The following is a 115,343-nucleotide window of genomic DNA, read 5'->3' on the forward strand; positions in this document are numbered from 1 at the left end:
GAATGGCATGACCAATATCACCCATTCTATTCCCAACATGTGCTTTTTCAATTCCTTTGTACATAGCTTCTTTCGTTACGGATAGTAATTTTTCTGTTTTGTCATTGATTTGTCCGACTGCATATGTCCAAGCTGAATCTGCTAATCCCCCATCCAAATTAACGACCATATCAATCGTGACAATGTCCCCATCATTCAAAGGCTTCTTGCGAGGAAATCCATGACAAATTTCATCATTTAGGGATGCACATGTAGCAAACTCGTAACCGCGAAATCCTTTTTGTTCAGGAGTAGCTCCGTGTTCCTTTAAATATCTTTCAACGAATTGGTCTATTTCATATGTTGATATACCTGGTTTAATTAGTTTTGCAATCTCTTTATGACATGAAACTAATAAAGCACCTGCCTTTTCCATTAATGCTATTTCTCTAGATGTTTTTAACTGAATCATCGCATGTCTCCTTTTCTGTTTACTTCTCTAATATTCATATTGTTATGATTTAAAAAATGACACCAAAGACTTGATTTTTTCTCTTGTGGAAGTTACTTGTTAATGTTAATTATAACAACAAGTTGAGGTTATATGCGAACTGTTAAAGAGAAGAAATGATGCCACAAGCACTAGTTAGTATACTCGTTAATCTCTAAGTACGATAAACAAAATCAACCATTGTAAAAGAGGCTGTTGTATAGATCAACAGCCTCTAAACACATTACAACGATTACAATTTTTTATCTTCTACTCCACTTAACCATGCATCAATTTCACCTACAACTGATTGGACACAGCCCTCTTCGAAAGGAGATGTTAAATTCGCAACTTTTACAAGATTTGTAAATGATTGACTTCCTCCCTGTTTGCAAAGATGAACATAATCATTCCAAGCAGATTGCTGATCCTCTCTTGACCTTTTCCAAAATTGGAAAGAACAAATTTGCGCAAGCGTATAATCAATATAATAAAACGGAGTTTGATAAATGTGACTTTGACGTTGCCAAAAACCACCCTGTTCTAAATATTCATTTCCATCATAATCTCGATGTGGTAAATATTTTTTCTCTAAGTCTCTCCAAGCCAACTTCCTTTCTTTCGGTGTAGCTTCTGGATTTTCATAAATAAAATGTTGGAATTCATCAACTGCAACTCCATAAGGAAGAAATAATAACGATTCACTTAAATGAGAGAATTTATACTTTTCCGTATCTCCTTCGAAAAATAGCTCCATCCATGGCCAAGTGAAGAATTCCATACTCATTGAGTGTATTTCACAAGCTTCAAAAGTAGGCCAATTATATTCTGGGATCTCATAATTTCTAGACTCATACACCTGAAAAGCATGCCCCGCTTCATGTGTTAGTACATCAATATCGCCTGAAGTACCATTAAAATTTGAAAAGATAAATGGCGACTTATGGTTTTCTATATAGGAGCAATACCCACCACTTGCTTTACCCTTTTTAGCCACGAGATCCATTAAATTATTATCAATCATATAGTTGAAAAACTCGTTTGTTTCAGGAGATAATTCTTCATACATTTTCTTACCGTTATTTATAATCCATTCTGGACTTCCTTTTGGTGTTGCGTTACCAGTTTTATATTGAAAGCCTTCATCGTAATATTTTAAAGCATCGACCCCAATGCGCTCTTGTTGACGTTCCCGTAATTTAGTAGCTAATGGAACAATATATTCCTTCACTTGGTCTCGGAAATTTTTAACCATATCTGCATTATAGTCAGTTCTTGTCATTCGATAGTACCCTAACTCAACAAAATTTTTATATCCTAGTTTTACGGCAATTTCTGTACGTACTTTAACTAGCTTATCGAATATATCATCCAGTTGTTCAGCATGCTCTTTGTAGAAGCCAAACCGTGCTTCGTTTGCCTTTTTTCTCATTTCTCGATCAGTGGATTCAGCAAATGGACCTAGCTGAGCAAGTGTACGCTCTTCTCCTTCAAACATAATTTTTGCAGAAGCTATCAACTTTGTATATTCTGTGGATAATTTATTTTCTAATTGTAAATCTTCTACTACTTCAGGTGAAAATGTTTTTAATTCAGCATCAGCTAATGCAAATAATTGCTTACCCCACTTCTCCTCTAGCTCAACTCTAAACTTAGAATTGACAAGTTCTTTGTAATAATCCGATATTAACCCTTGAAGCAAAGGTTGAACTTCATCTAAATAATCCTGTTCCTGCTTGTAAAATTCGTCCTCTGTATCGATGCTATGACGGATATAACAAAGGTTAAACATTGAACTCACATCATTACGAATATTGTTTATGTCGTTCATCGCTAGTTCTTGCTCATCTACATTACTAGCATTTTTGAATTTGTTAATAGCCAAATGATATTGGGCTTCAATTTCTTTCATATTTGGGCGTTCGTATGTATAAGTTTCAAATTTCATATTTTCCCCACCTTATTTTTATTTTGAACCACTTCTACTATTCTACATTGTTTATGAAAGTCCTTCTAAACAATATTCGAAAAATATCAATTTAATACCCAAAAAAGAGTAAGGAAATGACGATTATGATGCAATATATATAAAAACCTTCTTTATTAAGCCGATTAATTGAGCTCATAAGAAAATAATGTTAATCTTTGTGATTTTTTCTAACTAAGTATGATAGGATAAGAACGAATAATTAAGAAAGTTGCAATTATTGTAAACGTTGTTTATTTTAAGGAGGATAAAAAAATGCACGAATTAGACTTGCACCACATTTTTGAACTTGGCATGATTTTAATCATGCTTGCGGCAGGAATAACTGCAATAGCAAAGAAGTTTAAGCAACCATATCCAATTGCGCTTGTTATTGTAGGAACTATTATTGGGTTAGTAAATATCCCTGTACTTGAACCATTGAAGGAGTTTATTACCGAAGGAGAAGTGTTCAACTTTGTTATCATTACACTGTTTCTACCTGCTTTATTAGGAGAAGCTGCACTGAAACTCCCATATACACATTTGTTGGAAAATAAAAAGCCCATTATTGCATTAGCATTTGGCGGAACCTTTTTGTCTTTCCTTATCATTGGTTTTTCATCCCATTACCTGTTAAATTTATCTATACCTGCAGCCTTCGTATTCGCCGCATTAATGAGTGCTACAGACCCTGTAAGTGTATTATCAATATTTAAAAGTGTTGGTGTTAAAAAACGCCTTGCTACTGTAATTGAGGGTGAGTCTCTTTTTAATGATGGCTTAGCTGTTGTTCTATTTAATATTTCTGCATTTTATTTACTCTCTTATATTGATCAAGGTTGGGTAGGCGCCGGCCTAGGGGCTTGGGAATTTGTAAAGGTAATCTCACTAGGACTCATTATTGGTGGTTCATTAGGATATGCATTCTCACTATTAACTAAATATTTTGATGATTATCCCCTCGAAATTATTTTTAGTATTATTTTATTTTACGGATCGTTTTTATTAGCCGAAAGCGTACATGCTTCAGGAGTTATAGCAGTAGTTGTAGCTTCACTTATCTTCGGTAATTATGGATCAAAAATTGGGATGAGCCCAACTACAAAACTAAATATCAATAATTTTTGGGACGTCGCTGCATTACTTGCCAATTCACTAGTCTTTTTAATGGTTGGATTGGAAATAACAAGAATAGATCTAACTGACAAATGGGGTATGATTGGATTAGCGTTGCTCATCGTATTAATCGGTCGAAGTATTGCGGTCTATACTAGCTTATCAATCGTTAAAAATTTCCCATTAAATTGGAAACACGTGTTGAATTGGGGAGGGTTAAAAGGGTCGCTATCCATTGCACTCGTATTAAGCTTACCACGTGACTTTACGGGACGAGAAGATATCTTAATTCTAGCATTCAGTGTTGTACTATTTTCCCTTGTATTCCAAGGTTTAACAATAAAGCCTCTTATAAAAAAACTAGGCGTTATTTCTACTAGAAAAGGTTCTGATGATTATGAAAGATATTTAGCTCAACTATACCGATATCAAGCATCAAAGGATGAGCTATATAATGTTAAATCTAAACTATATATCCCTCATCTAGTTTACAAGGAGTTATTAGCTACTTATGACGCACATATAGAAAATATACAGAACGACCTTAACCAATTATTTAAAGAACACCCTGAATTAAAGGAAAACCAAATGGCAGCTTTAAAAAAACACATTCTATATGTGGAGCATGAAGCCATTAGTAGACTTGAAAAAGAAGACATTATTTCAGCCGAGATTAAGACAGCAGTACAAGAAACGATTACAAACGAACTGGTCAAGCTAGAAGAAAAATAACACAGCTCTATAAAACTTTGCTCGATAAACATAAATATAAATCACATCACAGTAATGCAAAGCTGTTGTAAAAAATGTAGCTATAAGTATAAGGCTGTTTTCGAATAGATTATTGTTTTTCGAACTAAAAATATACACACAACTAGGCTTAGAAGTGTCTTCTCTTCTATAAAACGTTGACTGTTGAATAAAATGACATTTATATCTTCTATTTTAGGAACTATAGCAACAAGGTTTATGAAAGGAGCTAATCATAAAAACTAATTATCATTGTGTATAAAAATCACCTCGTATTACAAACTATTTAGTAGTTATTTAACTCCAATACGAGGTGATTTTTTTATGGTACAAATCTTACGACATGAAGTTGAAACAAATGAAAATAACACAACAATTACAGTTTATGTAAATGAGAACCAAACAGAATTTGCAACAGAATTTGATTCAAAACAAAATGATGATAAAAATGATTTAGAAGAAAGTGTACAGAACTATGTCAAAAAGAGATTTCCAAACCTAAAAAAAGCTACTGTTAAAGTCGTTGTTGGCTCAATGCTTGTTACATCTTTTGCAGTTAGCCCAGCCTTAGGTATAATTGGAGGAGGAAATCAAGCTGAAGCAGCTGAAGCAGAAGAAGAGACTGAAGAGGCACTTGAAAGTGATTTTTCAGATGTTTCTCTCGAAAACATGGATGAAGAAACTGTTTCAGCTATTAACGATTTAGTAGATATGGGTGTCATCACAGGATATGAAGATGGCACATTCCAACCTTGGGAAGATATTTCAAGGCAGCATGCAGCAGTAATGTTTGTTAGAATGATGGATTTGGACACAACTGATGTTGAGGACCCAGGGTTTGAAGATGTAACCCCTGATGATTTGTATTACAAAGAAATTGCAGCTGCCGTTGAAGCTGGATTATTCATAAAGGCGGAGAATTTTAATCCAACTGCTACTTTCACACGGGGTCAAGCCGCTACTGTTTTGGTTAGAGCATTTGATTTAGAAGGAGATAAAACAACACCATTTACAGATATAACAGATAGTGGTCACGATGATATGATTGGAATTTTATTCAATAACGGTATAACCAAAGGAACAACTGAATCAACATTTTCACCACATTCCGAAGTAAAACGTTCACAATTCGCTCTATTTTTGTTCAGAACTTTTCAATTAGATGAAGGTGTAGATGATGATACGATTGGTGAAGCTAATCCAGACGATGAGGGTATTGTCGACGACGAGACTGGTAACCCTGATGATGAAGGTACTATTGATGACGAGGCTGGCAATCCTGATGATGAAGGTAACGTCGATGACGAGACTGGCAATCCTGATGATGAAGGTAACGTCGATGATGAGACTGGCGATCCTGATGATGAGGGTATTGTCGACGACGAGACTGGCAATCCTGATGATGAGGGTATTGTCGACGACGAGGCTGGCAATCCTGATGATGAGGGTATTGTTGACGATGAGGCTGGCAATCCCGATGATGAGGGTATTGTTGACGACGAGGCTGGTAATCCTGATGATGAGGGTATTGTCGACGACGAGGCTGGTAATCCTGATAATGAGGAAAACGTCTAGGATGAGGATGAAAATACATGTGGGTGGAAACAAAAATGTTTCCACCCACTTTATTATTCCATTTTATAGCTTTTTCTTTAAGATTTGATATAATACTATACGTATGTTTATAACAAGGAGCAGGTATATCTTGAAGAAAAAACATGGATTATATAAACACATTTCTTTTTACATTTTATTAGTAATCATTCCATCAATATTAATTATTACGGTAGTAATTAACTATGTTGTAGATGATTTAAAAAAAGATTTGTATGATGAAACGAAAGAGATTGTCAAATTTCATGAAAATCATATAGACAGTTTTATCGGTGAGGCAAAAGTTAGTCTAGAAACGCTTGCATTAGTCTATAACATATTAGATGAGAGCGAAAGTAATTTAACTCAAATTTTACAAAATACACAACAAAAAGATCCTCGATTTGATGGATTGTATTTTGTGAATAAAAGTGGAGTTATCACAGTAGGTTCGACTGCTATGCTTGAGAATGTTCCAATCTACGATCGAGAGTATTTTCTAGAGGCACAAAAAACTAAAAAAACAACAATCTCAAAATCCCTTTTTAGTAGAGTTAGTGGTGATGAAGTCATAGTAGTTATCACACCTATTACTCAAAATAACGATGAAATAAAAGGTTATTTATTAGCGAGTTTACGCCTTAATTATATGGAAAATGTCATGAATCAGTTAACCCCGAATATGATTATTAAAGTTTCTGATTCCAATCAGCCATTTTTATTTGGAACGAAGCAAGCTAAAAATATTAACGAACCTTTCCCAATTAAGGAACAATTTAATGAAGTACCTTGGGTAATAGAAGCTCAACCTCTAGTTTTGGAAAAAAAAGAGCTCATTCAAACAAGTTTGTTAATTATAGGGCTTACGTTCTTTTTTACTAATATCCTTTTTTTATTTGGAGAATATGTTTTACTTAAAAGAAAAGCCAAAGTTGAACGCCTACAGAATGATGCACAAAAGCTTGAGTTAGTGGGAGCATTAGCAGCAAGTACTGCACATGAGATTCGCAACCCTTTAACTGGGATAAAAGGGCTCATTCAACTGTTAAGTGAAAAATATAAAAACCAAGAAGATCAATATTATTTCTCCGTTATCCAAACAGAAATTAATAGAATTAATGAAATTTCAAGTGAATTTTTAGTTCTTGGTAAACCTACCATTCAAAAAAACGAAAAGTATTGCCTAGTAGATATTTTAGATGAACTTGACCCTATTCTGCGCTCAGAAGCAAATTTATATAATGTAGAGTTAGATGTTATTACGCCAACACATAAAGTTTATGTTCGCCTTTCAAAAGATCATATTAAACAAGTCATATTAAATCTAACAAAAAATGCTCTTGAATCGATAAAGAATGATGGACAAATTAAGATACAATTATGTACAAGAGATAAATTTTGTAGACTTGAGATCACAGATAATGGAAAAGGTATGACGGAAGAGGTATTATCGAAAGTATTCACACCATTTTTTACAATGAAGGATAAAGGCACTGGTCTTGGCCTTGTCGTATGTAAAAGGATCGTTAATATGTATAACGGACATATAAAGATTCATAGTATTGAAAACAAAGGAACAACCGTTGAGATTTTATTCCCATTATGTACATCTAAGAAATAGCTATCCTTGCTCTAACCTAGCAGAATCTCAAAAGAAAGAAAGTAGGTGAAATTGTTGTGTCTAATACACACCTAGAATTCAATATGCTTATAGGTGCAAATAAACCAGAAAATATAATAAATAAAAATGCATCATGTCCATTCTGTGATCGTGATAGCTTGGAAAATATTATAGATGAAGACGGAGCAATCATTCTACTAAAGAATAAATATCCAGTTCTAAAAGACGCATATCAAACTGTAATAATTGAAACTGATGATTGTCACTCAGAACTTTCGACTTATTCAAAAGATCATTTGTATCGACTCTTATCCTTTAGCTTAAAGCATTGGATAAAATTAATGAACACAAATGAATACCAGTCAGTTATATTTTTTAAAAACCATGGCCCATATTCGGGTGGATCGTTAAGACACCCACATATGCAAATTGTAGGCCTTAATTATGTTGATTACTCACAAAATGTTTCAATAAGGGATTTCGAAGGCATTCATATTGCTTCAAAAGATGATGTTTTGTTCAACATTTCATCCTTTCCCCGAATGGGCTTTGTTGAATTAAATATCAAGCTACCATCTTTTGAGAAACATTTACTGATGGCTGATTATATCCAAATTGCAACCCATTATGTATTAAATCATTTTCACAAAAACTGTAATAGTTATAATCTTTTTTTCTATTATGTAGAAAATGAGATTTACGCTAAAGTCATTCCACGGTTTACTACATCACCGTTGTTTGTTGGATATTCAATTCCACAAGTCTCAAATCAAACTTCAAGAATTGCAAAGAATATACAAGAAAAGTACTTTAAATGACTTGCTTAAGTTACAAAATAATAATAAATGTGAACTTTTTCTGAAAATTTAAAAAATATGATATGAAAATTGTATTTTTTGTCATATAATATAGTCACAGCCTTTTAATCATGTAGATTTTTTTTAGATAGAAAGGAGTGGCGAAATGAATACACATCCTAATTATCGAGAGTTTTATCAAAAATCATGTATTTGTATGGGCGAGAGTGATCGTAGTAAATTTGTGGAACAAATTAAAGAACATGTAGATCATACGAATATGGCTACTCATTGGCTAATAGCTTTAGAAGGTGAACCTATAGACAACAATTCAGAAATATATATATGGAAAGTTATAGTGTTCCCTGCATACGTTGATGGAATGTTTCATTACCGAAATCCTCAGGTTCTTATCAAATCTATTCATTCCATGCATAAGGCTTTTGAGTTAGCTAAAGAGCTAGAAACACATATAAAATCTGATTGCCTTTTAATTAACTACTCAAACAAACAAGTCGGTTAATTTATATGCTTTACTCTTTTTATTCAATTATGTGAAAACTAACACATAACTGATTTACATACCTTATTCACTTCTTAACAAGTGGATGTTTACGAATTGATTGTTGTTTATCGAATTAGGATAAACAACTCATATAAAACAATTTACCCCGTTCGTAAAGAACGGGGTTTTTTTGCGGAGGATCGGAAAAGATAGTATTAATTCCCTATCGTTTGTAATTGTAGTAAACTTACTAAATATACCTTACCACCAATGTCCTATTCAATCTCTCAAATCAGAAATAATTTCCAAACAATCTCCAACCGTCAGCTCTACATCAGAATGTATTTCTTCTTTTGCTCGACGATCACCATCACAAAGCAACATTATATCTATATTTACGTCATTCATATGATTACTCCTTCCTTCTATCCAAACATTACAAATTCAAATTATACAGTAATATATTAGTTAACATTTTTTCAATACTATTCCACTCTTTATCCTAGTTGCATAAAGTTTCCCTGGCATAACAATTTCTTTGAACAGATTTTGTATACCTTTCATGCCCTCCTATATTAATTATCGTAATTCTCATCTTGTTTTTCAGAGTATTTCATCCTATCTTAATTTAGTATTTTATTATTCTTTTTCATTCACTATTACCTTTGACTTATAATTAACTGAATTCTTCACAGTTAACTTTCGATTAGTTTAAATGTCCTAGTATATCATCCCACGTTAATAATTTATTGCGATAAGTTTTAAGGTGGGCGACAAATACAATATAGATTTTCGGCAATTATACTCCCCCTGACTTAAACTAACAGTTTCCCAGGGACATTTAACAACCGGGCTTTTAAATCCTCTCGACTGAAATTACTTAAACTGACCTATACGAACAAAGATGTCTAGTTACTAAATGGTACTTGCAAATTGTAAACAATACTCCTAATGGAACGGTTTTATTTATCGATACTAAGACCTATTCCGTTATTGCTACCGTTTCAGTAGAGTGATTACCTACCGATGTCGCAAATAATGCCGAGGAAAAACTCTCCCATGTTACGAACCAAGGATGAAGCGAAAGTAGCAACTGATAATCCTACTGAAGTAAGGGTTGAGATTGCGACTGAAACAGCTAGAAAAGAGATAACTGAGGAAGCAGTCGAAGAGCAAGCCAAAAAAGATAACGTAAATTTATTGATTCGGTATGTATGAAGTTGGCGAGGATATTGAGGAGTGACTTTATAAAAGTGATAGGTTGGTTCGGTATTATATTGGGCGCATTTATCAAGATCAGTGGTGAGTTTGACGAAATTATTGGAAAGTTAACCCGGTGGAATCAAGTCTGGTAGAAACCCTTAAATCAGACGTTACTTTAGAAACGCAAGTGTCCGCTATTGGTATAAAAATCCATGATATATACCCGACTGAAATCGTGACGTCTTTCAGCGTCGGCAAATATATTATTGGGAAGTCTGTACTACTAGGGAGTATAAATCTTCTGAAGGTAACAGAATGGGTACTTGGCTCGATTAACCGATTTTAGTGGTAATTTTAATGTGAATATAACGAATGTCAACCCAATAGGCTCTGCAATCGTTGAGTTCAATGCTTTGAAAGTAGGTTTCCAAGCGTTCGGTAATGAACCGCTTGACATAAAGTTGAATAAAAAGAAATTGCCCCGCCCAATAAAGAACAGGGATTTCTCAGAGGACTTGAAAAGAATAGGTTTAACAGCTATCTAACGTAGTATCACCCGCGCTCCTAACTCTTATTCGGCAATGTCCAATCAAAATTGTAACCACTTGCCGCCTTGTACACACCTGTCTAGACGCCTCTATTCGAATTGCCTTCCACCATTGTCAAGTGAAGTACCTAGCGTATTGATTCCCGGTTCGTTAACTTCTTTGTCGAACAGTATTAACATAACATCAATGATCTGAATTCCCCCTACTAATCCTTTAATACCTTGTTTATAATGTCAATCCATCGATCCCAAATATAATTGATAACGACGATTATAGGAGTATGTAAAAAGCCGGCACTAAGCCGGCATAATTTGTAATTATATCGCAAGTTACGAAGTATACTTTCCATAGTCACAAACATGGTCACTATCATAATCACGAACGACCATTTTTCACTTATTATGCTAGTCTAAATACTACACCGTGCCCACCTTTAGGATATTCCCATTTGATATTTTGGTAAGGGCAACCAATACGGCAACTTCCACATTCATGACAACCTTCGTACCCTACATGCATCCGTATATCCTCCCATTTGTAAACTTCCGCTGGACAGAATACGGTACACAACTTATCTGGACACTTTTCGATACATACATCGTGGTCTAAAACTGTTAAGTGGGACTCTGTATCTGCTTTAAACCGTACTAAATACTGTTTATCTTCTATTGTATTTGACATTATTTCACCGCCTTCCACGCACGATACATATCAGACATGAGTTTAAATGTACCTTTTTCACCTCTAATTGTTCGAATAATTTCCTTTTGTTTATCCTTCTTAGGTGTTCCATCAACTGTGAAAAACTTACTTGCAGCTTTATTCATCATTGGTAAATATTCCTTGAAATATTGTGGATTATTTTCGAATGTATGAGTTGCATCTTTATATTTCTTTAAATCTTTTCCAATAAAACTGTTATAAATATTCTCACGATACACATTCAATGTAGCTTCAGAGTAGCTATCTCTTTCTTTTGCGTACAGAATCGCTTCTGCTGCAAGTCGTCCAGATGACATTGCCATATTTGATCCCTCTCGATGAATTGCATTTACGAATTGTGCTGCATCACCCGCAACGAGAACACCGTCACCAACGATTTTTGGTATAGAATGATATCCGCCCTCAGGAATAAGATGCGCCAAATATTCTACCGATTCTCCGCCATCAACATAAGGTTTGACCATCGGATGTGACTTTACATAATCGAGTAAATCATATGGCTTCATCTTTGCTTTAATCATACTCGATAGTGTAGTCCCAACCCCTAAATTTAGACTATCTTTATTTGTATACAAAAAGGCTGTACCTAAATTTCCTTTAGTTGAGTCTCCAAAGATTTCAACTGTACAGCCTTGATTATCTTCGAGATTAAATCTTTCATTAATTTTAGCCTTCGGGAGGTTAATCACCTCCATGACGGTTAACGCTACCTCATCAGGCTTAAATTCTTTATGAAATCCTAATTGTTTTCCTAATAAAGAATTAACTCCGTCGGCTAAAACAACAACATCTGCGTATACATCTCCATCCGGTCGATCAGTCCTTACACCGATAACTTTACCATTTTCTACGATACATTCTTTCACAACGGTTTCATTAATTAATAGCGCTCCAGCTTCTACTGCTTTTTGAGCAAACCATTGATCAAATTTAGCGCGTAAAACCGTAAAGTTATTATAAGGCTCTTTCCCCCATTCAAGACCCTTATATCCAAAGGAAACCATGGATTCTTTATCCATCATCCAAAAGCGTTGTTCAATAACCGGCCTTTCTAAAGGAGCCTCTTTCCAAAACTCTGGAATGATCTCTTCCATTTGCTTTCTATATAACACGCCACCCATGACGTTTTTACTGCCAGGGTATTCTCCACGTTCAATAAGAAGTACATTTAAACCATTTTTTGCACAAGTATATGCACAAGAAGTACCTGCTGGTCCTGCTCCTACGACTATAACATCAAATTTTTCAGACATAGCTAACTTCACCGTCCTTCTGAGTACGTACCTTCTTGAATTGTTCGATTAGTTTTGGAACGATTTCAAGCGCATCTCCTACAATTCCATATGTTGACACATCAAATATAGGTGCGTTTTCATCCTTATTAATGGCAATGATATATTCAGAGTTTTTCATTCCAACAACATGTTGAATTGCACCTGATATTCCTATAGCAAAATATATTTTAGGAGTTACTGTTTCTCCAGTCTGTCCAACTTGATTTTCGTGTGGTAGCCATCCAGCTTCTACTACATCACGAGTACCCCCAACTGTTCCCCCAATGACATCTGCTAATTCATGAATGAGTTGAAACCCTTTCTCATCACCCAAACCTTTCCCTCCAGCTACAATAACATGCGCTTCAGCTAGTGCTGCCTTCTTGTCAACATCTTTCACTATTTGCAATACCTTAGTACGCAATTGATCTTCCTGTAAATCAATTGTTTCTTCGATCATGTTACCTGTACGACCGTAATCTGGTAATAGCGCTTTCATTACCTTCGGACGCACAGTAGCCATTTGTGGTCGATGCTTCTTACACAAAATCGTTGCCATAATATTTCCACCAAAAGCTGGACGACTAGCTTCTAATAATCGCTTTTCGACATTTACGTCTAGCATCGTTGTGTCTGCCGTTAACCCAGTACTTAAATCTGTTGCTACAGCACTTGCAAGGTCCTTCCCATTCGGAGTTGCACCATATAAAAAAATCTCTGGTTTATATTTCTCACTAACTTTCACAACCCCTGCCATGTAAGTTTCAGTACGATAATCTTTCAAAATCGGGTCATCAATGACATAAACCTCATCTGCACCAAATGCAAATATATCTGAGCTCAGCTCCTTCACACCATCTCCGAGTAAAATTCCTGCCAAAGAAACATCTAGTTTATCTGCTAGCTTTCTACCTGCTCCTAGCAGTTCTAATGAAACTCCTTCTATTTTTCCATCATTTTGCTCTATAAAAACCCAAACACCTCTGTTTTCTTCCATATAGCTTCCCCCTATTCATTCTTTGAAAAGTAGTCGTTATTAGAGGTTATCTCATAGTTCAAGCAGCTTTCTTCAGCCTTCAACTTTTTCTTCAAATAACTCTTTCTTTTCCAAGAGTAGATTAATAATTTGATTGACTTGTTCATCGACTGTTCCTTCAATTATTTTCCCACCTTCTGGCTTAGGCGGGGTAAACATTTTGCCAACTATCGTCGGAGAACCTTTTAGCCCTAGCTGCTTTCGATCTACATTTTCAAGATCATTAACAGTCCAAACTATAGGAGAATAACGCGCAGCCATTATCATGTTAGGTAAGGGTGCATATTCAATGTCATTTATTTCTTTTTCCACTGTTAAGAGTGATGGGATAGTTGTTTGAATAAGTTCATATCCATTAGATAATTTCCTTTTAACTAACATCGTTTTTTCTGGCTGATTAATTTCCACCACTTCAATGACATTGGTAATTGGAGGTATATCTAACCTTCTTGCTATTCCTGGTCCTGTTTGCCCTGTATCACCATCTATTGCATGCTTTCCACATAACACCAAATCTATTGGTTGTTCTTTCTTAATTTTCTCTAGCGCTTTCGACAAGGCATAGCTAGTTGCTAACGTATCAGCTCCAGCAAACGCCCGATCAGAGATTAAGTATCCTTGATCTGCGCCAATTTCAATACATTTTTTAATTACGGCATCTGCTTGTGGTGGTCCCATTGATAATACAGTAATTTTCCCACCTACTAGCTTTTTTAAGCGGACTGCTTCTTGAACAGCATGAGCATCATACGGGTTCAAAATAGCGGGAGCACTCCGGCGGTCTAACGTATTGGTTTTAGGATTAATTTTAATAATCTTTGTGTCTGGTACTTGTTTAACGCAAACTACGATGTGCATTCGTTACCCTCACTCCTCTAAAAAATTTATAAATGAGTTCATTCGAAAAGCTATTGCACTTTTTGAATAAGCTCTATTACATCATTCAGTTGTACGTCTAAATCTTGCTATAATATTTGAGACATAGTGTAATGAATAACAATTAGCAATAATGCTGCTGATTAACCAACCTGACGTTTCTCAAACGAATGCTCCAAAACATTTTGTTATTATTTTCACAATAATGTCTATAAAAAAGGCTTTTTTACGTACTATAGTATTCGAGACATTATGTTATACGATGAGCATAGCCTCAAAGTCACTATTAGATGTTCTAATGTAGGAAAATATAGAACAAAGTTTACGAAAAGAGCCTTATAAAAACCAAATAAAAGACCTAATTCTAGTCAAACAGGAAAACGGCATATAGTTTCTGCTTGTTGACAGGGTTATTCAGGTGTCCATTAAGATTTATTTATCGGTATAAGAATATTGAGTGTTCTACGGCGGTTTTAACTTTATCTAGATGAGTTTCTTTGGAGAGTCTCTAACATGCTGTATATGATGTCGAATAATGTAAGCGTTATCTCAATCTTTATTTGACCAAATCTTCGCAAGATAGTCTGTGACGTTCATCACAATACATCATATATAAATATAAATTAGGAGGTGAAATTATTATTGTATTAGTTGGAGTTTGGTGAATATTTAAATTATTATAAACATTAAAATAATTAATATTATATAAACTTATTTTAAGTATTTTTCTACCGTTTGTAAAGTAGTAAATCCAATCTTATCTTCTTCAACTAGACGCAATCACCCTGTTTTAGTTCCAGATTTCACTTTACCTTTCTTCATAGGCTTGTCCCAAAAGAAAAATACTTGATAAGATAGACGCTCTTGTTTCTTCAACGTTAGTTGTTGGTACTTATAAATTAGCTTATCCAATTCTTGACTGCACTTAACAACCTCTTCACTTGAGTAATTTCTTTCTGAAGCTAACGTTAACATTTCTTTTCTTTTTTTATCAATCTTTAATTGAAGACTATTAAGATTATTCATAAATTTCTCCACCATTCTCCCCTCAAATGCGATCTTTAGACGAAGTTGTCACAAAATTGTATGAAATGATCTGCTTCACTCTAAATGTCGTTTTCTAAACATACAAAAAAAATGAGTACTTGTGAATTATTACAAAATATTCTTTTCTTGTAAATAGATTCGCAAAATTAGACAAAATCTCTTAATAAAGATTATATTTCTATGCTCAATAAATGGCATATTAACAACAAAAAAGCTAGATGAACCTATATTATTCACCTAGCTTTCTGCTTTATAGCATCTATCAATATTTAATTTTTTTGTTGTTATTTATTTTTGTAATGATTTCTTCTTGTTCCGCTTTTGAAATGATACTCATTTTTGAGCAAAGTAGTGTATAAAAACCAATCTTTTGTTTGATTTTCATGTATATAACCCCCTTTTTACCTAGACCAACATTTTTTACTTTAGTTAATTATATGACAAGGTATATACAAATGTTAAATAAAATAAGCTCATTTCGTAAACTATGTAGCTATTGTGATTAAATTAGGCAAAATTGACTTTATTATAAATAAGAAAAATTCCTCGAAAGCTTGATTTATACGTATTTACTTCTTAGTACAAAAAGCAGCAAACAACTCTTAAACATCCTTTTAATTGAATTTACAGTTGCTTATATGCTAAAGTCATCCTCAAAAGATAAAAGTTTAGGCACATGTTACATGCTAAGTTCAAAATAACAATGAATGCGGATTGGAGTCGATCATTTCTCGACTGGTAATGTAATATAGAAAGTTGTACCCTGTCCTTGCTCACTTTCAACATGTATACTGCCCTTGTGTTCTTCGATAATCTGATAACTAACCATTAGCCCTAAACCTGTTCCAGACTCTTTTGTCGTAAAAAATGGCTCACCTAATCTTGATAACATTTCTTTTGGCATGCCGTTACCTTCATCTCGAATTGTAATCATCAGTTCAGTTTGGTTTCTCATTTCCGTTTTAACAGTAATCGTTCCACCGTTACTCATCACTTCAATGCCATTTTTTATAATATTAATAAATACTTGCTTCAGTCGATTTGGTTCACAATACATAAAAGGTAAACCATCTTTAAAAACTGTGACAAATTCTATATTATGAAGCAATGCCTGTGCGGATAATAAGTCAATTGTTTCTTTGACAATTGTTGATACATCCTTATGTACAAATAATTCATGCTTAGGTTTTGCCAACATCAAAAAATCAGTTATGATCGTTTCTATACGATTGATTTCAGAAGTAATGACATCAAAATACATTTGATAATTTTCTTTAATACTACTTTCTAGTAATTGTATAAAACCTTTTAATGCGGTAACTGGATTTCTAATTTCATGAGCAATTCCTGCAGCAAGTTGACCTACAACACTAAGTGTGTCTGATTTTCTAATATGCTCCTCCATACCGATACGTTCAGAAACGTCTCTGACAATTGTGATATTAAGCCCTTCTACAACATTTTGCTTTGCAGCAAATTCAAGATACTTAAGTTGTTTCCTACTATCCCTTATCTTTAATCTACCCTTTGATTCGCCTTCTTCGTTAAAGTTTACTAAACCTCCATTTTCACATTCTAGGTCATCAATAAAATCGGATAAATTCGAGTTTGTTAATTCTTCTTGACTTAAACCGTATATGTCACATGCTGCTGGATTTACATCAACGATATTGAATTGATGATCCCAAAAAACTATGCCATCCAACGCCCAATTAAATGTATTTCTAAACCTCTGATCACTTTCTCTAAGCTGATGTTCAATCTCAATACGTTTACTAATATTTCTGAAGACAACTACGTTTAAGCCATCTATAATTCCCTTCTTAGTTGTAAATTCAAGATATTTCTTCTCACCATTAGGCATATAAAATACTAAATCATCTCTAATCTCGATATTATCACGGAATTTCTCCAATAAATCCTTCATTTTAGGATGTTTATTGTCAACAAAATCGGACAATTTTTTTGAAATAAGAATATCAAGAGGTAATTCAAAAGTACGACTTGCAGCATGGTTTGCTTTTTTTATTTGAAAACTGTCATCATACAACATAATCGCTTCATGGGCGTGCTCAAAAATCGCTCGGAACCTTTCTTCACTTTTTTCAAGCTCTATTTCCATATCTCGTTTTTGAGTGATATCACGTATGATCGCTATCCTAGATCCACTATTTACATTTGCTGCAACTGAGTATTCTACGTATATCTCTTTACCATCAAGGAGTACAACATGCAGTACACCCTTCTTTCTACGATTTATGACAAGATTCTTTAGCACAGTTTTTATGTATTGCTGATCATTCATATGTACAAATTGAAAAATATTAAAAGAACGTATTTGACTTTCTCTTATATTTAAATATGTTCTCATAGGTTCATTCATGTCAATAAATTGACCTTCTTTGTCGAAAATGAGTATACCATCTACAGTATGGTCAAACAATTCTAGTAACATTTGTTCATTTATAGAACGTTCTTGCTCTATTTTTTTACGTTTTGTGACATCTCTAAATAGCGAAACGCAATAATCTCCAATTACATTTATGTTTGTTCCATATTCTATATATTTTAATGTTCCATTATTCAATCTTATCGGAAATTCATTAGTTACTTGCTTATTTGATTCAAAAATGGTCAACCTCTTAATCAAAGTTTCTTTTGGAACAACAGTTAAAAAATCTCTCATGTTCTTAGTAAGTAATTGTTCTTCGGGAAGTTCAAACATTTCGCATGCCATCTCATTTACTTTCACAAAATTACCTTTATTATCAAATACAACGATAGCTTCATTTGCTTTCTTATAGTATGTACGAATATCAAGTAGTTGTTGTTGAAGCTGCTTATTATTCTTTTCAAGCTGTGATATGTATTTTTTTAACTTTTCAACTTCGTTATCATTAGTTGTTTCGTTCAAGTTCATTAACCCTCCCCTTTAAAACAAATACTGTCTCAATTATCGTTTTTTCATCATAAGAAAAAACGCTTCTTAGCCCCTTCCCTACTTTAAAAAGATTGTAGTAGCATAATACTGCATAGAGCTTTTCTTATGTAGGATACACCGTTTATGGGCTTAATCAAAATGTGGCAAGTAACAATCATGTTGAATAATGTAGAATTATTCAAAATTGTCGAATTTTTAATATAATATATTATATCATAGTTAAAGTTTGTATTAATGTAAATATTTTGTATCACTAACTATACCTTACACTTCTTTGCCTATTCACTATAGAACAAAACAAAAGACTAACTCTTACAGTATAGTCACTCGATATAGTCAATATCATCAATGGACTATATCGAGCAAACAATGCTCTTCTCGTGAGTTAGTCTCTTGTTTATTTACAAATATGGACTGTCATTAAATGCTTTTAAACGTTGCCATCTTCTTTCTACCTCATCTTCAAACTCGCTAAGCATCTCACTATTTTCTTCCTTTAATAGATGCTTAGTTTTACCCATAAATTTCAACCAATCTGTTAATGGAATTCGCTTTTTCTTCGTTTCTGGATTATATGTTATTGTTGTTTCTCCACGTTCAATTTCATAAAGCGGGAAAAAGCAAGAGTGAACAGCTGCTTCCATAATTTTCTGACCGAAACGATCCTCAGACTTCCAATTTAGAGGACATGTGATTAAAATCTTCCCATAAACTGTGCCAACATTTTGTGCATACCATTGTGCTTTTGCAGCCTTTTTAACCAAATCTTGCGGAAATGCTTCTGTACCAGTGAAGACATATGGAATATTAGTAGCAGCCATTATTTGAGCGGTATCCTTATGATGAAATGCTTTACCACTTTGTATTTTACCTACACCTGTAGTACTCGTCATATGACCCAAAGGTGTTGAATAGGACATTTGTGATCCTGTATTCATATACCCTTCATTATCATATTCCAGCATAATTATTTTATGGTTACGTAGAGCGGTCCCTATTGCAGAGCCCATTCCAATATCCATACCTCCATCACCTGTAACCATTACGAATGTTACATCATCTGCAACATCGATCTCTCCACGTCTTTTCATTTCGAAGAAGGCTTCTGCTGTACCTGATAGAGTTGCTGGGCCATTTTGGAATAAATTATGAATCATCGTTTGCTTATGTGAGCTATAAGGGTATGCCGTAGTTACTACATACGCACAACCGGTTTGAAATAAGACAACAATGTCGCCTTCAATGCCTTTAAAGAACAACTCTAATCCAGAAAAAATCCCACAACCTGGACATCCACCATGCCCTGATGCTATACGTTTAGGCTTACTTGTTAATGCTCTTAATGGTGGGATTTTAACTTTTAATTTATTCGTTTCTGCATCTTCAGTTACTTTAATCAGTCCTGAATTAAACGTTTCACCGTGCATTGGTTTTATCGCTTGCTTAAGTGAGTCTTCTGGATATCCTTTTATATGTCCGTAGTAATCGAATACTTTATCGGCATATCCTTTTTCTACCGCAGAAATTGCCTCATTAAAGAAAGCCTCTGCATCGTCAACAAAAAAATCCTTCCCACCAACTCCAAAAACACGACTCAGTACAATCGTATCATTATCCCTATCTTCTTGGAGGGCTGATTTCACCTCATGCGTGATATTTGGTCCATTAGCTCCGTAAGAATCAGCTCGTTCACCTACTAAAAGCGCTTTTACACCTCTCAATGCATGCTTAACCTCTTCTGTAGGAAACGGCCGAATCATATTTGGACTAATTACCCCAGCTTTAACACCTTTACTACGAAGCTTATCCACTGTATCCTTTGCTGTTTCAGCAGCAGAATTTAATAGAAATAATGCCACTTCTGCATCTTCCATTTTATATAAGTCTAGTATAGGGTATTCTCTCCCTGATAACTTTGCATACTCACAAGTAATTTGTTTATATACTTCTGATGAGTTATAAAGCGCTTCTGATTGCTGGTAGTTATTATTTATTAAGTCATCACCATTCATATGTGCACCAATTGTAACTGGGTTATGTAAATCAACTGCTCGTGGATAATCAGTAGGACATTCTCCAACAAACTCTTGCACAACATTCCTATCTTTAAAATACTCTACCTTTCTTTTTTGGTGAGAAGTAAAGAAACCATCATATGCAACAATTACAGGCAACCTCACATCAGCATGCTCGGCAATTTTCAGCGCGATCATATTCATGTCGTACACTGCCTGAGGACTTCTAGCCGTTAATATAACCCACCCTGTGTTTAAGGCATAATATAAGTCAGAATGGTCGCCTCTAATATCAAGCGGCCCACTTACAGAACGTGTTACGAGATTCATAACCATAGGGAAACGAGTTCCAGATTGTACTGGTAATTGTTCAATCATATATAATAATCCATTGGCGCTCGTTGCATTAAAAACTCTGGCTCCAGCAACAGCTGCCCCATAGCATATTCCTGCTGAACCATGCTCACCATCAGCAGGTATTAGCTGGATGTCATGTTCTCCCCTTGATCTCATTTGATCTAAATATTGAGCAACTTCTGTTGACGGCGTTATTGGGAAATACCCCATTATATGATAGTTAATTTGTGCAGCAGCCATTGCGGCCATTTCATTTCCTGATTCAAACGTGACGACTTGCTCAGCTCTATTAGCTTCATTTACTTTTTCTTCAATCATTGCCACTATAAAACACCTCCTGATACTAATGGGAATTTATGCTTTACTTGATTCTTTTCAGCGAAACCAATCTCTTCTCTCAAATCTGCTAATGCAGAAGTAGGACAAGCTTCGACACATTTAAGGCACCCCTTACAATATTGATAATCAATTCCTTTAAGAAACATTTGCTCTCGACCACGTTTGTCTTCACCTTTTTCCCATACAAAGCAAAAATCTGGACAAACTGTATCACAAGCAGCACAATTTATACATTTATCTTGGTCAAATTGAGGTAAGAAACCTTGTCGAGAACCACTTAGATCTTTAAAAATACTATTTGCATTAGCGGTAATTATTCCTCCGGTTGTTTGTGTATCATACCCTAGTTTTGCTTCTAATCTAGTATACTGTTTTTCAACTACTTCGCCTGGGACATCGTAGGTCTTAAACTGTACTTGCGCATATCCACGATTAAATGTTCGAATATTCGGTTCTACTAAATGTGGATATTTATTTTCAAATGTCTTTCGAATAATGTCACGCATAGCGTCTGCATCTAAGAAATCGCATATTCTAAACAATGCACCAAGCATAGCTGTATTGACCTTTGTTTTTTCTTCAACTGCTATTCCAAGAGCATCAACAATCGCCAATGTTCCATATTTAAGTTGTAAATCACCTTTAACAGCATCAAACTCTCGAACTGAATTAACTAATACGATTCCATCCGAAGCCAATCCACTGACCACATCGACCATTTTATATAATGCTTCATGAAAAACTCCGATGACATGCGGCTGTTCGATCGGACTATGTGCTCTAATTTCTGTATCTGGATCACAAAAACGAACGAATCCTTTTACAGGCGAACCTTTTTTTTCTGAGCCGTACGAGGAAAAGTTGGAACCGTTCAATCCAAGCCCTAGCACACCTGCTTCTGCTAGCATTTTTCCAGCTAAATTAGCCCCAAGACCTCCTATTGATTCTAATCTAATTTCATAAAAACCAAGTTCATTTTTCTTTGGTAGTATTGACATTACATCACCCCTAAACTTTGTTAATGTATTCCCCTATATCTAATTGTAGTTTTTTATATGGTTTTTGACTGTGACAAAAGTCAAACATTTATTTATTTTTTGTAATACAATTTTTATCTTTTTAAGCAATTGCTGAATTTTAAATATTTGTGAACGCTAACATAATATGTAACAGTTTATTTTCTGTAATAACACAGTTGGAATTTCTTCACTAAAATTTTTATTTTTTTTCATACAAATCTCATATAATTTGATAACTTATTTATTGTGAAAGGCTGTTTTCACATTTATTGTTTCGTTTTGTAATAAGAGCTAAACACGCTTGTAACAAAGTTCGGGGCATGTTTTGCAATATAAATTTATATAATACACACAAATATAAATGAAAAAAGCAACAAAGTTTACGAAAGAAACCTTGAGAATAGACTTTTTTCGTAAACTTTGTTGCTACCATTCCTAAACTAGGATTTAAACATGACGTTTTATAGAAAATGATATTGTGTTGTCTAGTTATATACGTGGTTATTTATTAGCTAGGAAAAACAACAAGTTATCAGAGAACTACCTGCGAAAAAAAAAGAAAATTGCTCCTTATATGCAGATTTTGTATTAAAAACTAGCATTTTGTATTCTCTTTGTTACTTACTTGTAACTTTTATGTTTTTTACTTATGTTATTATTTACGAATAGTAGAATTAATTTGGAGGAAACTAATGCTAAAAAATAAAAAACATCGAAAACTACTCATATACGTGACAATTCCTTTGTTGTTCCTCATATTAGCTGGTGGGGTATACGCATCCATTCTATTTAATAAAGCACAAACAACTGCTGAAAAAGCACATAAAGAGCTTGACAGAGGCGAGCAATCAGAAAGACGTACTGATGGGGTGAATCCTAAATCAGACAATATTTCTATCTTATTAATGGGCGTTGACGACAGTGAAACTAGAAATATTGGAGACAGATTAGGTGAAGGACCACGAACTGATGCATTGTTACTAGCTACGTTTAACGAGAACAAGAAATCAGTTAAACTTGTGCACATCCCTAGAGATTCTTATGTTCCTTTACAATTTTATGATGGAGAAAAGCATCGAATTAATAGCGCATATCATTTTGGTTTAGCAGATGGCGCTGTGCAAACAGTAGAAGAATTATTTGATATACCTGTTGATTATTATGCTACTGTTAACTTCAACTCTTTCATGGATATAGTAGATTCCCTCAACGGGATAGAAGTTGATGTACCTGTTACATTTACAGAGCAGGATAGTCAAGACCGTTCAAAAGCTATCCACCTTGAAAAAGGATTACAAACACTAAACGGAGAAGAAGCTCTCGCCTTAGCAAGAACAAGGAAAATTGATACCGATGTGGAGAGAGGGAAACGACAACAGTTGATTTTAGAAGCTATAGTGAAAAAAGCTGCATCACTTGGTTCTATAACAAAATACGGCAATGTAATTGACGCAATTGGAGATAATATTATTACAAATTTGACATTTAATGAAATGTTATCCTTCTATGATTATGCAACGGGAGATGTAACGATAGAAACGTACACAGTGCCTGGTTATTCAAACGAACAATACGACTATATCGTTGATTATGATGCATTCGAAATAATAAGACAAGATTTAAAAGCACACTTAAATATTGAAACAACAAATATAGAGACTAACACTGCAGACAACCATTCACATGATGAAGTACAAAATAATAACTAACTTAATATAAGCTCTTTTCACAAACTTGTTGTTATTGAGACTAATTTAGGACAGCAACAAATGAACTTATGAAATTGACCATATTTATAATGAGAAAAGATACCATGAACACTTGGGCTTAACGTAATTAGCAATGAGGAATGCGAAAATAGCCAAAGTAGAAAAGACCTCGAATGCTAAATTTATAAGTTATTAAATTCTTAGTAAGATGAATTTCAGTCAATGAAAAACAACAAAATAAGAGGGTCTAACTCAAATAGAGCTTAGACCCTTAAAAAATTATAACGACTTTAGTTCGTTAATTACTTCTGATGGTTCCATTCGTTTCGTATAATCAGGGTTAACAGAAGCTAATCTAATTTTCCCATTCTGATCGATTATAAATGTTGCTGGAACAGGTAATGACCAGTCACTATCGTTAAATTCTTTTAAGTTAATACCGAAACCTTTGTACACTTCAACTAAATATGTTGGTAATTCAAATAATAAATTATACTCCTTAATTACGTGAGAACCCACATCACTTAGAACTGGGTATGCAAGTTCATTTTTTTCCTTCATTGACAATGAATGATCTGGTGTTTGAGGACTAATAGCAATCAATTGCGCACCTAGAGCATTTATTTCCGGTAATGCTTGCTGATATGCCCTAAGTTCCAGATTGCAATAAGGACACCACTCACCTCTATAAAAAGTTAATATAACCGGCCCCTTTTGTAGTTGCTCATAAAGATTCAGTTCTTTTCCTGTCGGGTCAGATAAAGTAAACTCTGGAGCATGATCACCTATTTCTAATCCTCTTGCAATATCTGATTGAGCAAGGTCTGTAGTAGCCTGAACCATTTTATTTAAAACCTCTTCAGGCATTTTTTTTACTGCATTTTCGTTGTATGCCTTTAGTTGTTCTGCCAACGTTGTCAATATACTCACTCCTTTTAATAAATTCACTTTAATGATAACAAGTATCATCAATAGGTTAGGACTTTCTAAAGAACTAACAATATGATTTTCCTAACACTATTTTTTTATTCTATATCCACCTTCGATTTTTTTCTGTAAGCTTGCTTACAATTTATATTTTTTAAATTCATATCGTAATGCTCTTTTCGCAAACTTTGTTGCTATTGTTATCAAATTAGTACCAAAAAAGTAGTTTACATTGTTAGTTATCGTTGTAGAAAAGGTGTCACGAGCTTTAGCTGTGTACGTGTTTATTTTTTAAAACGAATAACAACCATCAATGCAAAAACAAGCTTTCGGATTGATTCTTTCAAGCAGCTTTCAACGATCGGATGGATGCTCAGCATACTTACAATGTGAAATATATTTGTAATGCAACTTCACTAAAGTAACAAAAGAGCCTGTTCTTATCTTCAGACTCTTCTATTATGGCTAGATATCTTTTAATGTAAATATGATGAATCTGGTAACAATATGGGCTCAAACTAATTCTTTTTCAATAATATTTTGTACATTTGTTGCAAGATCATTGATCGTCATACCATCGTACTCTTCTTTTGAAATAGGTTTAGAAATAATTACTTCAACATTCGCTCCTTTAAGAATATTCTTGTTAGCCTCCATGATTTTATATGAGCCATTGATCGTAATTGGGACAATTGGCACGCCTGATTTAGTCGCTAACTTAAAGCTACCCGGTTTAAATTCACCTATAGCATTTCCTTTGCTTCGAGTTCCTTCAGGAAAAATAACAAGTGAATGTCCTTCTTTTAAATTGTTAATCCCTAAATTGATTGCCTTAACTGATTGACGAATATTTTTACGATCCATAAACACACATCTCATCAATAACATCCAATGAGAAATAATAGGATATTTTTTAATTTCCAATTTAGAAATAAACCCCATTTTTTTGTCTAGAAAACCTAATAAAATAGGAATATCAAAATTCCCTTGATGATTACTTACGAAAAGAACAGGCTGATGGTCTGGAATGTTTTCCTTACCTTTCACATTAATCGTTGAGCTTGTAAGATTGACTAATGTTCTAGACCACCGTCTTGTTTCTCTTAAAACGATTTGGTCTCGTTCTGAGTGTAATTCTCTTTTATCTAGCTGTCTCGCTTTTAGTAAGGCGGGGACAGTAAATAGTAAATGTAGCCAAAAATAGATAAACCATACGATTGTACGAATCATGTTGACACCATCCAGTTCTCATAAATTATAGAATTATCTTGCTCACGTCTATTTATATTAATGATAGTTTAATATTTTTTCAACTATAGACTACAATTGATTCGAATACATTGACATATTGTTAATAATGTTATACATTTGGTTTAAAAGTTTAAACGAAAGAACGAGGTGTCGTCATGATGCAACATAAAGCAGAACCTCAAGATATTTTAGCAGTATTCCGTGAAGCGATCCCTGCCTTTCAAGTCCTTTCAGATAAAACACGACAAGATATCATACTTCTGTTAGATGAACATGAAGAAACAGGGCTTAATGTAAATGAAATAGCTGAAAAGCTCCCATTATCCAGACCAGCAATTTCTCACCATTTAAAAAATTTAAAACAAGCTGGTCTTGTTGATGTTAGACAACACGGCACAGGTAATTATTACTACTTAACCCTTCTTCAAGCTGTAGAGCATATGAAGCATCTTATTTCATTACTGGAAAACAACTGTGAATTGAAATAAAAAGTATAGGGGGAATTTTACATGACTGAAATTAGCGATTTAGTAAAAAAACAAAAAAAGTTTTTTTTCACAGGTGAAACGAAAGATGTTACTTTCAGATTGAACGCCCTTAGCAAGTTGAAAAAGGCAATTCTTGAAAATGAACGTGGGATAACTACCGCATTAAGGACTGATTTAAACAAATCTGAAGCTGATACTTATATGTCTGAAATCGGCTTAGTATTATCTGAGATTTCAGTTATTCAAAAAGGCTTGAGGTCATGGGTTAAACCAAAAAGAGTTAAAACTCCTATTTCTCACTTTGGCGCATCAAGCTATCGATATGCTGAGCCTTATGGTGTTACCCTTACTATTGCTCCGTGGAATTACCCATTCCAACTAGCACTCACTCCTATCCTTGGTGCAATTGCTGGTGGAAATACTGTAATTTTAAAACCTTCAGAGTTAACACCGACTGTTTCAGCAATTTTAAAAGAACTGTTGTCTTCAACCTTTGATGAAGAGTATATAGCTGTAGTTGAGGGCGGAGTAGAAGAAAGTACACAACTTTTAAATGAACCCGTTGATTATATCTTCTTCACAGGTAGCGTCCCAGTTGGCAAAATTGTGATGGAAGCTGCATCAAAAAACTTAACTCCAGTAACTTTAGAACTTGGTGGCAAAAGTCCAGTTATTGTTGATGAAACGGCTGACTTAAAACTTGCAGCAAAACGAATTGTATGGGGTAAATTCTTTAATGCTGGGCAAACTTGTGTTGCTCCAGACTACATGCTCGTTCACCATAGTGTAAAAGACGAGCTCATTAATAATATGAGGAAAATAATCAATGAGTTTTATACTGATAATGCTCTAACTAATGAAGAATATACTCATATAGTCAATGAACGCCATTTTCAGCGGTTAGTAAAATATTTAAGTGACGGTAATATTATCGTTGGTGGAAATATAGATGAAGAATTGCATGCGATTGAACCAACCATTTTAGATCATATTACATGGGACGATTCAATAATGCAAGATGAAATATTCGGCCCAATACTACCTGTCATTGAATATAGTGATGCGAGTGAAGTGATTAACATGGTAAACGACCGACCGAAACCATTAGCCCTATATTTGTTTTCTAGCAATAAACAAGCTCAAGAGCACATCATTAACAACATCTCTTACGGTGGTGGATGTATTAACGATACGCTCTATCATCTAGCTTCTCCACACCTTCCATTCGGGGGCGTTGGAACTAGTGGTGTAGGTGCATATCATGGTAAACATAGTTTTGATACGTTCTCCCATTACAAAAGTGTTCTAAAACAAACGACTAAATTTGACATACCATTACGTTACCCAAATATGAAAAATGGACTAAAGCTTGCAAAAAAAATATTAAAATAAAAATTCTTGTAAATGAGGAAGGTGCTATTATATGTCTAATAACTTTGTATTAATTACTGGAGCTTCTGGTGGAATTGGCTTTGAATTAGCCCATCTATTTGCTAAAGATAATCATAACGTTCTACTTATCGCGCGAAATGAGCAAAAGTTAAATGATTTAGCAAACGACTTAATGAAAACCTACAATATTAAAGCAAAGGTACTTTCAAAAGACTTATCAAATCCTGAATCGCCACAGCAAATTTACGATTATTGTGAAAATGAAAAGATTGATGTTGAAGTCCTTGTAAACAACGCTGGATTTGGAAGTTTTGGGTTCTTTGCTGAAACGGATATCAACAAAGAATTGGAATTAATACAAGTGAACATCACAGCACTTACTTATTTAACTAAACTGTTCTTACCTCAAATGGTCAATAGAAAATCTGGGAAAATATTAAATGTAGCATCAACAGCATCTTTTCAGCCTGGACCATATTTATCTAACTATTCGGCATCAAAAGCATATGTATTATCTCTTTCTGAGGCCATTGCAAATGAAGTAGAAGGTACTGGCGTATCAGTTAGTGTTCTTTGCCCCGGACCAACTGAAACTGGCTTTCAATCTGCTGCCGACATGGATCACTCGAAAAATTTCACTGGTGGCAAAGTGATGGATGTTAAGTCAGTAGCAATAGCAGGATATGAAGGTTTACAGAAGGGCAAGACGGTAATCATACCTGGTTTAATGAACCGTATTATGGCGACATCTGTTAGATTTGGACCTCGCAAACTTATTCCTAAAATTGTTCGACGCATGGTTGAACCAACTAAATAACATGAAGCAAGCTGTCTCAAATTTGAGACAGCTTTTCCTTTTAGATTTTTAGAAAGAACTTAATTTGACAAAAAAATATAGGAAATTGAACGATAAAACTAATAATTTGACCCATAAACATGTAATAAATTTGACCTATAAATTTGCTCAGGTTAATAAAATTCAGCTTATGTTTACCTTTTCACCCGCTGTTATAGATTGAAAACATGCATCGATGACTCTCATGTTTTTTAGGCTTTGCTCTCCGGTATACATAGGTTGCGATTTGTTCAATATACAATTAGAGAAATGTTCTATTTGCAGAACATATTGGTCTGCTTCATAGTACTCTACTCTAGACTCTTCTTGTTCATTTGATACGATTATTTTGCCTACGTTATTATATAAATTAGGTGTAAATGCCCTCGGTAAAACCAGTTTGCCTTTCGTACCTACCATTTCATAATATGCACTAAAAGACCTTTCAAAACTACAATCAAAAGAAACCATCACATCGTTTTGTAATTTTAATAGAGCATATGTTGACATATCTACATGATATTCTTCGTGTATATGAGCCTGAGCAAAAACTTCAATAGGTTCCGAATCTAATATGTACTGAATTGTATTGATGCAGTAGCTACCAACATCATACAAGCTCCCCCCTCCTAATTTAGGTACCATACGGATATTACCTTCAAGATCATTTAATGTAAATGAGAAGCTTGAACGCATTAGTTTAATGTCACCAATTTCACCAGATGCTATAATTTCTTTTACTCTTTTATGTTGTGGATGAAATTGATACATAAATGCTTCCATAAAAATGACATTATTCTTCTGACATGCTTGGATGATATCCTTCATCTCCGAAGAATTCAATGCTGCTGGTTTTTCACATAAAATATGTTTACCGTGTGTAGCAGCCTCCTTCACCCATTCTGCATGTAAACCATTAGGTAGAGGTATGTAAACAGCATCAACATTAGAATCTAATAATAAATCCTGATAGCTTTTATATACATTAGGTATGGATAATGATTCAGCAACACTTTTCACTTGCTCATTTGCGCTAGCAATAGCAACTACTTCAGCATTAGTTGCTTTGTGAATCGCTGGAATAATGGCTGTTTGAGCTATATTTGCAGTACTTAGTATTCCCCATCTAATCTTTCTATGCATTCTCTCATCTCCTAAGCTTTTATTTCTATTATAATAGAAAAATTAAAAGACTGTATGTGAATTGAATGTTTGTTTTTTTCCTCTTTAAAGTACAACATATAACACCTTTAAATATTGGTTAGTGTTGCAACAATTGATACGATATGTGCATTAGAAAAAGAAAAATATATATATAACATAAACTGCTTGTTTTTAGAATACAATTTTCGGCTAAAATTATGATAGAATAAATCGACGTGTTATTGCTATAGCGAAAGTAAAAGGAGATAAAAAATCTAATGAATGTAGTTTTAAGTACATTAAATGCAAAATATATTCACACAAGCCTATCAATTAGATATTTAAAGGCATATGCTGAACCAGAGTATGATGTACAGCTTGCAGAATATACTATTAAAGACCCTGTAATGAATATCGTGACTGATATATACAGAAAAAAACCAGATGTAGTTGGTTTCAGTTGTTATATATGGAATATAGAAGAAACAATTAAAGTGATAAAAATGCTAAGAAAAATAAACCCAAAGCTTACGATCGTGTTAGGTGGTCCCGAAGTGACATATGATGTAAGTGAATGGTTAGATAAAATTCCTGAAGTTGATTTTATCGTCATCGGCGAAGGTGAAGAAACGTTTAAGCAATTGCTTGACGAACTTAATTATGACAATAATTTCGATAAAATTGATGGGATTGCTTACCGACAAGAAAAACAAAAAGTTATAAAGCGTCCACAAAAAAAGCTTGACCTAAAGTTATTGCCCTCACCTTTTCGTTTCGATGAAGACAGGCTAAGTCTATCCAAGCGTGTAACCTATATTGAAACAAGCCGTGGCTGCCCTTTTAGTTGCCAATTTTGTCTCTCATCAATAGAAGTTGGGGTACGTTATTTTGATCGGGAAAAGGTAAAGGATGATATTCGTTATTTAATGGATAACGGTGCTAGAACAATAAAGTTTGTCGATCGAACCTTTAATATAAGTAGAAGTTATGCGATGGAGATGTTCAGGTTTTTAATTGATGAGCATAAGCCAGGTACCGTGTTCCAATTTGAGATTACTGCTGACATTATGCGTCCTGAAGTCATTGAGTTTTTGAATCAAGAAGCACCACCTGGATTGTTCAGATTCGAAATAGGTGTTCAGTCAACAAATGATGCAACAAACGAGCTTGTCATGCGCAAGCAAAATTTCGAAAAACTGACACGTACTGTGACGATGGTTAAGGAGGGTGGTAAGATTGACCAGCACCTTGATCTAATTGCCGGCCTACCAGAAGAAAACTATGGATCATTCCGTAAGACTTTTAATGATGTTTTTGCTATGCGACCTGAAGAACTACAACTTGGCTTTTTGAAAATGCTACGAGGAACAGGTCTTCGACTAACAGCAAAGGACCACGGATATAAATATATGGACACTTCACCCTATGAAATTCTGGAGAATGATATTTTACCTTTCGACGACATTATGCGTATTAAACAAGTTGAAGACGTGTTAGAAAAATATTGGAATGACCATAGAATGGATCAAACGATTGAATTCCTTGTATCTAATAGCTATCCAACTCCATTTGACTTCTTTCAATTATTCGGTACGTATTGGGATGAACAAGGTTGGATAAGAATTGGACATCAATTGGAAGATTTATTTAAAAGGTTATATCAATTTTTGCACGAAACAAATGTAAAAGATTTGGACATCATTTCAGGATTAATGAAATATGATTACTTACGTAAGCAAAAGCATAAACCGCGTAAACCGTGGTGGAATGATTCATTAGAAAAACCAACTAGAGCAGCATATTATCGTGATATTGTTAACAACCCTCACGTTTTCGGACGTCAATTTACACATTTACAACTTAGTGAAAAAGATATACACAAGCACACCGTCATTGAAGAGCTTAATTTTAATCTTTCACACTATTTGTTATCAGAAAAAATTGTTCATGAGCAAACATTGTTATTAGTATATTTTGATCCATCGACAAACAAGACAAGTTACTTTACATCAACAATAGATAATATAACTAACACCAAATAAATTAACATAAGGTGGAGATGTCCCTCCACCTTTGAATAACAAGTTGTTACTCTTTGTCACAGTTCTTGTTTTTCGACTCAAGTGCCCCTTCATAGGGCTTCATTGCATTATAATCCCCTAGCTCCCCACCAAACTCTTCACGTAATAAATCTTTAGACATCTTATGGTTTTGATCACCTGCGTGCTGTTTTTTCTGCATTCTTTTTCCCATGGAACTTTACTCCTCCTCTTGTCTTTGTTGATACCCTTTTTTAGAGTTTCTATTGGCCCCTTTTATTGGTTCCTCATAGTCAGCTTCAGCTGAAAACTCAGTATCAGGTAGACTTTCCTTTGGTGTAAAATTATTATTTCTTGCTGCATTATATTTTACTTTTCGTTTCATAACTATTCCTCCACATATACGCAAAGATTGAACTGCTTTTATTACTTCATGTTGATGGTATTTTTATATGCAATTAAAACGATTTCTTCGCCTTTTTCAGCTCTAAGCTCTTTTTCTACTTGCTGAACCTTCGTTAAATCTTCACTGTCAAGTTGAGCAATCGCAAAAGAATCATCCTTCATATTTTCACCTACCTGTACTCTTTAAATGATATGCTTCACCTTTTATCTTGTTCGAACGACCAAAAGGTATGCATGATAATTGAATTGTTCGCTCATAATAGCTCTAAAGGAGTATACTCTTTCAAGAAAACTAGACCATATTTTGAAGCTTCATTTCAATTAATTGGAATAAAATGCATATGAAGCACAAAAGCACAAAAAAAAACATTAATTCAAAGTTTAGTGATTTAGTGAGGTGTTAACATAAATGACTAAGAAAAATGAAAAGGAATCATCATCAATATTTGATGAAACTATGCCTCATCAAATAAATGCTCCAAACTTCAAAGGAACTGGCGAAAAATTGCAAGAACCATTTGTTAATAAGAATGGTGTAGTTATTGGGGATAGCCTGTATAATTCTCCAAACTCACCATTAAATCAATGGTCTGACGATATCGACCCTGCCATAATGGCAGGCGATGACTGGGTACATCCTACTAATGATATAGGATGGAATACACCAGAAAATAGAGAATTAATTGAAGAAAAAAAGAAGCCAAATGGTGCACCTTTCATGCACCCAACAGAAGATGTCAGTTATGGTACAGATTAATTAGCTGATATAAGTCGCTAAGGGGGAAATTTTATATCATTGAACTATTGGGAGTATTTCACAAATGATATTTATGATTTTCGCCCCTTTAGCTACTGTTAGCTTATTCCTTAAATTATTGTTATATACTATTCAAAATGTTTGATTACAGGAATTTTATAAGGATAAATAGAAAATATCTCAAGATACCTTTATACAGAAATGTATTTATTTTCTTCTCCTAGTATAATTATTTTCAACTCGTATTATTTAACACTGTCACCTATATAACTTTTTCTTATTCTATAAGTAAATTCTTCACACCACCTTCTTAATGAAAAATCCATCTGTTATTTTCTACCTAATTAAATATACATCCTTCCTATTATTAAACAGCATTACTCTTAATAACTATAAAAGTTTCTGAAAATATTGAAATATAATAAAAATTATATTATATTAAGATTATCAACTTTATTACTATTCAATATTTTCGGTTAATTAATACGATTGAACTAGTTAATATTGTTGAAAAAAGATACATAAGGGGGAAAAAAATGAAAAAAAGATTTGGTATCTTCACAGTGTTTCTTTTATTAGTAGTTGGAATTATTGCTGGGTGCTCGGACGATGCATCAAGTGAAGAATCAAAATCAATACTTGATACAGTAAAAGACAGAGGAAAATTAGTTGCCGGGGTTAACGGAGAGTTACCTGGATTTGGGTTTGTAGGTACTGATGGTCAATATTCAGGCTTTGATGTTGACTTTGCTAAAGCAATTGCTGTAGCAGTTTTAGGGGATGCAAACGCGATTGAATTTCGGCCATTAACATCAGAGGAACGTTTCACAGCTGTCCAAACAGGTGAAGTTGATGTATTAGTTCGTAATACAACTTGGACGACAAACCGTGATTCAGAGGTTGGATTGAACTTTGCTCCAGTAACATTTTACGACGGTCAAGGTATTATCGTTCGTAAAGATAGTGGAATTAAAAGTTTAGAAGATTTACAGGGTGCTCGTATTTCCGTGGAACAAGGAACGACTACTGAGCTAAACTTAGCAGATGTGTTAGATGCAAATGGAATTGAATACGAGTCAATCGTTTTCGATACGCAAGATGCAGCTGTTCAAGCATACGAGGAAGGAACTGCTGACGCATACACTACTGATAAATCCGGATTAATCGCACGACAAGCAAACATGGCAAATCCTGACGAACACATCATTATAGATGAGACTTTATCAAAAGAACCGTTAGCTCCTGCTGTAATCGGTGGAGATGATACGTGGTTTGATATTGTAAAGTGGGTCACATTTGCAACAATGCGTGCTGAAGAATTAGGTGTTACTTCTGAAAATGTTGATGAAATGCTTAATAGTAATAACCCAGAAATACAACGTCTATTAGGTGCAGGTGAAAATAATTTAGGAGAGCAGTTAGAGCTTGACAATGATTTTGCTTACAAAGTAATTAAAGAAGTAGGAAATTACGGTGAGATTTTCGAACGTAATTTAGGTTCAGTTTTCGGATTAGAGCGCGGAATAAATGATATGTATACAAACGGTGGATTAATGTACTCCCCTCCGTTTCGCTAATTGCTGGTTTTGCAATACATTGATAATGAACGAAAAGGTCTGCTTACTATTGATTATATAATGCAGACCTTTTCCATTGTGAGGTGGATATATGAAAAAGGAAATGTCAGTTTCAACTCCATTTTGGCGTGACAAAAGAATAATTCCAATATTATTACAGCTTATTTTTGTTTTCATTGTTGCCTTATTTGGAGCATATTTTATTATTAATGCAATCAATGGGCTTGAAAAGATTGGTATTGCCTTTGGCTTCTCCTTTCTTGGGCAACGGGCAGGATTTGGGATAACCGATTCTTTAATTGAATATTCATCATCTGATACTTATGGACGAGCTTTGCTTGTTGGTATTTTAAACACATTGAAAGTTGCGTTATTCGGTATCATCTTTGCAACGATCATTGGGATTATTGCAGGTATTTCAAGGCTATCTTCTAACTGGCTCGTAAGTAAGCTTTCAAGCATTTATATTGAAATCTTTCGAAATACACCTTTATTAGTACAATTATTTATTTGGTATTATGCTGTATTACTTCAATTACCATTAATCGATGATGTTAAAACAAGTAGTTCATTTATATTTACTAATCGTGGTGTTGCTATTCCATGGTTTCAGCAAAACTCTGGCTCACTCGTTTGGACAATCCTTCTGTTAATAGGTATTATACTTTCAGTTATCATGTGGCGCGTTCAACTAAAGCGACAAATTGATTTAGGAAAACGAACTTACCCTTTCATTTGGGGAACAGGTGCAATTATACTAGCGATTGTAGTATCGTTAATTGTTACACAACAGGCTCCATTCGATATTTCAAACCCTTCAATTGAAGGTAGAGGATTTACTGGTGGTAGTCTACTAAGACCTGAGTTTCTTGCACTACTTTTGGCATTAAGTGTTTATACTTCTACTTATATTGCAGAAATTGTTCGAGCTGGTATTTTAGGTGTCAAGCAAGGACAAAAAGAAGCTGCTAATGCACTTGGTTTAAAACCGTCTACGACGATGCGTCTAGTTGTCTTTCCACAAGCAATTAGAATAATTATCCCCCCTGTTACAAGTCAATACCTGAACTTAATAAAGAACTCAAGTTTAGGTGTCGCAATTGCATACCAAGAAATTGTTAGCGTAGGGAAAACTACACTTGGACAAAATTCACGGTCAATTGAGGTTGTCCTTATTTGGATAGCTGTATATTTACTTATCAATTTAATTACAGCATTAATTATGAATATATTTAACAAAAAAGCACAAATTGTTGAAAGGTAGGTGGTAGCGATGGGAAATATCGGTGTTGAAAAACACGAACCGAAACAAATTGACATTAATTCAGATACACAACCTAACCGTTTTTTGCAATGGCTTAAGGCAAACCTTTTTAGTAGCTGGTTAAACACAGCGTTAACAATTTTATCTATCGTTATTGCCTATTTTATTATTAAAGGTTCAGTATATTGGATATTTGTCACTGCAGAGTGGCGGGTTGTGGCCGATAACTTTAAGCTGTTTGTTGTCGGACAATATCCGATCGACCAACTTTGGAGAGTCTGGCTATTATTAACATATGTATCTATTATGTTAGGTTTTTCATGGGGAATATGGAAAAGTATTGTAAAACCTATCGCATTGACGATTGGTATCGTTATGCTAGTTGTTGGGTGTTTACCATTTGTTGAAGGTATGACAAGAATATGGTTAGGTATAAATATCGTTATCCTTATTGCGACTTATTTTGTAGGAGCAAAATTTAATAAACTAAAAACATTAACCTTAACTGGTTGGTTCTTATTGTTCCCAGTCTCTATCTTCTTATTATCTGGTTTTGGTATTTTACCTGAGGTTAGTACGAGTGTCTGGGGTGGATTTTTATTAACACTATTAATTGCATTAGTTGCAATTGTTATATCCTTCCCTATTGGAGTATTACTTGCTTTAGGAAGACGTAGTACACTTCCAATTGTAAAATGGTTTAGCATTTTATTTATTGAAATCGTACGTGGAATTCCATTAATTACATTACTATTTATTTCTCAATTGATGGTTCCATTGTTTTTAGGTGATGGTATAGAAATAGATAATGTGCTACGTGCTATGATAGGATTTATTATGTTCTCAGCAGCTTACTTAGCAGAAAATGTTCGTGGTGGACTTCAAGCAATCCCACGTGGACAATTTGAAGCAGCTCAGGCATTGGGATTAAATAAGACCTTGATGACTAGTTTTATCATTTTACCACAAGCATTAAAAATCGTTATTCCACCGATTGTCGGTTTGTATATAGGTATTTTTAAGGATACAGTGCTAGTAACGATTGTTGGGTTATCCGATTTATTAGGTATATCAAAAAAAATAATAGCAAATCCACAATATTTAGGGACACATATGACAGCTTACGTCTTTGTTGCATTGGTCTTTCTCATTTTCTGTTATTTAATGTCTTACGTAAGTAGAAAGCTAGAGGCATCCCTCTCAGTTGGGAAACGATAGGAGGTATATTTAATGGGTAGTATTTTTGCTGTTGAAAAATTAACAACACCCCTTGAAGAACGAGAAGATATTATAACTGTTAATAATTTAGATAAATGGTTTGGAAAGCTTCATGTGCTAAAAAACGTAGATATGAATGTGAAAGAAGGAGAAGTTGTCGTTATACTCGGACCTTCCGGATCAGGTAAATCAACCTTTATTCGAACAATCAATGCTTTGGAAGAATTTCAAAATGGTGAGATTGTTGTCGACGGAATTAGTTTAACAAATGATGTAAAAAACATCGAAGAAATTCGTAAAGAAACTGGGATGGTATTTCAACAATTTAACCTATTCCCTCATATGACAATTTTGAAAAATATAACATTAGCCCCTATTTGGGTTCGTAGATGGAAAAAGGAAAAAGCAGAAAAAATTGCTCATGAACTCCTTGAACGTGTTGGAATTCCTGAGCAGGCTGACAAATATCCAGGACAGCTTTCCGGTGGACAGCAGCAGCGTGTGGCGATTGCTCGAGCACTAGCTATGCAACCAAAAATAATGCTATTTGATGAGCCAACATCAGCCCTTGATCCTGAAATGGTTCGTGAAGTGCTTGATGTTATGAAAACATTAGCAGAATCTGGTATGACAATGCTCGTCGTTACCCATGAAATGAATTTCGCAAGAGAAGTTGCAGATCGTATCGTCTTATTTGACCATGGTGAAATTGTTGAGACTGGTACTCCTGAAGAACTATTTGACAATCCTCAACATGAGCGTACAAAAGCATTCTTATCTCAAATTTTATAGCATAATCATTAAAATAAAAAAGTACCTCGTCTATCTACGAATCGCATTGGGGTCATATATATCTCTTGAAGTTACGGTTTTACCTTCAAGAGATATATCGAAGTGACCACGAGGGGGTGCTAGGTGCTTAAACTAACAAATCCATATAACACAACAAAGCCTGACCAATATAAAGGTCAGGCTTTGCAATGTCTTCATGTGTGTAATTATCCAATAATAACCCGCTCTTTCGGAAAATGATAATTCGGCTCTTTTGACCGTTTTCCTATTAAAAAGAGGAATGTTAACAACCCAATTCTTCCTATAAACATTAACAAAATGATGATTATTTTACCTATCACACTTAACCCTGGTGTTATCCCCATTGATAGACCAGTTGTTCCGAATGCAGAGCTCACTTCAAAAATAATCTCTGTTAATGTGAAAGGCTCGGTTAAAGTTAATATAACAATTGCTAGTGAAAACATCATAAATGCCATCATCGTAACTACCAATGATTTAACCACATCTTCCTCATGAAGCTCTCTTTTAAATACTTTAACTGTTTTACGACCTTTAGCAAAATGGAATAAGAATAACAAATTTAACGCAAAGGTTGTCGTTCTAATACCTCCACCTACTGAGCTCGGAGAAGCTCCGATAAACATAAGAGCACACATAACTAACAAGGTAGGCTCGGTAAACTCACTAACGTTCATCGTCGATAAACCGCCACTCCGCGTTGTGACCGACTGGAATAGAGCATAGAAAAAAGATTCATGCCATGATTTATCAGCGAAGAAATGATTAAATTCAAATAACAAAATGATAAGTGTTCCAAAAATTAATAAGCTAAAATAAGTTATTGTTGTGATTTTTGTAAAAAGTGAGAAGCGGTAGCTCTGTCCATTCTCCCTTTTGTTTAATAAATAATCTTTGACTTCAATAAGTACTGGAAACCCTATCGCTCCTAAAGTAATTAAGATAATCGTAATAAATTGTACGAAATAATCCTTAGCGAACGGAACGAGTGATTGTCCAGTAATATCAAATCCACCATTTGTTGTTGCACTAACTGCTGCAAATAAACCGTGTAAATATGCCTCCTGCCAAGTTGGATAATACTTCAAAAAGTATGTTCCTAAAATTACAGCACCGATGAGTTCAATAATAATAATGAGCCAAAGGATTTGCTTCATTAACATGACTAATCCAGATAAATTTGACTGATTATGATCGGTCATAATTAATCGACGTTGCCTCAAACCAATCTTTTTACCGATTAAAACATAAATGAATGTCCCTAAGGTCATAATGCCAATACCACCAACTTGTAGCATTAACAAAAGGATAAACACACCTGTAGTACTGAATGTATCTGCGGTTGACACAACAGTTAATCCTGTAACACTTACTGCACTAACTGCTGTAAATAATGCATCCAAAAAAGATAGTTCAATACCTGGTTTATGCGCAACAGGTAAACTGATTAAAAATGTTGATATTGAAACTGCTAAAAAATAATAACTGACAATAATTTGAAAAGGTGTTAAGCCACTTATGCGTTCACGAAATTTTTTCAACATTAATTCTTCATTCCCTCATTCATTACATATACACATAATCATATCATAAAAAAATATCGTTGTTACATGAAAAATGGATGTATTCATTAAGTATAAACGTACAATCAATTTACCACATTTTTAATAAAGTATTAATATACAATGAAAGGAGGAATGGTATTTATGAGTGATGGGTTTGGATCTATCTTTGCTTTGGTTATCGTTTTATTCGTGCTGTTAATCATTATCGGTTGTGCTTGTGTAAGACCACCAGCTCCTGTGCTTCCTGCACGAAGATGTCCATTATGCTAGAACGACAAGCATTAATCTGCAATTAGGCAATTTACCACCTTCTTTGCGGCATGAACAAAACTACCATTCTTTTTAGTTGCTTAAGAGAGGGGGGCAAACTCCTCTCTTTTTATTATGCGTTTTTCCACCTTGATCGTTACAAAGAGATAAACACAAAACGAATAACAAGTTCATCTTTTGCATCTGCTCTTCTCTAGAGACTATAGCAGGCTATAGTCCCATTGTTCTTATTCGTATTAATGCACACAGATGTCTATAATTTTATGACATCTTTTTTCTAGAAAATGATGCTAATCACAAAAGACTTCGTTTTGATGTATTAATTTTATAAAAAACAACGTGGTATAAAAAAGAGCCTTTATAAAAAACATACCTAACTGTAAATTAGCTAAACGAGTTTTAAGATATTGTAACGTTTTATCGGGAATTGCAACAAATATCCTTTTTAAGCACCATCACTTTTACCTCCGAGCATAACTTTTCTAAAATAAATACCCCAAAAAATAATAATCGTTGAACAGATGTTTTTATGATGTTACACATAGCTCCTAACATACATATTTTTTTGTTCTTCCAAATATTTATTGCCTGTTGAAAAGATATTTATTTCGTCCCACCGCATAAAATTTTTAGAACGTTTAACACTATAATTAATAAGAATATTTCATTCTTATGATGTTTTACACATAAACAAGGAGATGATTTAAAATGGGGCGTAGTAGTAATAAATTACTTGTGCCTGGTATAGAACAGGCGTTAGATCAAATAAAATTTGAAATAGCTCAAGAATTTGGCGTGAATTTAAGTCCAGATAGTGCTTCACGAGCGAACGGGTCTGTAGGTGGAGAAATCACGAAAAGACTCGTCACTCAAGCTCAGCATCATATTAACGGGCAGTTTCCAAAATAATTAGGTGAGAGTTACCCTAATACAAAATTTAATACCAAATGGATAAAACCGAGTGATATTATCACTCGGTTAAATTTCATACAGACTTATGTATTAACTGTGTTATTCAGATTCTGGTGAAAAAGAGCGGCCAGAAAATTCATTATCTAACATAAAGATAGCATTGCTGTCATTTTCAATACGCTTTAATTTTTGAATAATACTATCAAATAAATCCTCTTCTTCAACTTGCTCTTCGATAAACCATTTCAAAAAATTAATCGTTGCATGTTCACGCTCATCCAATGCAATGTCTGATAATTGGTATATACGCTTGGTAACTTCTTTTTCATGGCTTAACGCTTTTTCATAAGCGTCCAACAGGGATGAAAATTCATTATTTGGTTCAGGAAAACCGATAATTGTTGCACGTTCACCTAAAGCATTAATAAAGTTATAAAATTTCATCGCATGAAAACGTTCTTCCTCTGCTTGGACTAAAAAGAAGTTCGCAAAACCATCAAAGCTTTCAGACGAACAGTATGCTGCCATTGCCATGTATGCATGTGCAGAATAAAATTCAAAATTCATTTGTTCATTTAAACCTTCAAGTAATTTTTTACTTATCATTGTATACTCTCCTTTATTGCTATGTTTTCCCTATTTATTATAGCACTTTTATGTAGAGTATTCATAAAACGAAGTGGCTCCATTAAAAAAATTTGAACATGTGTAAAACCTATTCCACCTGTTTGTAAGGTCAAACAAGATAGAATTCTAATTTCTTTAATTCAAACAAACATTAAACAACATCATTAATCTTGTAAGAAATTGCTTTTTTAGTTTATTATTCCTCATTAGTTTAGGCTGTTTTCGCATTGATGTATTAAGAAGCAAACACATACACTACTAGAGTTCGTGGCATCTTCTCTTTGTACAAAGATAATTAGCAATATAAAACTACTTTTTTAGTGCTAATTTGATAACAATAGCAACAATATATACTAACAGAGCCTACTTTAATAGTAAAAAATATGTTCTTCTAGTTCTTTGTGATCATCCTTATTCTTTTTATTGTCGTGATCACTTTTTACCTTTATGTTCTCATGATCCTTTTTGTCTTTTTTATCCTTTTTGTTCTCATGGTCCCTTTTATCTTTTTTATCCTTTATGTTTTCATGGTCCCTTTTATCTTTTTTATCCTTTATGTTTTCATGGTCCCTTTTATCTTTTTTATCCTTTTTGTTCTCATGGTCCCTTTTATCTTTTTTATTCTTTATGTTTTCATGGTCCCTTTTATCTTTTTTATCCTTTTTGTTCTCATGGTCCCTTTTATCTTTTTTATTCTTTATGTTCTCATGATCCCTTTTATCTTTTTTATCCTTTTTGTTCTCATGATCCCTTTTATCTTTTTTATCCTTTTTGTTCTCATGATCCCTTTTATCTTTTTTATCCTTTTTGTTCTCATGATCCCTTTTATCTTTTTTATCCTTTTTGTTCTCATGATCCCTTTTATCTTTTTTATCCTTTTTGTTCTCATGATCCCTTTTATCTTTTTTATCCTTTTTGTTCTCATGATCCCTTTTATCTTTTTTATCCTTTTTGTTCTCATGATCTCTTTTATCTTTTTTATCCTTTGCTTCTTTCTTTTCTAAGTCATCTCTTTGATTTTCTAACTTAATAATGCTTTCGTTTTTTAAGTGATTAGAGGATGTTTTAGCATCCTCACCTTCCTTATGCTCTTTATCTCTATTTTCAGCTTCTTCAATTAAGTATTTACCAGTAGAGATACCCTGTTCCTCTGCTTTCTTACGTGTATTTTCATCACTTTTTACAGAGGTAACATGAATCGTATCCTTTACTAATGTTTCAGATATTATCACAATTTTTTCTTCTAATTTTTTTTCAATATCTTTTGTTGTAGATTCTTGATGTATTTTCACCGTTGTGATAAGTAGATTACTACCTTCATTTAAATACCCATACTTCTTGCTTTCATCAATGATAGAATTTGTGACAAACGCAATATCTTGTTTTTTCCAATCTGGTAAATTCTCAATAATTCTTTCACCCTCGGTGTTAAGTGCTGTTACGCTTAAAACCTCTAGCTTATTATTTATAGATAATTCTATACTCGGGTTAATATCAATTGACATATAAGCAAATACCTTATTTGGTGTATAAAATGGTAAAACAGAAATGATAACTAATAGAGTGGCTATTGTGCTAACAAGTGCAAGCTTCCATTTTTCAATTCGTGATATTTTTAACAAAAATGAATAACTTCTTTTCCCCTCACGAAAGGGCGGAAATATAATCTCTTGACCAATATCATATTGTTGTTCTAGCAGCTTATTTGTCCGTAAAAATTCCCCTTCATCTGTTAATACTGTAACAAATTTACTGCTTATTTCCATAATGACCCCCTTTTTCAATTTTAGATCACCTCCTTCAAATATTCTTTAAGAAACAAGTAATCACCAGTGAGAATGACCGAAATGGCAATTATATATTTGCGGTTTCTCTCTATCGTTTTTCGGCTCACTTTTACTTGTTTTTCTAATTGTTTTATGGGTAACTGTTTCTTTGCCAACAGACTAGCTCGAAGCTCTTCATGATCAACAAGAACCTTCGCTACAGTAATAGCATTTTGTCTAGCATCGGCATGCTTTGGTGATTGATTTACTAAATCTTGAAATGTTAAGCCAAATGTTTTAAGCTCCTGCTTATATTGCTCAATCTCTTCTATTCGTCGTTCTTGTTCAACTTGTTTGCCATATTCTTCGAAGGATAGATGTGACTCTAGTGTATGAGGACGTACATCGTTTTCACGTTCATGTAAATCATATGGTATTGATTTGTTACGTGCTTGTTTCCGAATGTAATCTATGACTCTCCTCTTAATAATTATCTCAGCGAAAGCTAAAAAAGAACGACCTTTTTCTCTTTCAAATTTTTCAATAGCGTCATTGAATGCAATAAGACCAATGCTAAACTCATCATCTGTTTCATCAATATATCGTTTACATACAGAGGAGACAGTCTTGGCAATAAAAGGATGATATTTTTTTATAATCTTGTAATGTAATTGACTGTTACCGTTTTGGATTTCTCCAATTATTGCTTCTAATGATTTTTCTTTCTTGCCAATTTTAAACAACAGACTGAGCACCGATTACACCCCTCTTCCTAATATGAAGTTCGGTAGCTCTGATTTTTTTATAGGGGTAGAAAATAGAAAAATAGTCATTTTTTTTGACTATTTTTTTTACCACTATATTCAGCTAACTTATATAATCTACAACACTGTTATTATAACAATATGGTATGTTCAGCAACATAAGTCACTAACAATTACTATATATTACCTAAGTAGAATCAAGAAAAAAAGCACTCAATTATATTGAGTGCCTTAATAACTTGACAATTGTTAACAATATTTCTAGTTATCATTGTAGGATATGTACCTTCCTCGCTTAGTGTTGGTAGCACTTTATGTTAACACGGATAATTATATCACGTATTATTAATGAAATGGTTACGAAATGATTACAATACATCAATTACATGATTTACTATCTTTTCACTGTTGTTCTATTTTTTGCTTTTTTCCTCTTTCCTTAGTTCCTTCTCTTTTTTTTTCTGTTCTTTTTCCATCTCATGTGCTTTTTTCTTCTGTTCTTTCTCTAATTCTTTCTGATCTTTGTGATTTTGCTTCTTGTTCTTGTCATGTTTTTGATCCTGAGCATCATTTTCAATATCTTCATACAACTCATTCATTATTAGTTCTATATCATCTTCAATATTTTTTTGTTCTTCTTGTAATGCTCCAAGTTTTGTCATCTTGTCGCCAATCCGTTTGTAACTTTTTTCAATATTTTTCTTTAGTGCTTCTTGTGCATTATTATTTCCAACTTTCTCTAATGCAGCAGTTAAAGATATAATATTTTGTGCGAGTTGTGTTTTAATACCCGTCAATTCATCTTGTTGTTCTTCGCTACTATTTCCATTATTATCTATTTTAGGTTGACTTGTATCTCCATAAATATCGTTACTACTATCTTCATCACTAGGACTCTTTGCTTCTGCATCCTCTCTATCTTCAATTATACCTTCAGAATCATCTATGAGCTTTGTAGCCTTAAGGATCAATTCCTCAGCTAAATCATTGTCACCATTAGCGATTAACTTCTCGGCTTCTAACAATCTTTCAGATGAAAACCGTGCTAATAACTCAGCATCGTGCATATCATCAAACGAAATTGCAAGCTGTATTTTTTCAAGTGTAATTTTGACAAAATACCAAAAGTCTCCTGGTATTGAATTTGGATCTTCATTGTTAGTGTTTAAGCTTGTAGTGCTATCAATGTCGGTATTATTTTCATTTGCATGTGCAATAGTACCTGCTACACCTATTACTCCTACTAGAGCACATGCAATCATGCCATTTCTTATAACTTTTATCAAAAACTACACACCCCTATTGTTAAATTTTCATTTACGTTATAGTTGTACGAACTTATCCACTTCTTTTTGGGGTGAAACTTAATATATTTAGTATTCTAAATATTTCAATACGGCATATTGGGTATTTACTTAATCAATCATTTCTTTACGACATGTTGCTTTTTACTAGATCGTAACCAACCACCACCTGCAAGCAATAACAACCCTAGACAAAAAATTGTTTTCCACAAAACCGACTCTAGAAAATGGGATGAGATCAGACCAACCACCACATGTGCTAACGTATGAGTACTTCATTTCACACCTACCCAACCTACTATCAGAAATACGGTTGTCTCAAGACCATGGCTGTTTTTAAGTAACCTAACAAACCAGCTCGCAGCAAAACGCATAATGATTAAACCAAACATGCCTCCAATAAAAGTGACTAAAAACTGCCTCCATCTATCTACCTATCATTGGGAGATGAGACGGAGAAAGAGTAATTGCTAATGCAATAGCAGCTAAAAGAGAGTCTATCGTAAAAGGGATATCCGCAAGCTCAACCTTTAACACAGTTACCCGCTTTTTAGTACAGGTTTGTTCTTATACTTTGTTATTTTTATTAAGGAGTAAACAGAAATAAATATTAAATACAAGGCACCTAATAAGCCATAAAATAAAGATTTCTTCTGCTTTGTGTGAGGCAAATATTTGACAATAACTGCCACAACTAATGCATTGGCTCCAGCTAATATTCCCTCTAGTACAACTATAATGGGCAGATCCCACCCATATTCTTACAATATTGAAAGATCTAAATTATATCCCTCCTAATGATCATTTGATTCTTCAACCTATTACAGATCAAAAAGGTGGTCAATTGCTTTCAAACGACGACCGGGCATAATTAGCAAACGCAAAAAGACCTTTGCCATATTAGGAAAAGGTCTTGCTAGACATGAAGTATTCCAACAAAGCAGATAGATTTTTATCCATGTATTGACGACTTTACGTTAAGGGCATCCCTTAACGCTACTCCCCTTTGTCGAAAAAACGAACATTTATTATGTAGACACTGTCAAGTTTTTCGATTTTCTCGAGTATGCAACATAACGTAAATTATGATGGTGGCGATAATAATAATAACTACAATATACATAAATCTATTAGCTATCTGTGCAATATCTTGCCATCTAGTGCCTAATTTGAACCCCATATAAACATAGCAGTATGTGATAGGAAGTGTAGCCGCAAACGTATATAAACTAAAGCTTGTCACATTCATTTTTGCCAATCCACAAGGTATTGAAATGATCGTCCTAATTCCAGGCAAAAACCTAGCAGTAAAAGCTACAATCCCGCCGTGTTTATCAAAGAATCGCTCTGCTTTTGTTAGCTCCTTTTCACGTATAAAAAAGTACTTTCCAAACGATGTAAGGAACCGCCTTCCACCAAAACGTCCAAGTGCATACAATGTTAATGGACCAAGCGTTCCTCCAATGGTTCCAGCTAACACAACTAGCCAAAAATTCATTACTCCTTGATACACAGAATAGCCCGCTAAAGGAAGAACTAATTCAGCAGGTACAAACTCAAATGTTAATGCAATTAAAATCCCAAAATACGAGAATTCTCTTAGCCATTCAACAAATAATAAAATTAATTCTTCCATATATACCACCAACATTCACTATTTTCGTTTTTAGTAATAAAAAAAACTGTTTTCTAATAGTTTGTTGTGCTTCGTACTAAGAAATAATCATATAAACAATAGATTTCACAGCACCTATTTTCTGACTAAATAGACTTATGTTAGCTGTGTTAGCAAATAAGAGTTAGTCTGCTATTTTAATAAACAAGTTGAATTTAATGACATGACATATAAACATAAAAAGAATCATTATTTGTAATTATCTTCGTACAAAGCTGTTTTCGTATTAATTGCTTTTTTCGTAATGAAAGCTAAACAGCGTATCACTATTGTTCGGGACATCTTTTCTTCTCTAAAGATTTAAAAAAATAATATCAACACATCAGCTACTCAATTGTAAGTGAAAAAGCAGCAAAGTTTACGAAAAGAGCCTTGTACCAAAGTATATTTTTAAGCAATTAAAAAAATGACATAAAAAAAAGCAGGATGCAAACAGTTCCTTTAGAAACTTTTTTATTATTGGGAATTATTTCTTGAATATCAAATAACTATCATATATACTGTATATATACAATATAAACAGTTAAAGGACTTTGGAGTGAAACTATGCATTTATCTGTATCTCTAAATTCAAAATTACCAATATATTCTCAAATTGTGGAGCAAATTGAAAATCAAATTCTGACAGGACATCTTAAAGAAGGGGAACTTCTTCCTTCTATTCGAAACCTTGCTCAGAATTTGAAGATAAGTGTGATAACAACGAAAAGAGCATATGATGAGTTGGAAAAAAAAGGTCTTTTAACATCCGTCGCTGGCAAAGGAACTTTTGTTTCAGGTAACACAAAAGAATTAATCAGAGAAGACAAATGCCGCGGGTTAGAAAATCAATTAATGCAAGTTATTATGAAAAGCAAAGTTTTAGGAATCAACCGCGAGGAATTAATTAATATGCTCACATTTTTGTATGGAGAGGATGAATAATTATATGCATGTAATTGAGTTTTGTGGGTTTTCTAAATCTTATAAGGATTTTAATTTGAATGATTTAAATTTTAAGATTAACAGTGGTTTTATCACCGGTTTAATTGGGCCGAATGGCGCTGGTAAAACAACGTTAATTAACGCAATTATGAACCTAATTCCCCCTGATAAAGGAGAAGTTATTGTATTTAACAAATCGATGGGAGCATGGGAAAGAGAAATTAAACAAAGAATTGGTTTTGTATACGATGAAGACTTTTATTATAACCATCTTTCAATAAAGGAAATGGGAAAGATCATCGCATCATTTTATTCAAATTGGAACCATGCTGTTTTCAAACAATATCTAACAGATTTTAAATTGCCAGAACGAAAAAAAATCGGTAACTTATCAAAAGGAATGAAAATCAAATTCTCCTTAGCAGCTGCACTTGCACATGAACCTGATTTATTAATAATGGATGAACCTACCTCTGGGCTAGATCCAGTGTTTAGAAGGAGAGTATTATCGATATTAAGTGATTATATCCAAGATGGAAATCGATCTGTTCTTTTTTCAACTCATATAAGTACAGATTTAGAACGAATAGCAGATTACATTGTTTATATAAGTAACGGACAATTAATATTTAGTGGTAGTAAAGAGGAGCTGTTAGATGAATATTTTATATTAAAAGGGCCTGTTGCATCCCAACCAATGAAAAAACATTTAATAGGTTTACAGCAATCACCTCTAGGATTCGAAGGTTTAATTTCAAAAAACATCTATTCTGAAAACTCATTTGATAGTCAAGTTGTTGTAGAGAAACCTACATTAGATGATATATTGGTTTATACACAGGGGGATTGTTAAAAATGATGCAGTTACTTTTGAAAGACATACAAATTCAAAAAAGGTTTATATTTCTTGGTTTTGTGTTTATCGGTTTTTTCTTTTTTCTATTAGGCGCTTTTGAAGGTTTACCTCTTGCTGTTCCTGCAGCACTATTTAGCCACTTCTTAATTGTACTCGCTAGTAAATCTGATGAGAAAAATAATAATAGTCGATTGTTGGCTTCTTTTCCACTTAGAAGGAGGGATATCGTAACCTCAAAATATATAGGAATTTTTATGTTTATGGCAATCTCCTTCTTTCTAACCACCTTATGGTGGTGGATCACCGGTTTTTTTCTTCCTGCAAATGAACTCCCTTGGTTTAGTGTTCAATCTGTAATAATATCTATTCTCATTTTACTTCTGTTTTATAGTATTTATTTTCCTATTTTTTTCATGACAGGATCACGTATAGTACAGGTCCTAGATTTAATAGTTATATTGACGATAGGTGGAGTAATCATATTAGGTTTACGAATATTAGAATGGATAGGTATAAACATCGGTTTAATACTCTCCGACTTAATGAGTTACAATGTAATATCTCTGTCAATTTGGATATCAACCATATGTTTAATGTTAATAATCATGTCTTGGGTTCTTTCTATTGTTGTTTACGAACGTAGAAATATATAAAAGGGGGGAAATCTATGTTTGTAAGAATATTCCATAAACTAGGAAAAAAATGGATTAATGTAATATTCGTTGTTGTAATAATACTACTAATAGTTGGTGTTTATTATTTCATAGTATAAAGAGTAGTTTAACATTATGTTAAATGATTCTATATTTATGCAATTGACCTCATTTTAAATGAGAAAAGATCCCACGAGCGCTTTCCTTATAAGTATTTATTTCTTAGTACTAAAAACAATGCGAAAACAGTCTTATAAAATATAAGAATCCATTTTGATCAATCAATTATAATCAAAATGGATTCTATCTATTTATTACAAAGTACTCGTTTATAGTATTTTTGATCCAACTTTATTCCAAACTAACAATGAGTAGTAAACAAGCTAACAAATCATGTTTCATTATGGTATGGTACTATCTAATAATAAGTTGTTTATTTTTATCATGTTTATGTTCATTATAATAAGCGACCATTTCTTTTACACCAGATTTAAAATCAGGACAAGTAATTCCACTACCTTTTAAATCATTTTTAGCAGTAGAACAATCAAATCTTGCTTCATACGAAAAATAGTCTAGAGATTCTTTCTCCACTCTTAATACTTTACGCAAGTTTTTAATCTGCAAGAAAGCTCTTGTTAAAGAAATTGGTATTCTACCACGCGGTTTCTTGTGTAAGAGTTCACCCATTAACATTGTATAAACTTCACTAGCCTTATACGGAGAAGGGTCTGTTAAATGATATGTTTTCCCCTCCCCAACACTAGCGTGACCTAGATAGCAGGAAGCAGCAATAATATAGTCAACAGGCACTAGGTTCAGCTCTACTTGACCTCTGCCAATGTTAGGCAAGATAGGTAAAAAGCGCAAGCGATCCAGAAAATTCAAGATAAAATACGGTCCATCAAACTTTATTGTTTCCCCTGTTATAGAGTCCCCTTTAACAATTCCAGGACGAATGATGGTTGTAGGAACTTCATTGAAAATCTTTTTAACAAGCACTTCTGCTTCATATTTCGTCTCTTCGTAGTAATTTTGAAAGGTTTGATTTTTTTCTAATTCAGATTCCAAAACTGTTCCTGCACGGTCTCCTGCAACATAAGCTGTACTAAAGTAAATGTATCTTTGAAGCTTGCTCATTTCTTTTACAAATTCATTCACCATACTTGTACCTTGTACATTTACAAGGTATGCAACATCTTTTGGTACTGCTAGATCATAAATAGCTGCTAGGTGAAAAACATGTGTAACAGTAGTCCTTAGTGAGGCCATATACTCATCAGCTATACCTAGATTATCCTTAGTAATATCACCAGGTAAAATGGTAAATTGAGTCTTATCAATTAACTTATCTTCAGATAGCCTCTCTATTTCCTTTTCAGCTTCGTTAATCATATCAGGCAAAACAAGTGCATAAATATGATCAATTTCATAGCTCTCCTTCATCATATAGCGAATAATTTGACTTGCAATAAACCCAGGAAAGCCTGTGAAAAAGTAAGTATTCCCCATCGTTTCTCCCCCCATACAATATACCTTATCTAAACATTCAGAATTCATTTCCTAACTTTAGTTTATCGTATTTACGCTATTTTGCAACCGTTTACAAAATAGATTTTTTAAAACTGTACTCACATTAATAGTCATTTTTCACCCTTTAACATAAGCACACATACATCAAACATTTATGGCACCTTTTGTTTTATAAATCAAGACAAATGGCTAAATCCATCGTTTAGCTTATGAAAAGGATCTTTTCAATTTCTTTCTTCTTATTATCACTTACATTTGAGCAACTGATGTGTATGATATGGTTGTTATTGTTCAAAGGGAAAAAAAGATGCCACGAACATGAGTTATATTCGTGTTTAGCTCATTTTACAAAATGCAACTATTAATGCGAACAGCCTATACAAAACAACAATAAAGCTTTTGAAAAGAGCTCTTTTTTTGATTAAGGCTGTATTTGTCTGCACTTAAAAATTATCAAGGAAAAGATTGTAACTTATCATATTCCTTTTGTTGTTAATGCTAACATTATATAACCTTTGGAAGGAAGGCGTTGTCATGCACACAATTTGGAAGGGGTCAATTAGTTTTGGGCTTGTAACGATCCCAATAAAACTATATGCAGCAACTGAAGATAAAGATATTAAATTCCGATCGTTACATAAAAAATGTAAAACTCCAATTAAATATGAGAAGATCTGTCCAATATGTAATGAGGAACTAACAAATGATAACCTAGTAAAAGGTTATGAATATGTAAAAGGAAAATTTGTCATTTTATCTGAAGAAGAAATGAAAGAATTAAAAGAGGAATATGAGGAGAAAAGTATTAAAATTATTGATTTTGTTAATTTAGATGATATTGACCCTATCTATTTTAATCGATCCTATTTTATTGGTCCAAATGATAATGGAACTAGGGCATACGCTTTATTAAGAGAAGCACTTGTCAACTCTAAACGGATTGGCATTGCCGAAATAACTATTCGTTCAAAGCGTCATCTAGCTATTGTTAGGGTATATCATGATGGCCTCCTCATGGAAACGATCCATTATCCAGATGAAGTGCGAAATGTTAGTGACGTGCCAAATATACCAGAACAAATAGAGATTAATAATAAAGAGCTTGATACTGCTATGTTATTAATTGATCAATTAACGACAGACTTTGACCCAAGCAAATATACGGATGATTATCGTACTGCATTAATGGAGCTTATCGAGGAAAAGGTTAACACCGATGAAACGACTACTGTTGACGATATACCAAGAACGAATGTAGTTGATCTCATGAGTGCATTGCAAGCAAGCATTGACAGAACTAAACAACAACCACAATCTACAACGCCAGCTAATAACAAAGGTACTACAAAAACAAAACAGAGAACATCACGAAAGAAGGTAACATCATAGAAACAATTACTAAAATCAGGCGGGAATTCTTCTCGCCTAGGTTATATCCATTACGTCACACGTTCTCCTTCGTCTATAATCCACTTAACAGCAAGTAATAAATTTGCAAACCACATATCAGCTAATCCAAGCTGTTCATCATTTCCAACTAAGATGGTTTTTGTCCCTGCCGACTTACCTGCAAAAATGTCCACATCACGATCTCCGATCATATAGCTATCTTTAAGCGCGATGTTATATTTTTGAGCAAGATTCGTAATCATCTCTGGTTCAGGCTTTCGACATGCACATCCCTCATGAGGTTTATGGGGACAATAAGCAATATCATCTATCATCGCTCCGTATTCCTTCAAATCAAGCTTCATTTTCTCATGTACACGTATTAGCTGTTGTTCCTTCATATACCCTAACCCAACCCCACCTTGATTCGTTACGACAAAGACTTTAAAGTTATCTTGATTTAACAACTTTATCGCTTCACCTACGCCATCCAATAAATAAAAATCACTCGGTTTATTTACAAATTTCACACGATGTGACAACACCTCATTAATGACTCCATCTCGATCTAAAAAAACGGCTTTTTGCACCTCATTCATCCTCCTCTTTCTTGGGCTACAAAATATTATCATCTTAACTCAAAAGTAGTTATGTTATTCAAAAATAGTTAAGGCAACTATAAATAGTTAGGACAAACGTATAAGCAATTGATTGAGCCGTCACGTACAGTATAGAGACAAAAATATTAAGGAGAGATGATGATTAATGAGTAGCTGTTCTACGAATAATTTTTGCTGCCCTGTGACATGTGATAAAAATTTTTTTCCTAATCAACCACTAATTGCTATAAAAAGGTGCACACCAGTTAGAAGTCCGTGTGATAATACGACAGAAACAGATATTTATATTGCACCACAACCACAGATCACACCTAGTGAACTGGCAAGTGGTTTTATAAGTCTGATCAATACGAGTAGAGACTGTACAATAACCCTTACTGTTGTAGATGAAGCAGGCACTGTCCCTTATCCAATTATCGCTCAAGATTCTATCATTGTTGAAGTAAGTCAATTACAACGTATGTTTATTGTTTGTGATGGACCCGATCCATTGGACTTCTGTACTGGAACGCTTGAGGTAGACCTCCAATATATTTCATTTGCTTAATATGTACGAATTTCATGTATGTAAATTAGAAAGTGTAACACATTCATCAAATTCATTTATTAAATCGATTACTTTTTAAAGCCTATTTTATTAATTATTATTTAGACACCCATAAAAAAGGGTGTCTTTCCTATACAACTATTGCTCATTGATTTATAATACCCTCACGAAAGAAGTTGAAAAAAAATGCCATTTATCACTCGTTTCTCAACAACGACTTGCGGAGCGATAACTTTTACGGGAAACACACTAGGTTTGAGCCAATTAATAAATCAAAATTTAGCAGGTATGAGAGGGAGTATAGGTGCATTTACTTCACTAAATAATGGTTTAATGGTACCAACCTTCCCTGCTGGAACGACGTTAAATTTCACTGAGAATGGTTCAGCTGCTGATTTAAATTTGCCTGCTGGGAGCACGGTGCTATATGCTGAATTAATTTGGGGTGGAAATTATCTAACAGATGATGAAGACATTAGTGCGTCCATTAATAATTCAGTAATGTTCACTGACCCTAACCTGAATACTAACCCTATTGCACCTGACCCAGCAACAGCGAATCAACCCATGTTTACATCAGCCGGTGTAACAAAAGGTTTCTACATGCGCTCTCAAGATGTTACGGCTATGGTTCAAGCAGGAGGTGGAGGAACCTATTCCGTTGAGCAAGTCCCAGGTCTAGTTGACCCATCATTTGGTTCAACACAAGATACGAACCACACTGGGTGGACTTTGGCAGTTGTGTATGAAGATGTAACACTTCCGATTCGGTCAATGACTTTGTTTGTAGGAGCACAAGGGATTGTTAATGCTGCTCAAAATATCGATATTAATGTGGGTGGGTTTATCACTCCACCAGTTGGAGATGTAAATGTCAATTTATTAATCAGCGCTGGAGAAGGAGATGCTGTTATTCCGAATGATCAAGCTTTGTTTGGTCCAAATGCTGGTAGCTTAACCGTGTTATCAGGTCCTAATAACCCTGCGAATAATTTCTTTGCTTCACAAATTAATGGGGATGATGGGATGATAGATACGAATGGTACATTTGGTACAAGAAATCCTGATGCTTTTGCAGGAACAAATATGAATGCTGATCGGCAAGGGTGGGATATTACTAATATAAGTACAATGAATTTGTTACCTAATAATCAAATGACGGCTGTTTTCCGTTTTACGTCAACACAAGATGCTTACATGCCAAATGCATTAGGTATTCAAATTGACGAAGGTGACCCAGTTCTAGAAGTAGAAAAATTTGTTGATAAAACTTTTGCTGTCCCTGGAGAAATCTTAACATACACAATTACGATTACGAATACTGGAATTGTTGTTGCAACAGATGTGGTTTTAACAGACATTGTTCCTTCAGGAGCAATATTCATCCCTAATAGTGTGGTTATTAACAATATTCCCGCCCCAGGCGAAGACCCAAACATTGGAATTAACCTCAACCCTATTCCTGTAAACGCTACTACTACCGTAGAATTTAAAGTTCAAGTCATCCGCTCAGATTGTTTTTTATTAAATGAAGCAATAGTGGAATTTAGCTGTGGCAGAGAAGTTATAAGTAACCAAACTTTATCAACGGTATGTAAAACCTGTCAACAAAAATTTGATAGCTGTCAATGTCATTGAAGAATTCAAAATAAACAAGTTAAACTGGACACCTCTATCATTGCTAACATTGGGGTGTCCATTGATATTAACACTTAATTGTAAATATAGGTTACATACATCGATAATTTATATTTAAACAAAACCTTCCGATGCAAGCTTTACATTTATCATGACAACTTCCTAAGCAACAAATTTCTAGCCGATTGAAGTTTTTTAGAGTGATTGATTTTGAGTTTCCATTTTTACCTTCACATGCAAGCGGAATCATTAATGTGTCTATCTTATTGATTCCAGAGAAAATATTTACTAATAATGTCCCAGCACAACCTGATTCGTAAAACACAGTAATAGAACCCGATACAGGGAATGAAGGAGATGTCCATACATCGTCCTTACATCCACAATTTATTGTGAAATTTCCACATATTTCATCTTTAATGAAACAATCTTGCTTTTTTGGACCTGTTTTATGATGATTACAGCTACATTTGTTATGATTCACTAACTTTGTCATCTCCTTCACTTCATAATATATCTAGGCTATTGTATGTATCTTTTATTAAGGAGGTGCAAATAACATTAATATAACTCTTCATTGTAAAAGCTTATTGAATATCATATGTTGAAATGTAGCTTTATTTGAATCGATTATATATTTGAAGGAGATAGTTTTAATGATAAAGCCGATGCTTCCAACATTGTCATTTACCCCTCCAAAAGGAGAAGAATGGACTTATGAAGTCAAATACGATGGTTTTCGAGGGCTATTGTTTATTGAGCATAATGAATGTAAGTTAATGAGTCGTAACGGGAATAATTTACTAAACCAATTCCCTGAAATAAAATCATTTGTGGAGAGCATGAGGCTGGAGAAGATTGAGTCATTTCTTCCTCTCATCTTAGATGGTGAGATATGTATTTTGGATTCATCTATAAAAGCTAATTTCTCTAAAATCCAATTTAGGGGTCGCTTAAAAGATCAAGAAAGAATTAAACACAGCCTTATCCAGGCTCCAGCCCATTTTTTAGTATTTGATTTGCTACAATATAGCGGTAATATGACGACACATCTACCTTACGTTAAACGCAAGGAACAATTACATCACTTATTTTCACAGCTTGCTCTCCCTACTACTGTCACAATGGATAGGGAAAATCTTATTCAACTTATTAGTGAATCTTGTCATTTTGATTCCTTATGGAATGAAGTGCAGTTACATAACGGTGAAGGGCTTATTGCGAAACAAATACATAGTAAATGGGAAGCTGGGAAACGAACGACGCATTGGATAAAGGTGAAAAACTGGAAAATAGGTCAGTTTTTTGTGACGAAATATGAAAAATCAAATGGCTACTTTCACGTAGGTCTCTTTCGGGAGGGTAGCATTTACGAAATAGGTTTATTTTCACACGGTTTGAGTCCTGTTGAAAGATCTACACTTTCTCAAGTAATTCAAGACAACAAACAAACTGAAACAACTCAATTTGTTTGCATACAGCCTAGTATATGTGTAGAGCTAAAATATCTGGAAGTTTATAATGGTAGTTTAAGACAACCAATATTTTCAAGGTTTTTAACAGATTTAAATGTAAATGTATGTACATGGGAAAAGCTTGACGTTGAACAACAGCTAAACCAGCCTGAATCTACTACCGTTGTTCAAGTAACAAACCCAGCAAAAAGATTATGGAAAGAGAGGTTTATTACTAAACGCGATTATCTCGATTATTTAAACAGCATCTCAAACTACATGCTTCCTTTTTTACAAAATCGATTATTAACTACAATCCGTTACCCGCACGGGATGTATGGTGAAAAGTTTTATCAAAAAAACTGTCCAGCATATGCTCCTGACTTTGTTCAAACTATTAAACATGAAGATATTACTTACATCATATGTAACAATGCTGAAACGTTAGCCTGGCTCGGAAACCAACTTGCAATTGAATTTCACGTGCCGTTTAATAGCATTAAGTCAAAGGGTCCAAGTGAAATTGTTTTTGATCTTGACCCTCCCTCTAGGCAATATTTTAAACTTGCAGTCCAAGCAGCTCTATTGATGAAGAAAATATTCGATCAATTACAGCTTCAATCGTTTGTGAAAACTTCAGGTAATAAAGGATTACAAGTATATATACCATTACCACCCAACACATTTTCTTATCATGATACACGGCTATTTACTCGATTTATTGCAAATTATTTAATAGAAAATGACCCACAGAAATTTACGGTAGAACGTTTGAAAAAAAAGCGGGATAATCGCTTATATATCGACTATGTTCAGCACGCTGAAGGTAAAACAATTATTGCACCATATTCCGTAAGAGGAAATGTAGGTGCATATGTGGCAACGCCTCTTTTTTGGCATGAGGTTAATCATCAATTAAAAATCGAGCATTTTCCAATGGAATCCATCATAGAAAGAGTAACAACTAAAGGCTGTCCATTACATACTTTTCATCAAGTAGATAATAAACAGCCTTTTGAACAAATATTGAAATTTTTAGGGTCAAATAAGAGTTTATTGTAGATGTTGCAACTGAAATCTCCTTTTTAGCAGTTCACATGAAAATTTATTTGACATCCTCTATTTTTCTATGGAGTTGGATAAAGTACCAATTCCTTCGACAGTTACTTCTACAACATCACCAGGTTGTAAAAACTTAGGAGGACTAAAGCCTTTACCGACACCTGCTGGTGTTCCTGTCGCAATAATATCTCCTGGCTCTAACGTTGTACCTTGAGAAAGTACTGAAATAATCTTTTCAATAGAAAAAATAAATTGTTTTGTATTTGCACTCTGACGTACCTCATCATTCACTCTCGTCTCAATGTTTAATTGATTCGGCTGCTTGACGAGCGATTTATGAACGATCACTGGTCCCATTGGACATGAAGTGTCCAAGCTTTTTCCCAGTAAAAACTGCTTATGCCGCGCTTGTAAATCTCTTGCAGTAATATCATTAACTATAGTATATCCAAATACGTAATCTAATGCCTCATCTTCTGAGATGCCCTTCCCCTTCTTACCGATAACGACTGCAAGCTCCCCTTCATAATCGAGCTGGTTAGTTATATCTCGATGATTTAATACGATTTCGTTAGTACCAATGACAGTCGTTGGAGTTTTAGAAAACATCATTACATCGGTTGGAATATCCGCTGCACTTCCCATTTCTATCGCATGGTCAGCATAGTTTTTGCCGACACAAAATACATTCTTCGATGGTCTTGGGATGGGTGCTAACAACTCTACATCAGTTAAAGTGTAAACATTGTTGTTGTTTTGCTTAGCCCACTTTACTATCTGTTGAACACGTTCTTCAAACATATGACCAAGTTGGATACACTGTAGCAATGATTCTGGAATTAATTTATCAGTAAAAGCGTCCTGTTCAGTGGCGTTTAAATCTAGCACTTCTGTCATTTCTTTATTTACAGTACCTACAAACAAGCGGTCATCCTTCTTTGCCGTCACAAAGCGCATACGATCCCCTCCTATATCAAACTGCGAATAGATGTAATATACTTCATCATGTCATCTATCTGTAGTTTTTCTAAAAAAAGCAATAAGCCTTGTACTACTCCTACTCGCGGAGATTCATCATTGTTTTGAAACTGCGTTAGTAAAACTTCTAACGTCTCCAGCGCGTGTTTCTCATCATCATCTGTTAAATTTGCACCAATAATTATTTCCTTCATTTGCAAAATCATATGGACGATTTCTTGATATTTATCATTTGTAAGGTGACTAAAATATTGACGTATAGAGTCCTCATTAATAATAACCTCATGCTTATTTGCAACACTTTTTACAAGGTCATCCAATCGATCTACTAAGTATCCAGCTAGTTTTTCTAAATCAAGTTTTTGATAGTCAAATATGAGAAAGGATAAATATTCTACGAGCATCCCACTGAACATAGCAGTTAAATCAAAAGCAAATGGACGAATATCATCTCCATAAATAGCAAGAATGCGACTTTTGTACCAGCGATACATTTCTATTCGCATTTGAAATAAATAACTTTTTATTTTGCCCCTCTCTGGAAAGGCTTTCTCTCTCATATGCATTTGTAAAAAGTCTCGATACTTCGTAAATTCTTTTAGTTGGCGATGGATTTGAATAATAAAACGGTCTCTTTCAGATTTGACTTCATCGTTGATTTGCTCAGACATTTGTTTTGTAAAATGCTCATAAAAATGCTTAAAAATTGACAAAAACAGTTCTTCTTTAGAAGAGAAATAATTATATAATGATCCTTTCGCCACGCCACTTTCATGGGCAATTTCCTGCATTGAGGTGTTATGGTATCCATTTTGCGCAAACAATTTCATCGCAGTTTCTAGGATGAATATTTTTTTATCTTTCATCCAATCACTTCCTATATCCTTAAAATGAAAGAGGGGCTGACCTTCTATAGTAGGACAGCATCATTTACAATTAATATTAATAGTAAAAAGAATGTCATTTCCCCTAATATTATTTAGATTAATTAAGTTTTAGGTGGAGAAAGTCAACTCCACCTATTTTACATTGTTCATTGTAGTCTTTAATATTTTATTTCTCTTTATCTTCTTTTAGGTTGTCATTCTTTTTCTCTTCTTGATCCTTTACTAACTTTAATATATTTTCGAGCATAGATACCATGTCTTCGTTTTTGTGTTCCTTTTGTTCAACTGGTAAATTATCCTCGCTATAAATTGTATCTTCTACTGGTGGTAATTGTTCAGCTTGTTCTTTGACTTCTGGCTTTTCGTGAATTTCATCTAATAAATATGCCGGAATGAGATGTCCATCAGGTGTAATGTATTTTTTATTCAGTCTTCTCGTCTCTTTATCAAAGAAGCTATACACAACTGGAATGACGAATAATGTTAGGAATGTACTACTTAATAACCCACCAATAACTGTAATACCCATCGGCTGATTCATTTCCGTACCTTCGCCAAGTCCAAGTGCTAACGGGAATAAACCTAATATAGTTGTTGTAGCTGTCATTAATATCGGACGCGTCCTAACCTTAACCGCCTCTACGATTGCATCATACGTTTTATAGCCATCACTCTTCTTCTGATTAATATAATCGATTAACACAATCGCATTATTTACAACAATACCAGCTAGTACAATCAAGCCAATAATCGCCATTAAACTTACAGGAACCCTTGTAACTGTTAAGCCAATGGATACCCCAATGACCATTAATGGAACGGTAAACATAATTACAAACGGATATTTTAATGATTCAAATTGAGCTGCCATGACTAAATAAACAAAAACAATCGCTAAAATAAACGCAAATACCATATCATCGATAGAAGACTCTAATAGGTCTCGATCCCCACCGAAGGTAATCTCGGTTTCATCATTTAAATCTAAATCAGCTATCTTTTCATCGACTTCGCTAGAAATTGCACCCAAATTGGTTGAATTAGCATATTTCAACGTAAATTGTACTGCATTTTGCTCATTGATCCTCTGTATGTTAACAGGACCTTCGCCAATAGTAATTTCAGCTACATCCGAAATAGGAATATATGAACCATCTGGCTTCTTCACTAACAGAGTTTTTAATTGATCGAGGTTAGATGTAATATCTTTATCATAGCTAACGTGCACGTTGAATATTTCATTATTTTCATCGGTAATTCTAGTTGCATTTACTCCACGTGTCACATTGTTAACAGTCATAGCAATCTGAGCGGGTGCTAAGCCATTCGCAAATGCTTTTTCACGATCAACTGTCATTTGTACTTCTTCCACCGTATCACTTAAATCAGTTGTGAGCTCTGTTACATCATCTATCGTAAGAAGTTCATCATAAATTTGTGTTACAGCATCTTCTAGTCGTTCCTTATCAATATCCTTCACACTAAAAGATAGTGTATTTGGCGCAGAACCAGTAGTTGATTGCAAATTGAATGAAACTTCTGCTGTTGAGTTTGCTCTTTCGGCTTCTTTTTCAATCTCACGTTTCACATCGTCAACAAATTGGAATGTAGAACGCTCTCTATCATCAAAGTCCTTCATTTTCACAGAAATTTCAGCAATATTCCCTTGACTGGTACCTCTAAATGAATTTTCTTGTGTAGAGCCAAGCAAGCTGACATACACATCAACATCATCTTCATCTGCTAGCACGTTTTCTATTTGCTCAACTACTTTGTCTGTCTCAGTTAACGCTGTACCATTTTCCAACTCTACTGAAATAGTAAAGAAGCCTTCATCAGTTTTTGGTAAAAATTCCATCCCTACAGTTGTAATTCCATAGAGTCCAGATCCTAAAAATACAACAGCAATAATTAATACAACAGCTCTACGACGAAGAGCCCACTTAATTGAACGATCAAGACCTTTCATAAATGGAGAGTCTCGACGTACTTTCTCTTTATTTTCTTTTGGAGCTTTTAACATACGGCTTGCAAGCATCGGTACAACTGTTAATGCTACGACTAATGATGCAAACAAGCTAAATGCAATAGTCATTGCAAATTCAGTAAACAATTCACCAATAATACCTGTAATAAAGACAACTGGAACAAACACTGCAATAGTTGTGAATGTTGAAGCTGTAATGGCACCTGCTACTTCTTTTACGCCATGAGAGGCTGCTTCTTTTGGGTCCTTCCCCATTGATAAATGCCGGTATATGTTTTCAATAACAACTATCGAGTTATCTACTAACATCCCAATGCCTAGTGCAAGCCCACCTAGTGTCATGATGTTTAATGAAAAATCTGAGAAATACATGAGTACAAAAGTTAATATAACTGAATACGGTATTGCAACTCCAATAATAAACGGACTTTTTACATTACGAAGGAAGAAGAATAATACGACCATCGCAAATAGTCCACCTAGTATAAGTGTAGTCGATATATTATCAATCGCTACTTGTATAAAATCACCTTGATCAAATAAAATTTGGGCTTCTACATCCTCATATTTCTCTTTGCCAAGGATGTCATCAAGTTTATCCTTAAATGCCGCTGAAACAGAGGCTGTGTTTGCATCGGACTGCTGTAGTACGCTAACTAGTAAAGCTGGATCCTGATTTGCACGAGTAATTGTATCTTCGTTTTGTGGAGCAACTTTCACTTCACTTATATCACCAAGAGTAACTTTTTCTCCAGTTGTTGGATCTACTGTAATTGCTATGTCTTTCAGCATATCCACTGATATGATCGAGCTTATAACCCTAGTAGTCAGCTCCTTCCCATCAGTTAAAATCGTATCTCCTGGCAAAGAAATATTTTGTGCTTTCAACAGATCTACAATATCATTTTGAGTTAATGAATACTGTTGGAGTAAACCTTGGTCAAGCTCAACTTTAATTTCGTCTATCGTATTCCCAGATAAATTAACACTTGCAACACCTTCTATTTTTGTTAATTCCTGAGATAGTCCATCCGCTAAACTTTGCAATTCTTTTTTATCATTAGCGTTTGCTGTGACAGACATTTGGATAATTGGAAACTGTGACGGATCAAACTTCATAAAGCTTGGTTTTCCTGCATCGTCTGGAAGTTGTGTCTGATCAATTCTACTACGTACTTCGTTTTCAATATCCTCAATAGAAGTCGTCCATGAAAATTCCATTAACGTTAAACTTGCACTTTCCTGTGATGTCGAAGTTAACGTCTTTAGCCCAGGTAGAGTTGAAAGATTAGTTTCAAGTGGTTTCGTTACTTTTTCAACAACTTCTGCTGGACTCGCACCAGGATATGATGCAACTACAACCGCGATTGGCGGCTTGATATCAGGTATTAATTTTAGTGGAATATTTAATAGTGAAACAAAGCCTAAAATAATGACTAGTAACATAGATACTAGTGTAAATACAGGCCTCCTAATGGAAAAATCACTTAATTTCATTTTTGCTCCCCTTCCGGTAATTTGATCTATTATTGTTTACCAATCATGAATAATTGTTGACTGTTTACTAGTCATTTCTTTGAATGTCTTAAGTGAAGATAAATCCGCCCTCGGTTTTGATAGTTCTATCTTCACTCCTTGTTTAATCAACTCTGCAATTAATTTTTCGGACCGAACTTTAAATTGACCCATCAGTCATCGCTCCCTTCAATTTTTACCTCCATCACGTGCATTTAATCACAAACATGAATAAAAGCTTGCATACAAGAGGAAGTCACACATATTCAACTCCCAAAACACCAAAACTAATATATGTACTAGCTCACAAACAGTAAAAATTCATCCTTTTCACTTTACAATATGACTAATAAGTCACGGGTATATCATACAACAAATGACTCGTCGGTTCAAATATTAAGCACTGGTTAATTTTGTAATATATTGTTGTTATGTTAATTATGGTCTTTATGTAAACTTTGTTGCTGTTGTCTTCAAAGTAAACATATGCTAAAAATGAATTTTAACAGCTTGAATTCGTTTTACAAGCGAAAAAGATGGAACGAACTCTAGTTGTGTAGGAGTTTACTTCTTAACGAAGAATAACAATCAATGTGAAAATAGTCACTAATTAAGAGAGGATCCGTATAAAACTAGTAATCCTGCTAGCTTCCCTTCTATAACATGAAAACAGTTGCTTAAAACTTTTTAAACGTAATATTAGTAAAGTTTACTAATAGGGATTAAATATTTTACACTTCGCTCCTTTCCACTCTGGTTTTTCCATTATTTTAATAATGATTTACATTCTCTACCAAGATAAAATTTATATGTAACAACATTTGTTTAGAAAGGAGCAAACAATGTTTCAATATACTAGAATCTTCTTAGCTTTTATACTCGTTCTGTTAAGTGTTCCTATGCAGACTGTTTTTGCTCAAGACAAACCTGTCTCTGCGTATCTTCCAACTGATTTGGAGGAAGATTATTGGGCTTACACTGAAATAAATCATTTTATACAAGCTGATATTATTAACGGTTATTTAAATAACCAAAATGATATGGAAATAAGACCTAATGACAATGTTACCCGTTCCCAATTTGTAAAAATACTCGTTAATGCAATGGGTCTACAAACTAGCCAACAAGGTAAAACGTATACTGATGTCACATCTGATGATTGGTTTTATGAATATGTAAATGTTGCAAGTAACCTTGGCATTGTTAATGGGAAAGAAGATGGCAGCTTTGCACCGTATGAAAAAATTACAAGAGACCAACTAACAGCTATGATCGTACGAGCATTTGAAAATACAATATCTTTTGAACAAAGTGACGAACAATCGTTCACGGACGTTACAAATTCATACTGGGCGTATGAAGACATCGAAAAAGCAAGTTCACTAGGAATTGTTAAAGGGTATGATGATGAAACTTTCAAACCTAGGGATCATGCAACAAGAGCTCAAGCAGTAGTAATGATCTATAGATCATTAAATCAAGAGCTAGCAAATGTACCGACTAATGATGAAATTACCTCGTTTTTAAGATCATATATAGAGAATGAAAATGAATTATCGACAAACCAATCATTTGATGAATTAGAGCAATTATATATAAATGACTCGATCGGCTTTTATCAAGCTCAAGGAATAGCAGCAGTAGAGAGCTATAAATCCCTTGTTAAACAAATGAAAGAAGAAGTTGTTGAATTTGCAATTAATGCGGACAACAATTTTTCTTTATTAGTAACAACATCAACTGATAGATACGTTACAGTACAAATCAAGGATTTAAACTATGAAATCAAGATTAAAAACAGCGATTTGGATTTAGATGTAACATCAACTAAAAATGCTGAAGGTAAGTACTATTTGAAAAAAGATATGCAAGAAGACACATGGAAAATCTACGCTTTTTCCCCAAGTGCTGAGTAAGATACGTACGAAGAAATTCGGCTAGATACAAAGAGTTATCCTGCTTTTGTATTAGAGATGTGCTCAAGTAGGATAACTCTTTTCAAATACCTCAATTATATATTCCTCATCATTTCTTTAGCCACCAATATTTTTTCACGTTTACAAAAAATCATTATTTTGTTGTTTGTTATAAGTTTTGGAACAAATAGGAAGTATTGTGGTAAGATAATTATCAGATCACACTCTCTCAGTAATATTGATTAAATCGTATTTATTAGATGTTTTCGTATTAATCGTTGCTTTTCATAATATGAGCTAAATACAAATGCAACTATACGACCGGTGCACTTTCCTTTTTATAAAACTATAAAAGTTATACATCAATTATTCTAATGTAAGTGAAAAAAGCAACATAGTTTACGAAAAGAACCTTTACTTTACTCACTTTCTATTTCTTACATGCGTATAATATTGTAAAAAAAGGTGGGAGGTTTATGTCTACTCTCGTATACGCCCATCGCGGAGCAAGTAAATTAGCTCCTGAAAACACGATGACTGCATTCTTAACTGCAGAAGAGCTTGGTGCAGATGGGATTGAACTTGATGTTCAATTATCAAAAGATAATATCCCTGTGATTATTCACGATGAAACATTAAACAGGACGACAAACGGCGTAGGTTACGTAAAAGACTACACTGCAAAAGAATTGGAAGAGTTAGATGCGGGGAGCTGGTTTACGCCTTTGCATATGGGTGAAAAAATTCCAACTTTAGATCACTTTCTAAGCTGGTTTTCAACTACAAAAATGCTATTAAACCTAGAATTAAAAAATTCCCTCATCGAATATAAAGGCATTGAACAAATCGTTTGTGACATGTTAAAGGCATACAAAGTAGATGACCGAACAGTCATTTCTTCATTTAATCATCATAGTATTAAAAATGTTATGAAGATTGACCCTCAGCTAGATACAGCGTTTTTAGTGTCATCTAGATTACAAAAAGCATGGGAAAGTGCAAAAAATGCTGGCACAAAGAGTATACATGTCAAGCATAACCTCTTAAGCAAGCAATTTGTTGACGAATGTCGTAAAGAAAACATGACCCTTAGAACTTATACAGTCAATAGACCATTATCTATTCGTTTGTACTACAAATGGAAAGTTGATGGAATCATTACAGATGTTCCTAATACAGCTGTTAAAATTAGAAAAAAGATGTCCTCCTCCATTAAAAAGAGATTTCTTTTTTAATGGTTTTTTTATGTTTACTACAATCCAGATCGGATTCGCTTTAATTGTAGTTTTTTAGAAAAAGAAAAAGCCATCTATAAAACTTGAGTTTGTCGTTTTTTTACTTTTTGTATGCTTTCGCAAAGTGTTGCTTTTCGTTCTAAGATATAAGCACGTTATCTCTAGCGTACGTGTCAGCTTTTCTACAATTATGATTATTAAGCCACTATCCATCGTACACAACTATCATTCTTGGTATTTTTTCTTCTGTACATCGATGACTAACATATAAAACCACTATTTTTAGTTCAAATTTGTTAACAATAACAACAACATTTACGAAAAGAGCCATACAATCATCTTTCGTGTTATTTAATATATGAAATGATATACTATATTTAATTAAGTTGGTTAGGAGGCGTGTAGGATGGAGTCAGCTTTATTTTCTCCCCACATAATAAAAAGCGTTACTTTAAAAAATAGAATTGTAATGTCTCCAATGTGTATGTATTCATGTTTTGAGGAAGATGGGAAGGTAACAAATTGGCATCTAACTCATTATACTAGCCGAGCGGTTGGACAAGTGGGTTTAATCATGATTGAAGCAACAGCAGTAAAGCCAGAAGGTAGGATATCTGCAAATGATTTAGGTATTTGGGATGTTGCTCACGTTGAAGGTCTCAAACAACTTACAAATCAATTACATAAGAATGGCTCACATGCAGCTATCCAACTTGCACATGCAGGTAGAAAGTCGCAAGTTGAAGGAGCTATATACGGACCATCACCAATTGCTTTTGATCATAAAAGTCGTGTGCCTATTGAAATGACCAAGGCTGACATTGATGATGTAATTCAAGCATTTGCTTTAGCAGCTCGCCGCTCTAAAGAGGCAGGATTTGATATTATTGAAATCCATTCTGCTCACGGCTATTTATTAAATGAGTTTCTCTCTCCACTAACTAATAAACGAACCGATGAGTATGGTGGAAATGTAGCAAATCGTTATCGTTTGTTGAAAGAAGTAATTGATGCTGTCAAATCAGAATGGTCTGGACCATTATTTGTAAGAGTTTCAGCTAATGAATATGATAATCAGGGGAATTCTATTGAAAATTATGTTCAAATTGCTCAGATGATGAAAGAACAAGGCGTTGATTTAATTGATTGTAGCTCAGGCGCTGTAATTCCAACTAGATTCGATGTATTTCCTGGCTATCAAGTCCCTTATGCAGAAACCATTAAACGAAACGCTCATATCCAAACAGGTGCAGTTGGCTTAATTACAACTGGCATACAAGCTGAAGAAATTCTGAAAAATGGCCGCGCAGATTTAATTTTCATCGGACGTGAATTGTTGCGCAACCCATATTGGCCCAAAACAGCTGCCCAAGAATTAGGGGTAACAGTTGAAGGCCCTGGGCAGTACAGCCGTGCATGGTGATCTACCCTATAATATTTTAATTTACTACTTTTGTCCACATAGCTAGATCCTAATTTTGAGATTGGGATTATTAGAATTTCTGTATTAACCTTAACTTTAATGAGGGAACTATCGAATAGTCAACAGTTCCCTCATCGTATAATGATTTTTTAAATCTTTGCATGTAAAATTAACACACTCGTAGTAATTGAGATTCATGATATTATATTAGTTTCATCATTCAACAGTCCTATCTAAATAACAGGACTGTTGAACTCATTTCCTAATGCCTCTATTTAAATGATAGCCCATTTCGACTACCCAATTAATGTGCTTGCTTTTTACACCCCCCTTTACAAACCGTGCTTCTTCATAAGCTCTAATAGAATTTTTATTATATTTATAAACTGTCAACAAGATATTATGCAATCCCAGTATGATAAAACCTTTAAACATCAGTTGTTCCGCCACTGTTCCATAGCCCTTCCTCGACTATCCTCTTCTCCAATAAGGTTATTGCATTTGATTTTGTTATCAACATCTGAGAATAGTGTGTTCTCTATTGGTTTTAATGTTTCTATCTCATAGATAATTAAATTAGTAGTTATAGAGAATTCAAAATTTACCTTTTTATGATCGAATCGTAAATCACCGTTTAACAAAATAGAATGTAAGGTCTTTTTTATTTTAGATAAAGAATCAAGATTTAGTATATTTGAATTGAATAATACAAATTGAACCTATATTTGTGTCATGATACATATTTGCTTTTAAACAATCAGTTCATTCGTATAGTTGACATAAAACAAATTTAATCATATAATTATCTCGAATTAAGATATTCTTAATTCGAGATAACTTTACAGCCATTCTTTTGTGGAAGAAATTTAGAATCGCTGAAAACTGAATTGTTAACCAAAACTCTATTTAAAGGGGGTAAAAAGCATGCTCAATGCAATTGAAGCAAAAAAATTAGAATTCGAATAACCATAGAGTTATACTATATCCATTTATAACTTATTAATTTTCTATTTATTCTTACAAATATTACTGAATCTAATCATGCGAACCAATTTGTATTATAGGAGTGAAATAAATATGAGTGTAGAAAAGAAACGGTATACCGGGGCATCAATCGACGTTACATTTTCGAAAGAAAGATGTATTCATGCTGCGAAATGTGTTAGAGGGTTACCCAAAGTTTTCAACCTTAAAAAAAGACCGTGGATTAATGCCGATGGCGAAACTGTGGATAAAATAGTTGAAGTAATCGAAAGGTGTCCAAGTGGTGCTTTAGAGTATATTAGAAAAGATGGAGGTAAACAAGAAACACCAGCTTATGAAACAACAATCGAAACTGCATCCAATGGTCCTATCTATATAAAAGGAAACCTATCGATTAAACACAAAGAATCTACAATTAAATGTACACGAGCAACTCTTTGTGGATGTGGTTCTTCTAAAAATAGTCCATTCTGTGATAATAGCCATGTAAATGAAAATTAAAAACTTAAATTGGACAACATAATTAAATGGGGTCAACTGAAAACCTATTGGAGGGCATGATGAAAAATATATTAAGAGGAGTAAATCGATTTTATATTGAAGATGCAGGTCAAATAATTGCAGAGATCACCTTTGTAAACTCTGGTGCGGAGCGATTAATCATTGACCATACGTTCGTATCAAACCAACTACGTGGTGAGGGAGTTGGGGAAGCACTAGTAGAAAAGGTAGTCAATCTAGCAAGAGAAGAAAACAAAAAAATTATCCCTTTATGTCCATTTGCTAAAAGTCAATTTGGTAAGAAGCCCGATTATAGGAATGTTCTTGCACACTAATCTTTAATCCTTATATTAATTGAATTTCACATCGTAATTTATCATTAGGTGTGATTCCTACTAACTAACAATATTTAATATATTCAGTATGTAAAAATATGATTAGATTGAGAGTTGATGAGGATGGAAGAAAAAAAGGTAACGTGGCTAGAATTATTTTATGACCTAGTTTTTGTAGCGGCTATATCAACTGCAACACACGTGCTTATCCATGTAGAAGACGGTGTTATACACGCAGAATATTTTGTTAAATTTATCATTATGATGATACCCATTTGGTGGGCATGGGTAGGTCAAACTTTATTCATTAACCGTTTCGGAAAAGATTTTGTTCATCAACGGTTGTATATGATTGTACAAATGTTCTTTGTTCTAATTATGACTTCTAGCTTATCTGTTGATTTTGATACCTATTACGTACCATTCATGGTTGGATATATCGGATTAAGAGTACTGACAGCAATCCAATATATAATAGTACAACAGTATGAAACAATACATCATAAAAAGACTGCACAGTTTTTAGGTAAGTACTTTTGGATTGGAATTATCGTATCTTTTTCTTCTATTTTTTTCGATTCATGGATTAGATATGTCATATTTTATTTAGGTATATTTGTGGATATCTTAGTTCCTATCTTCGGGAGAAAATATTTAGTTAAAGCACCTATTAACATCGGACATCTATTAGAACGCTTTGGACTTTTGACAATTATCTTGTTCGGTGAATTGATTATTAGCACCATTGTCGTCCTACAGCCTGAAAAAGGGAATTTTGAGTCCATCTCCTATGCTGTTATGTCATTTATAGTTATTATAGCGATGTGGTGGCAATATTTTGATAACATAGATAAAAAAATAGACAAATCGATTAAGTCTGCAGGTCAATTGATTGTATATGGACACCTTATTATATTCATTACGTTAAGTATGATTGCTGCTTCTATCAATATGATTTATTTGCACGATTTAAACTATTTGTTTATGATCGGATTATTATTCTTTGCTGTCATTCTTTACTTTTTTGCAACAACATTGGTTTTTCATATGTATAGGTATGAACATCACCGCTTAAAATATAATCATTTAGGATTATTCGTAGGTTTAATATCAATCTTTTTAATTATAGACATCATGTTTGTAGTACCAAGGCTCATTCTTATGATGCAAATAGCAATATTCTTTTTAGTGTATGCTAAAGTAACAACAACTTAAAAAGCGATCTAATGGAGGAAGAAACTAATGGACACACAAAAAACAAAAATTTTAGGTTTTGCAGGTAGTTTACGAAAAGAATCCTACAATCGTGCTCTTCTCCAAGAAGCAATTAGGCTTTCGCCTCAACAAATGGAAATCAATACATTTGACTTGTCTGATATCCCTATGTTTAACGAAGACCTTGAAAAGAATGGAGACCCTTCAATTGTCACTAAATTTAAAAAGGCTATTCAAGAGTCCGACGGCTTACTCATTGTAACTCCAGAATATAATGGAGCCGTTCCTGGTGTGTTAAAAAATGTCCTAGATTGGGCATCTAGAGGTGGAAAAGAAGCCCCATTGTTAAAAAAACCAATTGCAATTATGGGTGGAACTCCAGGCCGAGCAGGTACTGCACAGGCTCAGGCTCAACTAAGACAAATCTTAACTTCAACTCGTTCGTTGGTTATGGTAGAACCACAAGTATTAATATCTGGAGTACACAACTTATTTAATGAACAGGGTGAATTAGTAGATGAGAGAACTAGTCAATATGTTGAAAGGCTCGTTCATTCTTTTGACAAATGGATAAAACATTTTCAGTAAACTTAAAGTCGTGAAAACATACTACATGATTAAAGAACACACGTATAAAAATGTCTATCTATTTTGATAAAATATTGTTTGTTTCACTCTTAGCCTTCAAATATTTTTAACCCCTTCTTAGATTAAGTCGGGGTTAAAGTAGTTGTTGTTTTATTTTTAGACTTCTTCAGATGATATTGTTATTCGGAATCTTAAATCTATTGCTATTATCACTAATTGGGTACTACGAGAAATGGCTTTATATGTTGGTCACTATTTTACACAAGTAAAGAATCCATGAAATCTAGTTGTTTACATGTTTATTTGCTAATACGAAAAACAACTATGATAGAAACAACCTAAGGAAGAGATACACTTTTTGAACATCCCCTATCCTTCGGTCTTTTTTACATTTATCGTTGTAACCCCTTCACTTTTTGATAGTATATCAAAATCATTAGCAATGGTACGATAAATCATCACACTAAGCTATCTACCCCCATTTTTTGGCTAGCATTAATATATTCTAAAAAAACATTATTATTGTAATGGAACGATAAATATCCCAATAAAAATTGAGATGATCCCAAATAAAAGAAGAATAAATTTTAGAAGCCATATTGGAATAACCTTTAAAATCCTTGATATTAAAAAAATAACAACCGTTTCGGATAGAGAAGCATTATAATATGTATTTGGACTAATGAATTCTTCATTTTTTTGTGAGTTTTTATTCATTTTATATCCTGTAATAAGAAAATGTAAGCCGAGTAAAATTACTAGAACTTTTAAAATAATTAACCAAATCACGTAGTTTACCTCTCCTGATTCTGCAATAACAATTAGTTATCTTTTAGTCATTCCCAAGTTTCGTGGATCCTTCCTATCGTTTTTACTTTTGACTAAGTAAAATCCCGTATTGTTTACCATACGTAGCAGCCATGATTGTAATGGAGAGTTATCATATCGCCAATGTTGCTTTCTAGGAATAAAGTTTTAACTCTTAGGTATTTATGATTAATAATTTTTATACTCAATGGTGTATCATTTTACAACCACTTTCGATACAACTCCGCTCTACAAACAAATCAGGTGGAATAAAAATTCCCACCTGATTCCTCAATATTCAAGTTTACGTATGTGTTATAGGATTAATTATTGCTTTTCGTACTATGGTAATACCACAAACTTAGCATTCGTAACATCTAATATAAGCAAACTTTGCTGTTCAAAAGTAGGTAAAATACGAACAAAGTTTCCAACAAGTTTTAATTTATTTACGATGAAACCTTGTTCTATCGCCACTTATTTTTTTCCACTTTTTCCGCTCAGCTATTCTAGCCTTGTTATCTGCTTTTCTTTCAAGATAAGCAAGCTCTTTTGTTATTTTTACAAAGCTTAGAAATCGGCTTTGCTCTAGTACACCTTGATCAATCGCGGATAACACTGCACAACCAGGTTCAGACTGATGCTTGCAATTTGTAAACCTACACTGCTCTGATAGTACTTCTATGTCTTGAAAGCTTTGTGCCACACTATCCTCTGAATCCCACAATTGCAACTCTCTCATGCCTGGAGTATCTATGATAATACCTCCTGTTGTGAGTACGATTAGTTCTCGGTGTGTTGTCGTATGCCTACCTCGATCATCACCTTCACGCACTTGTTGAACAGCTTGAACATCTTTGCCGTATAGTTTATTAGATAGCGTAGATTTCCCAGCACCTGAGGAGCCTAGCAACGCAACTGTTTGACCGTCTGTTAAATATTGTTGCAGGCTTTGAATCCCTGTATCCTCTTTAGCACTAATGACATGGATCGGAACGCCAAATGCTATAGCTTCTACTTTAGCTACTTTTTCTTCAATGTCGATACATAAATCACTTTTAGATAAAACAATGACGGGATTTGCGCCACTTTCCCATGTGAGCAAAATATACCTTTCTAATCTTCTTAAGTTGAAATCTTGATTTAACGCAGCTACTAAAAAGATTGAGTTTACATTTGATGCAACAATTTGCTCTTCAGTAACTTCTCCTGCACTTTTTCGTGAAAACTTACTTTGCCTTGGTAACACCGCATGGATTAAAGCTCTATCTTCATTTGGTTGTGTTGTAATTACGACCCAATCTCCAACAGCAGGAAAATCTTCTCTAGCTTGAGTATTGTAACGAAATTTTCCCGAAACCTCTCCTAATAGTTCTCCTTGCTCTGTAAATATTCGGTACATCCGCTTATGTTCTAATGCGACTCTTCCTACTGTGTATTCTGAGTTATCGTATGGTAAAAATGCTTCTTCAAATTGTTTATTCCATCCTAAAGTAAATAAATTCAATGTAATTCCTCCGATATGTTTGAATGTTTTTTTATTTTTGTTAAAATTTTTGGTTGTCTTCTTTTGTCCAAAATCACAAAAAAACCATAGGCATACTACAGCCCATGGCTAAACATTCATATCATATCGTTTCTCAAATTGAAAGCAAATTGAAACTTATATACCTATGTTTATGGGCTGTATTATGAAATATCCAGTTACGCTTTTAATTACAATTAATTTACTCATAATACAACCCTCCCCGTTCAAATAATGTATGTATAATATATCATTGCAAAATATAAATGTAAAGGTTTATTGTATAAATTTTCTTGTTATAGATTATTCTATACATAAATTAAGGAAACTCCTAATAGCTAAGGAGCTGTGAGCTTAAAATGTCGAAGAATAACGGTTATCATCCCATACAACACTCAAGTCGTCAGCCATTATTTAAACAAATATGGGAAGATCTCATATTTGCTCATTGGCCTGTATGTAAACGATCTTTACAAAAGATCATCCCGTATCCATTAAAACTAGATTGTTACGAAAAACAAGCATGGATAAGTATCGTATTTCTTTCGGTGAGTGGCATGTATGTTAATGGCATCCCATTTTTATCGTTGTTCAAACCTTTTCAACAAATCAATGTAAGGACCTATGTTACATATCAAGGAATCCGAGGCGTCTTTTTTCTAAAGATTCATGCATCCAATTTCATCGCAAGCCGTCTTGCTACTTTTTTTTACCATTTACCATATACTTATTCTATAATATCAACCGACAACGACCAAAATCGATACAGCTATATGTGCTCTCAAAAACAGCGTCAACTCTCACCACTACTTCATGCACATTTTACAATTGATGATGAAGAATTCACTCCTCACAATGAAGATTTTGCGAGCTTTTTAGTAAATCGTTATTGTTTGTTTATCGTCAACAAACATAATAACGTCTACCGTGGAGATCTTCTACACGAACCTTGGCTGCTCCGAAAAGGCACTTGCACTTCCTTTGACAGTTCTTCTTTTTTTGGTCAAAATCTTTCTATAATTAAAGAACAACCTATCGTTCATTATTCATCTAAGAAAGATGCTTTATTATGGAGGTTAGTTAATACCACTGACAATTAACAGCTATGATGAAGCAAATATCACTATATTAAAATTTAGCTCAGCTATTAATTTCTTTTAGTTTTGATAATATTTTTTCTCGCATTTCTAATGAGGAAAAGTAGACAGGGTCAAGAATTTCTAATAATAACTCTTGCTTTTCTCGTGGATTCTTCACTTTATTTTTTATTATGTGCCTACATTCATATAAAAAGTCTACATAATGACTATAGGTTTCATCGTATTGATTCGTTAGTTCATCTCGAATTTTTTTTGCTAACTGAGGGCTAGCCCCATCAGTCGAAACTGAAATAGATAGTTTTCCTCTCCGTAATATACTAGGAACGGTAAAATTTCCTAAGTGAGGCTGATCTACAACATTTAATAGTGTATGACAATTTGTAGCATCAGCGACGTCTCTATTAACGATTTCGTTGTCGGTTGCTGCAATAACTACAAATGCATTATCTACATCACTAGGATCAAACGTTTTTTCTTTCCAAACCACCTGATGATTTGCTACATAGGTTTTCATTGTTTCGTTTATATTTGGGCTTACAACGACTACATTAGCACCTGCGCCGATTAAATGCTTAACTTTTCGAGATGCAACCTTACCACCACCAACAACTACTGCATTTCTGTTTTCCAGTTGAACTAAGATTGGAAAGCTACTCATCTTGTTTCTCCTTATAGCGTGTTATAACAATGCTTCTGTACGCTCTTTAATGATATCTCCTAAATATTTATGATAACCGAGATAATTGCATAAAATATATTCTTTTTCATTGGATGCTATGCTCTGAATTGTATGCTCCATTGATTTCATTAGTATACCAGTAAACAACAAATATGGTAGTACAAGGACTTTGTTATATTGGGAATATATAGTTTGCTGTAACATATCATCAAAAGAAGGCTCTGCTGCTGCTAAAAAACACGTATCAACTGAACCTGCTCCTGTTTGCTCAAGTAAGAGATTGGCAATCGTCCGTAAATCACGAGGAGCATCAGGATCACTACTACCTCTACCTACGAGCAAAATTAACGTATTTCCATCAATAATTGTTGTTTTCTCATGTAATCTTTCGAGCAAAATATCAATGATTTTGTCATGAACACCTATAGGTTGACCATATTTAATTACTATGTCAGGAAAATGAGTGCTAGCTTTTGCTAATTCGTTTGGTATATCTTTTTTTGCGTGGTGGGCGGTAAGTAATAAAATTGGCACAACAATAATTTCAGTAGCACCTCGCTCCACACAATTGTTAATTCCTTCAGCAATTGTTGGTGATGCTAGCTCTAAAAAACAATGTTCTTGAATGGGGATTGAAATTAGTTGCTTCATTTCGTTTATAAAAGAAACAGCTTGAAGTTTAGCTTCCTCAACCCTACTACCATGCCCTATATAGAGAATAGCTTTCACTTTCATCCCCTCCTCGTATAATTGTAAGTGAATAATAGTACGAATATGCATACATGTACCCAACTCGTTGAATCGCATCTTTTCTGAAATTTAACAGTGGGTTAGTATATTTTAATACAATACAACAAAACGAAAACACCCTAAAAATATTATAGTTTATACTAAGGCTTTTTCATATTGCTTGTTGCTATTGATAGTAAGAAATAAAACAATATTTCTTGGCATCTTTCTCATTTAAAAAAAGGCCTGCGTTTAGAAACCATATAAAAATAAAGTTTACGAAAGGCTGCTTTCAATGATTGTTGCTTTGCGTTCTAAGTATTAAGCACGTATACACCTAGCCTTCGGGACATCTTTTCTACAATTTACATTTATTGAGTTCTCATAAAACTCATCATACTATCCATTACTAATATAAATAACAACATATTTTACTAAAAGAGTCTATGCTAAAACAAAACCACTTCCATTGCGGATAATCTTCTTTTCATATAGTGTGATATCATCTATATCAGGCATACTTAAAAAATGCTTTTCTAACTCTATTTCTACATAACGAAACGCTTCATCATCGCTTTTTGATGCAATGACTACGTCTACAATCTCTTCATTTATTTTCACTTCAAATTTGTACAAATTCACTTTAATCACCTACTAAGTTAAATACGTAGTGGAAAAGTCAGGGTGACTATCCATCTTGATTTTGACCGATAATGAGATGAGCTTGCTATTCATTAACTCTCTCTATAACAATATGCATGTAAATAATGACTCACATGAAGGTGTAGTACCTTCATGTGAGAATTTGTTCATTATCCTTTGTGTTTAAGTTAGATGTATTTCATTGACCATAGCTTTTTCGTATAAAGAATTAAATACTTATAAACCAAGTATTTGTGACACCTTTTCTCATTTAATATAAGGTTACTTGCAAAAATTATTAATTACTGTTCAAAAAAGTCTCAATAACAACAAGGTTTACGAAAGGCTTACATGTTATATTTGTGCTAAAATTTGGTCTAGTTCGTTTTGAAGCGGTTCAATCCCTACACGACCAACAAAGTCATAGAATGATTCTTTCTCTACTTTATTCTCCTTGAAATAGCTTAGGAAATCTTTTAATACTGGGCCTAAATTGTCCGCATCAACTTTTCCCTTTAATTTTTCATTAAATTTCCCATCATTATTTAGTGTACCACCAACATAGATTTCAAAAGCCTCTACCATACCTTTTTCTTTTGTTTTCATTTTCACACCTTGTAAACCAATATCTGCAATTTGACGTTGACCACAAGAATTTGGACAGCCAACCATATGAATGCGTACAGGATGATCAATTGCAATTTCTTCATCTAAATATTCAGCAATACTTCGCATTCTTTCTTTTGTTTCTACAAGTGCTAAATTACAATATTCAATACCTGTACATGAGACAGAATATGCAATAAAGTTCCTAGGATTGATTGAAATTCTAGTAAAGATTTGTTCCTTTAACAATACATCTACCTGTTCATCTGGAATATTTGGAATGATCAAGTTTTGAGAATTACAAGTGCGGATTTCACCATTTCCGTATGCTTTTGATATCCGAGCAAGCTCAAAAACCTCGTCAGCAGTTAGCCTTCCTACAGGCACGTTAAAGCCAACATAACTTAATCCCTCTTGTTTTTGTTTGTGTACTCCATAAAAATAACCTGCATTCCATTCCTTCAATTCATTTTTACCTTTTGAAAGTAATGGTCCAGTCAGTTCTTCTAATTTTTCTTTGAATTTCTCTACTCCCCAGTCAGCAACTAAAAATTTCAATCGTGCTAAATGGCGCTTTTCACGATAACCGTAATCTCGAAATAAAGTTGTGATTGCTATTGCTGTCTCCTTGAGTTTTTCAGGAAGTATGAATACATCAAGTTCTTGTGCTAAAAACGGACGTGCTGAAAGCCCTCCACCTACTTTAATATGGAATCCAGCAACTTGTTTTCCGTCAATTTCTTTTGTTGCTGGAATAAATGCTAAACAATTTATTTCTGCATGCCCCGCATTATGGACATTTGCACTTATTGACATTTTATACTTTCTAGGAAGGTTTGAGAAATCTTCATTATGCTGGAAAAATTCATATACTTCTTTAACAATAGGTTCTGTATCAAACAGCTCACTTCCATCAATACCTGCAAGCGGGTTACCAACTATCGTACGAGTAATATCTCCACAAGCCCCAACTGAAGACAAACCCACGCTTTCTAAGCGTTTGAAAATATCTGGAATTTGTTCAATTGTTAGCCAATGGAACTGTACAGCTTGACGTGTTGTTATGTCAAAAACACCTCTACCATAATCTTTACTAATCCCAGCTAATACATTAGCTTGATCATAAGTCAAAATTCCAGAAGGAACATTAACCCTCATCATAAAATATCCATCTTCTTTAGGCTTTTGTAAGTATAAGCCTGCCCACTTAAAGTAATCCCATTGATCTTTTGGGATAGATTGAAAACCATTTTTCGCATAATGTGGAATATCGTTTAATATTTCTAACCCATCTTTTTGTAACTTCTGTTTTTCATTTTTGTTTAATTTTTCATTGTTTTCCCATGTTTTCACATATGCCATTTAGCACCCTCCTTAACTCCCTTATAACGTATTATAGCTCATGTTCAATAAATATCGAAAAATAACTGTTGTGAAGTGTACCCTCTCTACTTTCATCCCAAGACTATATTCGTTAATTAAATATAAGTATGGAGTTTCCTTCAATAACATCATTGAACGTATGAAACTCTGAAGGAAACTTTTTTATATAATCTATTATTGTATATATATAGTAACTAATGCAAAATTATTTACGAAAGGAACCATATTATTTTACTATTGATTTTTCTTTTAAATAATTTATTACCTGTTCAACAGATTGCTCTATTGACAGTTTGTTGCTTTCAATAATCAATTCAGGTTGTTCAGGAGGCTCATATGGTGAGCTAATGCCTGTGAATTCAGGAATTTCACCTTTCCGCGCCTTGTCATATAACCCCTTTGGATCACGTGTTTCACATACTTCAAGTGGACACTTTACGTATACTTCGATGAACTCATGATTAGAAAAAAGCTCTCTTACGCTATTACGGTCTTCTCTAAACGGTGAAATAAAAGCTGTCAAAACAATTTGACCACTATCTGTAAATAGCTTAGATACCTCTCCAATACGCCGTATGTTCTCTTTACGATCATTTTCACTAAAGCCAAGGTCTTTGTTCAAACCATGACGTATGTTATCACCGTCTAAAACATAAGTTCTAACGCGGGTTTCATGAAGTTTAACTTCAACTGCATTCGCAAGCGTTGACTTTCCAGATCCAGAAAGTCCGGTAAACCATAACACACAACTTTTATGATTATTTAAGCTGTTTCGATCTTTCCTAGTAATTGTTGTTTCGTGCCATACGATGTTTTTAGATGATGACATGGACACCTCTCCTATATTACTTAATATATAATAATACAAGACTGCTTTCGCATTAATTGTTACTTTTCATTCAAAGATATAAGCACGTATACATCTAGTGTTGGTGGCATCTATTCTACTTAGACAATTATGAAGCACCATCTTTAATAAAATAGCAACAAAGTTTACCAAAAGAGCCCGATCCAAAAATGTTATATTTTTAATAATGGGGCTGCCTAATAAGATTTTTCAACTCCCTTAATAGACGCCCCTATTAAATATCTCGTCACTTCTACTCAAAGTTGTCAACACGGAACATTATGAGTGGACTGATGTTTTTTCAATCCTTTAATAAGTACCTCCGCAACCTCTGGTCGAGTAAATTCTTCTGGAGGAACCTCCCCATTTCTTAACATTTCTCTTACTTTCGTACCACTTAAATGAAGATGATCTTCAGAACTGCTAGGTGTTGTTTTCGAAGTAGCCATCGTTTTCGTCTTTTTGCAATAAAACGCATGTTCAAATTTTAAAATTTCGATGCCTATTTCTTCTTTAGAAAATTGATCAAAAATCTTTTGTGCGTCATAAGTTCCATAGTAATCTCCTACACCTGCATGATCACGGCCAACGATAAAATGAGTACACCCATAGTTTTTTCGAACTAGAGCATGGAAAATTGCTTCTCTAGGACCAGCATAGCGCATCGCGGCTGGAAATACTGCTAAAAAGACTCTTTCCTTAGGGTAATAGTGCTTAAGTAGCACTTCATAGCTTTCCATTCTCACATCTGCTGGAACGTCATCAGACTTTGTTTCTCCTACAAGAGGATTAAGTAAAAGACCGTCAACAATTTCTAGTGCACTTTTTTGAATATACTCATGTGCACGATGAACAGGGTTACGAGTCTGAAATCCTACCACTGTTTTCCACTGCTTTTGTTTAAATATTTCTCTTGTTTCTCGAGGATCAAGATAGTACTCATTAAATCTATCCTTCTTTGGACGCTCAACTAAATATATAGGACCAGCAACATATACATTAGGACGATCAAATAATTTTTTTACACCAGGATGTGATAAATCTGTCGTTTGAAATACGTGCTGAGCTTCTACTTCTTTATCTAGTGTATAGACCTCAGTTATTGTAATGACTCCATAAACAGTGCCATCTTTAACAAGTTTTGCTTTTTCGCCTACAATTAGTTTTGAAGCTTTATCCGCGGAAACTGGTAGTGTAATAGGGATACTCCATGGTGCACCTGAATTTAAGCGCATATCATGCACAACTGAAGTATAATCTTTATAGCCTAAGAAGCCTTCTAGTGGGCTATAGCCCCCTGTTGCAATCAATTCTAAATCACTTAAAGCCATTAAATCTAACTCAATTTCTGTTGTAATGTCGTTCACTGAATAAGGAGAGTTAAGGCGTTGAATCAATTCTCCCCCATGTGGTTTCAAACTCATAAGTTACCTCCGTTTTAAGTTATCTTATCTTTTTAGTCGGAATTAAAGCGCTAAATACCTCCGCCGTCTTCATGATATGACCGTCTATCTTCTTGTGTATACCTCATTAACTTCAACAAGCCATACGATGCAAAAGCAGCACTCATCATTGCACTTACAACATATAAATCTACTTGAATAAATAATTTGATAAATCCATAAGATACTGCTAAGGCAAATACTGGTGAAACAATCCAAACTAGGAGAAGTTTTTTAATTAATCGTTTCTTTAAGAGGCCTCTACCTTGCTCGGCAATACCAATGCCTATTATGCCCGAAGTGGTTACTTGTGTCATCGGTACCGGAAGCCCGAAAATTGATGCGATAAATACAAGGCCTGCTCCTGTACCTGATACTACACTCCCTTGTAATAACGATAATCTTACGATTTTCTTGCCATTCGTTTCAATGACTCTTCTACCTAAGACAATTGCTCCAATTCCGATAAACAAACCACCTATGATGATGCCAGATTGTAATGTGATCAGCTCAGCTCCTACAAGTGGTCCAATTGCATTAGCAACATTGTTCATTCCTGCAGAAAAAGCTTCAAGAAAACCTGTCAACACAACTAGTACTGCTAATATAGTCTTCCACTTTTTTGACTGTAGGAAACCTTGTTTACTTTCTACCCTCTTAACTAACTTGCCAAATAAAAACGTAATTGTAAATGAAACTAGCGGTGTGATAATCCAAAACAGCATAATAATAATTAAAGTATCAAACATAAGTGCTTTAAAAGCTATACCTACTCCAACTACCGCTCCGACAGTCACTTCACTCGTTGATAAAGGAATACCTAAAATATTGGCAATGAATAAAGAAATTGTAGCTGCTGCAAGAATGCTAATTGCTATATGAACATTAATGATTGACGCTGGAACAATTTCAGTCCCTATCGTTTTAACAACTTCTCCTCCACCTAATGCAGCACCTAAAAAAACACCTATGCCACTAATAACAAGTGCAATGTTCTTTTTGGAAATGACACCAGATCCGTACGCAACTCCCATGGAGGCAGCTGCTCCACTAGCACCAATATTTAATGCGAATAAAATAGCCACAACAAATGCGGTTATTGTAAATATCATCTACTCTTCTTCCTAACCTGATTGATGTAATCCGCATTCTGTTTTAGAGCTATTCGCCCAACGTCCAGCTCGGGAATCTTTATCATCACCAGTTGGTAACGTACAATACTCACACCCGATACTTGGATAGCCTTGATCGTGTAAGCGATTGTAAGGCAAATTAAAGAACCGGATATAATTCCAAATATCTTCCCAACTCCAATGGATGAGTGGACATATTTTAATAGACTGAAACTTATCATCTTTATTGATGAAATTTGTCTGGCTTCTCGATTGAGATTGCTCTCTTCTTAGTCCAGATATCCATGCTAAATTACCTTTTAATGCTTTTTGCAGTGGTAATATTTTTCTAATATTACAGCATTGATTAGGGTTTGTTTTCCAAAGCTCATCACCATGTTGTTCTGCCTGCTCTTTAAGAGTTAGCTCTGGCTTTTGAAGCATAATTTGTAAGGTAGGATATTTTTCTTTCACTCTGTCAATTAACTCATAAGTTTCTTTAAAATGTACATCGGTATCAAGAAAAACGATTTTAGCTGTCTTATTAACTTTATTAATGAGATCAATAAGAACCATTCCTTCTGCCCCGAAGCTACAAGCATAAACAATCTCATCTTTATATTCTTTATAAGCCCATTTCAACACATCTAAACTTTCTTTAAACTGCGCTTGAATATCTGTTGATAGTTGATCTGACCAGCTATCATACGTTATTGAAGCCATGTTCTCCCCCCTTTTTTAATGCCACAAATGGATGTTCGTTTAAATACATTTTACTTCTCATTTCACCTTTCCAAGAAAAGATTACCATTATGAATAATCGACTTTAAGGATATTTCCAACCAAACAAGTAGGAATACAATGATTAGTATTTGTTCTAGTTTATAAAATTCTGATAAGAAAATCAATCAAATATTTTTTTTCGGATAAAATTAGGTCTTATTCCTATACAAAAAACTCATATTTTATTGAATAGACTACGTATTCAAGCTAACAATATATAGTGTTAAATATTTAATTTATTAAAATTTTTATATTGTAATTAATTCTTATTGATAATTATTATAATCTGTAATATAATATAATTATTCTAATTTAGGAGGATTCATTTATGACAAACACTACACTTATTCAATCCCTTAACCAACAACTAGCAAACTGGAACGTATTGTATACGAAGCTTCATAATTACCATTGGTATGTTACTGGAGCTGATTTCTTTACTCTACATGCTAAGTTTGAGGAATTTTACGACGAGGCAGCTACTTATATTGATGAAATCGCTGAAAGAATTCTAACTATCGAAGGACAACCTATTGCATCGTTAGCTGACTATTTAAAACACACTTCAATCGAAGAAGCAACGAACAAAGAAACACCAAAAGATATGGTTGGAGCCATTGCCGAAGACTTTTTTAAAGTGATCCACGAATCCAAACTATTAATTGAACAAGCAGAAGATGCTAATGACCAACCTACTGCGGATATGTTTATCGGCATTAAAAACTCATTAGAAAAGCATGTGTGGATGTTAAACGCATACTTAAAATAAGATAAGTCGAGTGTTCACTAAGATCAAATAATAATGAACATTTTATAGAATAAAAAATAGCACCATGAACAGGTGCTATTTTTTCTATTTAATAGGGTTGGTAGCCTAAAAAAACATTTTAATTATTATTGAAATAACCAGCGATATAGTCTGGTACATTTGCATCACTATAACTACCTATAAAAGAATAATCACCATATATTGATTGAAAATACACGATATATTTTACATCAATGTTTCTTTCAGAATAGCTATAGAGCCTCTGATAACTACGTAAACTATCTAATACTTGCTGATCATTTGAGACTTTGAGCATTTTTCTTGATGGACCCTCAAATAAAGCTTTTATATTATCGGTATCACGCCAACTTCTATCCTTTACCAATTTTTTCTCATCATTCTTCAATTCAATAACCTTCATAGTTGAAATCTCTGCTGGAAGAAATGTTGCGTATTGCATATAATCATTTTGTTCTAACCATGAAACTAGTTTTTCGTATGAAAAGTCCCAATTAACATGAAACGATGTTTCTCTTTCCATTCCTCGTCCACGATTCACAAACAATGGTGAGTTATTACCTAACCTAATAGTTACTCGTCCACCATTACCTTTACCATCCATCATGTCCTCATATGATTGATCTATTATATCTTCACGTATTAACTCTAACAATTCCTCTAACTTCACTGTATCGTCTATCACTTTTTCTTTACCAAATCTATCACCATGAGAGATTTTGATATTTTCAATATGTTTAGCATTTATTGCAAATATTTCATTTTCCTTGTTTTTCTTATGTTCAGTTGATTCATAAATTGGTTTAAAAAACACCTCATACGTACCATCTATTGGGATGTCATAAGATCTTATAAACTTCTTACCGTTCGTTAGTTCATAAACAACATGCATATTTATTACTTCTTTGTTGTTATTTTTCCCATTATCCTTTATTAGTTGTTGGTGAAAGTTATATACGTTTACGATATTATTACTTTCAGCATATTCAAAGCGTTTAATGTCTTCATCGTCGTTCAAATAAGAATATATACCATTGTCAAAATAAACCTTTTCAATTTCATTAATGTTTGGCATTTTTTCTTCAAAGCCAATGATATCAAAATTGATTACAGTAATGAGCAAAACCATCGTTGCCGTAAACACAGCATAACCTTTATTAATGGGAACGATTCTCCATGTTTTTTGTAAAGTCATTTCAGCCACACAATACCCGATTATCGAACCTATAACATACCCTGTGATTGTCCAAGAAAAACTTTGTTGGTATGTCCAAAGGTAGACACCACCCACAAGCATCGTACAAAAGGTTACCCCATATTTGAATACAGGCTGTAAAATGCTAAAGGTTACAGCTTGGGTAGCAGTTTCTGACCCTCTCTTCTTATAAATCAATATTGAGAATAGATAAATAAAAGCCATTACAATGACATACCCGGTTACTTCTGTGTAAGTAAATAACTCTACAGGTTCATTGCTGTATCCAAAAAATCTATTATACCAGCTTGTGAGGGGAGATAGCTTTTCAATTCCAACATTCAAATAATATTCATAGTTAAATCCATATAGTAAAACACCAAGATTCATCGATATTAAAACCGTTATCCCATATGGAAACAACAAGAAAATATATGTTAAAATCCCATGGGCTACAGACAGCCCTGTAAACATCCCCACAAATACACTTATAATAAAGATAAACAATGTAAATAAAACAATGCTTCCTGACCAACTGAATATATCAATAAGTGATATATATGCATCCAGCTGCAAAGTTGACCTTAAGACTACTGCGATGCAAGCAGTAAGGATAACTGGTAATACAAGATTGATTGCACCAAATATCATATGATGGTGAAAAATCGTTGTACGTTTTATCGGCATGCTATGAATAAAATCAACAGACCTTTTCGTTTGTAAATAACGGAATAATAAGATTGCTAGAACAACTGGCACAGTAATAATAATTATATATTGCACATCTGAAAAGAGATCAAAATCCTGATTAATAAAACCCTTATTTAACTCATTATGAAAATCAATAATAGATAATGGGACAGTAAGCAGTAATAACATAAAATAGATTGCGCCGACCCATAGCACACTTCTCACATCTTGAACGAAGATGCCTCCTTTAAACCAGGATGTCATCGATCGCATAGCCTACATCCCCCATTTCATAAATAAATATCTCTTCCAACGTGAGTGGTAAAACATCAAATATAACAGGTTGATATCGTAGGAAACTTGTTCTTATATCCTGTTCATGCCCTCTAACGATACAAATAATAACACTGCCGCGTTCTTCTTTAAATAACATATCTACCTCGTTGAACAAATCCATAGGGATATTATTACTAAATGCAATTTGTATTTTGTGTACATCTGATTTTATCGCATCAATTTCCTTTTGCATGATGAGTTGTCCTTCATGTAAAATACCAATTTGATCACAGATCCCTTCTACTTCTTGGAGATTATGAGAAGAGATTAAAACCGTCATCTCCCTTTCCGCAACATCTTGAATTAACAAGTCTTTTATCCTTTTCCGCATAACTGGGTCAAGCCCATCAAGCGGTTCGTCCAAGATTAATACGTCAGGCATTGTTGATAATGCTAACCAAAAAGCAACTTGACGTTGCATCCCTTTAGAAAAGCGATGTATTTTATTTCGAGGATCAAGCCCAAATATACGTTGAAGTTCTTTAAATCTTTCTTCATTCCATGAATGATATATACTTTTATAGTATTTCGCCATTTGCAGAATTGAATAATGCGAGAAAAAGTAGACAACATCTGGAATAAAAATGATGTTTTGCTTTAACCGTTCGTTTTCAAAAACTTGTTCATCATTAATTAGCACTTCTCCACTATGCTGTTTATAAATCCCTGCAAGCAATTTCAATAGAGTTGTCTTCCCAGCACCATTAGATCCTAGTAGTCCAAATATCGACCCTTTATTAATTTGTAGATTGACAGAGTTCAACGCTTTTTGACCATCAAAATGTTTACTAACATTATTTAGTTGTATCATAGCGTTCTCCTCCTTTGACCACTTTTTCTACTTCATTAATTAGCTGTATACTTTGCTCTTTTGTCATACCTAAATAAAACGCTTCTAATAGTAATTTCTTGATTTCTTCCATCATCTTTTCGAGCTTCTCTTGATTAGGGAGTTGTGGCGATGGTGTAACGAAGCTACCTCTTCCTTTCACAGAATAAATATATCCCTGATGTTCAAGTTCACGATACGCTTTTTGAATCGTATTAGGATTAATCGTTAATTGTTTTGCTAATGCCCGAACGGATGGCAGTTGCTCATCGGGCTTAAGCACTTCGTTAATAATCAATTGTTTGATATTATCAACTAATTGCTCATAAATTGGCTGTCTACTTCGGAGATCCAAATTAAACATTGCTTCCCTCCCCCTGTACCATCTGTATTACAACCTATAATACAGAATGATTATATAAAACTGAATTCCATTTGTAAAGGACAAACTTAGCTGTTTTTTACGAGTCTGGATGAGTGAATATCACTAATAGGGGGTGTCCTATTGTGCTAAATTAGTTTTACTAATCCGAACCTGTTGTAGCTTTAGTAAAAAGTTTGATCAAAAGGCTTCAAAACTCCATGATTACTAATAAAAAGAAGCCATTTTATCAAAACGGCTTCTTCTTCTAAAAAATTTTAATTGTTCAAAAAGGAATTACTTAATTTCATTCCCTTTGGAACTTGATCACTTTACTTCTAAACGTAAAAAATGTACTCCAATTATTGTTTAAAAACCTCACCTAACTAATTATAAGAAGAATTTTCAAAGTAAACTGAAATCAGCTATTAAATATAATGGGTATATCATTAGTCCATCTCCTCCAAATCATGTGATCAAACCCTTCACCCCAATAGTCCTTCATTAAATAATCAGGCTCTCCAAATTTTTTCTTCCATACCTTTTGTGCATTTGTATATCCACTATCCAGACAAAATTCCTTTATTCCTCTATTTAGTAAGGTCAAAAACATCACATTTAATAGTAAAGTCCCAATACCTCGATGTTGAAAATCTGGATGTACAAATACAGTACCTACCTCATACAACTCTTTCAATATACTACCCGTGCAACTATTAATCAGTTCACTAGCTGGACCATATTCAATTGTACCGATAATTTTATTATCATTTTTATCTGAAGCTATTAAAAAATATCGATTCCTCCCATTGCTATCAAAGTCACATTTCAAGTATTGTTTCTTGTTTTCAATTTCATTCTCTATCTCATCAAACAGTTCCGATAAACCTTCTCTTGCATAGGTATCCTTAATGACTGTACTAAAAAATTGATTTAGCTCGATTTTATCCCCACTTCGTGGTCTTCTTATCTCAATATTAAGCACTACAAAATCACCCCTTAACTAACCTACTATATTGCTTAATTTCAATAACTCAAATACGTAAAAAAAATAGAAAAAGTATCAAAAAAAATTCCAAAACGACTTCATCCTTCTGAATCAGAGCCAGCCTTTTATTATTCTGGGTAGTAAATTGTCATACTTAATCGAGCTAAAATATCCCCTGTGTTGTAATATGAATGTGGTCTATCAGCCTTAAATTTAATTGAATCACCATTTTTCAATTTATAGTTTGCCCCATTTATGCTTACAAGGACTTCTCCGTCAAAAACAGTAATATATTCCTCGCTTCCATCCTTGTGTCCACGAGAATCTAATTTCCCCTCTGGTTCTATTTCAATTGAGTATAATTCAAACTGCTTATCTTCTGAAAATGGAAATGTAGGAAAAACTCTGTACCTTCCATTATCGTCTGATACAGCTTGGACCTCACTTCGTAAAACAATTTTAGCTTCAGGTTCAGGAACATTTATTAGTGATGTAAAAGAAACTTTTAACCCATTCGCAATTTTCCAAATGGTGGTTATCGTTGGACTTGATTCTCCTCTTTCAATTTGACCAATCATGGCTTTACTGACACCACTTAGGTCAGAAGCCTTTTCTAAGCTTAGTTTTTGCTTTTCTCGTATGGCCTTCAGATTTTTGCCTAATATTTTCTGAATCTCTTCCATTACATCACCTCATTAAAATTTACATTATAACGCACATTTTGTATAATATAACATATAAGTATAGTATATTGTACTTTAATACACTATAACATACATTTAGGGGGGGATCCTACTTATGCCTTTATTACCATTTCTTTTGTTTGTTTTGATCAGTAGCTTCACACCAGGACCCAATAATTTTATGGCTATGACATTTGCCACTAAATATGGACTAAAGAAAACACTCAAATTTTGTATAGGGGTTGGTTTAGGTTTTTTTACACTTATATTACTATGCAGTATTTTTAACCACTTGCTTATAAAAATTATGCCCAGCATTAAAACACCCTTAACCATATTGGGTGTCAGTTACATGTTATATCTAGCATTTAAAACTATTAAAGACAATGGAACGGATGATAAAAAGAATAATAGTAATGAAAAAAAGAATCTATTTGTCATTGGTTTCTTAGTTCAGTTTATAAATCCAAAAGGGATTCTATATGGAGTTACAGTAGTGTCTTCATTTATTCATCCTTATTACAATTCATACATTATTTACTTTATTTATGCCTTATTTTTAGGATTTGTTGGTATTGTAAGTTCATGTAGCTGGAGTTTATTCGGGACTATCTTTCAGAAGTTTTTAGATAAATATAGGAGTCTATTTAACATTATTATGGCTTTATTATTGGTTTATAGTGCCATCTCCATTATTATCCATTGAGGATATTAGCAAGACTACAGAATTTATTAAACTCTTAAACATTTACTACATTGAAAACCAGCTAGTTCACACTTGTATGTTACATATTGGGTATTGAGCTGGCATGTTATTATTCTTGCGATTTTGCACCCAAAAATTCGTTTAATCGATAACACTAGTTAACATATTATTATTACATCTCATACAATTAAAAAGAGAACTTTTAACTAGTCCTCTTCTTAAAGTTTGAGTAAGGATTATAAAAGTAATTACAATCCATAAAAATATGCTTATGAAGCCTCATACTTTCATAAGATATTTTGCTGTATTTCTTTTACTCCTTTTTCTATTGTTTCTTTAGCCCTAACAGCACCTACATATGATTGACTGATGAATTCCGTTAATTGGGTAGTACCATTGTAATTTAGATAATTTTCTCAATTTCTACTAAATTCATATTTTATTTTTAAAAACGAATTATAAATAAATGTATTGAAACAATTCATTCTAATTTAGTTTCCTTCAGCACAGCATAAGAAATTTGGGAAAAAGAACAGATACATTTCATATGCTTCTCAATTCTTACAAAAATACAATAGTATAACTGTGAAGCTTATGATTGAGGTAAAAAAACAACATCCTAGTATGAAACGGCTGTATTATTTCAAAACATATTATCATTAAATAAAGCTTTATGTATTAAACAAATCTCCATTTATAGCTTCAACATACCTTTTTGCTGAGTCCTGTACACGTTGAGCTGCATCTTCTCTTAATACACGATGAAATGCATCATATAAGCGAGTAAACTTTAATTCATTCATCCTTTTAGAGAGCCTCTCAACTGTCACACTTGGTAATGGAATGAAGTTAGGATAGCTGTACATAAAACTTACCCAATCTCGGTCAGCTACCACACGAATAATATCTCCACAAAGTAGAATGCCGTTTTGTCTATTGCCATTTCTCCATTCTAGAACGGTACCACCTTTAAAATGTCCGCCTATCCTCTGAAGGATGAGACCTTTACTTAACTCGAGGGCTTCACTTGACCAGAAAACTATTTTTTCACTTGTTCTTGTCACCCACTCTCTATCATCTTCGTGTATATAAATTGGAACATCGAAAGTTTCCGCCCATTCTACTTGAGTAGAATAATAATGAGGGTGCGATAATGCAATTGCATCGAGTCCACCAAGTTCATTAATCGTTTTAATGGTATTTTGGTCAAAATATGTAATGCAATCCCACAATAAATTAAATTCATCATTCTTTATTAAATAGGCTGTTTGTCCAATCCCGAATCTTGGATTTGTATTAATACTATAAAGATTGTCTTCTTCTATACCAACAATAGTTTTATATGTATTACTTTCAATCATTTTTTCTAATGTGGTCCATGATTGCCCTTTAGAACTAACATATTGTCTTTCTTCCTTGCAAATTTTGCATTCTTTTGGTTCTTGTATAGAACCTGTATATTGAACTCCACAAGTTTCACAAATGTAGTTATTCAAAATCTTTCCTCCTTACCATATATAACTCATTTAACTTTATATATATTAACATAAAAAGTAACTACTCTTTGTCATAATTAAAATCAACAACCTATGCGAAAAGAGCCATTAAAAATGCTTTCGTTGTGTGGTCCTGCTCAAATTTACCACAACTTCATTATAGCTTTATTGTAAACTTATTAAAGCACCTACAGCTCCACTAAATTCACCTTCTTCCAAAAATAAGGGTTTCTTTTTTCTCATTTCGGTATATTCTCTAATTATATTCTTTAAGATTGGATTGGAACGGAAAGTTGAACCAATATATACGATTGATTGTGAATCAAAACGATTTGCAGCCTGCTCGCAAATGGTGACAACTGTTTCTCCTATAAGTCCAATTATGGAAACGATTATGTCAGATTGTGAAGGAAATTCTTTGGAAAGTTTACCTATGTTTCCAAAATTACTTGCTGTAAGATCTCCTGAAATCGGAGGAACAATCCCTTCAAAAATATCATTTACTTTTAAGTCAACATTCCCTCTATTACCATCCCTTGATATTTGAATGATCTCAGTAAAATCTTTTTTTCCAGAATATAAATAAGACAAACCCATCAATGTTCCTCCACCAACACCAGTTCCACCAATTCGTTGTTGTTCACCGTTTTTCACAATATGTATGGACGTTCCAGTTCCAATATTCGCTAAAATATAACTGTCTCCTAGAAAAAGTTGGTGCTGTTTTAAAATAAATGCTACTCCCTTGCATGTAGCATCAAATTCTAAGATAGATCTTGTAGGTAATTCTAACTTATTAGCAAGAACTTGTTGTTTACCACCAGTTAGACAAATTTTCGGGTGATGAAAAGAAGATCGAATCCATGTAACAACCTCATCTAGTTTATGAGATGAGAATAATTTATATTTAATTAAATCTTTATTTGAGTACGCAACTTTAACGAGTGTGCCCCCAGCATCAATACCTATCTTTGAGTGATTCATTCCTTACCCTCTCTATTTGATAAATATTTATAAAACACAGTTTGTGAATGATTATTATCTATATTCTTTTCAAAACATAAACCTGTTTGGTTAGTCAAAATAAACGTATTTTTGTAGCACATCAACAGCACGATCAATTTCTTCTAATTCTTTTTTAGAAGGATTCTTAATTCTGTTATTGAACTTGATCAAGATGCGATTATAAATTTCTTCAATTAATAACTCTCCATCCTTAGAGAGAGAAATGTACTTTTTTCTTCGATCCTCTACATCCGAACTACTTTTTATTAAATTGTGTTCCCCTAACCTTTTTAGTTCACGGCTAACATTTGGCATTGATATATGAAGACAATCGCTAATTTGGCTGGGGCTAGTTTGCTTTTTTAATGCTATTAAAACAAGCATATCATATTGTACAGATGTAATATTTTGTGGCTTTTCATCTTTCGAGAGTTCGTAAGTAACGCTATATACTGAATCAGTAAATTTAATCAATTTATTAAAAAGAGTTATGTTGTCCATTATTTTCACCTCTAATAATAAGATATCAAAATAGATATCAAAATAAAATTATCAATTGACAACTAAAATAACTTAGGTTATATTTTATTTATCAAATGATAAATAAATGAGGTGAAAGGATGAACACTCTTATTATTTATACACACCCAAATCATAACAGCCTATCCTATGCATTTTTGCAAAAAATTATAGAAGGAAGTAAAGAGAATCCACATGTTACTGATTTAAAAGTAATAGATTTATATGAAGAAAAGTTTAGTCCTCAGCTTATATTTAATGAAGATAAATTAAGGAGAGATATGCATACTGATGCTGATCTAGAAAAGTATAGAAAACAAATATTGTGGGCAGATAAAATTGTTTTTGTTTATCCAATTTGGTGGGGAAGGCCTCCTGCAATGCTCTTAGGATTTATTGATCGAGTGTTTGCTTCTAATTTTGCTTATAAAAACAAGGGAAGACTAGGGATGGCTGAAGGGCTTTTAAAAGGAAAATCAGTAGTCTGTGTTTCTACAATGAAGGGCCCTACGAATTATCCACTTATTTTCTTAAATAATGTTCATAAAGTATTAATGAAGAAAGCAATAATGAATTTTGTAGGCGTCAAAAAAGTAAAATTCTTTGAATTTGGTAATATGGAAAGTCAAAAAGGTAAACAATCACAAAAGTTAAATAAAACGTATCACTACTTTCAAAAAGTATCTAATTAGGAATTGTTACAGTTAGATGATAAAGGAATAAACTAACTAGTGTGTTACGGTCATACAAAGTCAACTCTGAAAACTTTTATCAAAATAACGTTCTTTTAGTCACTTCTAATTTATTTTCGGTCTACTTGGCATGATGTAGAACATTAGACTATTGCACCATCCTGTATTATGAGGCCAACCAGCTACCTGGTTGACCCATTTTTAATAGATTTTATTCTTAAGGTTAGGATAACCCTACTTTTTCAAGTCATTTTATGGAAAATCACTACTGTAACTATAGTCTTTGGTTATTGAATGAAAAGATACTACCTTTCAAATTGAAAAGCTATTGCTCATTGAATGTCAGGAAGATATTTCTTCAATTTATCCCACGCTTCGATATAACCACTTAAATCATGAGCGTGAACTTTTATACATACTCCAATTCGTGTATATAACTGAAAAATAAATTCATCAATAAGCCTTTCTTTCGTGATAGGAGTGTCTTGAGTCATTAATGCAAATGACGATAGTAGCGTGCTCAAATTTAAGCTATCTGGAGAAGAGCAAAAAGCATATGTGAAATCGTAAATCTTTGGTCCAATTAAAGGTGATGGATCAATAACACCTTGTAATTCACTTCTGTCGTATACAAAATTATGAACTCCTGTATCACCGTGAAGATAATACTTTTCCTCTGGGTTTTCGTATGTTTTTAACTTATCAACTAATATTTCTACCCTTTTATGTTCTTCATATGGTAATAAAACACCTATGTTTGATTGAGCCATTTCTAAGCTCTTTATATTAAATTCTGACCAAGAATCTCTTGATATTCCGTGTATTCGCCCCCACTTAACTCTTCTTTCTACCCTTCGGTATTTATTAAATAACTCTTTAATTAAAATTGCCATCCATTCTAATTTTGAACAACTCAGATAATTATGGGTTTCTCCTGGTATATAAGAATATATTGCAAAACCTTTATTCACATCTTTATAAACAACATCCGGTAACAGTCTAACCTCTTTATAAATTTGGAGAAATTCCACTGTTGAAGAGATAAGATAAGGTTTATCTATTTTTACCACATATTTCGGTTTCTTGTTAAGATATAAAATGTATAAAACTGCATTAGTAGTTCCACTATTAATTCCTATATATTCTATTCCATCTTCAATTATTTTTTGGCATCTCAAAAAATCAATAATATCTTTTATATTTTTCATTCTTTAGTCCTCTTTAAAAAATTCTTAATTTAGCGATTAATAACTTGCTTTCTTTCTATTAAAATACATACTCTCTTTAATACCCTGAAAATGATCTCTACCTGTTTAAGTTCATACAACATAATTAAATGCTACCAACAAACGAAAAAGTGAAACGTATGCTTTTAAGTGTCTGTCAAAAGGTGAATTACATATCAGTTATTATTTGTCAGAGGTAAAAACATATTTTAACTTGGTACTAATATTCCAGTTTCATCTACCACTGGTCTTTCAATATACACATTCACCTTTTTCGACAAATAGTATGAATGTCCTTCCTTTCTGCGATTACTTGTACTTATATGGTTAGAGATAGTTTAAGCGTTTTTACTATTTACTAATCTCCATTAATCTTATTTTTAAAACAAGGCTGGAACACCTAACGTATTTAAGCCGATTTAATAAGAAGTCTATAATTATATGTGGCTTCTAATAGAGGAATAAATTTCTACTGTGTTTGTTTACAATCTTATGTTTACACATGTATAATTCTTTTTTAATACCACGATATGATATGCTGAGGAGTGATTTTTTGGATATTAAACTTGATGACTTAACAGGCACTGAAATAACTTCATTAATAGAGGAACATGTCCATAACATGGGGATTCATTATCCAGACGATATTAATTATGGTTTTAATATAGAAGATTTAAAGAAACCTGAAATTACATTTTGGAGTGCATGGGAGCAAAATGAATTAGTTGGTTGTGGAGCACTTATAGAACTTGACTCTCAGCACGGGGAATTAAAATCTATGAAAACAGTTCCTTCACATTTACGTAAAGGAGTTGCCAAGCAAATCCTTGAACATATAATTGAAGAAGCTAAGAAACGAGGCTATACACGGCTAAGTTTAGGAACCGGTGCTATGGAAGCTTTTGAAGCTGCTCGTAAACTCTATAAAAATTATGGATTTGAATATTGCAAGCCATTTTCAGATTACGAAGAGGATCCATATAGTGTATTTATGACAAAAGAATTATGAGTTTAGTCAATGAGGGAGATTTATTCGTTAACTACATGAACAATAGGTTACAAGTATATCAAAAATAGAACAAGTTGGTTTCATACAAATAACTCTCTTTTATTTTGAATAATTAATAAATACCTATTTTATAGACGTTCTTGCAATTCTAAAATACAATTTATTTAATCTTTCATCTCTATCTACCTTTAGGATTAAGTGCAATATCCCTAACTTCAATATAAAATATTGCAATTGTTTAATCTCAAATTCATCATGCAGCTTAATATTTTTTTTCTAATAAACGTTTAACAGCACAGCTTTTTGTCATTAAAAAGGTATTCATGCACCGTTATGACAACACCCTTTTATATAACCATTTTCAAAGTTTTTTATAACCCAGGTGACTTTTTTCAAATCTACAACAACAATGGGCTATCTCTAAGTCTTATTTACGACTTCATGAGATAGCCTATTGTTATAAATTATGGCTCTTTTCATAAACTTGTTGCTATCAATAAAATTTAAACCGTATTAACATCTCTTTAAATTAGAAAAGACACACAAAAGCTTGTTTAAAAAATGCCAAGCCATATATAATCCCTAAAAAGCTTACATAACAATATCTTATACTAGTTTTTTATTCATACCTTTTGACGATTTAGTCTGCTGCTCCATTAAATAACCCATCACATAATATAGTCCCGCACTAACGAAAGCTAGTAAGCCGATGACATAAAACGTATTAGTAAAACCGATCCATATCGTTAAAGGAATAGATATTGGAGCAATTGTACGACCTATCGTAAATCTTAAGCTAGCTGCAGCATAATATTGTCCCCTCATATTTTCAGGTGCGAGCTTAGCAACATACCCTTCCTGTATGCCAACAGCCATTAATTCTGCGGCTGTAAATATAAACATAGCAAAAAATAAGCCCCAAATGTTTACAGTACTACCGAACAGTATAATTGCTACACCGTAAGTCAATGCCGACATCATAAACACGTTCCGCTCATTAAATTTGTTTGATACCTTTGTAGCAAGAACAGTGAATAAAGCAACTAACAAACCGTTTTCCGCAATCACCCAACTAAACGCTTGTTCACCAGAAGCTTTCAATGTCCATTCATTAAAAGAGAGTATTGTTTGAACTGGTACAATTTCAGCCATATATACAGCTAACATTAAGTCCATTTGCATAAATGTTTGTGCAACTAATATACCTGCAATAATAAAGATAAAGAACACTTTATCAGTCACAATTACCCGGTAATTTCTCATTTGTTCCATTACAAATGAGTACCATTTCTTATCTCCATCCACTTGCTTCGTCTGTTCAAATTTCGGTGCTGTTTCTCGTACATATATTTGTAACACAATTGAAAATATCACACTCGTTACAAATGCCATAACAAGCAACTCAAAGCGATATTTGAAAAAGAATATCCCTCCAAGTATTGGTCCGACAACTACAGCTATATTTATCATCATGTAAAAAATTGCAAATACATTGTTTCTATCTTTTTCTGGAACCACATCCGCAACCATTGCATGACTCGCTGGCCAATAAAGAGAACCCCATATTCCTAATAATGAAAATGCTATAAATGATAATACAGGTGATTCGTACCATGGTGAGTTAGCAGCAGCAAACAGTATAAACGAAAATGCCGTTCCAATATAAGAATATACCATCATTTTTTTGCGGCCAAAACGGTCAGCACAATATCCTCCGAACAAATTAGCAATTACCCCAGCACATTGAGATAATATTAATAACAATCCCGCAGTTCCCTTACCAAAATGATCTGCAAAGTAGATCGCCATAAATGGGAAATACATCCAAAATAATATATTTATAACTCCTTCTCCAAACAAACGGACCTTTAAATTACGATCCCAATCTTTCCACTTCATTTGATACACCACATTTCTCCAATTTTCCTTTATTTTCTAACCGCTATCCATATTCTCATTCTCTTTTGTTTTATTACAGGTTGTATTACATTTCTCCATATTCAAGCCCCCTACAAATAGTATGATTTGATAAACTTAGTAAATTTTCACGAAAAAAAAAAGCGACCGTAGGCATACGATACGCTTTTTGGATTTCACATTATAGAGAAAACACTTTTGTGCCCCTTCTATTCCTCCAATAAAATAACGCAGCCCACGATATATACGTGAACTGCGTTATACATTTACAATTTAAATAAATCGTTAATGAATAACCGCTGAGGTCACGTAATGTATATTTGTAATAGTTGATAAGAACTGATTGATGTTTAACATAATAACGTAACCTCCTTCTTTTATAAGTCTTTAACAGACTATCACGTCTTGCATAAATTTGTCAACAGCCGTATTTGTCTATTTTATTACAGTGTGAGATTATTGAATGTTATTAATTGTGATCTTGAAGAATACACCATTGACAGTTACGACAACATATATTAAACTTACAAACAAGCTTAGATGAGAGAGTTATGAAAATTGATCAATTTTTTGATCAACCCATATTGCAGTATAAAAGGAGAAACTTAGTCACACCAAAAGCTGACAAGTTTTGTTTATTCCTTTAAAGATAAACGATACATTTTAAGTTTAGTTGAGAATGAGTATGATTAGTTGAGGCGAGTATAGTTGTAATGTCGTTAAAAGTACATGCTAAATGCGTGCTACTTTATTTAGATGCATCTTTTTTTCTTCAATATTTATTCACTTTCCTCAACCATTTCATTCTCCATTATTAATTAAAGGAGAAGTGAACAATGGAAACTCTACAACAATTTATTCAAGATACGGATCAATACCGTACAATCCCATTAACTTATAGTTTCTTATCAGATACATTAACAGCGGTCCAATTATTTCAAACGTTACGAGATCAAGCAACTTATATTTTAGAAAGTCATGACCCTTCTTCTCCATGGTCAAGATATTCATTTATCGGCTTAAACCCATTTATAAAAATTAAAGAAGAGCAGCGCACGTTTCAAATTTACGATTACACAAATGATAGTGTAGCTGAAGCTCCCAGTTTTAAAGATGCTTTAAATGATGTATTAAATAATTTAGCTGTAAAGATTCCTGAAGTGAATTTCCCATTTAAAGGTGGTGGCGTAGGATATATTTCATATGACGCCATATCGGATTTTGAAAAAGTCCCTGAACCCAACAATCCAGATATACGTGTTGCACGCTATCAATTTCTTTTTTGTGAAACAATTATTGCTTTCGATCATGAGAAAAAAGAAGTTGCTTTGCTACACTTTGTACGATTAAACGGTGATGAAACCGATGATGAAAAAACTTCACTCTATAACGGTGCTGTAACAAAAATAGACTCATTACTTGAACAAATTAAACAGTCCACTACATTTTCTGATCTAATGATGCCTATTGAGCAAAACACTGAAGTTGATCTTGAAGGTATTGATAGTAATTATTCAAAAGAAAAGTTCAAGGAACATGTAAACAAAATAAAAGAGTATATTTTAGACGGTGATATTTTTCAAGGTGTGTTATCTCAACGTTTTCATAAAAAAGTGAATGTGAGCGGTTTTGAATTATATCGTGTATTACGCAAGGTGAACCCCTCGCCTTATCTATTTTACTTTCAAATGGATGGCTTTGAGATCATTGGTAGCTCACCTGAGAGGCTCATACAAATTGAGAACGGACACTTAGAAATTCACCCGATTGCCGGCACCCGTCGTCGGGGTCGAACGAAAGAAGAGGACAAAGCACTTGAGCAAGAATTATTAGCAGATGAAAAAGAAATTGCAGAACATTATATGTTAGTAGATCTTGCAAGAAATGATATTGGGCGTGTTGCAAATTTCGGCTCAGTTGATACACCAGTGCTAAAGACTGTCACTCATTTTTCTCACGTCATGCACATTATTAGTAAAGTTACGGGTAGGTTACGTGATGACGTTCAACCATTGGATGCACTTGTGTCCTCATTTCCAGCTGGAACAGTATCAGGTGCACCTAAAATAAGAGCGATGCAAATATTACAAGAGCTTGAACCTACCGCTCGTAACCTATATGCTGGTGCCATTGTTTATATTGGATATGACGGCAATATAGACTCATGTATTACGATTCGAACGATATTTCTCCAAGATGAAACGGCCTATGTTCAAGCAGGCGCAGGTATTGTTGCTGATTCAAAACCAGAACTTGAATGGAAAGAAACAGTAAACAAAGCCAGTGCCTTATTACGAACGATTCAATCAGCCGAAAAACTATTCGCAAAAGCACCACAACAAGGAGGAATGACAAAATGATAAAAGATACGTTAAAACAATTAATTGAAGGTAACACTTTGTCAGAACAGCAATCATTTCATACGATGAACGATATTATGTCCGGACAATTAACAAATAGCCAGCTAGCTACTTTACTTACTATTCTTCGCCTGAGAGGTGAAACTGTAGATGAAATTACTGGTTTTGCAAAAGCGATGAGGCACAATATGAAGACGATCGAATATAATGACGAAATTGTCGTTGATACGTGTGGAACGGGTGGTGACGGCCACTCTACTTTTAATATTTCTACTGCAGTTGCCATATGCTTAGCATCATTAGGTGTGAAAGTTGCTAAACACGGAAATAGGAATGTATCCTCTTCAAGTGGAAGCGCTGATGTTCTTGAAGAATTAAATATTCAAATTGAAACAACACCTGAGCAAGGAAAAGACGCTTTAATAAAAAAAGGAATGACGTTTTTATTCGCTCCAAACTATCACTTTGCGATGAAACATGCAGCGCCTGTTCGTAAAGAAATCGGCTTCCGTACATTATTTAATTTATTAGGGCCTATTTCAAACCCTGCAAACGCAAAGCATCAATTAATCGGGATTTTTGATACTAGTTATTCAGAAAAATTAGCACACACTCTTCATGCACTAGGCTCTAAACATGTATTATTCGTTACTGGACAAGATGGCCTAGATGAAATATCAATTGCTGCAGACACTGATATCGTCGAGCTGAAAGATGGTAAAGTATCTCGCTATGTATTTTCTCCTGAAGATGCTGGTTTACCGAGAGGAAATATGGAAGACCTAAAAATATCAAGTCCTAAGGAAAGTGCAAAATTGATTCAACAAATTTTTACTGGAAAAGCAAATGAAAGTGCAACGAACATCTTTTTGTTAAATGCTGGAGCCGGATTATATGTAGCAGAACAAGTATCGAGTATTGCTGAAGGGGTTCATCAAGTAAAACAAGCCATTGATCGTGGAGATGTTCATAAATATTACGAATCGATCAGAAATTTAAAGGAGGAGCAGCTCCATGCTTGAAAAGATTCTAGAAGTAAAACGTGAAGAGATCAATAAGTTAGAACTTCGAGATGAAGTACAAGTAGAAAAGTTTTCATTTTATGAAGCATTGAAAAACACTACTCTACCACTTGGACTAATTGCGGAAGTAAAAAAAGCATCTCCTTCCAAAGGGATCATTAGAGGAGATTTTCATCCAACGACTATTGCTAAAGCGTATGAACAAGCTGGAGCAAGCGCAATTTCTGTACTGACGGATGAACCATTTTTTCAAGGACACCATTCATATTTATCTGATATAAAAAAAATAGTTAATATACCCGCTCTAAGAAAAGATTTTATTATCGATTCAATTCAAGTTGAAGAAAGTAGACGATTAGGAGCAGATGCCATCCTATTAATTGGTGAGGCACTATCTCCTGTTCACCTACATGAGTTATACGTACAAGCTCAAGAAGCGGATCTCGATGTATTAGTCGAGGTACATTCGAAAGAAACATTAGACAATGTATTATCAGTATTCACACCAAAAATCATCGGTATTAACAACAGAAATTTAAAAACATTTGAAACATCACTCCATCAAACAATTGATTTAGTGAGTGATGTTCCGAAAGACAGCCTACTAGTTAGTGAAAGTGGCATTTTCACTAATGAGGATATTAAAATGTTAAAACATTGTGGAGCGAACGCAGTGTTAGTAGGTGAAGCATTAATGCGTCAAGATGACCTAGTTCATGCAATACGCCAGTTAATGGGAAGTGAACACGTTGAAAACAACTAAGGTGAAATTATGTGGTAATCGCTCACTCGTAGATTTAAAAACTACTACTGCGTCTACCGCTGACTATATAGGAATTATTTTCTCAGCGAGCAAACGCCAAGTTAACCCTGTTCAGCTAGCTGAGTGGATTGAAAAATATCCTCTACAAGACAAACAGCAACTAGTTGGTGTTTTTGTGAACGAAGATATTTCAACAATCATGAACGTACTCAACAATGTAAACCTTGATGTCATCCAATTGCATGGAACTGAAACTGTACCATATATCTTATCCTTACGTGAACATGTTGACATACCTATATGGAAAGTCATTCACCATCAACGTCAAGGGTTACAGCTTATGCAAACATATAGTGGCGTCGTTGACGGCTATGTCGTTGATAGTAAAGTCCAAGGTGCATGGGGTGGGTCTGGTATAAGCTTCGATTGGGAAGCTGTTCCTTCGTATCTTAAAGAAGCACAGCAGCAAGGTGTTCCTTGCTTTATAGCTGGAGGGATCACTCCTCAGAACGTAGCACAATTGCTTCATTACGAGCCATTTGGAATTGATGTTTCTAGTGGTATTGAAGCACAAGATCAGAAAGATTACGAGAAGATAACAAGCTTATTAGAAGAAATTCATAGAGAGGTAGATGTGAGATGAAACAGACAGTCCCTGACCAACACGGACGCTTCGGTAAGTTCGGTGGTAAATACGTACCTGAAACGTTAATGGCACCATTAGCAGAATTAGAACAAGCACTACAAGAAGCAATGAGTGACCCTGAATTTAAACAGCAGTATACAGAGATTTTGAAAGAATATAGCGGACGACCGACTGCTCTAACGTATGCAGATCAGCTTACTGAAAAAATCGGTGGTGCGAAAATTTATTTAAAACGTGAAGATTTGAATCATACAGGTGCACATAAATTAAATAATGCAATCGGACAGGCATTATTAGCTAAGAGGATGGGGAAAACAAAAATTATAGCAGAAACTGGTGCAGGCCAACACGGAGTTGCAACAGCAACTGTTGCTGCTAAATTCGGATTAGAATGTAAAGTCTTTATGGGTAAAGAAGATATTAGAAGGCAAAAATTGAACGTATTTCGTATGCAGTTATTAGGTGCTGAGGTCATTCCTGTCTCAAGCGGATCCCAAACATTAAAGGATGCCACAAACGAAGCGATACGTTATTGGGTTAGCCACTGCGATGATCATTTCTATATCATCGGCTCAGTTGTTGGTCCTCATCCATACCCAAAAATGGTTAGAGATTTCCAACGAATTATCGGTGATGAAGCGAAAAAGCAATTTTTGTTAAAGGAAAATCATTTACCGAATCGGGTATATGCCTGTGTTGGTGGTGGTAGTAATGCAATCGGTATGTTCTATCCATTTTTAGAAGATGACGTAGAGCTAATTGGTGTCGAAGCTGCCGGACTTGGTGTCGATACTGATGAACATGCAGCAACTCTAACAAAGGGTACTCCTGGCGTCATTCATGGATCACTCACCTATTTAATACAAGATGAGGACGGTCAAATTATTGAACCTTATTCCATTTCTGCTGGTTTAGATTATCCAGGTATTGGACCAGAGCATGCTTATCTTCATCAAACGAAACGTGTTCGTTATGAGTATGTCACTGATGCCGAAGCATTAAATGCCCTACTGTTCCTTTCTCAAGAAGAAGGGATTATTCCTGCGATCGAAAGTGCTCATGCACTAGCAAAAGCATTCGAAGAAGCGAAACAAATGTCCAGTGATGAAACCATTCTTATTTGTTTGTCAGGGCGAGGTGATAAGGACATGAGTACATTAATAGATAAGTTGAAAGGAGAAGATGACCATGATAGCTACAAAGCCATTTCGTTCAAAGCTCACTAAAACAAAAGATTTATTCATCCCATTTATTATGGCGGGTGACCCTTCTCCTGAACTAACGATTGACCTTGCTGTTAATTTACAACAAGCCGGTGCCGATATACTTGAATTAGGTGTACCATACTCAGATCCATTAGCTGATGGACCAACTATCCAAGATGCTGCAAACCGAGCTCTGCAGCATAAAATGACACTTAGAAAGGCTATCGAGCTTGTACCTGAGATGAGAAAGAAAGGTGTATCAATTCCTGTAGTTATCTTTACTTATTATAATCCTGTATTACAAGTAGGTGAGGATGCATTTTTTAATCATATGAAGGAAAATGATGTCGATGGCTTGTTAATTCCTGATTTACCATTTGAAGAAAGTGAACAAATGAGAGACCGGTGTAACAAAGAAGGTATAGAATTTATATCACTCGTAGCTCCTAATTCAGAAGATCGTGTACAAAAAATTGCAGAAAATGCAACTGGCTTTTTATATTGTGTATCTTCGTTAGGTGTAACCGGGACAAGAAAAGAATTGAATACAGATATTTCAAGCTTTTTAGAACATGTTAAGCTGCATAGCAAAGTACCTGTTGCTGTTGGCTTCGGTGTATCGACATACGAACAAGTAAAAATGCTTCAGCAACATTGTGACGGCGTAATTATTGGAAGTGCCATCATTAACTTGATTGCAGCACAGCAAAATGCCTTATTAAATCAAGAAACTAGACAACAAGCATTGCAAGCTTTTAAAAATAACATAATGAAAATGATAGGTAAATAATAAAAGCGGATGCGCCTTGTTTATCCCCGACAAGCGCTGGAGCCCCCATACTTGAAGGTGCCTTTTACCTTCGGGTGTGGGGGTGAAGTGACTCGAGGAGATTGGCGCAGGAGCTAGATAATAATTAAAGCGGAAACGACTGGTCAGCCTCGACTAGCACTGGAACCATTTCAACTGAAGGCGCTTTTTGCCTTTGGGTGAAATGGTGAAGTGACCTCGAGAGGCTAGGAGGCGGAGCTAGATAATAATTAAAGCGGAAACGACTGCAATTCTACCGTTACCCAAATCCTTTGGGTAACGGTAGAATGTTGTATCCATGACTTCCCTAAAAATACATATTATATGATTTATTTTGGTTAAACAATCACACCTCAGTGAGACTGTTAACACGTAACACAAACCCCCTACCTCTTAATTTTCACTGTTAATACATTGGTAAAATTACTTGTTCGTGCAAATAAGGAACAATTCCCATGATACCCACTTTACTAATAAACTCTACTTCCTTTTCATAGCCGTACTTTTTTAGCATTGAACCTACATGTGTTGCCAAAAGAAGGTTTTCTCCATTTTCCTTATTACCTCGATAAAAATAGAGAGCTGCTAGTGACGAGTCGGTTAGTTCCCAGTCTTTATTTGTATGATTTAACAAAAAATCAAGAAAGCACCCTGCTCCATAAAAATCTTCTAAACAAAATTCACCAGATGTTCCAGAACATATAATGACTACAGTTTCATCATTATGTTCACAGTCAATTACTTCTGCTAATTTTGCAGCATTTAATAATGAGCCAATAAATACTTTTTTTGAACTAGCTGCTTTCCGAATGGCAACTGTTCCATTTGTTGTTGATAGGATCATCGTTTTCTCAGCTATTTTTTCTCTTAATGTTAATGGATTCGGGTCAAGAAACCCTTCTATTGTCTTACCTTCATACTCCCCCACGAGTACATAGCTATTCTCTTGTCGTTGCAATGATTCCTTCACTGCTTCCTCACCATTTAATACTGGTATAACCTCCTTCGCTCCAAAGTATAGACCAGATGTAATTGTTGATGTCGCTAACAACACATCAAAAATAACCGCTAGCTTATTATCGAGCATTTTATCGGAATCTATTTCTTCCTTTCGCATTAACAGATGAATTTTTGACATCATAAGCACCTCAATACGAATCATTTTTGCTGGATGTATGCAGTGCATGAATAATCAATGCATTTACAAAATGATTGAAATACTCAAACCGTGGATCTTTCGTTTGTCCCTTTTTCCATCGATAGTAGATTTGCTGACAAATACCTGCTAGTTTAAAGTAAGCAAAAGTCAAATAGAAGTTCATATTAGACACATCAAAACCACTTTTTTCTGCATATGCACTTATGAACTCCTCGCGAGTCATAAAACCTTTTTGAATTGTTACTGAGGTGCCTCCTAACCCTATTTTTAAAATATCAGGATCGTCCTCCTGTATCCAATAACTCATAGCTACTCCTAAATCTAGCAATGGATCTCCGACCGTGCTCATTTCCCAATCAAATAAACCTACCATTTTTGTCAAATCGTCTTTCGCGAACATCGAATTATTAAGTTTAAAATCATAATGGATCGGAGTAGATTGTTGAGATCTAGGAATGTGAGAAACTAGCCATTTTGTCAATACATCGACTTCAGGAATATCATCTGTTTTCGCTCTATCATATCTCTTAATCCACCCATGTACTTGCCTTTCTAAAAAACCATCGGGGTTAGTAATTTCTGTTAGCTTTGTTTGCTTATAATCAATACTATGGAGTTGAACAAGTGAGTCTACCATTTCCTTAGAGATACCTCTTGTTAATTCTGGCGTAATCGACACACCCTTCGGAAACGATGTATCTATGACAACCCCATTTTTTCGCTCCATGATAAAAAATGGGCTACCAACGATCGTTTCATCTGGAGAAAATAACAAAGGCTTAGGTGCAATAGGATAATGGGGATGCAACTCTTGTAAAATATGAAATTCCCTTTGCATATCATGGGCTTTTGGAGCTACAGGACCCAATGGTGGACGACGAAGAACAGCTACCCAATCCCCTATCGTAAGTTCGTATGTTAAATTTGAATGACCTGCACTGAACTGCTTAATCTCAAGAGGAGCATCTGGTAAATCTCCAAATTCAGTGTGCAAAAATTTCTTTAGTGTTTCAACCTGTAAGTCTTCTCCTTTTCGGATAGGTATTGTATCTGTCATTTTTTGGCACCTCTTTATTAAATATTATTTTATTTAGAACATCAAGTTTGTTATTCCATTGTCTTTTCACTTAATATGTTTGTTGTTTTTCGATTGAAATACCCCACCTATAAATTGAGGTAAAAACTATAAAACACATTTTGCTTAACTTGACATGTTCTGTTGATCGCCTTTTGTTACAGCATATGAGTTTTTAATGAATCTACTTTTCATCAGCTTTATTGGAGACGCTTTATTCTTCTCAACCCTTTTAACTTAGAAAAAGAGTACCCATAGTTTATGAAAAGAGCTTTTCATTATTGTTGACCTGCTCTTTATTTCTTCTAAGCTCCATTTTGGCAATTTGTGCTCTATGCACTTCATCTGGCCCATCAGCAAGGCGCAGTGTTCTTGCGTTAGCCCATTGTGCCGCAAGTGTATAATCATCGCTCACCCCTATTGCTCCAAAAGACTGAATCGCTCTATCAATGACTTTTAGTGCTAAATTGGGAGCCACCACTTTGATCATCGCTATCTCCATTTTTGCTTGTTTATTACCTACTGTATCCATCATATAAGCCGCCTTCAACGTAAGTAACCGAGCCTGTTCTATTTCAATTCTAGAATCTGCAATCCACTCTTTTATCACACCTTGATCTGCTAATCGCTTACCGAAAGCAACTCGGTGTTGTACTCTATCGCACATTTCTTCTAGTGCTCTTTCAGCAGCGCCAATTAAGCGCATACAATGATGGATCCTTCCGGGTCCAAGTCGACCTTGGGCAATTGCAAACCCTTTCCCTTCCCCCCATATTAAGTTCTCTGCTGATACTCGGACATTATTATACGTAATTTCTGCATGTCCATGAGGTGCATGGTCATAACCAAACACAGGTAAACACCTTTCAATCTTAACTCCTGGTGTATCAAGAGGAACAATAATCATAGATTGTTGTTCATGCTTTTGAGCATCGAAGTTAGATTTCCCCATGACTATAGCTACTTTACAACGTGGATCACCAGCACCCGATGACCACGTTTTACACCCATTGATGACGTATTCGTCACCTTCTCGAATGATACTCGCCTCAATATTAGTAGCATCAGATGAAGCCACATTAGGTTCAGTCATCGAAAAACAAGAACGAATCTCACCTTCTAGTAGTGGTTTTAACCATTTTTCTTTTTGTTGTTCAGTACCATATCTCACTAACACTTCCATATTACCTGTATCTGGTGCACCGCAGTTAAATATTTCAGGTGCTATGATTGAACGCCCCATAATCTCACATAATGGAGCATATTCAACATTCGTTAATCCCGTACCATGTTGACTATCTGTCAAGAACAAATTCCACAGCCCTTCTGCTTTTGCTTTGTCTTTTAATTCCTCCATTATTGGAGGTACCGTCCATCTACTCTCACTCTCGTTTAATTGTTGTTCAAAAGTTTTTTCATTTGGATAAACATACTTTTCCATGAAATCTATTAAGCTATTTTGCAACACTTTAACCTTATCAGAATATGAAAAATTCATCTTACCCCTCCTTACATACTTACTGGTCAGTACGTAGATCTATTACTATCATACATCTTCTTATTTGAATTATTCAAGGTTATTTTAAAAATGTTTTGAAAATTCAAATTTAGGTATATAATGTAATTAGATTGACAAGTTAACAACACATTGATTGTATTCCCACATCTTACTAAAACGATAAAAATGGCATATAACAACTACTGCAACTATGATGAAATGACACTTATAATAAGTATTCTTTTGCTAGACGTCAGGTAAATTTAATGTGAAATTTTCAAAATTACATGAGGAGGTAATTATGACTACATTAAAAAACCAAACAATAGGAGATTTACTCCTTGAAGCGGTTTCCAAGTATCCTGATCAAGAAGCAGTTGTTTACTCAAAGTTAGGAAAAAGATTAACGTATAAGCAATTTTATGATGAGACAACAAATCTTGCCAAAGCATTACTAGGTTTAGGTATTAACAAAGGTGATCACATAGCCGTATGGGCTACAAATGTTCCTGAATGGTTATTACTCCAATTTGCTTCTGCAAGAATAGGAGCAATTCTCGTAACAGTTAATACTAGTTATCAAGAATCCGAGTTAGCATATTTATTAAAGCAATCGGACTCAACAAGTTTGTTTTGTATAAACGGATATAAGGGAACTTCTTACATAGATATTATAGAAAAGATAACTAAGTCAACATCTCAAAGCTTCAATAGTGAACAGCTCGATATTGATGACTTACCTTTCTTAAAAAACATCATTTATATCGGTTCTGGAGAGACTCCATCATATATGCTTAATTGGAATCAGCTTTTGGAACTTAGTGATGGCATAACGGATATACATCTTAAGGATGTTGAGGTATCTTTAAGGCCAGATGAAGTTATAAACATGCAGTATACTTCTGGCACAACTGGATTTCCAAAAGGTGTTATGTTGACACATAATAATATTGTTAATAATGGACATTTGGTTGCACAAGCAATGAAGTTGTCAAATAACGATAATTTATGTATCCCCGTACCATTTTTCCATTGCTTTGGCTGTGTCCTAAGTATTTTAGCCTGTGTTTCCGTTGGAGCTACAATGGTACCTATTGTAGAATTTAACCCAGATGAAGTATTGTCAACAGTGGAAAAAGAGAAGTGTACCGCATTACATGGAGTTCCAACGATGTTCATCGCAGAATTAAATGATGAGAACTTTAACCAATATGATCTATCAACACTACGAACTGGAATTATGGCTGGCTCTAATTGTCCAATTGAAGTAATGAAGAAAGTCATGACCGAGATGGGTATGGAGGAAATTACAATTGCTTACGGTCAAACTGAATCTTCACCTGTCATAACCCAAACGACGACTAATGATCCGCTAGACAGACGTGTTAACTCTGTAGGTAAACCACACGAGCATGTAGAAGTGAAAATAGTTGATCCTGTTACAGGTAAAGAAGTACCATATGGAACACCTGGTGAACTTTGTACGAGAGGCTATTTAGTAATGAAAGGATATTACAACATGCCAGAAGCGACAGACGAGACAATTGACCAAGATGGATGGCTTCATACTGGAGATTTAGCTATTATGGACCCTGATCATTATATAGAGATTACTGGAAGATTGAAAGATATGATTATTCGGGGTGGAGAAAATATATATCCCCGTGAAATAGAGGAATTCCTATATAGACACGATGATATTTTTGATGTACAAGTAATTGGCATTCCTGATGAAAAGTATGGTGAAAAGGTAGCTGCTTGTATTAAAGTAAAGGAAGGTCGAACCATCACAGAAGAAGATGTGAAATCTTTTTGCACAGGTAAACTCGCTTTTTATAAGATTCCCGAATATATACAATTCGTAAATGATTACCCTATGACTGCATCAGGTAAAATTCAAAAATATAAACTTCGTAAACAGGTCACCGAATGTATATTCCAAAATAGTAAAACAGTATAGTGTATAAATAATAGATTCGTTAACGTACATAAAAGATTCACTGTTCCCAGTCAAGAAGGATCAGTGAATCTTATTATAAGCTACTACTATATGTCAATTAACGCATAAAAGTTATGAAGAAAGACTCCCATTATACTCTATCCTCATTATTGTTTAGAAAGTATTATATAAACTGTTGCATCAGCTTCAGAGTTATTTTGAAGACTAACCTTTTCATGACCCTCTAATCTTAGTAAGTGATCCTTTGACAGTTCATGTTCTTCACCGTTTACCACAAACTTCACTTCACCTTCGACCACCTGCACAAAAATGTCATGCTTAGGGTGATTATGCTCTGCTACTTCTCCCCCAGGTGCTAGCTTTACCAATACTGTTGTAGAGTAGTCTGTCCGATAGACCATTTTTTTTAGCACTTTATTGTCATTTGTAAAATCAGATATATTTTTTATTTCCATTTTCATTGCCTCCTAGTTATAGATAGGTTGATTGATAACTATTCTCATTATAGTTCAAAATAAATCCCACCATAGTGATATGAATCACTAAGTGGTGGGATTTTTTCTTTCGTTAGTTTTTGTTTTCGATTCTCCCTAAAATAACTGCTGTGGCAAACCCAACAGTAAGCGTCACTATACTAATAATAATTTGTCCGTCAATTCCTGGGTAAATAACAAAGGTTGATCCAGCCACCATTCCAATAATAGCTGCATACATCATTATTGGATATGAAGTAAGAAGATACTTTAACAATCTGCTCATAAGGACGATACCAGATAATACGCCCGCTCCAACAGCACTAATGACGATGAAATTAAACTCTGAAACTTCATGTAGAATAAGTTCATACATACCGATGAGCAACAATACAAAAGAGCCGCTTACACCTGGTAACACCATTGCCATACTTGCTAAAAAACCAGAAAAAAATAAAACTAATAATTGTGTAGCACCTATTGTCTCCAAAACGACAGTTTTTTGATTAAACAAAGATAGAGAAGCAATGGCTAGAAAGGCAATTACTAATAAGATATAGTGTTTACTAGTAAATGTATTTTTTATATCTGCTTTTATGTACAAAAACGGTAGTATACCGATAATTAACCCTAGAAAGAAAAAGTTAGTCGGTTGGGGGTATTCCTCCAATAGTACATCTATTAAATGACTTAAAAGAAATATAGCTGATAAAACCCCTACGCCTAAAGGAATTAAAAAGCCTAGTTGTTTTTTCCAATCTTTGCTAAAAAAACTATTAATCGCTTGTATCAATCTGTTGTATATGCCTAAAATCACTGCTATTGTTCCAGCACTTACTCCCGGAATAAGATCGCTTGTCCCCATAAGGAACCCTCTATAAAGATTTTTCCACTCCATATATTCACACCTTACTTATTGATAATTTAGGTAAAAACATTTCGTTGAAATTAACATCATATTATTTACTAGGTCATATGTCAAGTCCTATGTATAAACAGAAATTAATTGTGATTAGTAGAAAGAATAAAACATTCTATTTATTACTAGATTTGCAAGCTTCGGGAACATGATCATTGTATACCGGTAACGTGATACTAACGGTAGTACCAACTGTAACAACACTCTTAATATTGATTGTTCCTTTGTGTTCATTTATGATTTTATTACTGATCGTTAACCCTAAGCCCATCCCTTTTTCTTTCAAGGTGAAGAATGGCTCTCCTATTTTATTGAGTCTTTCTTTCGGTATTCCTATGCCATCATCTACTACTATGACCTTAACAAACTTTTGATCAATATTGTTTACACTAATATCGATCCTTCCCCCTCTAGGCATAGCATCTATAGCATTTTTAACGATATTTATAAAAACTTGGATTAGTTGATTTCTATCACCGAATACTGTTGGGTCATATGAATCATTGCCAAAATCTATGATGATACCTTTCTCCTTCGCTTCATGTGATGTAATATTACAAACATATGATAGCGATTCACTTAATAAAAATGGATTATATTTTTTAGGCTGTGGCTTAGATAGTACTAACAGTTCACTAACAATGTGGTTAATTCTATCCATCTCTGACATGATGATCGAAAGATGATCTTTTGAAGCAGTATTATTTTCTCTCATTAACTGTAGAAACCCTTTAACACCTGTTAGTGGATTTCTAATTTCATGAGCTATTCCAGCCGCCATTTCACCGATTACCGACAATTTCTCTTTCTTCAATAGCATCGCTTCAGTAAGTTTTTGTTGTGTAATATCTCTACCAATAATGACGAGTCCTTTTCTTTCTCCACTATCATAAAACAATGGGACTTTTATCACATCGAAAGTTTTTGTCTCTTCATTAGGTAATATAAATGATTCATCTGCTCTTGTTATCTTCGCTTGCTTCCATGTATCGTTGTCTGATTTCAAACACTCATCAAACGCTTCTTTAAAAAAGGGATTAATTACCCCTAAATCTGCATCTGTTTTCCCAATATAATCAACCTCATTTAAGTGGTAAAGGTCTCGACCGAAATCATTTACCTTCAACCAACGTCCATCACCATCTTTAAAACAAACGAAATCTGGCATGGAATTGATTAATAAGGATAATTGGTTTTCATCCTCTTCAGCCTTCTTACAATATTCAGTTTGTTTTATGAAACTATATAATAAATATGATGAAACCACTATAAAAATAATAGTTTCTACTAGTTTTAATGCGTAAGGATCGTGCATTATGTTAAGAAGAATCAGAATATCATCTATAAAAAAAATCCAAACTATACCACCAATAAAGTATGCCAATACAAGTCGCTTATTTACAATTAATCTTGAATGCATCTACTCACCTTTTTCAACAGTATATACGATGATCATTCGTTATGATTTAGCCTTTAGTAAATCTAGCACGTGCAATGTAAGAATAAAATTGTACGATATAAAATAAGCGATGATTTAAACACCGCCTATCATGCCCACTCTGTTGCTTTTTCGCAATAAAAGCTATATTCGCATATAACTAACGTTCGGAGCGTATTTTCTACATATCACTTTCTTAAATGTAAGTGTTATGTAAAAGAGCCTCACAAAATATACAAATACTCCTCAATAATTAGCTAGAAAGTAGTAGTCAAAATTAATTACATATTAGGTGAAAGCATGATAATTCTATTATAGCAGAGATATAATCTATCAGTTGGATTTTTTTACCCTCAAATTAGTATAGAATATAACAAGATTGGTAATAGTGAAAATTTATGAAATATGTTATATAATGGGTGACAGAGGTGGTTTAATATGGCAAATGTGATCAAAAAACATAACTATATTTTGTTCTTACTGTTAATTAGTATTATTTTAATTGCGAATTTCACTTTATACAACCTTCCATCATTAGAACCAATTCCCGACGCTGCAATTATAGGTTCATTACTTGATTTTATTTTAGTCATTCCTTTGTTAACTTACCTTTTCATTATTCGAAAGCGTTTTTCCATCAAATATATAGGTTTAGTTATTCTTCTCAGTTACGGTGTGGCATACTTAATTGTTCCTAATAATTATTTTAAAGAATTTCCCCTTGTAAACTATTTTGTGATTTTTTGCGAAGCAATTTTTGTATTACTAGAACTGTATATTTTATTTAAAATCGTCTCAAAAATGAAGATTATCATTAAAGACTATAAATCTAACTATTCAAATAGTACATATTTCCAGCATAATATTAAGCAGATAGCTGAAAAACATTTACCTGGAAATCGTATAGTACAAATTCTACTTACAGATATTAGCATGTTTTATTTTGCATTCTTTTCATGGCGAAAGAAATTTATGAACCCGTCTGAGTTGAGATTTACGTACCACCATAAGACTAGTATGATTGCCTGTAATATTATGATCATTCATGCGATTGTGATAGAATCAATTGGCCTCCATTACTTTTTACATCAATGGAATGAAGTCGTAGCCTATATTCTTCTTATTTTAAACATTTACAGTGTTCTGTTTATCTTAGCTGAAATACAGGCAACTCGATTGTCTCCTTTTTTATTAACTAAACAAAGCTTGTTATTAACCGTAGGGTTTTCTAAACGTATGGATGTACCACTTGATAAAATTAAAGAGTTTAAGCATTATGATGGTCCAGAACAGATATCAAATAAAGAACTAAATACGTTATTTGATGCAAGAGCGATCGATTTTATAAAAGAAAAACCTTCGTTTGAGATTTTATTAAACGAACCTCAGCAAGTAAAGCTTCTATATGGTATGAAAAAAAATGTTAGCAGAATCATTTTGAATGTCGATCATCCTCAGGATTTTTATGACCAACTTGCTCAATACCTTGGAAATGAAAATTCTACTAAATCATGAAGAAATAGATAACTACAAGCTCAAGGCTGTCGACTAAGTCGACAGTTTTTTTGTATCTTAAAATATAACGATCTCCGTCTACAATGTTAGCGTAACTTTAAGTCTACTAGAATAAAATATGATAGATCAACTTTCTATAAAATCCACCGGGTTAACAGCATTGGTTTTATTAATATTCCATCGACCTTTGTGAAGTTCAAAATGAAGATGCTGCCTTGAAGCATAACCCGTTTCACCCATATATCCTAATAATTGACCTTGTTTTACTAGTTGATTCACCTTTACCTTTCTTGTCCCTAGTTCTAGATGTGAATATACTGTCTCCCACGTTTGACCATTAATATGATGAACAACAAAAATGACTTCTCCATAGCTTTTTGATGTATACGAACGACTAACCTTCCCATTAGCAACTGCTAAAATATCGGTTTTACCCGATTGAGAAATGTCAATACCGTGATGATTTGGCCTACGCTTTGTCCGAAAACCAGAAATAATTTTACCTTTACTAGGTCTTATAAACACAAAATTAACCTCCCCCTTTTTCAATATAATAGTAATTACTTGTACTAAAGGTTCTCTTTCTTATGTAAAATACATGTTTATCATGAGTATAAGCATTGCATGATTAACTTAGCTGAATTTCCTATTATATATCATGTAAACTTCGTCTTCACGTAAGAAAGTCAGCAGGAGACTATACTCCACCTAATTAAGAATTAGGGTTCATGTATAGTACAATTTTCACAATAATTAAGTGAGCAGTTTTTCTTCACAAAAAGAAAAGGCATGAGGTCGGTTTAATACCGCTCATGCCTAGATAACACCTAAATACTGAGTCTAACTCGGTCAGAACTACAATGAATGGGTCTCATAAAAAGAACTTTCTTATTGACCTCTTCTAGCAAAATCTACAAATTTGAACTTATCCATTCGATGTCTAGATTCTGTATATTGAAATAACTTAGCATCATCTAAATATACATAATTTTTGACTACAACAATGTGTCGATCACCATTCAAATCTAAGTGATGCTTATCTTCCTCCGTTGCCTCTTCAACTGTAATTTCTTTCTTTGCAAAGCTTATTTTGTAATTCAATTCTTTCTCTAAATATTCATAGATAGAATTCTTACAAATTTGCTTCGTTAATGTCGGTACGATTTTCTGAATAAAATAATCTTTATCCAAAATAATTCTCTCTTCATTGATTTCCCTAACTCGCACGACTTCCCATACTTTTTCAGTTGATGATATATTCAATTGATC

Annotated in this window: 106 protein-coding genes and 2 pseudogenes (2 of these 108 running past the window's edge); 47 read left to right on the forward strand and 61 right to left on the reverse strand. The window is 34.0% G+C overall.

Annotated elements, in window-relative coordinates:
* Together map and SLH48_RS06465 are read right to left on the reverse strand one after the other, a co-directional pair.
* Positions 1-451 carry the 5' portion of a type I methionyl aminopeptidase gene (map, locus tag SLH48_RS06460; RefSeq protein ID WP_214482128.1) on the reverse strand. It extends 314 nt beyond the left edge of the window, so 451 of the gene's 765 nt are visible here — the first part of the coding sequence; it begins with the start codon at positions 449-451; the stop codon falls past the left edge of the window.
* A gap of 271 nt (positions 452-722) precedes the next feature.
* Positions 723-2,417 carry a M3 family oligoendopeptidase gene (locus SLH48_RS06465; protein WP_320257468.1) on the reverse strand — a complete coding sequence of 565 codons (1,695 nt, stop codon included), beginning with the start codon at positions 2,415-2,417 and terminating at the stop codon, positions 723-725.
* Positions 2,418-2,711: 294 nt separating this feature from the next.
* Between SLH48_RS06465 and SLH48_RS06470 the strand changes: the two genes are divergently transcribed.
* From SLH48_RS06470 to SLH48_RS06490, 5 genes are all read left to right on the forward strand, one after another.
* The gene (locus SLH48_RS06470; RefSeq protein ID WP_320257469.1) at positions 2,712-4,286 is read left to right on the forward strand and encodes a cation:proton antiporter; all 1,575 of its coding nucleotides are present in this window, start codon (positions 2,712-2,714) and stop codon (positions 4,284-4,286) included.
* Positions 4,287-4,628: 342 nt separating this feature from the next.
* On the forward strand, positions 4,629-5,879 hold the full coding sequence (locus SLH48_RS06475; protein WP_320257470.1) for an S-layer homology domain-containing protein: 1,251 nt from the start codon (positions 4,629-4,631) through the stop codon (positions 5,877-5,879).
* A 130-nt stretch (positions 5,880-6,009) separates the two neighbouring features.
* The gene (locus SLH48_RS06480; protein ID WP_320257471.1) at positions 6,010-7,518 is read left to right on the forward strand and encodes an ATP-binding protein; all 1,509 of its coding nucleotides are present in this window, start codon (positions 6,010-6,012) and stop codon (positions 7,516-7,518) included.
* 56 nt (positions 7,519-7,574) lie between these two features.
* Positions 7,575-8,336: a DUF4931 domain-containing protein gene (locus SLH48_RS06485; protein ID WP_320257472.1), complete on the forward strand. Its 762-nt coding sequence runs from the start codon at positions 7,575-7,577 to the stop codon at positions 8,334-8,336.
* 145 nt (positions 8,337-8,481) lie between these two features.
* The gene (locus tag SLH48_RS06490) at positions 8,482-8,838 is read left to right on the forward strand and encodes a hypothetical protein (RefSeq protein ID WP_320257473.1); all 357 of its coding nucleotides are present in this window, start codon (positions 8,482-8,484) and stop codon (positions 8,836-8,838) included.
* Between the two features lie 261 nt (positions 8,839-9,099).
* On the opposite strand, the gene SLH48_RS06495 is transcribed toward SLH48_RS06490, so the two are convergent.
* Positions 9,100-9,228, reverse strand: a complete 129-nt coding sequence (locus SLH48_RS06495) for a hypothetical protein (RefSeq protein WP_284730446.1) — start codon at positions 9,226-9,228, stop codon at positions 9,100-9,102.
* A 651-nt stretch (positions 9,229-9,879) separates the two neighbouring features.
* Between SLH48_RS06495 and SLH48_RS06500 the strand changes: the two genes are divergently transcribed.
* The 3 genes from SLH48_RS06500 to SLH48_RS06510 all read left to right on the forward strand — a co-directional run bounded on the left by SLH48_RS06500 (position 9,880) and on the right by SLH48_RS06510 (position 10,568).
* Positions 9,880-10,038: a hypothetical protein gene (locus tag SLH48_RS06500; protein WP_320257474.1), complete on the forward strand. Its 159-nt coding sequence runs from the start codon at positions 9,880-9,882 to the stop codon at positions 10,036-10,038.
* Positions 10,039-10,156: 118 nt separating this feature from the next.
* Positions 10,157-10,369, forward strand: coding sequence for a hypothetical protein (locus SLH48_RS06505; protein ID WP_320257475.1), 213 nt, complete (start codon positions 10,157-10,159; stop codon positions 10,367-10,369).
* A 13-nt stretch (positions 10,370-10,382) separates the two neighbouring features.
* On the forward strand, positions 10,383-10,568 hold the full coding sequence (locus tag SLH48_RS06510) for a hypothetical protein (protein WP_320257476.1): 186 nt from the start codon (positions 10,383-10,385) through the stop codon (positions 10,566-10,568).
* A 402-nt stretch (positions 10,569-10,970) separates the two neighbouring features.
* On the opposite strand, the gene SLH48_RS06515 is transcribed toward SLH48_RS06510, so the two are convergent.
* The 9 genes from SLH48_RS06515 to SLH48_RS06555 all read right to left on the reverse strand — a co-directional run bounded on the left by SLH48_RS06515 (position 10,971) and on the right by SLH48_RS06555 (position 22,177).
* Complete coding sequence (locus SLH48_RS06515) at positions 10,971-11,252, reverse strand: ferredoxin family protein (protein ID WP_214482118.1); 282 nt, start codon at positions 11,250-11,252, stop codon at positions 10,971-10,973.
* The gene (locus SLH48_RS06520) at positions 11,252-12,547 is read right to left on the reverse strand and encodes an FAD-dependent oxidoreductase (RefSeq protein WP_214482114.1); all 1,296 of its coding nucleotides are present in this window, start codon (positions 12,545-12,547) and stop codon (positions 11,252-11,254) included. The genes SLH48_RS06515 and SLH48_RS06520 overlap by 1 nt, the downstream gene beginning before the upstream one ends.
* Entirely contained in the window at positions 12,540-13,565 is a 1,026-nt protein-coding gene (locus SLH48_RS06525; RefSeq protein ID WP_214482112.1) for an electron transfer flavoprotein subunit alpha/FixB family protein, read from the reverse strand. Before SLH48_RS06525 ends, SLH48_RS06520 begins: the two co-directional genes overlap by 8 nt.
* A gap of 72 nt (positions 13,566-13,637) precedes the next feature.
* A complete protein-coding gene (locus SLH48_RS06530) occupies positions 13,638-14,462 on the reverse strand; it encodes an electron transfer flavoprotein subunit beta/FixA family protein (RefSeq protein ID WP_214482110.1) in 825 nt (274 codons plus the stop codon).
* Positions 14,463-15,260: 798 nt separating this feature from the next.
* On the reverse strand, positions 15,261-15,506 hold the full coding sequence (locus SLH48_RS06535; RefSeq protein ID WP_214482108.1) for an aspartyl-phosphate phosphatase Spo0E family protein: 246 nt from the start codon (positions 15,504-15,506) through the stop codon (positions 15,261-15,263).
* A gap of 283 nt (positions 15,507-15,789) precedes the next feature.
* The gene (locus SLH48_RS06540; RefSeq protein ID WP_320257477.1) at positions 15,790-15,912 is read right to left on the reverse strand and encodes a hypothetical protein; all 123 of its coding nucleotides are present in this window, start codon (positions 15,910-15,912) and stop codon (positions 15,790-15,792) included.
* 339 nt (positions 15,913-16,251) lie between these two features.
* Positions 16,252-18,441 (reverse strand): PAS domain S-box protein, encoded by a 2,190-nt coding sequence (locus SLH48_RS06545; RefSeq protein ID WP_320257478.1) that lies wholly within the window; start codon positions 18,439-18,441, stop codon positions 16,252-16,254.
* 428 nt (positions 18,442-18,869) lie between these two features.
* Positions 18,870-21,158 (reverse strand): thiamine pyrophosphate-dependent enzyme, encoded by a 2,289-nt coding sequence (locus SLH48_RS06550; RefSeq protein ID WP_413785401.1) that lies wholly within the window; start codon positions 21,156-21,158, stop codon positions 18,870-18,872.
* Positions 21,159-21,163: 5 nt separating this feature from the next.
* The gene (locus SLH48_RS06555; protein WP_320257480.1) at positions 21,164-22,177 is read right to left on the reverse strand and encodes a 2-oxoacid:acceptor oxidoreductase family protein; all 1,014 of its coding nucleotides are present in this window, start codon (positions 22,175-22,177) and stop codon (positions 21,164-21,166) included.
* Between the two features lie 713 nt (positions 22,178-22,890).
* Here SLH48_RS06555 and SLH48_RS06560 point away from each other — a divergent pair.
* Positions 22,891-23,907, forward strand: a complete 1,017-nt coding sequence (locus SLH48_RS06560) for an LCP family protein (protein WP_320257481.1) — start codon at positions 22,891-22,893, stop codon at positions 23,905-23,907.
* A gap of 279 nt (positions 23,908-24,186) precedes the next feature.
* Here SLH48_RS06560 and SLH48_RS06565 read toward each other — a convergent pair whose 3' ends face one another.
* Together SLH48_RS06565 and SLH48_RS06570 are read right to left on the reverse strand one after the other, a co-directional pair.
* Entirely contained in the window at positions 24,187-24,837 is a 651-nt protein-coding gene (locus SLH48_RS06565; RefSeq protein ID WP_320257584.1) for a peroxiredoxin-like family protein, read from the reverse strand.
* Between the two features lie 510 nt (positions 24,838-25,347).
* On the reverse strand, positions 25,348-26,064 hold the full coding sequence (locus SLH48_RS06570) for a lysophospholipid acyltransferase family protein (protein WP_320257482.1): 717 nt from the start codon (positions 26,062-26,064) through the stop codon (positions 25,348-25,350).
* A 176-nt stretch (positions 26,065-26,240) separates the two neighbouring features.
* Between SLH48_RS06570 and SLH48_RS06575 the strand changes: the two genes are divergently transcribed.
* The 3 genes from SLH48_RS06575 to SLH48_RS06585 are packed head-to-tail and all read left to right on the forward strand — an operon-like array spanning position 26,241 to position 28,782.
* Positions 26,241-26,573, forward strand: coding sequence for a winged helix-turn-helix domain-containing protein (locus SLH48_RS06575; RefSeq protein WP_320257483.1), 333 nt, complete (start codon positions 26,241-26,243; stop codon positions 26,571-26,573).
* A 21-nt stretch (positions 26,574-26,594) separates the two neighbouring features.
* Positions 26,595-27,965 (forward strand): aldehyde dehydrogenase, encoded by a 1,371-nt coding sequence (locus SLH48_RS06580; RefSeq protein WP_320257484.1) that lies wholly within the window; start codon positions 26,595-26,597, stop codon positions 27,963-27,965.
* Between the two features lie 31 nt (positions 27,966-27,996).
* Complete coding sequence (locus SLH48_RS06585; RefSeq protein WP_320257486.1) at positions 27,997-28,782, forward strand: SDR family oxidoreductase; 786 nt, start codon at positions 27,997-27,999, stop codon at positions 28,780-28,782.
* Between the two features lie 162 nt (positions 28,783-28,944).
* Here the strand turns inward: SLH48_RS06585 and SLH48_RS06590 are convergent, their stop codons facing one another.
* Positions 28,945-29,943, reverse strand: coding sequence for a Gfo/Idh/MocA family oxidoreductase (locus tag SLH48_RS06590; RefSeq protein ID WP_320257487.1), 999 nt, complete (start codon positions 29,941-29,943; stop codon positions 28,945-28,947).
* Positions 29,944-30,221: 278 nt separating this feature from the next.
* Here SLH48_RS06590 and SLH48_RS06595 point away from each other — a divergent pair, with 278 nt between their 5' ends.
* Positions 30,222-31,985: a B12-binding domain-containing radical SAM protein gene (locus tag SLH48_RS06595; protein ID WP_320257488.1), complete on the forward strand. Its 1,764-nt coding sequence runs from the start codon at positions 30,222-30,224 to the stop codon at positions 31,983-31,985.
* 46 nt (positions 31,986-32,031) lie between these two features.
* Here SLH48_RS06595 and SLH48_RS06600 read toward each other — a convergent pair whose 3' ends face one another.
* Genes SLH48_RS06600 through SLH48_RS06610 form a run of 3 tightly spaced genes read right to left on the reverse strand, consistent with a single transcriptional unit; the run spans position 32,032 to position 32,549 of the window.
* Complete coding sequence (locus SLH48_RS06600; protein WP_320209390.1) at positions 32,032-32,196, reverse strand: hypothetical protein; 165 nt, start codon at positions 32,194-32,196, stop codon at positions 32,032-32,034.
* 6 nt (positions 32,197-32,202) lie between these two features.
* Positions 32,203-32,367, reverse strand: coding sequence for a hypothetical protein (locus SLH48_RS06605; RefSeq protein ID WP_214482208.1), 165 nt, complete (start codon positions 32,365-32,367; stop codon positions 32,203-32,205).
* Positions 32,368-32,408: 41 nt separating this feature from the next.
* The gene (locus SLH48_RS06610) at positions 32,409-32,549 is read right to left on the reverse strand and encodes a hypothetical protein (protein WP_320257489.1); all 141 of its coding nucleotides are present in this window, start codon (positions 32,547-32,549) and stop codon (positions 32,409-32,411) included.
* Between the two features lie 247 nt (positions 32,550-32,796).
* Here SLH48_RS06610 and SLH48_RS06615 point away from each other — a divergent pair, with 247 nt between their 5' ends.
* From SLH48_RS06615 to SLH48_RS06635, 5 genes are all read left to right on the forward strand, one after another.
* Positions 32,797-33,144 carry a DUF3905 domain-containing protein gene (locus SLH48_RS06615; RefSeq protein ID WP_320257491.1) on the forward strand — a complete coding sequence of 116 codons (348 nt, stop codon included), beginning with the start codon at positions 32,797-32,799 and terminating at the stop codon, positions 33,142-33,144.
* Between the two features lie 536 nt (positions 33,145-33,680).
* Complete coding sequence (locus tag SLH48_RS06620; RefSeq protein ID WP_320257492.1) at positions 33,681-34,721, forward strand: amino acid ABC transporter substrate-binding protein; 1,041 nt, start codon at positions 33,681-33,683, stop codon at positions 34,719-34,721.
* A 91-nt stretch (positions 34,722-34,812) separates the two neighbouring features.
* A complete protein-coding gene (locus SLH48_RS06625; RefSeq protein ID WP_320257493.1) occupies positions 34,813-35,985 on the forward strand; it encodes an ABC transporter permease subunit in 1,173 nt (390 codons plus the stop codon).
* A 9-nt stretch (positions 35,986-35,994) separates the two neighbouring features.
* Positions 35,995-37,203, forward strand: a complete 1,209-nt coding sequence (locus tag SLH48_RS06630) for an amino acid ABC transporter permease (protein ID WP_320257494.1) — start codon at positions 35,995-35,997, stop codon at positions 37,201-37,203.
* A 12-nt stretch (positions 37,204-37,215) separates the two neighbouring features.
* Positions 37,216-37,995: an amino acid ABC transporter ATP-binding protein gene (locus SLH48_RS06635; RefSeq protein ID WP_250886597.1), complete on the forward strand. Its 780-nt coding sequence runs from the start codon at positions 37,216-37,218 to the stop codon at positions 37,993-37,995.
* Positions 37,996-38,201: 206 nt separating this feature from the next.
* Here the strand turns inward: SLH48_RS06635 and SLH48_RS06640 are convergent, their stop codons facing one another.
* Positions 38,202-39,560 carry a TrkH family potassium uptake protein gene (locus SLH48_RS06640; protein WP_214482066.1) on the reverse strand — a complete coding sequence of 453 codons (1,359 nt, stop codon included), beginning with the start codon at positions 39,558-39,560 and terminating at the stop codon, positions 38,202-38,204.
* A gap of 141 nt (positions 39,561-39,701) precedes the next feature.
* Here SLH48_RS06640 and SLH48_RS06645 point away from each other — a divergent pair, with 141 nt between their 5' ends.
* Both SLH48_RS06645 and SLH48_RS06650 read left to right on the forward strand, forming a co-directional pair.
* A complete protein-coding gene (locus SLH48_RS06645; RefSeq protein ID WP_250886596.1) occupies positions 39,702-39,851 on the forward strand; it encodes a YjcZ family sporulation protein in 150 nt (49 codons plus the stop codon).
* Positions 39,852-40,559: 708 nt separating this feature from the next.
* Complete coding sequence (locus tag SLH48_RS06650) at positions 40,560-40,760, forward strand: alpha/beta-type small acid-soluble spore protein (protein WP_214482057.1); 201 nt, start codon at positions 40,560-40,562, stop codon at positions 40,758-40,760.
* Positions 40,761-40,862: 102 nt separating this feature from the next.
* Here SLH48_RS06650 and SLH48_RS06655 read toward each other — a convergent pair whose 3' ends face one another.
* The 7 genes and pseudogenes from SLH48_RS06655 to SLH48_RS06680 form a co-directional block, all read right to left on the reverse strand.
* Complete coding sequence (locus tag SLH48_RS06655; RefSeq protein WP_320257495.1) at positions 40,863-41,369, reverse strand: ferritin; 507 nt, start codon at positions 41,367-41,369, stop codon at positions 40,863-40,865.
* 389 nt (positions 41,370-41,758) lie between these two features.
* Positions 41,759-43,012: a hypothetical protein gene (locus SLH48_RS06660; protein ID WP_320257496.1), complete on the reverse strand. Its 1,254-nt coding sequence runs from the start codon at positions 43,010-43,012 to the stop codon at positions 41,759-41,761.
* A gap of 21 nt (positions 43,013-43,033) precedes the next feature.
* Positions 43,034-43,156 (reverse strand): annotated as a pseudogene (locus tag SLH48_RS22465) (anti-sigma factor domain-containing protein); the annotation flags it as partial.
* A 20-nt stretch (positions 43,157-43,176) separates the two neighbouring features.
* Complete coding sequence (gene sigI / locus SLH48_RS06665) at positions 43,177-43,911, reverse strand: RNA polymerase sigma factor SigI (protein WP_320257497.1); 735 nt, start codon at positions 43,909-43,911, stop codon at positions 43,177-43,179.
* Between the two features lie 422 nt (positions 43,912-44,333).
* On the reverse strand, positions 44,334-45,206 hold the full coding sequence (locus SLH48_RS06670) for a DUF5667 domain-containing protein (protein WP_320257498.1): 873 nt from the start codon (positions 45,204-45,206) through the stop codon (positions 44,334-44,336).
* A gap of 137 nt (positions 45,207-45,343) precedes the next feature.
* Positions 45,344-45,970, reverse strand: a pseudogene (locus tag SLH48_RS06675) (TerC family protein).
* A 296-nt stretch (positions 45,971-46,266) separates the two neighbouring features.
* On the reverse strand, positions 46,267-46,860 hold the full coding sequence (locus SLH48_RS06680; RefSeq protein ID WP_214482050.1) for a DedA family protein: 594 nt from the start codon (positions 46,858-46,860) through the stop codon (positions 46,267-46,269).
* Between the two features lie 585 nt (positions 46,861-47,445).
* Between SLH48_RS06680 and SLH48_RS06685 the strand changes: the two genes are divergently transcribed.
* The 3 genes from SLH48_RS06685 to SLH48_RS06695 are packed head-to-tail and all read left to right on the forward strand — an operon-like array spanning position 47,446 to position 49,332.
* Positions 47,446-47,823 carry a GntR family transcriptional regulator gene (locus SLH48_RS06685; RefSeq protein WP_214482049.1) on the forward strand — a complete coding sequence of 126 codons (378 nt, stop codon included), beginning with the start codon at positions 47,446-47,448 and terminating at the stop codon, positions 47,821-47,823.
* On the forward strand, positions 47,816-48,676 hold the full coding sequence (locus SLH48_RS06690) for an ABC transporter ATP-binding protein (RefSeq protein ID WP_320257499.1): 861 nt from the start codon (positions 47,816-47,818) through the stop codon (positions 48,674-48,676). Before SLH48_RS06685 ends, SLH48_RS06690 begins: the two co-directional genes overlap by 8 nt.
* Before the next feature lie 2 nt (positions 48,677-48,678).
* Positions 48,679-49,332, forward strand: a complete 654-nt coding sequence (locus SLH48_RS06695; protein ID WP_320257500.1) for an ABC-2 transporter permease — start codon at positions 48,679-48,681, stop codon at positions 49,330-49,332.
* Between the two features lie 414 nt (positions 49,333-49,746).
* On the opposite strand, the gene SLH48_RS06700 is transcribed toward SLH48_RS06695, so the two are convergent.
* Positions 49,747-50,844, reverse strand: a complete 1,098-nt coding sequence (locus tag SLH48_RS06700) for an SDR family oxidoreductase (protein WP_320257501.1) — start codon at positions 50,842-50,844, stop codon at positions 49,747-49,749.
* Between the two features lie 555 nt (positions 50,845-51,399).
* On the opposite strand from SLH48_RS06700, the gene SLH48_RS06705 reads away from it, so the two are divergent.
* Positions 51,400-52,254 (forward strand): Ku protein, encoded by an 855-nt coding sequence (locus tag SLH48_RS06705; RefSeq protein ID WP_320257502.1) that lies wholly within the window; start codon positions 51,400-51,402, stop codon positions 52,252-52,254.
* A gap of 50 nt (positions 52,255-52,304) precedes the next feature.
* Here SLH48_RS06705 and SLH48_RS06710 read toward each other — a convergent pair whose 3' ends face one another.
* Positions 52,305-52,844 (reverse strand): HAD family hydrolase, encoded by a 540-nt coding sequence (locus SLH48_RS06710; protein WP_320257503.1) that lies wholly within the window; start codon positions 52,842-52,844, stop codon positions 52,305-52,307.
* Between the two features lie 175 nt (positions 52,845-53,019).
* Here SLH48_RS06710 and SLH48_RS06715 point away from each other — a divergent pair, with 175 nt between their 5' ends.
* Positions 53,020-53,421, forward strand: coding sequence for an S-Ena type endospore appendage (locus SLH48_RS06715; RefSeq protein ID WP_320257504.1), 402 nt, complete (start codon positions 53,020-53,022; stop codon positions 53,419-53,421).
* Between the two features lie 186 nt (positions 53,422-53,607).
* Positions 53,608-55,059 (forward strand): hypothetical protein, encoded by a 1,452-nt coding sequence (locus tag SLH48_RS06720; RefSeq protein ID WP_320257505.1) that lies wholly within the window; start codon positions 53,608-53,610, stop codon positions 55,057-55,059.
* Positions 55,060-55,150: 91 nt separating this feature from the next.
* Here SLH48_RS06720 and SLH48_RS06725 read toward each other — a convergent pair whose 3' ends face one another.
* Entirely contained in the window at positions 55,151-55,555 is a 405-nt protein-coding gene (locus SLH48_RS06725; RefSeq protein WP_320257506.1) for an S-Ena type endospore appendage, read from the reverse strand.
* A gap of 160 nt (positions 55,556-55,715) precedes the next feature.
* On the opposite strand from SLH48_RS06725, the gene SLH48_RS06730 reads away from it, so the two are divergent.
* Positions 55,716-57,575 (forward strand): DNA ligase D, encoded by a 1,860-nt coding sequence (locus tag SLH48_RS06730; RefSeq protein ID WP_320257507.1) that lies wholly within the window; start codon positions 55,716-55,718, stop codon positions 57,573-57,575.
* 57 nt (positions 57,576-57,632) lie between these two features.
* Here the strand turns inward: SLH48_RS06730 and SLH48_RS06735 are convergent, their stop codons facing one another.
* From SLH48_RS06735 to SLH48_RS06750, 4 genes are all read right to left on the reverse strand, one after another.
* Entirely contained in the window at positions 57,633-58,532 is a 900-nt protein-coding gene (locus SLH48_RS06735; protein WP_320257508.1) for a fumarylacetoacetate hydrolase family protein, read from the reverse strand.
* An 11-nt stretch (positions 58,533-58,543) separates the two neighbouring features.
* Positions 58,544-59,419, reverse strand: coding sequence for a TetR/AcrR family transcriptional regulator (locus tag SLH48_RS06740; RefSeq protein WP_214482024.1), 876 nt, complete (start codon positions 59,417-59,419; stop codon positions 58,544-58,546).
* 187 nt (positions 59,420-59,606) lie between these two features.
* Entirely contained in the window at positions 59,607-62,924 is a 3,318-nt protein-coding gene (locus SLH48_RS06745; protein ID WP_320257509.1) for an efflux RND transporter permease subunit, read from the reverse strand.
* 36 nt (positions 62,925-62,960) lie between these two features.
* Positions 62,961-63,116 carry a hypothetical protein gene (locus SLH48_RS06750; protein ID WP_214482021.1) on the reverse strand — a complete coding sequence of 52 codons (156 nt, stop codon included), beginning with the start codon at positions 63,114-63,116 and terminating at the stop codon, positions 62,961-62,963.
* Positions 63,117-63,784: 668 nt separating this feature from the next.
* Here SLH48_RS06750 and SLH48_RS06755 point away from each other — a divergent pair.
* From SLH48_RS06755 to SLH48_RS06785, 7 genes are all read left to right on the forward strand, one after another.
* The gene (locus SLH48_RS06755) at positions 63,785-64,858 is read left to right on the forward strand and encodes an S-layer homology domain-containing protein (protein ID WP_320257510.1); all 1,074 of its coding nucleotides are present in this window, start codon (positions 63,785-63,787) and stop codon (positions 64,856-64,858) included.
* 476 nt (positions 64,859-65,334) lie between these two features.
* Positions 65,335-66,093: a glycerophosphodiester phosphodiesterase gene (locus tag SLH48_RS06760; RefSeq protein WP_214482014.1), complete on the forward strand. Its 759-nt coding sequence runs from the start codon at positions 65,335-65,337 to the stop codon at positions 66,091-66,093.
* 406 nt (positions 66,094-66,499) lie between these two features.
* Complete coding sequence (namA, locus tag SLH48_RS06765; RefSeq protein ID WP_320257511.1) at positions 66,500-67,516, forward strand: NADPH dehydrogenase NamA; 1,017 nt, start codon at positions 66,500-66,502, stop codon at positions 67,514-67,516.
* Between the two features lie 1,077 nt (positions 67,517-68,593).
* Positions 68,594-69,001 carry a (4Fe-4S)-binding protein gene (locus SLH48_RS06770; RefSeq protein WP_320257512.1) on the forward strand — a complete coding sequence of 136 codons (408 nt, stop codon included), beginning with the start codon at positions 68,594-68,596 and terminating at the stop codon, positions 68,999-69,001.
* Between the two features lie 59 nt (positions 69,002-69,060).
* On the forward strand, positions 69,061-69,336 hold the full coding sequence (locus tag SLH48_RS06775; protein WP_320257513.1) for a GNAT family N-acetyltransferase: 276 nt from the start codon (positions 69,061-69,063) through the stop codon (positions 69,334-69,336).
* A 123-nt stretch (positions 69,337-69,459) separates the two neighbouring features.
* Positions 69,460-70,551, forward strand: coding sequence for a low temperature requirement protein A (locus SLH48_RS06780; RefSeq protein ID WP_320257514.1), 1,092 nt, complete (start codon positions 69,460-69,462; stop codon positions 70,549-70,551).
* Between the two features lie 27 nt (positions 70,552-70,578).
* On the forward strand, positions 70,579-71,139 hold the full coding sequence (locus SLH48_RS06785; protein WP_320257515.1) for an NADPH-dependent FMN reductase: 561 nt from the start codon (positions 70,579-70,581) through the stop codon (positions 71,137-71,139).
* A gap of 519 nt (positions 71,140-71,658) precedes the next feature.
* Here the strand turns inward: SLH48_RS06785 and SLH48_RS06790 are convergent.
* Both SLH48_RS06790 and rsgA read right to left on the reverse strand, forming a co-directional pair.
* A complete protein-coding gene (locus tag SLH48_RS06790) occupies positions 71,659-71,928 on the reverse strand; it encodes a hypothetical protein (protein ID WP_320257516.1) in 270 nt (89 codons plus the stop codon).
* A gap of 463 nt (positions 71,929-72,391) precedes the next feature.
* Entirely contained in the window at positions 72,392-73,453 is a 1,062-nt protein-coding gene (gene rsgA / locus SLH48_RS06795; RefSeq protein ID WP_320257517.1) for a ribosome small subunit-dependent GTPase A, read from the reverse strand.
* 377 nt (positions 73,454-73,830) lie between these two features.
* Between rsgA and SLH48_RS06800 the strand changes: the two genes are divergently transcribed.
* The gene (locus SLH48_RS06800; protein WP_320257518.1) at positions 73,831-74,571 is read left to right on the forward strand and encodes a DUF2071 domain-containing protein; all 741 of its coding nucleotides are present in this window, start codon (positions 73,831-73,833) and stop codon (positions 74,569-74,571) included.
* A 40-nt stretch (positions 74,572-74,611) separates the two neighbouring features.
* On the opposite strand, the gene SLH48_RS06805 is transcribed toward SLH48_RS06800, so the two are convergent.
* The 8 genes from SLH48_RS06805 to SLH48_RS06840 all read right to left on the reverse strand — a co-directional run bounded on the left by SLH48_RS06805 (position 74,612) and on the right by SLH48_RS06840 (position 82,734).
* Entirely contained in the window at positions 74,612-75,229 is a 618-nt protein-coding gene (locus SLH48_RS06805; protein ID WP_320257519.1) for an NAD(P)-binding protein, read from the reverse strand.
* Positions 75,230-75,250: 21 nt separating this feature from the next.
* Complete coding sequence (locus SLH48_RS06810; RefSeq protein ID WP_320257520.1) at positions 75,251-75,985, reverse strand: sirohydrochlorin chelatase; 735 nt, start codon at positions 75,983-75,985, stop codon at positions 75,251-75,253.
* A 438-nt stretch (positions 75,986-76,423) separates the two neighbouring features.
* The gene (locus SLH48_RS06815; protein WP_214481992.1) at positions 76,424-76,621 is read right to left on the reverse strand and encodes a DUF3906 family protein; all 198 of its coding nucleotides are present in this window, start codon (positions 76,619-76,621) and stop codon (positions 76,424-76,426) included.
* A 354-nt stretch (positions 76,622-76,975) separates the two neighbouring features.
* A complete protein-coding gene (locus SLH48_RS06820; protein ID WP_320257521.1) occupies positions 76,976-78,589 on the reverse strand; it encodes a nitrite/sulfite reductase in 1,614 nt (537 codons plus the stop codon).
* 247 nt (positions 78,590-78,836) lie between these two features.
* Complete coding sequence (gene cysC / locus SLH48_RS06825) at positions 78,837-79,439, reverse strand: adenylyl-sulfate kinase (protein WP_320257522.1); 603 nt, start codon at positions 79,437-79,439, stop codon at positions 78,837-78,839.
* 284 nt (positions 79,440-79,723) lie between these two features.
* On the reverse strand, positions 79,724-80,881 hold the full coding sequence (gene sat, locus SLH48_RS06830) for a sulfate adenylyltransferase (RefSeq protein WP_320257523.1): 1,158 nt from the start codon (positions 80,879-80,881) through the stop codon (positions 79,724-79,726).
* A 50-nt stretch (positions 80,882-80,931) separates the two neighbouring features.
* Positions 80,932-82,011 carry an anion permease gene (locus SLH48_RS06835; protein ID WP_320257524.1) on the reverse strand — a complete coding sequence of 360 codons (1,080 nt, stop codon included), beginning with the start codon at positions 82,009-82,011 and terminating at the stop codon, positions 80,932-80,934.
* A gap of 12 nt (positions 82,012-82,023) precedes the next feature.
* Positions 82,024-82,734 (reverse strand): phosphoadenylyl-sulfate reductase, encoded by a 711-nt coding sequence (locus SLH48_RS06840; RefSeq protein ID WP_214481979.1) that lies wholly within the window; start codon positions 82,732-82,734, stop codon positions 82,024-82,026.
* 388 nt (positions 82,735-83,122) lie between these two features.
* Between SLH48_RS06840 and SLH48_RS06845 the strand changes: the two genes are divergently transcribed.
* A complete protein-coding gene (locus SLH48_RS06845) occupies positions 83,123-83,563 on the forward strand; it encodes a Dps family protein (protein WP_320257525.1) in 441 nt (146 codons plus the stop codon).
* Between the two features lie 118 nt (positions 83,564-83,681).
* On the opposite strand, the gene SLH48_RS06850 is transcribed toward SLH48_RS06845, so the two are convergent.
* From SLH48_RS06850 to SLH48_RS06870, 5 genes are all read right to left on the reverse strand, one after another.
* Positions 83,682-85,739 carry a DUF6449 domain-containing protein gene (locus tag SLH48_RS06850; RefSeq protein WP_320257526.1) on the reverse strand — a complete coding sequence of 686 codons (2,058 nt, stop codon included), beginning with the start codon at positions 85,737-85,739 and terminating at the stop codon, positions 83,682-83,684.
* Positions 85,714-86,613, reverse strand: a complete 900-nt coding sequence (locus SLH48_RS06855; RefSeq protein ID WP_320257527.1) for an ABC transporter ATP-binding protein — start codon at positions 86,611-86,613, stop codon at positions 85,714-85,716. The genes SLH48_RS06850 and SLH48_RS06855 overlap by 26 nt, the downstream gene beginning before the upstream one ends.
* The gene (locus SLH48_RS06860) at positions 86,597-86,995 is read right to left on the reverse strand and encodes a GntR family transcriptional regulator (protein ID WP_214481972.1); all 399 of its coding nucleotides are present in this window, start codon (positions 86,993-86,995) and stop codon (positions 86,597-86,599) included. The genes SLH48_RS06855 and SLH48_RS06860 overlap by 17 nt, the downstream gene beginning before the upstream one ends.
* A gap of 418 nt (positions 86,996-87,413) precedes the next feature.
* Entirely contained in the window at positions 87,414-87,977 is a 564-nt protein-coding gene (locus SLH48_RS06865) for a GNAT family N-acetyltransferase (RefSeq protein ID WP_320257528.1), read from the reverse strand.
* A 131-nt stretch (positions 87,978-88,108) separates the two neighbouring features.
* Positions 88,109-88,663: a helix-turn-helix domain-containing protein gene (locus SLH48_RS06870; protein ID WP_320257529.1), complete on the reverse strand. Its 555-nt coding sequence runs from the start codon at positions 88,661-88,663 to the stop codon at positions 88,109-88,111.
* A 115-nt stretch (positions 88,664-88,778) separates the two neighbouring features.
* Between SLH48_RS06870 and SLH48_RS06875 the strand changes: the two genes are divergently transcribed.
* Positions 88,779-89,369, forward strand: coding sequence for a LysE family translocator (locus tag SLH48_RS06875; protein WP_320257530.1), 591 nt, complete (start codon positions 88,779-88,781; stop codon positions 89,367-89,369).
* A gap of 671 nt (positions 89,370-90,040) precedes the next feature.
* On the opposite strand, the gene SLH48_RS06880 is transcribed toward SLH48_RS06875, so the two are convergent.
* The 3 genes from SLH48_RS06880 to SLH48_RS06890 all read right to left on the reverse strand — a co-directional run bounded on the left by SLH48_RS06880 (position 90,041) and on the right by SLH48_RS06890 (position 92,371).
* Positions 90,041-90,865, reverse strand: coding sequence for a hypothetical protein (locus SLH48_RS06880; RefSeq protein WP_320257531.1), 825 nt, complete (start codon positions 90,863-90,865; stop codon positions 90,041-90,043).
* A gap of 165 nt (positions 90,866-91,030) precedes the next feature.
* A complete protein-coding gene (gene coaW / locus SLH48_RS06885) occupies positions 91,031-91,849 on the reverse strand; it encodes a type II pantothenate kinase (RefSeq protein WP_320257532.1) in 819 nt (272 codons plus the stop codon).
* 90 nt (positions 91,850-91,939) lie between these two features.
* Positions 91,940-92,371, reverse strand: coding sequence for a MarR family transcriptional regulator (locus SLH48_RS06890; RefSeq protein ID WP_320257533.1), 432 nt, complete (start codon positions 92,369-92,371; stop codon positions 91,940-91,942).
* Positions 92,372-92,490: 119 nt separating this feature from the next.
* Here SLH48_RS06890 and SLH48_RS06895 point away from each other — a divergent pair, with 119 nt between their 5' ends.
* The gene (locus SLH48_RS06895; protein WP_320257534.1) at positions 92,491-93,081 is read left to right on the forward strand and encodes an NAD(P)H-dependent oxidoreductase; all 591 of its coding nucleotides are present in this window, start codon (positions 92,491-92,493) and stop codon (positions 93,079-93,081) included.
* 332 nt (positions 93,082-93,413) lie between these two features.
* Here SLH48_RS06895 and SLH48_RS06900 read toward each other — a convergent pair whose 3' ends face one another.
* The gene (locus SLH48_RS06900; protein ID WP_320257535.1) at positions 93,414-94,289 is read right to left on the reverse strand and encodes a hypothetical protein; all 876 of its coding nucleotides are present in this window, start codon (positions 94,287-94,289) and stop codon (positions 93,414-93,416) included.
* Positions 94,290-94,860: 571 nt separating this feature from the next.
* Here SLH48_RS06900 and SLH48_RS06905 point away from each other — a divergent pair.
* Positions 94,861-95,316, forward strand: a complete 456-nt coding sequence (locus tag SLH48_RS06905; RefSeq protein WP_320257536.1) for a GNAT family N-acetyltransferase — start codon at positions 94,861-94,863, stop codon at positions 95,314-95,316.
* A gap of 606 nt (positions 95,317-95,922) precedes the next feature.
* Here SLH48_RS06905 and SLH48_RS06910 read toward each other — a convergent pair.
* On the reverse strand, positions 95,923-97,215 hold the full coding sequence (locus SLH48_RS06910) for an MFS transporter (RefSeq protein WP_320257585.1): 1,293 nt from the start codon (positions 97,213-97,215) through the stop codon (positions 95,923-95,925).
* A gap of 854 nt (positions 97,216-98,069) precedes the next feature.
* Here SLH48_RS06910 and trpE point away from each other — a divergent pair.
* The 6 genes from trpE to trpA are packed head-to-tail and all read left to right on the forward strand — an operon-like array spanning position 98,070 to position 104,019.
* The gene (gene trpE, locus SLH48_RS06915) at positions 98,070-99,593 is read left to right on the forward strand and encodes an anthranilate synthase component I (RefSeq protein WP_320257537.1); all 1,524 of its coding nucleotides are present in this window, start codon (positions 98,070-98,072) and stop codon (positions 99,591-99,593) included.
* Positions 99,590-100,615: an anthranilate phosphoribosyltransferase gene (trpD, locus tag SLH48_RS06920; protein WP_320257538.1), complete on the forward strand. Its 1,026-nt coding sequence runs from the start codon at positions 99,590-99,592 to the stop codon at positions 100,613-100,615. The genes trpE and trpD overlap by 4 nt, the downstream gene beginning before the upstream one ends.
* On the forward strand, positions 100,608-101,378 hold the full coding sequence (gene trpC / locus SLH48_RS06925) for an indole-3-glycerol phosphate synthase TrpC (protein ID WP_320257539.1): 771 nt from the start codon (positions 100,608-100,610) through the stop codon (positions 101,376-101,378). Before trpD ends, trpC begins: the two co-directional genes overlap by 8 nt.
* Complete coding sequence (locus tag SLH48_RS06930) at positions 101,365-102,021, forward strand: phosphoribosylanthranilate isomerase (protein ID WP_320257540.1); 657 nt, start codon at positions 101,365-101,367, stop codon at positions 102,019-102,021. The genes trpC and SLH48_RS06930 overlap by 14 nt, the downstream gene beginning before the upstream one ends.
* Positions 102,018-103,250, forward strand: coding sequence for a tryptophan synthase subunit beta (gene trpB, locus SLH48_RS06935; RefSeq protein WP_320257541.1), 1,233 nt, complete (start codon positions 102,018-102,020; stop codon positions 103,248-103,250). Before SLH48_RS06930 ends, trpB begins: the two co-directional genes overlap by 4 nt.
* On the forward strand, positions 103,213-104,019 hold the full coding sequence (gene trpA / locus SLH48_RS06940) for a tryptophan synthase subunit alpha (protein ID WP_320257542.1): 807 nt from the start codon (positions 103,213-103,215) through the stop codon (positions 104,017-104,019). Before trpB ends, trpA begins: the two co-directional genes overlap by 38 nt.
* A gap of 424 nt (positions 104,020-104,443) precedes the next feature.
* On the opposite strand, the gene SLH48_RS06945 is transcribed toward trpA, so the two are convergent.
* The 3 genes from SLH48_RS06945 to SLH48_RS06955 all read right to left on the reverse strand — a co-directional run bounded on the left by SLH48_RS06945 (position 104,444) and on the right by SLH48_RS06955 (position 107,769).
* Entirely contained in the window at positions 104,444-105,175 is a 732-nt protein-coding gene (locus SLH48_RS06945) for a 2-phosphosulfolactate phosphatase (protein WP_320257543.1), read from the reverse strand.
* Positions 105,176-105,185: 10 nt separating this feature from the next.
* Positions 105,186-106,253, reverse strand: coding sequence for a phosphotransferase family protein (locus tag SLH48_RS06950; RefSeq protein ID WP_214481939.1), 1,068 nt, complete (start codon positions 106,251-106,253; stop codon positions 105,186-105,188).
* Positions 106,254-106,530: 277 nt separating this feature from the next.
* Positions 106,531-107,769 carry an acyl-CoA dehydrogenase family protein gene (locus SLH48_RS06955; RefSeq protein ID WP_320257544.1) on the reverse strand — a complete coding sequence of 413 codons (1,239 nt, stop codon included), beginning with the start codon at positions 107,767-107,769 and terminating at the stop codon, positions 106,531-106,533.
* Positions 107,770-108,070: 301 nt separating this feature from the next.
* Between SLH48_RS06955 and SLH48_RS06960 the strand changes: the two genes are divergently transcribed.
* A complete protein-coding gene (locus tag SLH48_RS06960) occupies positions 108,071-109,729 on the forward strand; it encodes an AMP-binding protein (RefSeq protein WP_320257545.1) in 1,659 nt (552 codons plus the stop codon).
* Between the two features lie 146 nt (positions 109,730-109,875).
* Here SLH48_RS06960 and SLH48_RS06965 read toward each other — a convergent pair whose 3' ends face one another.
* From SLH48_RS06965 to SLH48_RS06975, 3 genes are all read right to left on the reverse strand, one after another.
* Positions 109,876-110,184 carry a cupin domain-containing protein gene (locus SLH48_RS06965; RefSeq protein WP_320257546.1) on the reverse strand — a complete coding sequence of 103 codons (309 nt, stop codon included), beginning with the start codon at positions 110,182-110,184 and terminating at the stop codon, positions 109,876-109,878.
* 112 nt (positions 110,185-110,296) lie between these two features.
* A complete protein-coding gene (locus SLH48_RS06970; RefSeq protein WP_320257547.1) occupies positions 110,297-111,067 on the reverse strand; it encodes a DUF368 domain-containing protein in 771 nt (256 codons plus the stop codon).
* 169 nt (positions 111,068-111,236) lie between these two features.
* A complete protein-coding gene (locus SLH48_RS06975; RefSeq protein WP_320257548.1) occupies positions 111,237-112,541 on the reverse strand; it encodes an ATP-binding protein in 1,305 nt (434 codons plus the stop codon).
* 456 nt (positions 112,542-112,997) lie between these two features.
* On the opposite strand from SLH48_RS06975, the gene SLH48_RS06980 reads away from it, so the two are divergent.
* Complete coding sequence (locus SLH48_RS06980) at positions 112,998-114,074, forward strand: hypothetical protein (protein WP_320257549.1); 1,077 nt, start codon at positions 112,998-113,000, stop codon at positions 114,072-114,074.
* 126 nt (positions 114,075-114,200) lie between these two features.
* On the opposite strand, the gene SLH48_RS06985 is transcribed toward SLH48_RS06980, so the two are convergent.
* Both SLH48_RS06985 and treR read right to left on the reverse strand, forming a co-directional pair.
* A complete protein-coding gene (locus SLH48_RS06985; protein ID WP_320257550.1) occupies positions 114,201-114,599 on the reverse strand; it encodes a M23 family metallopeptidase in 399 nt (132 codons plus the stop codon).
* Between the two features lie 363 nt (positions 114,600-114,962).
* Positions 114,963-115,343: the 3' portion of a trehalose operon repressor gene (gene treR, locus SLH48_RS06990; protein WP_320257551.1), read on the reverse strand. The gene runs 336 nt beyond the window's last position; 381 of the gene's 717 nt are visible here — the last part of the coding sequence; the start codon falls outside the window, past its right edge — the gene reads right to left on this strand; the stop codon is at positions 114,963-114,965.

It is taken from the genome of Cytobacillus sp. IB215316 (assembly GCF_033963865.1).
Lineage (GTDB): Bacteria > Bacillota > Bacilli > Bacillales > SM2101 > Nanhaiella > Nanhaiella sioensis.

Bases quoted from the DNA above. Each gene is read 5' to 3' on its own strand.
- SLH48_RS06465 (WP_320257468.1), bottom strand. From the start codon at position 2,417: ATGAAATTTGAAACTTATACATACGAACGCCCAAATATGAAAGAAATT.
- SLH48_RS06470 (WP_320257469.1), top strand. From the start codon at position 2,712: ATGCACGAATTAGACTTGCACCACATTTTTGAACTTGGCATGATTTTA.
- SLH48_RS06475 (WP_320257470.1), top strand. From the start codon at position 4,629: ATGGTACAAATCTTACGACATGAAGTTGAAACAAATGAAAATAACACA.
- SLH48_RS06490 (WP_320257473.1), top strand. From the start codon at position 8,482: ATGAATACACATCCTAATTATCGAGAGTTTTATCAAAAATCATGTATT.
- SLH48_RS06495 (WP_284730446.1), bottom strand. From the start codon at position 9,228: ATGAATGACGTAAATATAGATATAATGTTGCTTTGTGATGGTGATCGT.
- SLH48_RS06500 (WP_320257474.1), top strand. From the start codon at position 9,880: ATGTTACGAACCAAGGATGAAGCGAAAGTAGCAACTGATAATCCTACT.
- SLH48_RS06515 (WP_214482118.1), bottom strand. From the start codon at position 11,252: ATGTCAAATACAATAGAAGATAAACAGTATTTAGTACGGTTTAAAGCA.
- SLH48_RS06520 (WP_214482114.1), bottom strand. From the start codon at position 12,547: ATGTCTGAAAAATTTGATGTTATAGTCGTAGGAGCAGGACCAGCAGGT.
- SLH48_RS06525 (WP_214482112.1), bottom strand. From the start codon at position 13,565: ATGGAAGAAAACAGAGGTGTTTGGGTTTTTATAGAGCAAAATGATGGA.
- SLH48_RS06530 (WP_214482110.1), bottom strand. From the start codon at position 14,462: ATGCACATCGTAGTTTGCGTTAAACAAGTACCAGACACAAAGATTATT.
- SLH48_RS06535 (WP_214482108.1), bottom strand. From the start codon at position 15,506: ATGAATAATCTTAATAGTCTTCAATTAAAGATTGATAAAAAAAGAAAA.
- SLH48_RS06540 (WP_320257477.1), bottom strand. From the start codon at position 15,912: ATGAAAATCAAACAAAAGATTGGTTTTTATACACTACTTTGCTCAAAA.
- SLH48_RS06550 (WP_413785401.1), bottom strand. From the start codon at position 21,158: ATGATTGAAGAAAAAGTAAATGAAGCTAATAGAGCTGAGCAAGTCGTC.
- SLH48_RS06555 (WP_320257480.1), bottom strand. From the start codon at position 22,177: ATGTCAATACTACCAAAGAAAAATGAACTTGGTTTTTATGAAATTAGA.
- SLH48_RS06560 (WP_320257481.1), top strand. From the start codon at position 22,891: ATGCTAAAAAATAAAAAACATCGAAAACTACTCATATACGTGACAATT.
- SLH48_RS06570 (WP_320257482.1), bottom strand. From the start codon at position 26,064: ATGATTCGTACAATCGTATGGTTTATCTATTTTTGGCTACATTTACTA.
- SLH48_RS06575 (WP_320257483.1), top strand. From the start codon at position 26,241: ATGATGCAACATAAAGCAGAACCTCAAGATATTTTAGCAGTATTCCGT.
- SLH48_RS06580 (WP_320257484.1), top strand. From the start codon at position 26,595: ATGACTGAAATTAGCGATTTAGTAAAAAAACAAAAAAAGTTTTTTTTC.
- SLH48_RS06585 (WP_320257486.1), top strand. From the start codon at position 27,997: ATGTCTAATAACTTTGTATTAATTACTGGAGCTTCTGGTGGAATTGGC.
- SLH48_RS06590 (WP_320257487.1), bottom strand. From the start codon at position 29,943: ATGCATAGAAAGATTAGATGGGGAATACTAAGTACTGCAAATATAGCT.
- SLH48_RS06595 (WP_320257488.1), top strand. From the start codon at position 30,222: ATGAATGTAGTTTTAAGTACATTAAATGCAAAATATATTCACACAAGC.
- SLH48_RS06600 (WP_320209390.1), bottom strand. From the start codon at position 32,196: ATGGGAAAAAGAATGCAGAAAAAACAGCACGCAGGTGATCAAAACCAT.
- SLH48_RS06605 (WP_214482208.1), bottom strand. From the start codon at position 32,367: ATGAAACGAAAAGTAAAATATAATGCAGCAAGAAATAATAATTTTACA.
- SLH48_RS06610 (WP_320257489.1), bottom strand. From the start codon at position 32,549: ATGAAGGATGATTCTTTTGCGATTGCTCAACTTGACAGTGAAGATTTA.
- SLH48_RS06615 (WP_320257491.1), top strand. From the start codon at position 32,797: ATGACTAAGAAAAATGAAAAGGAATCATCATCAATATTTGATGAAACT.
- SLH48_RS06620 (WP_320257492.1), top strand. From the start codon at position 33,681: ATGAAAAAAAGATTTGGTATCTTCACAGTGTTTCTTTTATTAGTAGTT.
- SLH48_RS06625 (WP_320257493.1), top strand. From the start codon at position 34,813: ATGAAAAAGGAAATGTCAGTTTCAACTCCATTTTGGCGTGACAAAAGA.
- SLH48_RS06630 (WP_320257494.1), top strand. From the start codon at position 35,995: ATGGGAAATATCGGTGTTGAAAAACACGAACCGAAACAAATTGACATT.
- SLH48_RS06635 (WP_250886597.1), top strand. From the start codon at position 37,216: ATGGGTAGTATTTTTGCTGTTGAAAAATTAACAACACCCCTTGAAGAA.
- SLH48_RS06640 (WP_214482066.1), bottom strand. From the start codon at position 39,560: ATGTTGAAAAAATTTCGTGAACGCATAAGTGGCTTAACACCTTTTCAA.
- SLH48_RS06645 (WP_250886596.1), top strand. From the start codon at position 39,702: ATGAAAGGAGGAATGGTATTTATGAGTGATGGGTTTGGATCTATCTTT.
- SLH48_RS06650 (WP_214482057.1), top strand. From the start codon at position 40,560: ATGGGGCGTAGTAGTAATAAATTACTTGTGCCTGGTATAGAACAGGCG.
- SLH48_RS06655 (WP_320257495.1), bottom strand. From the start codon at position 41,369: ATGATAAGTAAAAAATTACTTGAAGGTTTAAATGAACAAATGAATTTT.
- SLH48_RS06680 (WP_214482050.1), bottom strand. From the start codon at position 46,860: ATGGAAGAATTAATTTTATTATTTGTTGAATGGCTAAGAGAATTCTCG.
- SLH48_RS06685 (WP_214482049.1), top strand. From the start codon at position 47,446: ATGCATTTATCTGTATCTCTAAATTCAAAATTACCAATATATTCTCAA.
- SLH48_RS06690 (WP_320257499.1), top strand. From the start codon at position 47,816: ATGAATAATTATATGCATGTAATTGAGTTTTGTGGGTTTTCTAAATCT.
- SLH48_RS06695 (WP_320257500.1), top strand. From the start codon at position 48,679: ATGATGCAGTTACTTTTGAAAGACATACAAATTCAAAAAAGGTTTATA.
- SLH48_RS06700 (WP_320257501.1), bottom strand. From the start codon at position 50,844: ATGGGGAATACTTACTTTTTCACAGGCTTTCCTGGGTTTATTGCAAGT.
- SLH48_RS06705 (WP_320257502.1), top strand. From the start codon at position 51,400: ATGCACACAATTTGGAAGGGGTCAATTAGTTTTGGGCTTGTAACGATC.
- SLH48_RS06715 (WP_320257504.1), top strand. From the start codon at position 53,020: ATGAGTAGCTGTTCTACGAATAATTTTTGCTGCCCTGTGACATGTGAT.
- SLH48_RS06720 (WP_320257505.1), top strand. From the start codon at position 53,608: ATGCCATTTATCACTCGTTTCTCAACAACGACTTGCGGAGCGATAACT.
- SLH48_RS06725 (WP_320257506.1), bottom strand. From the start codon at position 55,555: ATGACAAAGTTAGTGAATCATAACAAATGTAGCTGTAATCATCATAAA.
- SLH48_RS06730 (WP_320257507.1), top strand. From the start codon at position 55,716: ATGATAAAGCCGATGCTTCCAACATTGTCATTTACCCCTCCAAAAGGA.
- SLH48_RS06735 (WP_320257508.1), bottom strand. From the start codon at position 58,532: ATGCGCTTTGTGACGGCAAAGAAGGATGACCGCTTGTTTGTAGGTACT.
- SLH48_RS06740 (WP_214482024.1), bottom strand. From the start codon at position 59,419: ATGAAAGATAAAAAAATATTCATCCTAGAAACTGCGATGAAATTGTTT.
- SLH48_RS06745 (WP_320257509.1), bottom strand. From the start codon at position 62,924: ATGAAATTAAGTGATTTTTCCATTAGGAGGCCTGTATTTACACTAGTA.
- SLH48_RS06750 (WP_214482021.1), bottom strand. From the start codon at position 63,116: ATGGGTCAATTTAAAGTTCGGTCCGAAAAATTAATTGCAGAGTTGATT.
- SLH48_RS06755 (WP_320257510.1), top strand. From the start codon at position 63,785: ATGTTTCAATATACTAGAATCTTCTTAGCTTTTATACTCGTTCTGTTA.
- SLH48_RS06760 (WP_214482014.1), top strand. From the start codon at position 65,335: ATGTCTACTCTCGTATACGCCCATCGCGGAGCAAGTAAATTAGCTCCT.
- namA (WP_320257511.1), top strand. From the start codon at position 66,500: ATGGAGTCAGCTTTATTTTCTCCCCACATAATAAAAAGCGTTACTTTA.
- SLH48_RS06770 (WP_320257512.1), top strand. From the start codon at position 68,594: ATGAGTGTAGAAAAGAAACGGTATACCGGGGCATCAATCGACGTTACA.
- SLH48_RS06775 (WP_320257513.1), top strand. From the start codon at position 69,061: ATGAAAAATATATTAAGAGGAGTAAATCGATTTTATATTGAAGATGCA.
- SLH48_RS06780 (WP_320257514.1), top strand. From the start codon at position 69,460: ATGGAAGAAAAAAAGGTAACGTGGCTAGAATTATTTTATGACCTAGTT.
- SLH48_RS06785 (WP_320257515.1), top strand. From the start codon at position 70,579: ATGGACACACAAAAAACAAAAATTTTAGGTTTTGCAGGTAGTTTACGA.
- SLH48_RS06800 (WP_320257518.1), top strand. From the start codon at position 73,831: ATGTCGAAGAATAACGGTTATCATCCCATACAACACTCAAGTCGTCAG.
- SLH48_RS06805 (WP_320257519.1), bottom strand. From the start codon at position 75,229: ATGAGTAGCTTTCCAATCTTAGTTCAACTGGAAAACAGAAATGCAGTA.
- SLH48_RS06810 (WP_320257520.1), bottom strand. From the start codon at position 75,985: ATGAAAGTGAAAGCTATTCTCTATATAGGGCATGGTAGTAGGGTTGAG.
- SLH48_RS06820 (WP_320257521.1), bottom strand. From the start codon at position 78,589: ATGGCATATGTGAAAACATGGGAAAACAATGAAAAATTAAACAAAAAT.
- cysC (WP_320257522.1), bottom strand. From the start codon at position 79,439: ATGTCATCATCTAAAAACATCGTATGGCACGAAACAACAATTACTAGG.
- sat (WP_320257523.1), bottom strand. From the start codon at position 80,881: ATGAGTTTGAAACCACATGGGGGAGAATTGATTCAACGCCTTAACTCT.
- SLH48_RS06835 (WP_320257524.1), bottom strand. From the start codon at position 82,011: ATGATATTTACAATAACCGCATTTGTTGTGGCTATTTTATTCGCATTA.
- SLH48_RS06840 (WP_214481979.1), bottom strand. From the start codon at position 82,734: ATGGCTTCAATAACGTATGATAGCTGGTCAGATCAACTATCAACAGAT.
- SLH48_RS06845 (WP_320257525.1), top strand. From the start codon at position 83,123: ATGACAAACACTACACTTATTCAATCCCTTAACCAACAACTAGCAAAC.
- SLH48_RS06850 (WP_320257526.1), bottom strand. From the start codon at position 85,739: ATGCGATCGATGACATCCTGGTTTAAAGGAGGCATCTTCGTTCAAGAT.
- SLH48_RS06855 (WP_320257527.1), bottom strand. From the start codon at position 86,613: ATGATACAACTAAATAATGTTAGTAAACATTTTGATGGTCAAAAAGCG.
- SLH48_RS06860 (WP_214481972.1), bottom strand. From the start codon at position 86,995: ATGTTTAATTTGGATCTCCGAAGTAGACAGCCAATTTATGAGCAATTA.
- SLH48_RS06870 (WP_320257529.1), bottom strand. From the start codon at position 88,663: ATGGAAGAGATTCAGAAAATATTAGGCAAAAATCTGAAGGCCATACGA.
- SLH48_RS06875 (WP_320257530.1), top strand. From the start codon at position 88,779: ATGCCTTTATTACCATTTCTTTTGTTTGTTTTGATCAGTAGCTTCACA.
- coaW (WP_320257532.1), bottom strand. From the start codon at position 91,849: ATGAATCACTCAAAGATAGGTATTGATGCTGGGGGCACACTCGTTAAA.
- SLH48_RS06890 (WP_320257533.1), bottom strand. From the start codon at position 92,371: ATGGACAACATAACTCTTTTTAATAAATTGATTAAATTTACTGATTCA.
- SLH48_RS06895 (WP_320257534.1), top strand. From the start codon at position 92,491: ATGAACACTCTTATTATTTATACACACCCAAATCATAACAGCCTATCC.
- SLH48_RS06900 (WP_320257535.1), bottom strand. From the start codon at position 94,289: ATGAAAAATATAAAAGATATTATTGATTTTTTGAGATGCCAAAAAATA.
- SLH48_RS06910 (WP_320257585.1), bottom strand. From the start codon at position 97,215: ATGAAGTGGAAAGATTGGGATCGTAATTTAAAGGTCCGTTTGTTTGGA.
- trpE (WP_320257537.1), top strand. From the start codon at position 98,070: ATGGAAACTCTACAACAATTTATTCAAGATACGGATCAATACCGTACA.
- trpD (WP_320257538.1), top strand. From the start codon at position 99,590: ATGATAAAAGATACGTTAAAACAATTAATTGAAGGTAACACTTTGTCA.
- trpC (WP_320257539.1), top strand. From the start codon at position 100,608: ATGCTTGAAAAGATTCTAGAAGTAAAACGTGAAGAGATCAATAAGTTA.
- trpB (WP_320257541.1), top strand. From the start codon at position 102,018: ATGAAACAGACAGTCCCTGACCAACACGGACGCTTCGGTAAGTTCGGT.
- trpA (WP_320257542.1), top strand. From the start codon at position 103,213: ATGATAGCTACAAAGCCATTTCGTTCAAAGCTCACTAAAACAAAAGAT.
- SLH48_RS06945 (WP_320257543.1), bottom strand. From the start codon at position 105,175: ATGTCAAAAATTCATCTGTTAATGCGAAAGGAAGAAATAGATTCCGAT.
- SLH48_RS06950 (WP_214481939.1), bottom strand. From the start codon at position 106,253: ATGACAGATACAATACCTATCCGAAAAGGAGAAGACTTACAGGTTGAA.
- SLH48_RS06955 (WP_320257544.1), bottom strand. From the start codon at position 107,769: ATGAATTTTTCATATTCTGATAAGGTTAAAGTGTTGCAAAATAGCTTA.
- SLH48_RS06960 (WP_320257545.1), top strand. From the start codon at position 108,071: ATGACTACATTAAAAAACCAAACAATAGGAGATTTACTCCTTGAAGCG.
- SLH48_RS06965 (WP_320257546.1), bottom strand. From the start codon at position 110,184: ATGGAAATAAAAAATATATCTGATTTTACAAATGACAATAAAGTGCTA.
- SLH48_RS06970 (WP_320257547.1), bottom strand. From the start codon at position 111,067: ATGGGGACAAGCGATCTTATTCCGGGAGTAAGTGCTGGAACAATAGCA.
- SLH48_RS06975 (WP_320257548.1), bottom strand. From the start codon at position 112,541: ATGCATTCAAGATTAATTGTAAATAAGCGACTTGTATTGGCATACTTT.
- SLH48_RS06980 (WP_320257549.1), top strand. From the start codon at position 112,998: ATGGCAAATGTGATCAAAAAACATAACTATATTTTGTTCTTACTGTTA.